The sequence below is a fragment of the Aequorivita sinensis genome, assembly GCF_006346335.1.
In the GTDB taxonomy this organism is placed as follows: Bacteria; Bacteroidota; Bacteroidia; order Flavobacteriales; family Flavobacteriaceae; genus Aequorivita; species Aequorivita sinensis.
The window spans coordinates 519,042-634,384 of the sequence record NZ_VDMC01000001.1 but is presented as its reverse complement, the minus strand read 5'-3'; the positions used below and the strand labels follow the sequence as shown (position 1 = coordinate 634,384).

Here is a 115,343-nt window from a genome sequence, read left to right as displayed (position 1 = left end):
TGTCGCCATCTTTATAGGCGGGCAAATAAGTTTTATCTTCCTCATTGGAAATAATTTTACTGTTAAATCCATTAGTGAGGTAAGCTTCGTAACCAAAAATCCAATTTCCAGAATACGTTTTACCATAAACTCCAAATCCTGCGTTAGATTGGGTGGCCGCGAGCATATTTACTGCTACATCAGGGCGTTCAACAAACTCCCATTTAGGACCATCGTGATTTTCATTAAAAGCGCCTATTGGGTTCATAACAATTCCACCTCTAAAATTAAACATTGGGTGAAAGGCTACATCGAGTGCGGCAAATTCAATGGCTATTTCCTTCCCGCCGTCTTCAAATTCAATTTCAGTTAAAAATTTAATTCTTTCTGAAATTGAAGCCGCCAAAAAAATTGTCAACCTTCTGGCTTGAAAAGACAGTCCGTCGGTGATTCCTTCTTCTATTCGATGCATCGTATTAGCTTCTAAATATCCTCCTAAAGCTACTGGAACTTTCTCGAAGCTAAGCGACGGCCTGCTAAAAACTGCATCCATATTTAATTGACTTTCCTGTACCGATTGCTCGATACCCGATTTTTCTTCCTGAGCTAACGCAGTTTCCATATAGAAAAAAATTAGTAAGTATAGCCCTATTTTAAAATAGTTCGATGTATATATTTTCATCATCAATTGTTGTTTTAAATGTTTTTAGATCTTGATCTGCCGGTCCTTCTAACACCTTTCCTTTTGTATCAAATTCACTACCGTGGCAAGGGCAGCTATACATACCTCCGCCTACGTTTAATTCGCACCCTCGATGCGTACATTTCATTAATGAGGCGATATAATTCTTCTCTTCTGTTCTATATACACAAATTGGAAAATCTTGGGAAGTAGTGTTCACCATAACGAAATCTCTATAGGTCGTACTTGTTTTTTTTGCAATTTCAAATTCAGAAAGAGGTACTACTATTTTGTTTTTAAAAGTTTTAAAAGAAGCATAGTAAATACTCTGACAAGAAGTTAAAATGGCAGAGGCAAAAGGTAAACCTACCAAAGCGACCCCACAGGTTTTTAAAAATTGTTTTCTGTTCATATTTACAGGGATTCTATAAATTTTATAAGTTGACTTTTTTCTTGTTGACTTAAGTTTTGATATTTATTTTTAGCGTTTTCAGCTTCACCTCCATGAAGTAAAATTGCTTCTTCAATACTTCTAGCTCTCCCGTCGTGCATTAAATAATATTCACCACCTTGTGAATCTTTGGAAAGCCCAATTCCCCACAGAGGTGCAGTTCTCCATTCGGAAGAAAGCGCATATCCTTCAGTGTAACCGTCATCTAGCTCGGGACCCATATCGTGCAAAAGCATATCGGTGTAAGGGTGAAATTCCTGATAAGAAATAGCTGTAATTGGTGAATAAGAAGTTCTTAGCGTGGGTTTATGACAAGCAGTACATTGTGTGTTTTCAAATAGTGCTTTTCCAGCTACAACCTCTGGGTTATCTTGATTCCGAGGAATAGGTGCTTTAAGCGTTTTTAAATAAAACACTACATCGTTAATCGTTTTTCTATCAATCTCGGGTTGAACCTTATCCCCACTATAAGTATCATAGGGTTCATAATAAGAGTTTATTCCTATATCTTGATTATAGGCATCGGCAGTTTGGTGAAGCAAGTCGTAAACATTTGCTTTTTTTCCAAATCGTGTAATATATTTTCCGTTTTTAGATATGGTTCCAGGTCGGTCCTTAACATAATCAGGTCTATCGTTCCAATGAACTCTACCACTTATACCATCGCCATCTAAATCGTCGGGATCTGCCATTGCCAATAAATCTTCATCTGATACAGCATCGAGAAATCCAAGACCCGTAACAATGGGTGCTAGAAATTCGGCGTGTGGGGCCCCTGAAGGTAAGATTTCAGGTTTGTAGCCTGGAATTGCCCTATTTTGTAATTGGGGAGCCCCTTGATCTAAAAAATTATTTATCCCGGGCAAATCCTGCCCAAAACGAGTAAACGATACAAACGGATGCCCTTTTCCATCGCCAGCATGACAACTCACACAGCTAGTACCGGTAAAAATAGGTCCCAGTCCTGTTTCTATGGTAAATATTTGATCGTTAAATGCCTTATCTCCCTCTATAAATCGTATAGATTCAGCTTGGTTTAAGTTCTCAACTGGACCATCGAGCAGTTCATACTCTTCAGGTTCCTGTGGAGCTAATGCTTCACATGAGTACAATAAAGGAATAGAAATTAGAGGAGCAAATAAAAATATTTTAGTCTTCATTATTTTAATTTTTAGGCAAAGCTAAAAGTATTTTTTAAAATAAAAAATAAATTAGTTGCGTTTGACTAAAAAAGACTGTGTTATATCAAACTTCCTCTATTCTTTCAAAAATAAAACTTAAAAAGACCTTACTTACATATAAAAACAAAGTATTAGTTAATTAAGACCCTTTATTTATTTTAAAATTTTACTTATATTACAAAGTCGCAAAAAACTGATATTATGGGAATTAAAAGTTTTACAGGGAAAAGAGCAAAGCCTCAGAACGCTTCGGAAAAAATTAAAGTGTCTGATTATATGACACGAAACCTGATAACATTCAAACCTGAGCAATCGATAATAGAAGTAGTTGAAGTACTTGTAAAGAGAGGAATTTCAGGTGGTCCTGTTATTAACGACAACAATGAGTTGGTAGGAATTATATCTGAAGGTGACTGTTTAAAAGAACTTAGTGATGCTAGGTATCACAACCACCCTATGGAAGACGTGAAAGTAGAACTTCATATGATTAAAAATGTTGAAACTATTGATGGCGAAATGAATGTACTTGATGCCGCCAATAAGTTTTTGGAATCAAAACACCGCAGATTTCCAATTTTAGAAAATGGAAAGCTAGCTGGGCAAATAAGTCAAAGTGATATTTTAAGAGCTGCATTGGAACTCAAAGGGCAAACTTGGTAAACTCTTTTTAACAAATTAAATAGGAAAGCCATTCTCGATTGAGAATGGCTTTCTTTTTAACATTAAACAATCGATTTACTGCTTAATAATCTTTTGTGTATTCACTTGTCCTTCAATAGTGGTTTGTAGGATATAAGTTCCAACTTGAAGATTAGAAATATTTAATTCTGCAGAAGTATTGTTTACATCTTTAGACAATAGCTTTTGCCCTAATAGATTAAACAAGGTAACAGAATCAATATTTTGAGCAGATTCTAAGTTTAAAATATTATTGGCAGGATTTGGATAAACACTAAATTGAGTAAACTCATTGTCATCAACACTTAAAACAGGGCTACAGTCACCATACCAAGTGTAAAGGCCATCGTAATCATTATCCCAAATACCCCATACGCCATTTTCATTTTGAGCTGCCGAATTACCAACTAAATTCCCTGAAGTTATACCCCAATAAACATTAGTATTATTTGAACTTTTTGCGGATAATCCAATCCAATATTTTTTTGAATTATTGACATCCCCTGTAAATTCAAATGCATCAACTGTCATATCAACTTTATAAACATTGTGAATAGACACATGAGAAGATCCTACTGCGTTAACATTGTTAAGAGTTATTGCGTTTTCTGATCCAATTACATTACCTGGAAAACCATTGTTGTCTTCATAATAAGTTACATCTACCTCACTTATTGGCCACTCTGAAAACATATATGCGGATATATGCTCAAGTGAAAAGCTTTCGTTTGCTTCTAAGGTTAAGTCATTGGCTACAGTGTATGCACTACCTGTAGTTATGTTTAAAGCATCTTCAAATAACCAATCGTATGGTGGATTTAACTCTGCACAACTTCCTTGAAGATTTATAGTTCCATAAATCTGAATTGGCATTCCTTGTGGTTCATTAACCCCGGCGTCAATAACCGCTTGCCATCCCGAAGATGTTTTTTGAAGTGCATCTCCTGTAATAGTTTCTCCCAACACGGAAATTGGAGGTGCCCATGGCCCAGAACTACCTGATCCCTCTAAACTGTATTCTACCCAATATGTCCCCGGTGATAAGGTTAAACCATTAATACTAGCGGTTATCTTTTGGATTTTTCTATCGGTATTAGATTGGTCATCTTCTAAAACTCTATATACGCCAGAATCTACGACAGTCTCTAAAACATTTGTAGATAAATCTCCCCAAACTACTGAACCTCCACCACTTGGATCTCCATTCCAAATTTGAACATACATTGCTGTAATAGAAGGGGGTAAGGTTCCTGTTTGATATGCATAGACATCAATTTTGGAAATGTCAAAACCATCGTGTAATACAAAACTTTCCGCTAAACTTTGGCTGTTGTTATAATTAACCCCAAATCCAAATAAATCCATGCCATTAGTTACATTCTCCAAAATACTTAAGTCTGGAGCATCATTTATAAATGGACCACTAGTGTAGATAAGGTTTTCACCAAATTCCTCAGTTCCATCAGGTCTAGCGGCTGGACCGTAAGAACCAAAATTGGCGATTTTGGTGTTTTGCAAATCAATAGAAATACTAGAGTTTTCAACTCCTCTTGGGGATTCACCGATTGGAGAAGTAGAGGTTTCATAAAAAGCAGCGGGTAACACTGCAGACTGCTGTGATTGATTCGTCTCTATGGACGAACTTTTTAAATTGCTTTGTGCATTCATAATACCGAAACTGGCAATGAAACACATCGTTAATGGTAAAATAATTTTTCTCATAATTGTTAATTTTGGTTTAATTAAGGCCGAAAAGTATAGGTTAAATCACTAGAAATCAATGTTAAATGAGTATACTGTTGTTCTCAATGAGTATTCTGTAAATTGAAACTAGCAGTAATTATGAAATCTTTTTTGTTAAAGACATTAAATCCAAATTTTATGAACCTTTTGAAATCAAACTTACATCTAGTAAGACTCAGCCGTTGTAAACACCTGTTATAAAAGGGTTTTCATCATTTCCTCACTCAAAAACAAAAACATTTTAAATATCAAATACCCGTTTACAAATGCTTGTAAGCAACTATAAACGATAGTAAGTGTGTAAATACCGACTAGCATTTGAATGTCGATATATGTTTGTACTGTCGAATAAGATGATGTTCGATAGTATCAATTGTTTAACTCGCCTGTAATTTACCTCAGGCAAAAAAATTAGAAATCATGAACGCACTTAGAAACAAAGTACAGTTGATTGGAAGATTGGGGCAAGACCCAGAAATTGTAACATTTGCCGATGGCAATAAAATGGCTAAATTTTCAATGGCCACAGATGACAGTTACAAAGACAAAGATGGTAACAAGGTGGAACGTGCTTACTGGCATAACATCGTTGTAAGAGGAGGACTCGTTAACGTAGTTGAGAACTATGTAACAAAAGGCCAAGAAATCGCTATAGAAGGTAAACTTACCAACCGATCTTGGGAAGACAAAGAAGGTAACAAACACTACATTACAGAAGTTATGTGTAATGAATTGCTTATGTTGAGTAAGTAATAAGTAAATCCTCGGCTCCGCTCGTACACTAGAATATATTCACTGTCGACAAGCGGAGCAGAGGGTTGTTTTATTTTATAATTTCAAATTATTTATAATCATGGCAATTGGATATATGTATATACTGAAATGTAGTGATGACACCTACTACCAGGTAGTACAGTCAATTTGAAGAAAAGAATTTTAGAGCCTCAAGCAGGTCTTGGAGCTAATTATACCATTAAAAGACTACTAATAGAATTATATTATTTTGAAAAGTTTGCTAGAATTGATTTGGCATTTCAACGAGAGAAACAAATACAAAATTGGAGCCGTAAGAAGAAAGTAGCTCTCTTAATGAAAAATTATGAGAAGATGCATAGATTAGCTATTTGTCAAAATAATTCTCACCATTCTTTCTACAAAAATCGATCCCCGAGCGGAGCCGAGGGGAAAGATGTTTAAATTTAGTGTTTTCTTCTCAAAACTAATTCCAAAAAAGAGGTCCCTGAGTGGTTCCGATAAATTGCTTTTAGGCATTTTATTGGGATTGTACCGAAGGGTCGGGATTAACGCAAAATTATTATTAGTTTTACCATCATGCATTCCACTACAGATCCCCAGCAAACCCACATACTATCCTTACTAAAATCTCATTTTGGATACGATGAATTTCTTCCCAATCAGGAAAAAATCATCAATAGTGTTTTAAACCAAAACGATACTATTGCTATTATGCCTACTGGGGGAGGTAAATCATTATGTTATCAACTTCCAGCTTTAGCAATTGAAGGAACTGCAATTGTAATTTCGCCTTTAATCGCATTGATGAAAGATCAAGTAGATGCATTAAAAGCGAATGGAATTTCGGCTAATGTCTTTAATAGCTCTCAGCCTCAGGAAGAGCAGCAAGAGGTTTTAAAAGATTTACAAAACGGAATTTTAAAGCTGTTATACGTAGCACCAGAAAGTCTACCCTTACTCAACTATTTGTTGAGTACTATAAAAATTAGTCTTTTTGCTGTAGACGAAGCGCATTGTATTTCAAGTTGGGGTCACGATTTTCGACCTGCGTATACCCGACTCAAAAGTTTAAAACAACAGTTTCCAGAGGTTCCTCTAATTGCGCTAACGGCAACAGCCGATAGACCTACACAAGTAGATATTGCAACACAACTCGCTATTCCTAATGCCAATAAATTTATCGCGTCTTTTGACAGACCTAACCTTTATATTGACGTACGTCCGGGGCAAAACAGAAATAAGCAGATTTTTAATTTTCTTGCCAAAAGAGGTAAGCAGAGTGGTATAATTTATTGTTTAAGTAGAAAAAGTACAGAAAAACTTGCCGCAACACTTAAAGCAAAGGGTTATAAAGCTGAAGCTTACCATGCAGGGCTCAGTTCGGAAGAACGCAATAGCGTTCAAGATAACTTTTTAAATGATCGCTCCCCTATTATTGTTGCAACTATTGCTTTTGGAATGGGAATAGACAAAAGTAATGTACGGTGGGTTATTCACTATAATATGCCTAAAAATATTGAAGGCTATTACCAAGAGATAGGACGAAGTGGTCGCGACGGATTAGCAGCACACACCCTACTTTTTTACAGTTTTGCCGATGTTATTATGCTTCGAAAATTTGCTGAAGGCACCGAAACTGAAGCTTATCAATTAGCAAAATTAGAACGAATGCAGCAATTTGCTGAAGCTTTAAGTTGCAGAAGAAAAGCACTTCTAGGGTATTTTGGAGAGCATATCATTGAAGATTGTGGCAATTGCGATATCTGTAAAACCCCACCAAAGTACTTTGACGGAACCTTAATTGCACAAAAAATATGCTCTGCAGTAGCACGTTTAAAAGAACAAGAAGCTATGGGGATGGTTCTAGATGTACTGCGTGGCGCACAAAATGCTCAAGTATATGATAAAGGGTATCAAAACATCAAAACCTTTGGTGTTGCAAAAGATATCGCGTGGAGAGACTTGCAGCAATACACTATCCAACTATTAAATCAAGGAATACTACAAATTCACTTTCACGAAAACGGCAGACTGCTGCTAACTCCGCTTGCTAAACAAGTTCTTTTTGAAGGGAAACAGGTACAATTAGCAAATGTTGTTAAAGAAGTAGAAAAAGTAAAAGCAGAAAAAACATCAAGAATAAGAGCCGATCTTTTTGAGAAACTGAGAACTCTTCGTTCTAAATTGGCACAAGAAGCAAAGATGCCTGCCTATATAATTTTTAGCGATGCCAGTTTAGAAGATATGGAACATAAGAAACCGAGAAATCGAGAAGAATTTGCCGAAGTATCTGGTGTTGGAGAAGCTAAACTTGAGAAATATGCAGATGAATTTCTTAAAATTATTAATCGGCATTTAGATAGTTTAGAAAGTAAATTACCAACTCACGAACGCAGCTATAAAATGTTTGTAGAAGAGAATCTTTCTCCTTCAGAAATCGCGAGTAGACGCGGACTTTCTGAAGATTCCGTTTATGGTCACTTTATCAAATCACACAAATCTGGTGCAGACATTGACCTTTCCCTATTCATTTCTTCAGAAGAAATCCAGAAAATTAAAAAAGCAAAAGATGAACTTGAAAATCCTGATGCTTTAAAGCCTTATTTCGAATACTTTAAAGAGAAAATACCTTATTGGAAAATAAAAATGGCCTTGTACTTATAATGTTTTCAGATTAAATATAAATTTCTTGTGCTAATCTAAAAGTATTTGCGTGAGCTTCAATTATCGTTTTTATATCAGGTGAATATCCTCCTCCCATACTTACTTGTAAAGGTATTTTTAAATCTTTACACATCTGCAAAACATACCGATCTCTCTCTTTACAGCCGTTAATAGTGCAATTTAACCTTCCTAATTTATCCGATTCTAAAATATCAACACCACTTAAATAAAAGATAAAATCAGGACGCTGTTCATCAATCAATCTTGGTAAAGTATTTTTTAAAATTCTAAGATAAACTTCATCACCACTTCCATCAGCCACGGCGATATCTAAATCGCTTTTTTCCTTTTTAAATGGATAATTTCCGGCTCCGTGCATTGAAAAAGTAAACACCGAATCATCATTCTGAAAAATTTCAGCAGTACCATTTCCTTGATGTACATCCAAATCTACAATCAATATTTTTTTTGCTAATCCTTTTTTCTGAAGATATCTAGCTGCAATAGCTTGATCGTGCAGCATACAAAACCCTTCCCCGTGGTCGGTATATGCGTGATGGGTTCCGCCAGCAATACTTAATGAAATTCCGTATTTTAAAGCATATTCACTGCCGTCAATAGTTCCTTGTGCTATTAGTTGCTCCCGTTTAATAAACTCTTCAGACAAAGGAAAACCTATTTTTCTAGCAGCCCTTCTGTCGAGAGATAGGTTTATCAAGCTATTATAATATTCTTCAGTATGAACGGCTAAAACATCCTCTTTAGAAGGCATAGATGGCTCAAAAAAGTCTTCAGCTTTACAAGTTCCTTCGTGAAGTAATTGTTTCGGCAGAAGCTCATATTTTTCCATCGGAAATCGATGCCCCTTTGGCAAGGGATAGCTAAATAAGGGATGAAATGCAATTTTCATCATTGAATAATATTTTGTCTAAAACGCTATTTTAGATAGTTTCAGGGTTTTTTATTTCTTTACCAATGATAGGAATCTTCTTAGTATAGAATGTTATACGTATTCCGAAAAGAAGAATTATTCCACCAATAATCATTTGAAAAGTAATTTCTTCATTAATAAACATCCACGCAAAAAGTGTCGTTAATACAGCCTGACCTAATAAACTTACGGATACTCTTGTAGCACGCATGTGTTTGGTGGCATAGCCCAAAAGTAGCCACGCTGCTAATTGACATACTAGACCTTGAACTAAAAGCGATAACCAACCCATTTCGGTAAATCCGGTAAAAGGTTCATTCATTATAAAACTTAACACCCCTAAAAACACGGCAGAGCTAATTGTGCTTATTGTAATAAATGGAACAACTTCTACTTCATAAAGTACAAATTTGCTCACCAACATGTATACTGCATAAAATACACCTGAGAGTATTGCAAATACAAATGCAAGATCAAAGTCTAAATTCACAAAAAAGTGAAATCCTACTAAGGTTATCATCCCCATAATGGCAATTAAAGTGCCTATCCAGAAATTCCGAGTCGGCTTATTCTTCAAAAAGAAAAACGCACCTATCCCTACCCAAACTGGGGAAAGATTTGTAAGCAACGTTGCTTGTGTAGCTGTAGATTGCTGTATTGCGATATTCCAAACAGTAACGTCAAGTGCAAATATAAATCCGCAAAGCACAGTTAATAGAAGCATTTTTACAGAAGGAACTTTTAATTTTCCTGAAAATATTGCAAATGGAACTAATACAGATGCCGCAATTGCCATTCTATAAAAAGCAGAGATTATAGGAGGCGACAATTTAAGCTTCACCAAAATTGGGAAAATAGAAATACAAATGATTCCTATGACAAGGGCAATTCTAGGCTTTGTCATAAAAGTAAAGTTGAAGGTATTAATAAAGCCGGCAAAATTAGTCTATATAAACCGATAAAAGTCTGTTTATAAGTTGAAGAATTTAAAATTTAACGTAAAATTAATTACTTGTGAAGTTTAAGCTGAATTCGCTTTCTTTCTACATCTACATCAAGCACTTTTACGATAATTTGTTGATGTAAATGAACATACTCACTAACGTCGGAAACAAATGTATCTGCCAGATTTGAAACGTGAATTAAACCACTTTCTTTGATTCCTATATCTACAAAGCAACCAAAATTTGTAATATTATTTACGATTCCCGGCAACAACTGCCCTTCTTGTAAATCGGTGATGGACTTTATATTTTGATTAAAAGTAAACACTTTCGCTTCTTCGCGAATGTCTAATCCCGGTTTTTCTAATTCTTTAATAATATCTTTTAAAGTAGGAAGTCCAACTTTATCGGTGACGTATTTTTCTAGTTTTATTTTCTGAAGAAGGGATTTATTTCCTATCAAATCTGATATATTTATTCCTTCATCCTTAGCCATTTTTGAAACTACCGAATAACTTTCAGGATGCACAGAAGAATCGTCTAAAGGATTTTTATCATTTTTAATTCGAAGAAATCCCGCTGCTTGTTCAAAAGCTTTTCCACCTAACCGAGGGACTTTCATTATATCTTTACGAGATGTAAAAGCACCGTTTTCTTCGCGATAATTCACAACGTTTTCAGCTAATTTCTGACCGATTCCCGAAACGTAGCTCAGTAAAGGAACACTAGCAGTATTTATATTTACACCTACCGCATTTACACATAATTCCACAGTAGTATCCAATGAACTTTTCAGTTTCGTTTGATCTACATCGTGCTGATACTGGCCTACTCCGATAGATTTTGCATCAATTTTTACAAGTTCAGCAAGTGGATCTTGCAAGCGTCGCCCGATAGAAACCGCACCACGAACGGTTACGTCGTAATTAGGAAATTCATCACGAGCTATTTTGGAAGCTGAATAAATAGAAGCTCCTGCTTCACTCACAACAAAAACCTGCATTGGATTTTTAAACTGAATGCGCTTAATAAATTGCTCTGTCTCTCGTGACGCTGTTCCGTTTCCAATTGCAATTGCTTCAACTTTATGAGCATCGGCAAGGGAACTAATTTTTTTCATTGCTCCTTTTATGTCGTTTTTTGGAGCGTGTGGATAAATGGTTTCATTGTGCTGTAATCCACCTTGAGCGTCGAGGCATACAACTTTACAACCCGTTCTAAATCCAGGGTCAATAGCTAAAACACGTTTTTCACCCAAAGGCGAACCAAGTAATAATTGCTTTAAATTTTTAGCGAAAACGTTGATTGCAGTTTCATCAGCTCTTTCTGTTGCGGCAGATAATGCTTCATTAGAAAGCGCTGGAAACAATAAGCGTTTATAACTATCTTCAATCGCCATTTTTATTTGTATTGAAGCCGCGTCATTCGATTTTACTATTCGACTTTCAATTTTTGAAAGTGCAATTTCATCGTCGATTTCAACTTTATTTCGAATAAATCCTTCCGAAGTTGCGCGTAGAATTGCTAGTAATCTATGCGATGGAATTCGATTTAAAGGTTCGTTCCAATCAAAATAATCACGGAATTTCTGCGCCCTTTCATCATCTTCAAACTTCTTTACAACTTTTGTTGAAATCGTCGCGTAGCGTTCCAATTGATTACGAAGCATATTGCGGATATCGGTACGCTCGTTAATCCATTCAGCAATAATATGGCGCGCACCTTCCAAAGCATCGCCTTCGGAATTCACATCACCCTTTACATACTTTGAAGCAAGCGAAGAAATTTCTGAGCTTGATATACTACGAGTTTGCGCCATTATAATTTTTGCCAATGGTTCTAAACCATTTTCGCGAGCTGTGTCTGCTTTGGTTTTGCGCTTCTTTTTGTACGGCAAATACAAATCTTCTAAAGTAATTAAATCTGCAGCCTCTTCAATTTTTTTCTGAAGTTCAGCCGTAAGAACGTCCTGCTCTTCCAAAGTTTTTAGGATAGCAGATTTTCGTTTTTCAAGGGCCTCAAATTGTTCTTTAAACCTTACAATATCACCAATCTGAACCTCATCGAGATTACCCGTCAATTCTTTTCGGTAACGCGAAATGAAGGGAATAGTACAGTCTTCATTCAAAAGCTTGATGGTGTTCTCTACGCTCTTACGAGGAAGTTGGGTTTGGGAGGTAATTGCGCTTATCAAGTTCACTTAGTTTTGCTTTTCGTATTTTCACCAAAAATAAAGAATCTGCAAGCAATATTAGGCTTCTAACTTTCTAATATTATTTAATACTACAAGTGATTTTCTGAATTTAGATATCACCCCTCCGGGGCTTTAGACCTTTCTGGCTCTTTGTATTGATGGGCTATGCCACATCATTTTGGTATTAAGCCCTTTCAGGGCTGAGTCAATTCCAATTAAATATTCAAAACATAAAAAGGACAAGTTTCCTCATTTTGGAGCGCATTCCGGCTAAGCCCTATAGGGGTTAAAAATATTATCGAGGGGCAGAGTCCCTCGTGAAGTAAACACAGAGCCGTGAGTCAAGCCCTGAAAGGGCGACATATCAAATTACAAGTCCAAATTAGGCTAGCCGTGCTAATCCCAAACATACTTCTCGTCATAATCAACTTTATACTTTTTTAAAAATGCTCGAAATTCAGCCTTAAATGTTCTTTTAGAATGACGTTCATGCTGATTAGAAATGTAGGCAACCACTACTTCTACTTGCGCAGGATTTACCGAAAACGCACCATAACCATCCTGCCAATAAAAGTTTTTATAAGCTACTCCCTTTGTTTTTATCCATTTGGAAGAATTCGATTTTAATAATTCTACCAATTTCATTAAGGCAATTTTTTTAGTGAGTTTGCATAGAATATGTACGTGATCTGTGTAACCACCTACTTTTATTACTTGAGAATCGAGTTTGTTACAGATACCACCGAGATAGCTATGAAGTTCCGCTTCTACTGGAGGGAATATCAGCGGTTGTCGAAGCTTGGTGCTGAATACGATATGGACGTAATTTTGAACGAGAGATTGACCCATAATAATTAGGATTTAACGCTTTCAGGCTTCAGTTTCAGCATTCCTTTAATAACGATGGGTAACCCTTCCTTCGTTAAAAAATAACGCCCTTTCAATGCTAGACTATAAATTTAGATCTTAATAAAGAAATAAACAATTCTAGTATTAAAAGGGCATCATTATGAAACAAAAGGTGAACCTTTTACTTCTAGAAAATTCCGATAATAAAGTCCTACAAGAGTAATATCAGATAGCAAAGAAATTTTCTTACTTAGTTTATCGTCGCCCCATTTTCAACTCCACTAGTATCAGGATTCATAAAAACTAATTTTCCATCGGCGTCTTCTGTCATCAAAATCATTCCTTGACTTTCCACTCCGCGAAGTTTTCTTGGTGCTAGATTTACCAAAACAGTAACTTTTTTACCAATAATCTCTTCCGCATTAAAGCTTTGAGCAATACCGGAAACAATAGTGCGGACGTCAATTCCTGTGTCAACTTTTAAAACCAAAAGTTTATCTGCTTTCGGCATTTTTTCGGCTTCAATGATTGTACCCACTCGCATATCGAGTTTCATAAAATCTTCAAATTGAATTGTTTCTTTCTGTGGCTCTACTTTTTTATTGTCAGCAGCCTGTGCTGAGCTTGTCGATTCATTCATCTTTTTACTGGCTTGTAGTTTATCTAATTGGGCTTGAATTTGTTCGTCTTCAATTTTGCTAAATAGCAATTCGGCCTTATTTATTTTATGACCAGGTTTTATAAGTTCTGATTTTGTTGAAACGTCGTTCCATTTAATAGACCCTTCGACGGAGCCTGTCCTGAGCGAAGTCGAAGGGCTCAGGGTGACATTAAGCATGTTTTTCAATTTATCTGAAGTAAATGGTAAAAACGGTTCGCTTAAAACAGCCAAAGCAGAAGCTATCTGCAATGCAACATACATTACTGTTTTGGTGCGCTCTTCATCAGTTTTGAACGTCTTCCAAGGTTCTTCGTCGGCTAAATACTTATTTCCTAAACGAGCTAAATTCATCATCTCCGCTTGAGCTTCGCGGAAACGGTAACGCTCCAACGAACTTGCAATTACAGCAGGATATGCTTTTAATTCATTTAACGTCTGCTCGTCAATCTCAGAAAAAGTTGATGGTTCTGGAACTATTCCTCCGTAATATTTATCGGTTAAAACCATTACTCGGTTAATGAAGTTTCCGAAAATGGCAACCAACTCACTGTTGTTACGAGTTTGGAAATCTGCCCAAGTAAAATCGTTATCTTTTGTCTCAGGTGCGTTTGCTGTTAAAGTGTAACGCAACACGTCTTGCTGATTTGGAAAATCTTCTAAATACTCGTGTAACCAAACTGCCCAGTTTTTACTAGTTGAAATTTTATTTCCTTCAAGGTTTAAAAATTCGTTTGCCGGAACGTTTTCAGGAAGAATGTAACTTCCTTCCGCTTTTAACATCGCTGGAAAAATAATACAGTGGAAAACGATATTGTCCTTTCCAATAAAGTGAAGCATTTTGGTTTTATCGTCCTTCCAATAATCTTCCCAATTTTTGTTTTCGCGTGCTGCCCATTCTTTGGTTGCTGAAATATAGCCGATAGGCGCATCAAACCAAACGTAAAGTACTTTTCCGTCTGCTCCTTCTACTGGCACAGGAATTCCCCAATCCAAATCACGAGTTACCGCGCGAGGACGTAAGCCATCGTCTATCCAACTTTTACACTGTCCGTAAACGTTAGTCTTCCAATCTTTTTTATGGTCTACTAGAATCCACTGTTTTAGAAAATCTTCATATTCATTCAACGGTAAAAACCAGTGCTTTGTCTCTTTTAATACAGGCACATTTCCTGAAATTGCACTTTTCGGATTGATTAAATCTGTAGCGTTTAAACTAGAGCCACATTTTTCACATTGATCGCCATAGGCTTCCTCATTCCCACATTTAGGGCAAGTTCCTGTAATATATCTGTCTGCAAGAAACTGATTAGCTTCTTCATCGTATAATTGCTCGGTAACTTCTTCGGTGAATTTGCCGTCTTCATATAGTTTTTTGAAAAAATCTGAAGCGGTTTTATGGTGAATTTCAGCAGAAGTACGCGAATAGTTATCAAAAGAAATCCCGAATTCCTCAAAGCTTTTTTTGATGATTCCGTGGTATTTATCCACTACTTGTTGAGGCGTAATTCCTTCTTTTTTTGCTTTTATTGTAATTGGCACTCCGTGTTCATCACTACCGCAAATAAATGCGACGTCTTTGTTTTGAAGTCTTTGGTAGCGTGCATAAATATCAGCTGGCACATAAACACCTGCTAAATGGCCGATATGAACGGGACCGTTTGTGTATGGTAAGGCTGCGGTAATTGTATACCTATTTGGGTTTTGTTCCATAATTTTTTTTGAAAGTACAAAAGTACATATAAATGTAGTAATTTGTGGTTTTAAATCGATTCATGATAACACCAAATACACTTCAAAAAGGTGATACAATTGCGATAGTATCTACCGCTCGAAAACTTAAAAAAGAAGAATTACAACCAGCACTTAAAATTTTAGAAAGCTGGGGATTAAAGGCTGTTTTAGGAAAAACTATTGGAGCCGAAGAAAATCAATTTGCTGGGAATGAAGAATTAAGAGCCGAAGATTTTCAGCAAATGCTCGACAATCCAAACATCAAAGCCATTTGGTGTGCCAGAGGTGGTTATGGTACCGTTAAAATGATTGATATGTTAGATTTTTCAGCATTTCAAAAAGATTCAAAATGGATTATTGGCTATAGTGATGTTACCGTATTACACTCGCACATTCACAATTTAGGAATTGAAACCTTACACGCACAAATGTGCTTAGATATCGAAAATAAAACTGAGGAAGCAAGAGAATCAATTCGGAAGGTTTTATTTGAGCAAGAATATTCAATCGCTTTTAATGTTAATACTTACAATAAAACTTTTCAACAAAAACAGCAGCTAAGCTCGATTCAAAGCAAAATAGTTGGCGGAAATCTTTCTGTGCTTTATTCGCTCTGCGGAAGTAGTTCAGCAATAAATACTGATGGCAAAATTCTTTTTATTGAAGACTTAGATGAATACCTATATCACATTGATAGAATGATGATGAATTTGAAAAGAAATGGAGTATTTAAAAATTTGAAAGCATTGATTGTTGGCGGAATGACAGATATGCACGATAATACAATTCCATTTGGAAAAACTGCTGAAGAGATTATATTAGACGCAGTTAAGGATTATAATTATCCTGTATTTTTCAACTTTCCCGCTGGGCATATTAAAGATAATCAAGCGTTGATTTTTGGGAGGGAAGTTAAATTGATCTCTGAAAACGATCAGGTGATTTTGAACTTTTAAAAAATTCAAGTCCGTTGTCAGGTTGAGCGCAGTCGAAACCTTTTTATAATCAAGATTTTCAAGTTCTCGACTGCCCTCGAACGGACATCACTATTTATTACTCAAAATTTCAATGTTTTAATCTTAAAAAAATGAGATACTTGAGTTTGTGAATATTAATTTAAAGACACTTACACTATGTTAATTGGTATTCAAATTCAATTGCAGATTTTCTTATTTGGTCAGATTCTAACTCATAAGCGTCTTACACTCATTAAAACCCCCCAAACCGCATAAACCTTTGACATTCTGTTGAATAGTTTTGTATTTTTAAAACAACTTAAAAATCCATAGTGTTTTATATGCTATGAAAATATTTTTTTAAGTGTTTGATCCATACATTACTAACCAATATAGAAAACAGTTATGAAAACTAAATTATTATTTCTAGCTACGCTATTATGTTTACTTTTGGCTACACCACTATATTCACAAATAACCAAGAGAACGAAAACAAAAGATGCTACAAACCAGAAAACTACCACTCCTTCTAATAAAAAATTAGCAGATACTAATCAAATTATGGTGGTTAATCCTGATAACAGAAAAATAGTTCCAAAACGGCAACGAGTGATACACGGCCGCATCGATCCTATTACCGGAGAACAGATTCCTCCAACTAAAAAAGGACCACCAAGTAAAGAGTTTGCTATTATCTTTCCTCATATCTCACAACAATATCCAAATTCCAACTTTTATGTTTTAGGAGAGAGTGTATCGGGAAACACTGAAGGACATATGCCCGAAGTAAAACTTTACGGCGAAGGTCCAGCAGGACGTACAGTAGAAGTAAAGATGTTTAGGGTTGATCAAAACAATAGATTGATTCAAGATTGGACTCCGATTCGCGAAAAAATAAATCCAGAGGGATTTTGGGGAGCGAGTATACCTTGGGGTACATATGAGGATGAAGGAAAAAGCGTGAAACTCAAATTATTAGTTAGGAATTCCGCAAATAAATCAGATATAATAACATTGTTTGTAGGCAGAGAATAGTTGTGGGCTAATTTGCAGAATAAAAACAAATAGCTGAGGTTAAAAAAATCATCTTTTAAATTGCTAAATGAAATTTTAAAAGTTGAAACTTGAATTTTAATTTTTCAGTAATTTTAGCGTATTATGGCCAATCACAATGAACTCGGAAAAATAGGGGAAGAAATAGCCGCTCAATACTTAATAAAAAACGGCTACAAAATTCTACGTCGTAATTTCTTTTTTGACAAAGCTGAAATTGACATTATCGCCCAAAAAGAAGAAGATACCGTTGTAATTGTTGAGGTTAAAACTAGAAATAGCGACTTTTTTGGCGACCCTCAGAGTTTTGTTACTCCGGGAAAGATTAAAAACTTGGTGAAAGCTGCAAACGAATATATAATTTCAAATGAACTCGATGTTGAAGTTCGTTTTGATATTATTGCCATATTAAAAAATCAAAAAACCGAAAGTTTAGAGCACTTCGAAAATGCTTTCTATCATTTTTAATGCCTAGAAAACTTGCCTACTTTCAAGTTGTAAAAACCATGAAACTCATACATTACCTTACTGTTTCTTGTAGGCTTCTAAAGTATCAATGATACCAAATAAAGTATTTTGACCTTGAGGCTTTCCGATAATCTTTTTATCCTTATCCAAAACGAAATAAGTAGGAGTTCCTGTCACATTATAATCTAAAGTAATAGCTGCGCGGTCCTCATCCTTTCTCAATACGTGGATAAAATTACTGAGCTGCTCTGTCGTTTGCTTCCAAGGTTCATCCTCCATTTCTAATCCAACAGCTATTACTTTAATTTTATTACTATTTATAGTATTCATCTTTTCATTCAAAATAGGCATTTGTTCCATACAATGAGGGCAGTCTGAGCTCCAGAAAGCCAGGACATAATATTCAGCCACGTCTGTGGAATAAAGTGTGTTTTCGTTATCGTTTTCATCCTCCCAACTAAAGTTTGGGACTTTAGCTCCAACGGAAAGGTTTTTAAATAAGTCTAATTTTTTAATTAGAACAGTATCATCATGTGAGGTGGCAAGGTCTGTCAAATAATTGTCGGCTAAATAATTGGCTGCGTTGTTTTTGTTTTTATCAACTAAAGATTGCCAAAACCCCGCTAACACTGTTTTTTGAAATTCAGAATCGCTGTTTTTAATTTCGAAATATATGTCATTTATAAGAGAGCGATAAAATGTAGAACCTTGAACTAAAGTGAATTCTTCGTAATATTTTTCAATAATTTTTAAAGGAAAAGAGGAGCTTTGTAGTTGCATATCCTCAAAGTCAAAATTGCTAAAGAAATTTGTTTTCTTCTCTCCGTAGTATAAGCTTCTATTTTTAAAATCATTTGGGATATAGGGCTTATTAGCCTTGACGAATAATGAAGCAAAAGAATTTTTTGATTCATTCTCAGCCCTATTTTGAATATCTATTTGTTTTCTAAGAAGCGTTTTAACGTCTGTGGTATTTGGACTTTCAGAAGTCAATTCCGAATTCAATGCATTTTCAATAGCATCTATTTCTTTCAAATACTCATTAAGGATTTTATTTTGAGAATCTGTGAATACTACACCAGTGGTTTCAGAAAAAGTAAATGACACCTCTTCATTTCCATCATATATAAAATCAAAATAGTTGTTTTCTTCTGGTAAATTATAAACCAATCGGTAACTTCCTTTTGAAAGTGAATCGAAATTCAATTTCAACTTTCCATCATTTCCAATTTTGGTGTCTTGTGCATAAATTTTACCTGTTGGCGTTAAGCGGTATAAAATAGCAAAATCAAAGTCTTCCTTTGGAGAAAATTCTCCTGTCATAGAATCTTGACAATAAAGAAAGAATGGACTTAAAAGAACTAGAAGTAATATTTTTTTGATCATGATAGTTAATTAATTTACAAAGCTATCAATCTTTTGATTGGAAAAATAATCTTTGCAAGTTAGTAGGTGGGGATTACTTTTTATTATTTCTGTAACTTTAGAAGATTAAACTCACTTTTTAATTTCAACATTAAAAATACAATATGAACGACGATATAATTCAAGCGATAGAAAAGCAAAAGGAAAACCCGAATTTAAAGTATCGATTAAAAGTTCGCACAGAAGTATTTACAGATCTTTTATTCTTAACACTCTTCGATTCAGAAACATCGGTTTCTAAAAACCTACAAATCTTGGAAGCAATGTTTGAGGAATTGTCTGACATTGCCTGTTGGAAGCCTGAAAAGCCTTGTAGAAAAATGTGGAGAAACTATGTTGAAAAGCTTCCTGAAATTTTAAAGAAATTAAACAAAGATGCTGAAGCATTTTTAAAAAATGATCCTGCGGCCAATTCTATTGAGGAAATTTATTTGTCGTACCCTGGATTTTACGCCATTGTAATACACAGGTTAAGCCACGAGTTTTATAAATTGAGAATGCCATTAATTCCAAGATTAATGAGCGAATATGCGCATCATATTACAGGAGCAGATATCAACCCTGGGGCTCAAATAGGTGAGTCGTTTTATCTAGATCACGCTACTGGGACCGTAATTGGAGAAACAACGATAATTAAAAATAATGTAAAAATTTACCAAGGCGTAACTTTGGGAGCGCTATCGGTAGCAAGAGACTTACGCAACATAAAACGTCATCCTACAGTTGAAGATAACGTAGTAATCTATGCTAACGCAACAATTTTGGGTGGTGAAACTGTAATTGGAGCCAATAGTATAATTGGAGGTAATGCTTGGGTCACCAAGTCTATTGCACCAAATTCACTAGTATCAAATATAAGTCAAGTAAGAGTTAAAACAGCAGAAAATGTATAAAAACATCATAGATTTTATAGGAAACACTCCACTGATAAAAGCAACCCGTTTGGTAAACAATCCAAACATTACTCTGCTTTTAAAATTAGAAGGACAAAATCCTGGTGGTAGCGTAAAAGATCGTGCCGCTTACAATATGATTAAGTCGGCATTAGATAGAGGGGAAATTGATAAAAACTCGAAACTAATTGAAGCTACTAGTGGTAATACAGGAATTGCTTTAGCGATGATTGCGGGGATATTTAAGTTGAGTATTGAACTTGTTATGCCTGAAAACTCTACCAAAGAGCGAGTTCAAACTATGCGTGCCTATGGAGCTAAAGTTACATTAACCTCAGCCGATATTGGAATTGAAGGCGCAAGAGATTATGCAGAAAGAAAGGTAGCAGAAGAAGGTTATTATTCTTTCAATCAATTTGCAAATGACGATAATTGGAAAGCCCATTATAAAACCACCGGTCCAGAGATTTGGAATGATACCGACGGTAATATAACGCATTTTGTTTCGGCAATGGGAACAACAGGTACAATTATGGGAGTTTCTACATTTCTAAAAGAAAAGAATAAAGACATTCAAATTATAGGTGCACAACCTACCGATGGAGCTAAAATTCCTGGAATTAGAAAGTGGCCAGAAGCTTATCTACCAAAAATATTTAATCCAAAAAAAGTTGATCAAGTTATTGAAGTTAGTGAAGAAGAAGCTACAAAAATGACGAAACGCTTAGCGGAAGAAGAAGGCGTTTTTGCCGGAATGAGTAGCGGCGGAAGTGTTGCAGCTGCCTTAAAACTAATTGAAACTATAGACAGCGGAGTTGTGGTAGCGATAATTTGCGACCGTGGAGATCGATATTTATCCTCTCCACTGTTTGATTAAACCTCAATTTAATTTCAAACCTAACTAGTTTTAAAAACCTGTTAGGTTTGAAATACTAATCTTTAAATAACTCCATTGCCTGAAGTGCTTTATTAACAGAAGTAATATTTTCAAAAGTTAAAAGCAATCGCAAGCCGTTGCGAGTTTGTTTCTCTTTCATAGTCACTTTTCGAGGATGGCTCTGAACGTACTGAAGCACTTTTGTAAAAGTTGGACTTTGATAAAAAGCACTTTGTTGGTTTGCAATAAAATACCCAACCATTTTATTGTTTTTAATAACCAATCGCTCTAAGCCCATAGAAATAGCTAGCCATTTCAACCTCACGCTGTTTAACAAGTCTTCAGCCTGTATTGGCAACTCTCCAAAACGATCAAGCAACTCCTTTTCAAATTTTTGAAGCTCATTCTCGTCTTTGAGCTCGTTTAACTTGGTGTAAAGATTTAGTCGTTCGGTAATATTATTTACATAATCATCAGGGAAAAGCAATTCAAAATCCGAATCGATTGTAATTTCCTTTACAAATTTCTTATTACTCAACGGAGCTGAAGAATCTTCGTAGAGATCTTTAAATTCTTTTTCTTTTAGTTCTTCAATGGCTTCAGATAGAATCTTTTGATACGTATCAAAACCAATTTCATTAATAAATCCACTTTGCTCACCTCCTAGTAAATCACCCGCACCGCGAATTTCTAAATCCTTCATCGCGATGTTTATTCCGCTTCCCAATTCTGAAAATTGCTCTAATGCAGTGATTCGTTTTCGTGCATCGTCAGTCATCGCAGAATAGTCTGGAGTAATAAAGTAACAGAATGCCTTTTTATTACTTCTACCCACTCGCCCACGCATTTGGTGTAGATCTGAAAGACCAAAATTATTAGCGTTGTTAATGAATATAGTGTTCGCGTTAGGCACGTCCAATCCACTTTCTATTATTGTGGTAGAAACCAATACATCAAATTCATTATTCATAAATCGAAGCATTAGGTCTTCTAGTTTCTTACCATCCATTTGCCCGTGACCAATACCTATTTTAGCATCAGGCACTAACCTTTGGATCATTCCAGCAACTTCTTTAATGTTTTCTATTCTGTTGTGAACAAAGAAAACTTGTCCGCCACGCGAAATTTCATATTGAACAGCATCGCGAATATTCTCCTCACTAAAGCGAATAACGTGCGTCTCTACTGGATAACGGTTTGGCGGGGGAGTAGTGATTACCGAAAGATCACGTGCAGCCATTAAACTAAACTGCAACGTACGCGGAATTGGCGTTGCCGTTAATGTTAGTGTATCTACATTTTCCTTTATAGTTTTCAGTTTATCTTTAACTGCAACTCCGAATTTCTGCTCTTCATCTATAATTAGCAGTCCCAAATCTTTAAATTCAACCGATTTATTTACTAACTGGTGTGTTCCAATTACGATATCTAAACGGCCATCTTTTAATCCTTCCAAAACTGCTTTCCTTTCTTTCGCAGTTCTAAATCTATTTAGGTAATCGACTTTCACTGGCATTTCGGAAAGTCTTTCAGAAAAAGTCTTAAAATGTTGAAAAGCCAAAATAGTTGTAGGCACTAAAACAGCAACTTGTTTTCCGTTATCTACCGCTTTAAATGCAGCTCGAATAGCTACTTCTGTTTTTCCAAAACCAACGTCACCACAAACCAATCGGTCCATCGGGCGTTCGTTTTCCATATCTTTTTTCACGTCTTCGGTAGCAGAACTCTGATCTGGAGTATCTTCATAAATAAATGAAGATTCCAACTCTGCCTGTAAGTAACTATCAGGATCATATGCAAACCCTTTAAGGGTGCGTCTTTTTGCGTAAAGCTCAATTAAATTAAAAGCAATTTCCTTAACTCGGGTTTTGGTTTTTTGCTTTAGCTTTTTCCAAGCATCGCTACCCAATTTATAAATTTTGGGCTCTTTACCATCTTTCCCGTTGTATTTTGAAATTTTGTGAAGACTATGAATACTCAGGTATAGAATATCGCGTTCGCCGTAAAAAAGCTTGATGGCTTCCTGCATTTTTCCTTCTACTTCAATCTTCTGTAAACCTCCAAATTTCCCTATCCCGTGATCGATATGAGTAACATAATCCCCCACTTCAAGGTTGTTTATTTCCTTTAACGTTATCGCTTGTTTCTTGGCGTAGCCATTCTTAAGTTGAAACTTATGATAACGTTCAAAAATTTGATGGTCGGTGTAGCAAACTATTTTCAGATCATCATCAATAAAACCTTGAAACAAAGGAAAAACAACTGTTTCAAATTGATTTACATTTTGCTCGGCATCCTCAAAAATGTCGTGAAAACGTTTTGCTTGCTGTTCGCTACTGCAAAAAATGTAGTTTTTATATCCGTTATCGGTGTTTTCATTCAGATTATCAATCAGCAAATTAAATTGCTTATTAAATGAAGGCTGTGGCTTGGTTGAAAATATTACCGAAGACACTTTCTCTAATCGATTAGCATCCTCTTTTAAATTTCTTCTTCCCTTTACGTTTAATGTAACAGTTGTAAACTCTGTAAGTTGCCCATTCAGCAATGTAGAATCGCAAAATAACTCTGAAGGCTTTGCTCGTTTTATTTCAGAATCGATTGCCTTAAAAGCTTCGGTTGCTTTTTTGAAAAGATTGTCTATTGCACTGCTAAAAAGTTCTTCATTTTTTAGAAAAACTACTGTTTTAGAAGCGATATATTTTAGAAAAGACTCTCGGTTTTCATCGATTATCTTGTTTTCAATATTTGGAATTATTGAAACTTTTTTTATTTGTTCTAATGAAAGCTGTGTTTCCACATCGAAGGTTCGAATACTATCTACATCATCACCAAAAAATTCAATTCGATATGGTTCATCATTACTAAAACTGAACACATCTAGAATTCCTCCGCGAACCGAAAACTCACCTGGTTCTGTAACAAAATCAGTGCGTTTAAAACGATATTCAAACAAGACTTCGTTTACAAAATCAATTGAAAGCTGATCGTTTACCGCTATTTTTAGGGTGTTTTGTTCTAATTCCTTTCGAGTAACAACTTTTTCAAAAAGTGCCTCGGGATAAGTGACGATAAATGCCGGTTTTTTTCGAGAATTAATTCGGTTTAAAACCTCACTTCTCAATAAAACATTAGCGTTATCCGTTTCTTCTATTTGATATGGCCGGCGATAACTTCCAGGATAAAAAAGTACATTTTTATCACCCAAAAGGTTTTCCAAATCGTTAAGGTGATAAGCGGCTTCCTCTTTATCATTCAAAATAAAAAGAAAAGGCAAATCGGTATTTTTAAAGGCTTGGGCCAAAACCATCGAAATGGAAGAACCAACAAGGCCTGATACTGAAATTGCTCGTTGCTTTTGGGATATAGCTTCTCCTAGTTTTTGCGTTTGCAAAGACTGAGAATACAGTGAAGTAGCGAATGTTTTGCTCATTGAACGGCAAATTTAATCCAAACCTATCAGGTTTTCAAAAGCTGACAGGTTTTAATTTCAACTTTATCATTTTAATAACATACATCCCTGAAATGAATCTGTATTTTTAGAATTAACTGAAACTACATCCAATAGGTTTAAATCCTTAGGTGTTTAAAAATTTAAGTAATGGCGTTTAAAGAATACGATGTTTTTGTAATAGGAACTGGCACGGCGGGTAAAACTGTAGCATACGATTGTGCTGCCGAAGGAATGAAAGTTGCAATCGCCGACAACCGTGAATTTGGCGGAACTTGCTCTCAAAGAGGATGCGACCCTAAAAAAGTTTTAGTTGGATTTACCGAAGCCATACAACTTTCAGAAAACTTGAAGGGTAAGGGCATTACATCTATTCCTAAAATTGATTGGAGAGATATACAAAAATTTAAATCGAAATTTACTGATGCTGTTCCTGCTGTGACTGAAAAAGAGTTAAAAAAAGCAGGAATTTCAATGTATCATCAATCGCCAAAATTTTTAGATGAAAACACACTATCGGTAGAAGGGAAAACTGTAAAGGCTAAAAAAATAGTTATCGCAACAGGACAAAAACCAATGGAACTAAAAATTCCCGGAAGAGATTATTTAAAAATTAGTGACGATTTTTTTGAGCTAGAGGAATTACCAGAAAACATGGTTTTTGTAGGCGCGGGATATATCGGGATGGAATTTGCGCACATTGCGGCTCGTTGTGGAGTAAAAGTTACCGTAATTGAATTTTCAGATAGACCTTTAGGTCCTTTTGAAGCCGATATTGTTGAACACCTCACAAAAGCTTCAGAAGAAATTGGAATTAAATTTATTTTTAATGCAAAGGTTACTGAAGTAGAGAAGCTTCAGAAAAACTATAGAGTTTCATTTGAGGTAAATAGTAAAGCTGAATCGGTAGATACTCGAATGGTCTTTAACACCGCCGGTCGCGTTCCTTCTATAGACGAATTAGATTTAGAAAAAGGAAATGTAGCATTTGAAAAGGGAGGAGTTTCAGTAAATGAATTTCTTCAAAACACAACTAATAAATCTGTTTATGCTTGCGGTGATGTTTCGGCAAGTGGGTCACTTCCGTTAACCCCAACATCTTCTCAGGAAGCTCGAGTTGTTTCTTTAAATATTAGAAATGGGAATAAGACTAAAATGGATTTCCCGCCTGTGCCTTCTGTGGTTTTTACAATTCCTCAGGTTGCCACTATTGGAATGACTGAAGACGAAGCAAAAGAAAAAGGCTATAACTATGTAGTAGAATACAAAAGCGTTCCTAAATGGTTTAATGCAAAACGTCTAAACGACAAAGTTTACGCCTATAAAACTATTGTAGATAAGGATAGAAACATCGTCCTTGGCGCCCACATAATTGCTGCCGGAGCTGGTGAAATGATTAATTTGTTTGTGTTGGCTATTTGTGGGAAACTCACCATTGAAAATATTAAAGCAATGATTTTTGCTTACCCTACTTGGGGGAATGATATTAAAGGGATGGTTTAAGGGAATAGAAATTAGAAGATGAAGATGAAGATGAAGAAATAATCCATAATTAAGAAAACCCTTATATTTAAAGAATATTTACCGCAATTATGCCAAGTCAAAATAAACTCATTTCAAAGAAGAAACCCACTTACCCTATTACTGATAGGTTTTTAAAGTATTTAACCCGTCACGGGAGAACCATTAAAATTCCTATTTACTACGACGATTTATTGCGATTTCAGGGGTCTGTTTCTGTATATGATAAAAATGGAAAAGACACGCTTTGGGTGAGAGTTTACTATTCTGAATTTGAAACAGAAGAAATAAATGAGAGCTTAAAAAAAGTATACTCCATTTTACATTCTGATGGTAATGAAACTATTTTACCTTTCTTAAATATTGATAGTGTAGATTACTGCACCTTTGGAAATTCAAAACCATTTCGTATAAAAGTTCGTAATATTCTTAACGATAATTACCTCTATATCTACATTAAAAAAGCAGATGCTTCCCGAATATACGGCTTAGAACTTGAGGATTTACTTTCACCTAACCACATTAACTTTTTGGTGAGAAAAAACACTTTAATAGAAGAGCATATTTCAGGAATTCCTGGTGACGAATTTATAAACAACCATTTGGATGAATGTTCTAAAAGAGACAAACTAGAGATAGCCAAAGAATTTGTAAAATTCAACGAACGCTGCTTTATACGTCTTCTTGGAGATATGCGATCATACAACTATGTAATGGTACTTACTCACGATTTTGACCGTATTCAATATAGAATTCGCGCCATAGATTTTGACCAACAATCTTATGAAGGAAATGCAAAGGTCTACAAACCTCAATTCCTAAAAGAAAATAATAAGTTAGTTGAAATGACAATGGAACTTCTTCAACAAACGTCAATAGACCAGTATATTAGTGAAGAAAGATCATTGCTGGCAAAACGAGCTACAAATGAGAAAAAAAGGTTGAAAGCTTTAATAAATTGCATGAAAGAAGATACTATTTCACCTCCCGAAAAGATTGAAGAGTTAAAAATGGATCTTTTTGAACTCACAGGTGATGTGAACTTTAAAAAAGCAATTAATATGGGGCAGGTATTGGAAAGCGCATTAGCCTTTGTAATTCGTAATTACAAAAATGTAAATCCATATATCATAAGAAGAAAAAGACAGCAGCGTCCTCAGCCTTAGAACAAAACACAGTTGTTCTAGCTCATTTTAACACTAATTCATCCTATTTAAGGCTTTGAATTTTTGATAAATCTTTTGTTTTATTTTCATATTAAAGCATAGCCTTGTTTATCTTTATAGCCTTACATATATCCTTATAAAATACAATCCATGAAGATAAAGAAAGTTTTGGTGGCTAACCGTGGTGAAATAGCCATTCGAGTATTGAGAGCCTGTTCAGAAATTAATTTGCAAACAGTTTCTATCTATACTTTTGAAGACCGCTATTCACAACATCGCTATAAGGCGGATGAATCTTATCAAATAGGTGAAAACGACCAGCCTTTAAAACCCTACTTAGACGGAAATGCAATTATTGAACTTGCAAAGTCTAAGAATGTAGATGCCATTCACCCCGGATATGGATTTTTATCTGAAAACTCTGAATTTGCTCGAAACTGTGCCAAAAATGGAATTATCTTCATAGGTCCAGATCCAAAAGCTATGGACGCCTTAGGAGATAAAATTACTGCCAAAAAAATTGCAGAAAAATGCGGGGTACCTATTATTAAAAGTAATGAAAACGAATTATCTTCTTTGAAAATTGCCATTTCCGAAGCAAAAAAAGTAGGTTATCCTATTATGTTGAAAGCTGCCTCTGGTGGTGGTGGACGTGGAATGAGAATCATTCGCACTGAAGACGATTTAAAAAACAATTTCGATTCTGCAAAAAGCGAATCGCTTAATGCTTTTGGCGACGACACTATGTTTCTCGAGAAATACGTTGAAGACCCTAAGCATTTAGAAGTTCAAATAGTAGCCGATAACCACGGAAATATTCGCCATTTATACGAGCGAGATTGCTCTGTACAAAGACGTCACCAAAAAGTTGTTGAAGTTGCTCCCTCTTTTAATGTTTCCCAGAACGTAAAGGATGCACTTTATAAATACGCAATTAAAATTGCAGAGGAAGTAAATTACAATAACGTAGGTACCGTTGAATTTTTGGTTGATAAAGATGACAACGTTTTCTTTATTGAAGTGAATCCACGAATTCAAGTAGAGCACACAGTTACCGAAATGGTAACAGGAATAGACCTTATAAAAACTCAAATTTTTATTGCGGGAGGCTATAAATTAAGTGATAAACAGATTAAAATTTACGGGCAAGATTCACTTGCAACATATGGCTTTGCTATGCAGTGCCGTATTACAACCGAAGATCCCGAAAATAATTTCACCCCCGATTACGGAACTATCACTACCTATCGCAGTGCTGGCGGAATGGGAATCCGTCTAGATGCTGGTAGTATCTATCAATCTTATAGCGTAAGTCCTTTTTTCGACTCTATGCTTGTAAAGGTTTCTGCCCACGGACGAACATTGGACGGAGCAGTGCGTAAAATGTCACGCGCACTTAGAGAATTTAGAATACGCGGTGTAAAAACTAATATTCATTTTCTTCAAAATGTAATACACAACGATACTTTTAAAGAAGGTAGAGCTACGGTGAATTTTATTGCCAACACCCCTTCTCTATTCGAAATAAAACTTCCACAAGATCGTACTTCTAAAATTGTAAATTATTTGGGAGAAGTAATTGTAAACGGAAACCCAGATGTAAAGACCATCGATAAAAACAAGGTTTTTAGAACACCTAAAGTTCCAAAATTTGATAGAAGCCAAGAATTTCCAAAAGGCACAAAAGATATGCTCACGGAAATGGGACCCGAAAAATTCTGTGCTTGGCTAAAAGAAGAAAAAAAGATTCAATATACAGATACAACAATTCGCGACGCGCATCAATCATTACTCGCTACTAGGATGCGTAGTTATGACATGCTGAAAGTAGCTGAAAGTTTTGCAAAAAATCACTCAAATACATTTAGTATTGAGATGTGGGGAGGTGCAACCTTTGATGTTTGCCTTAGATTTTTACATGAAAGCCCTTGGACGAGATTACGCGAACTTCGTAAATTGATGCCAAACATACTTTTCCAAATGCTACTTCGAGGCTCTAATGGAGTTGGTTACAAGGCATATCCTGATAATTTAATTGAAAAATTTATTGAAACCTCTTGGGAAAACGGAATTGATATTTTTAGAATTTTCGACTCATTAAACTGGGTGAAAGCAATGGAGCCAAGTATTAACTATGTTCGAAACAAAACTGGCGGGATTGCCCAAGCTGCTATTAGCTATACAGGTGATATTCTTAACCCAAATGAAACCAAATACACCCTAAAATATTATACGCAACTTGCAAAAGACTTAGAAAATGCCGGGGCGCATATGATTGCGATTAAAGATATGGCTGGTCTTTTAAAACCTTATGCCGCTGCAGAACTGGTGGCTGCTTTGAAAGATACGGTTAAAATTCCGTTGCACCTGCACACTCACGATACTTCATCAATACAATCTGCTACCTACCTAAAAGCTATTGAAGCGGGAGTTGATGTTGTAGATGTGGCTTTAGGCGGACTTTCGGGGCTTACCTCTCAGCCAAACTTCAACGCTATTGTTGAGATGATGCGCAATCAACCGCGAGAAAACAAATTTGATATCACCAAACTAAACGAGTTTTCTAATTATTGGGAAGATGTTCGCGAAATGTATTACCCTTTCGAATCTGGTTTAAAAGCAGGAACAGCGGAGGTTTACCAACACGAAATTCCAGGAGGACAGTATTCAAATTTACGTCCGCAGTCGGAAGCACTTGGCTTAGGCGATCGTTTTGATGAAGTGAAAAAGATGTACGAGCAGGTAAATGGTATGTTTGGAAATTTAGTAAAAGTAACGCCAAGCTCCAAAGTAGTTGGAGATATGGCTATTTTTATGGTTACAAACAACCTTACTCCAGAAGATGTTATGCAGCGCGGAGAAGACATTTCCTTCCCAGAATCTGTAATAAACTTCTTTAAAGGGGATCTTGGACAGCCAATTGGAGGTTTCCCAAAAGAACTTCAGAAGATAATTTTGAAAAACAACGTGGCTTATACCGACAGACCAAACGCACATTTAGAGCCAATAGATTTTGATGCAGAATTCAAGATTTTCCGTAAGAAATTTCAACAAGGCTTTACAAGACAAATTGAGTTTGAAGATTTCCTTTCCTATAGTTTATATCCACGTGTTTTTGAAGACGCACACGAAAAGTATAAGCAATATGGCAATGTTGCTATTCTTGCTACTGAAAATTTCTTCTACGGAATGAAACTTCGCGAAGAGGCTATTATTGAATTAGAGCCAGGGAAGTCTATAATCGTTAAATTGCTTTCGGTAGGAATACCTAATGAAGATGGAGTACGTATAGTTTTCTTTTCGGTAAATGGGGAAAACAGATTTATTCAAATTAGAGATAAATCTATTAAGGTAGAAAAAGAAGTTCATGTAAAAGCCGACACTCAAGATCCAAATCAGTACGGAGCACCTTTACAAGGAAGCTTATATAAGGTATTGGTAAAAAAGGGACAAAAAGTAAAGAAAAACGATCACCTCTTTATTATTGAAGCTATGAAAATGGAATCTACAATCACAGCAAATAAAGATGGAAAAGTGAAGTCTATCACCCTTAAGCCTGGAACTATGGTGATGAAGGACGATTTAATTGTAACACTTGAATGAGGGGGAAATTATAATCGAAACTGAAATCGAAACTGAAATTGAAATCGAAATTGAAGTTGAACTGATACAAGAATAACGAGCAATTCAATTTTAATTGGTAAGGTGTGCTAGCTTTGTGCTGAGATAAGAATGAGAAATCCTTGTAGGTCTCAACGAAATTGAATTCAAAATCGAAACTAAAATTGAAGTTGAAGTTGAACTGATATAAGAATAAAGAGCAATGAAATTTTAATTGGTAAGATCTACAAAGTTTTGTACTGAGGGAAGCTTGAGCGTTCCTTGTAGGTCTCAACGAAATTGAAATCGAAACTGAAACTGAAATCGAAGTTGAAGTTGAACTGATATAAGAACATCAAGCAATTCAATTTCAATTGGTAAGATTTATATGGTGAAGCCGGGTTCTTGCAGGTTTAATTTACAATTGAAAATTACCTAAATAATTATCCTTTTAAATTAAACTTATCTTTTCCGAAGAAAAATTAATCGCCACCCCATTGCTTTTCAAATAAATAACACTACATTTGCACCCCTCTTAGGCAAAATACGTTTTGTTTTAAGATGAGGAAACAATGAATTATTAACGATTGACAAAAAACTAATGGATACATTAAGTTACAAAACAGTATCTGCTAACAAGAATACCGTTGTAAAAGAATGGTTGCTAGTAGATGCGGACGGGCAAACATTGGGTCGTCTTGCAAGCGAAGTTGCTAAATTACTTCGCGGTAAGCACAAACCAAGTTTCACCCCTCACGTAGATTGCGGTGACAACGTAATTATTATTAACGCTAGTAACATCAACCTTACTGGTAACAAATGGGCCGACAAGACCTACATTCGCCACACAGGCTATCCTGGTGGACAACGTAGCTTAACTGCTGCCGAAATGTACAAAAAAGACCCTACAAGGCTTGTTGAAAAAGCTGTAAAAGGAATGCTTCCAAAAAATAAATTGGGCGCAGATTTGTTCAGAAACCTTAAAGTGTATGCAGATGCAAATCACGGACAGGATGCACAAAAACCTCGAACTATTAACTTTAACGACAACAAGTAATGGAGACAATTCACAAAATAGGCAGAAGAAAAACCGCTGTTGCACGTGTGTACCTTAAAGAAGGAAAAGGAAACATTACTATCAACAAGCGTGAGTTGGATAAATACTTTACTACTGGAACGCTTCAGTATAAAGTTAAACAACCTTTAGTACTTACAGACAACGAAAACACTTTCGATATCAACGTAAATGTATTTGGTGGTGGAATTACAGGACAAGCAGAAGCTATTCGTCTTGCTATTTCTCGCGCAATGTGTACGTTAAACGACGAAAACCGTGGAATCTTAAAACCAGAAGGTTTATTAACAAGAGACCCAAGAATGGTAGAGCGTAAGAAATTCGGACAGAAGAAAGCTCGTAAGAAATTCCAATTCTCGAAACGTTAATATTTCGACAAAGCTTCTACTGAGCGTTGCCGAACTACTCAGCAACCTTAGTATTGAGCGTATGTTGACAAAATTATTACTCAACTCGATTGGGTATCTCAAATGGGATACCCAATTAAAGTTGAAAAGTTCATAATCATTATTAATTATTAAAGCTGTTAACCCGAAAACCGGGTGTTAGTTTAGCATCTAAACCAAATTCATATTTAGAAGAGGTTGCTATCCTTTCACAGAACGTAAACTAAAACAAAATGGCAAAAAAAGTAGAAGTAAAAGACTTACTTGAAGCTGGTGTACACTTTGGACACCTTACCCGCAAATGGAACCCAAATATGGCGCCGTATATCTATATGGAACGCAACGGGATTCACATTATCAACCTTTACAAAACTGCTGCAAAAATTGAAGAAGCTAGTGAAGCTCTTAAGAAAATCGCAGCTAGTGGTCGCAAAATCCTTTTTGTAGCTACTAAAAAACAAGCAAAAGACATCGTTGCTGAAAAAGCAAAAGCGGCAAACATGCCTTACATCACAGAAAGATGGCCAGGTGGTATGCTTACAAACTTTGTAACTATCCGTAAGGCTGTTAAAAAAATGTCTTCTATCGATAGAATGAAGCAAGATGGTACTTTCAACACACTTTCTAAGAAAGAGCGTTTGGCAGTAGATCGTCTTCGTGCTAAATTAGAGAAAAACTTAGGTTCTATTTCTGATATGAGCCGTCTTCCTGCAGCACTTTTTGTTGTAGATACAACTCGTGAGCACATTGCAGTTGCTGAAGCTTTAAAATTAAACATTCCTATTTTCGCAATGGTGGATACTAACAGTGACCCTCGCGTTATTGATTACGTAATCCCATCAAACGATGATGCTTCAAAATCTATTGAAAGCATTATGAGTTTTGTTTCTGAAGCTATCATTGAAGGACTTTCTGAAAGAAAATCTGGAAAAGAAGATGACGAAGAAGGAATGGCTAAAAAAGCAAAATCTTCTAAAGATTCTAAACCTGCTAAAAAAGCAAAAGTAGAAGTTGAAGTTCCTTCAACAGACGAAGAAGACGTAAAAGCAATGAAAGAGGCTAAGCAGCCTGTACGTCAGAAATCGAAAAAAGAAGTTCTAAACGAAGAAGAATAATAACAATATTTTAAAATTTAAAAGTCGTTTGGTTCTTTTCTTTGTTGAAAATTAATTGAACGACTTTTTTAATATTAAACCTAAAAAATTTAAGAAAATGGCAAAAATCACAGCCGCTGAAGTAAATAAGCTAAGACAAACAACTGGAGCCGGAATGATGGACTGTAAAAAGGCATTAGTTGAGGCAGAAGGAAATATGGAAGAAGCAATCTCTATCCTTAGAAAAAAAGGACAGAAAATTGCTGAAAAAAGAGCAGATCGCGATTCAAGCGAAGGTGTGGCAACCGTAAAAGTAAACAGCGACAACACAAAAGGTGTTGCCATTTCATTAAACTGTGAAACCGACTTTGTTGCTAAAAACGATTCATTCGTAGAAATGGCAAACAAAATGGCTGAGGTGGCATTAAATACTTCTTCTAAAGAGGAGTTTTTAGCTGCAGATTTTGAAGGTATCACAATTGCTGAAAAACTAACTGAGCAAACTGGTGTTATTGGTGAGAAAATAGAAATCGGTGGTTTCGAAATTCTTGAAGCGCCATTCGTAGGTTCTTATGTACACGTAAACAAAATTGCTGCTTTAACAGGTCTTTCAAAAGCTGTTGACAACGCAGAAGAGCTAGCAAAAGATGTTTCTATGCAGGTAGCTTCTATGGGTGCAACTACGCTTTCTTACAAAGATTTTGATCCAGAATTTATCGCATCGGAAACTGAAGCTAGAATTGCTGTTATCGAAAAAGATAATATCGAGTTAGGCCGTTTAGGTAAGCCACAAAAAAATGTGCCTAAATACATCTCTAGAGCACAATTAACTCCAGAAGTTTTAGCACAAGCTGAAGAAGATGCAAAAGCAGAATTAAAAGCTGAAGGGAAACCAGAACAAATCTGGGACAGAATACTTCCTGGAAAACTAGAGCGTTTTATTAGTGATAATACTACGTTAGACCATGAAAAAGCATTGCTTGACCAAAACTTTATTAAAGACGAAAAGAAAAGCGTTGCAGATTACGTAAAAACGTATGGCGATGTTGAAGTTGTAGGCTTTAAAAGAGTTTCATTAGCATAAGCTTTTAGAAATATTTTATACAGAAAGAAAGAGGCTGAAGTAATTTTCAGCCTCTTTTTTTTATGGATACTGTCAAGGGTAACTCAGGCAATAGCTGTCTGAAGACCTATTTATTGTTTTATAAATTTCTTTACAACTACCCATTAGTTGAATTATTTTATAATAACTCACATTTTCCAAATACATCTTTTATTTTTGAAGAAACAGAAAAATGTCCGTTCGAGCGCAGTGGAGAACTATTTATTGTTTTACAAACTTTTTCACCTCTACTCTCCCACTTTCATCCGCTATCTTTAAAAAGTAAATACCGCTGGATAGGTTTGAAATATTAATTGTTGTTTGCTTATTAAAATCTATATGTTGCGTGTTTAAAAGTTTTCCTTCTGTTGAATAAATTTGGGTTTTAAGATTGCTTATGTTTTTTGTGCCATTTAAAACCAAAACTTCATTAACAGGGTTTGGATATATAGAAAATAGTTTTTCATTAATATCATTTGTTCCTAAAGAGCAGTCTTCAGAATAGATAAAATCTGCAGCAAAATACCAGCGAGAATATGGTAATTCATTATTATTTGCAGCCACCTCATCATCCACAGTAATACACTGTAATTCTGTAAGTTCACAAGGCTCACCTTCAAATTGGCAGGGCAGGCTTATTGTTAAAATTGAATTAGCTCCATTTTTTAAATTCAAATTTTCTAGAAAAATTAAATTCGCCGCTTCAACAATTTCAAGATTTACGTTACTGGAAAAGTCCAATGAAGTCATTAGCATTGAGAAGCCAGGACTTTGACTGTTAAAATAAAGCTCTTTTAATAGAATGTTTTCACTCACATCCAGTAAATAAAGAATATTACCACTTGCATCCAACAATTCTAAAGCTGAAAAATCTTCTAGGCCTGTTAAATCTTCTATAAATCGATGATTTACATCGAGCGATACTACATTTTCAATATCGCTAGTTAAAACCTGTCCATTTATAATACCATCGCTATCAATGCCTAAGTCAATAAGTGCTTGTTCAAAATTAGGATCGGGTATATTTGTTACTTGTGCGTAAAGCCCTAATGGCAATAAAAGCAGCCATATACATAGTATATTTAGCATAGATATTCTTGTTTTGTATATTTTAAATATTAATTTCATAGTGGTGTATTTTAAATATTAGTTTTTTACTATTGTTTTAATATTCTCAACATAACTGGCATCTGTAGATTTACTATAAACTCCTGGTGGATCTGGAATTAATTTAGCAGGGGTGGCACAAAATTCGTCCGCTTGTGCATATATTAAATTAGAAAATAGGAATAGGAAACTACTAAATATCTTAAAGGAAAGCTTAAATAGTTGTGCGGTTGTGCGGTTGTGCGGTTGTGCGGTTGTGCGGTTGTGCGGTTGTAATTTCATAATTTAACGATTAAAGTTAGTTAATTTCTTAAAATTATGCAAAAATCTTCAAAATTAAAATAGGTAATTCCCTGTATTATGTTGGGGGATTTCCCCCTTTTCCCAAATACCATTCTGTTTATGAATAATTCAACAATAAATATAATTTCCAAATACTTCTTTTACTTTTGAAGAAACAGAAAAATGTCCGTTCGAGCGCAGTCGAGAACTATTTATTGTTTTACGAACTTTTTCACCTCTACTCTCCCACTTTCATCCGCAATCTTTAAAAAGTAAATACCGCTAGATAGCTTTGAAATATTAATTGAAAGATGACTTTTAGAATTAAAATTTTGAGTACGCAAAAGCTTGCCTTCTGTGCTGAAAATCTGGACACTAAAGTTCCCTAAAGCTTTTGCTGAAGAAATTTTTAAGCTTTCTTTTACAGGATTGGGATAAAGGCTGAAATATGAATTGCTGAAGTGTTCAACAGTTAATGGCTCATCTCCATAAATTGCCATATTTCCATCTTCATTGGTTAAGGTTAGAACCTTCTGTCCGCCGGCTGTTATATCAATTTCATATAAGAATATTTTATTTTGTAATTGTGGTGTAAAAAAACCATAAATATAGAGTGATTCGTAAATTTGGTTTTCATTTAATGAACAAGTTACAGCACCAACAGTCCAATCGCTAACTGTAAATTTATCTTCGACCAAGCTATAATCAATATTATCTCCAATTATAAATGTGCAAAACTGTGTAGACAAACTACTTATATCTATTTCAAATTCAACATCAACTGGAGCTTCATTATTATTAGGTGGATAATTATTTTCACCATCTATTATTACATTGCTTAAATACCAGGTATTTTCAAAAAGATGGGGATCTTGAGCGTTTGATGAAACATAAACTAGGCTCGTAAAAAGAAAAATTATAATTGTTTTCATAATTTGTTGTTTTAAAAGGTTTTTGGAACCTAAACAACTCCATTAGCGCCAATGTCTCACGATAGTTGTAAATTCTAAAATTAAAAATAGCTAAAAAAAATTAAAGCATCTATTTTATCAGATTCGTGGAACATCTTTATTTTACCCTAATACAAGCTAATTTCCAAATACTTCTTTTATTTTTGAAGAAACAGAAAAATGTCCGTTCGAGCGCAGTCGAGAACTATAAGGACATCAACTTCATAAATCTTTCGGCTGCGCTCAGGAAGACAATAAATTATAATGATGCAAGAACCTAAAAAACGCCTTTTCCTTGTTGATGCCTACGCTCTTATTTTTAGAGGGTATTTCGCATTTATAAAAAATCCACAAATTAATAGCAAAGGTCAAAACACTTCGGCTATTATGGGATTTATGAATTCACTAATAGACGTAGTAAAAAGAGAACGTCCAGACCATCTTGCGGTTTGCTTTGATAAAGGCGGCAGCGAAGCTCGAAACGAAATGTTTCCTGAATACAAGGCTAATAGAGACGAAACTCCAGATGCAATACGTTTTGCAATTCCATATATCTATAGCATCCTTGAGGCCATGAAAATCCCAGTAATGGTAAAAGAAGGCTTTGAAGCAGATGATGTAATTGGAACCTTGGCAAAAAAAGCTGAAAAAGAGGGTTATACCACCTATATGGTAACTCCAGATAAGGATTTTGCACAATTGGTTTCCGAAAATATATTTATGTACCGCCCTGTTTTTGGTGGAGGTTATGAAACATGGGGAATTCCAGAAGTTCAGAAAAAGTTTGAAGTAGAAGATCCGCTTCAGGTTATAGACTTCTTGGGAATGATGGGAGACAGTAGCGATAACATCCCGGGACTTCCAGGTGTAGGTGAAAAAACAGCGAAAAAATTCATAAGGGAATTTGGCTCAATGGAAGCCCTACTAGACAATACCGATAAGCTTAAAGGCAAAATGAAGGAGAAGGTAGAAGCTAATCGCGAAATTGGTTTACTCAGTAAACAACTGGCAACTATTATGCTGGATGTTCCTGTAGAATTTAATGAAGAAGATTTTGAAGTTTGCCCTCCTGATACAGAAAAGGTATTAGAAATATTTGACGAATTAGAGTTCAGAAGACTTAAAGATAATTTCCTAAAATCTTTCTCTGTAGAAGCTATGGCTTCTAATGGCACAAGCCGTGAACCAAAAGATGCAGAAAACAACGCTCCTACTACAAAGCAAAAAACATCAAAAGTAGCTGAACGCAGCCAAAGTGCTGGTCAAGGCCAATTTTCACTTTTTGGAGGCGATGGAGAGGCAGCAGCAGATGCTAAAGATTTTAATACACGGGCAACTATTGAAAATACCGAACACTTCTACCAAACCGTTCAACCTGGGATGGGCGCAAAGTTGTTTTTTCAAAATTTAATGAAGCAGAAAAGCGTGTGTTTTGACACAGAAACTACAAGTTTAAATCCGCTCGAAGCAGAACTCGTTGGTATTGCTTTCTCTTGGGAAAAAGGAAAAGGTTTTTACATTCCGTTCCCAGAAAACCGCGAAGAAACACAACAGATTCTAGAAGGTTTACGTCCTTTCTTTGAAGATGAATCAATTGAGAAAATAGGACAAAACTTAAAATACGATATTAAGGTTTTAGCAAAATACGATATAGCTGTAAAAGGGAAACTATTTGATACTATGCTTGCGCATTATCTTATCAATCCAGATATGCGCCATAATATGGACGTATTGAGCGAAACCTACCTCAACTATACTCCTGTTTCCATAACCGCATTAATCGGTAAAAAAGGTAAGAATCAACGCAGTATGCGCGATGTTGATATTGTTCAACAAACCGAATACGCAGTAGAAGATGCCGATATTACCTTACAACTTAAAGAACATTTTGAGAAAGAATTAGGCGAGGCAAACACTCAACAACTTTTTGATGAAATTGAGGTGCCACTATTACGTGTATTGGCCGCGATGGAATTGGAAGGTATTAATCTCGATAAAGGCTTTTTAAACAGTTTATCAGAGGCTTTAGATAGCGATATACTTCAATTGGAAAAGAATATTTACGAAGAAGCTGGAGAAACATTCAACATTGCTTCTCCAAAGCAATTGGGAGAGATTCTTTTTGGGAAAATGAAGCTTATCGACAAACCGAAAAAAACCAAGACAGGTCAATATTCTACTTCAGAAGATGTGCTTTCATACTTAGCAAAAGATCATAAAATCATCCGAGATGTGTTAGAATATCGCGGCTTAGCTAAGTTAAAAAGCACTTATGTTGATGCTTTACCTGCACAGATAGAACCAACCACAGGTCGTGTACATACCGATTATATGCAAACCGTCGCAGCAACTGGGCGGTTGAGTAGTAATAATCCAAACCTTCAAAATATTCCTATTAGAACAGAGCGCGGACGCCAAGTGCGAAAAGCATTTGTCCCAAAAAATAAAGACTATGTTCTAATGGCTGCGGATTATTCGCAAATTGAACTTCGCGTTATCGCTGCTTTAAGCGAAGAAAATAACATGATAGATGCTTTTAAAAACGGAGAAGACATTCACGCTTCTACGGCTGCAAAAGTCTTTAATGTGCCTTTAGAAGAAGTTACCCGTGAACAACGAAGCAATGCTAAAACTGTTAACTTCGGGATTATTTACGGGGTTTCGGCTTTTGGATTAAGCAACCAAACCGATCTCTCTAGAACTGAAGCCAAAGAACTAATAGACACCTACTACAAAACCTATCCAAAACTTAGAAATTACATCAGTTCTCAAATAGACTTCGCACGGGAGCACGGATATGTGCAAACCGTTTTAGGCCGTAGACGTTATTTAAAGGACATTAATGGCAGCAACCAAGTGGTAAGAGGTGCGGCTGAAAGAAACGCTGTAAACGCTCCAATTCAAGGTAGTGCAGCAGATATCATCAAGCTTGCCATGATTAATATTTACAACAAGCTTGAAGAAGAGAATTATGAAAGTAAAATGCTCCTTCAGGTTCATGATGAATTGGTTTTTGATGTTTACAAACCTGAGTTAGAAAAGTTAAAAGCCATGGTAAAACACGAAATGGAAAACGCTTACAAGCTTACCGTTCCTTTAGATGTGGATTTGGGAGTAGGAGAAAATTGGCTAGAAGCGCATTAAACACCTAAAGGCTAAAATGCAAAAAAAATCAAATACTGAAGTAAAACAAAGGGCGTTTCTTAAGAAATGCCCTTTGAAATTTCATCAGTTTATGTCAATCTCTTTGCGAAATCATTTCTAAAGTGCCATAATCGTCTGTTGGCATTATGATTTTTAGCGTATTGTCATTTAGCGTATAGTCAAAAGTTTCTGTTATTGGCTCTGGGCCTTCTATGGTAAACTTAATTTGGTCTCCCACAATTTCATAAGTGCCTTCATTTCTTTCGGTGCCTTGGCATCCAAAAACAATTTCTCCGTTTATTTCCTCTTGTGTTATCACACTAAACGATTGTGAGAAATCATTATTAGCAGAAAAGTTACTCGTTCCCTCTATACATGGAATTTCGTTAATTAGATTTCGATTAAAAGATCCGTCGTTGTTTAAGTCTACAGGAATAGCCACATTCATTTCAGTTAGCGACCAAGAACCTACTATAGACGTTTCTGCTGAATTACTATCATCATCAGAAGAGCAAGACGTAAATAAAACTATTGTAAATAAGGCGATAACTAATTTTTTCATATCATTTGATTTTCGTTAGAGATTCTCAAAATAAAACAATTATTTTCTTTTCTCGCTTGTCGCTACATCTTTTTAAATTTTTGAATTAAAACTACACACTCAATTTTAACTTAAATTCTATCTTTGATACTATGGAAAACACCCCATTAATATCGATTAAAGATCTTGTTCTTTCCTTGGGGAACAAGAAAAAGAAAACTGAAGTTTTACATACTATATCTTTTGATGTATTTGAAAACGAAATTTTAGGGATTGTAGGCGAATCTGGTTCTGGTAAATCGGTTACATCTTTAACACTTATGGGGTTATTGCCAAAAAAGCAAGCCAACTTATCGGGAGAAATCTATTTCCAAGGAAACGATTTATTGAAGTACGAAGAAAAGAAGTTTAGAAAAATCCGCGGTAGCGAAATCGCAATGATTTTTCAAGAGCCTATGAGTGCGCTTAACCCTTCATTGAAATGCGGTTTTCAAGTTTCTGAAATACTCATGCTTCACTTAAATATGAATGCTTCTGAAGCCAAAAAGGAAACCATTTCGCTGTTTGAAAAAGTGAAACTGCCACGTCCCAACGAAATTTACAACAGTTATCCACATCAAATAAGCGGTGGACAAATGCAGCGAGTTATGATTGCCATGGCTATTGCTTGTAAACCTAAATTACTCATAGCAGACGAACCAACAACAGCACTTGATGTTACGGTACAGAAAGAAATTATTTCGCTTCTAAAATCGATTCAGAAAGAAACTAAAATGGCTATGCTATTTATTTCGCACGATTTAAGTTTGGTTTCAGAAATTGCAGATAGAGTTTTGGTAATGTATAAGGGGAATATCGTTGAGAGTGCCACTACCGAAGAGATTTTTAAAAATCCTCAAAACGAATATACCAAAGCATTATTGGCGTCGCGACCTTCATTAAATGTGCGTTTAGCAGAATTGCCAACCATTGCTTCTATTGCTGATAAAAGTTTTAAGCCTAGAGAAATAAAAGCGACCGAACGCGCTAAAAAACATAAGCAGATATACACTCAGTCCCCTATTTTAGAAATCGTCAACCTTGAAAAATACTATTTCAGCAATGTGGGGCTTTTTGCCAAAACAGAAGTTGTAAAAGCAGTAGATAACGTTAGTTTTTCGGTTTTTGAAGGAGAAACTTTAGGACTTGTAGGCGAATCGGGTTGTGGAAAATCTACTTTGGGAAAAACAATTCTTCAGCTTGAAAAAGCGACTGAAGGAAGTATAAAATATCGCGGTAAAGAACTTACAACGCTTTCAAAAACTGATATTAGAAATCTGAGAAAAGAAATTCAGATTATTTTTCAAGATCCATTTTCCTCTTTAAACCCTCGTTTGATGATAGGCGAAGCTTTGATGGAGCCCATGGAAGTTCACGGTTTAGGGAAAAATAAAAAAGAAAGAAGAGAGCGCGTTATTTCGCTTCTAGATAGAGTAGGTTTGGATGAGACATACTTTTACCGTTATCCACACGAGCTATCAGGGGGGCAACGACAACGTGTTGGAATTGCTCGAACAGTAATAGTAGAGCCAAAACTTGTTATTTGTGACGAATCGGTTTCTGCTTTAGATATTTCTGTGCAGGCACAAGTTCTTAATCTCTTGAACGAACTGAAAAACGATTATGGCTTCACATATATTTTTATATCGCACGATTTGGCGGTGGTGAAATACATGTCGGATCAACTATTAGTGATGAATAAAGGGAAAATAGAAGAACTAGGAGATGCCGACGAAATTTACGAAAATCCGCAGACCGAATATTCAAAAAAGCTTATTCAAGCGATTCCTAAAGGGATTTAATCTTTCCTGAACAAAAAAGGCTATCCAAAAAGCAAGTCTCACTTTCTGTTCGAACGCAGTCGAGAACTTTAAATTACTGACTTCTAAATAGGTCTCGACTACGCTCGACCTAACAAATCAAATAATTTTTGCTTTTTAAATAACCCCTATTATATAAAAAAAGTAGAATTATTTTAAAATTTCATTTCAGGAATGTCACCTTCAACTACTAAATCACCTTCAGTTGCTTGTTGAATTTCTTCAACAGAAACACCAGGTGCACGTTCCAACAGGTGAAATTTACCATCTCTAACTTCCATTACTGCAAGATTGCTCACAATCTTCTTTACACAGGCAACTCCAGTAAGCGGTAGAGTACATTCCTTAAGCAATTTCGATTCGCCAGCGCGATTCGTATGCATCATAGCCACAATAATATTTTCGGCTGAGGCTACTAAATCCATTGCTCCTCCCATTCCTTTTACCATTTTACCCGGAATTTTCCAATTGGCAATATCACCGTTTTGAGATACTTCCATTGCTCCCAAAATAGTTAAATCTACGTGTTGGCCACGTATCATACCAAAACTCATTGCAGAGTCGAAGAAGGAAGCTCCGGGAAGGGCTGTAATAGTTTGTTTACCGGCATTAATTAAATCTGGGTCTTCTTCCCCTTCATAAGGGAATGGTCCCATTCCTAGGATTCCATTTTCACTTTGAAATTCTACACTAATATCGTCACGCACAAAATTCGCAACTAAAGTTGGAATTCCTATTCCTAAGTTCACGTAGTATCCGTCCTTAACTTCTTTTGCTATTCGTTGTGCTATTTGGTTTTTATCTAACATCTCAATATTGTTAATTTGAAGTAGGTTTCCACCTTGGTTTATTCTGAGCGATGCCGAAGGGCTCAACCTGACATAATTATTTTTCCTTTGCGTTCTCTGATTCTTTATAGTCTAATATGTCATCTCTGAAAACGCTAAGATTCCAATTACTTATTTTTTACGCACTGTAAGTTGCTCAATGCGTTTTTCATATTTTTCACCTTGAAAAATTCGCTGAACAAAAATTCCAGGAATATGAACTTGATTCGGGTCTAATTCACCAGCAGGAACAAGTTCTTCTACTTCAGCTACTGTAATTTTTCCAGCACCACACATGGCAGGGTTAAAGTTTCTTGCTGTACCTTTAAAAATAAGATTTCCAGCTTCATCGCCTTTCCAAGCCTTTACAAATGAGAAATCAGCTTCAAAAGCTCTCTCCATTATGTGCATTTTTCCGTTAAATTCACGGGTTTCTTTACCTTCAGCTACTTCGGTTCCGTAACCTGCAGGAGTAAAAAAGGCTGGAATACCAGTTCGAGCAGCTTCACATCTTTGTGCTAGCGTTCCTTGAGGAACAAGCTCTACCTCCATTTCGCCACTTAGCATTTGGCGTTCAAATTCGGCGTTTTCTCCTACATAAGAAGAAATCATTTTCTTTATTTGGTGCTTTTTAAGCAAAAGACCTAGACCAAAATCATCTACACCTGCATTATTTGAAATACAAGTAACACCTTGAATGTTTCGTCTAACCAATTCGTTGATTATGTTTTCAGGAATACCACAAAGACCAAAGCCTCCGAGCATAAAAGTCATTCCGTCTTCAATGCCTTCACAGGCTTCTCGAACGTTTGCTACTGTCTTATTTATCATTTTTAAAATTTTTCTGAAAATTACAAAATTTGTCTGAGTATTCAGGACAATTCTACAAACACCTAATAAACACCTAACTGTTAAATCAATAGAAAAACAGCTCTTTTGATATCAGTAAAAAGTCTAAAATTTAGTTTTTATGATTATTAGATTTTTAATTAAAAATCAAACTCATCTGGAATTTCTTCCTTATCAGCATCCCTATCTCTCCATACTGCACAGTTAGTTTCAATAGAAAGATTACTTGGACGCTTAAAGTTTTCAGTAGACACATCTAAATCTTTATCGGCATAGCAACTCTTCATATACATTCCCCAAATTGGTAGTGCCATTGTTGCTCCTTGTCCGTATCTAGTGCTTCTGAAATGTGTAGCTCTATCATCTCCTCCTACCCAAACTCCTGTAACAAGATTTGGAACCATCCCCATAAACCAACCATCACTGTTGTTTTGTGTAGTCCCCGTTTTACCAGCAATAGGATTTTTAAAATCGTATGGATATCCTGTCATAACTTCTTTGTAAAAAGGTGAATTAACAGCCCAATTTCCTCTTAAACGAGTACCCGTTCCTGATTGCGTTACTCCTTCCATTAAACTAGTTGTAACATACGCAGTTTCGTTACTTATAACATCTCGTGTTTTTGGAACATTTTGATAAAGAACAGTTCCATTTTTATCCTCAATTCTTTGAATAAGAATAGGCTCTATATATACTCCTTCATTTGCAAAGGTGCTGTAAGCTCCAACCATTTCATAAACCGATAAATCTGCAGTTCCTAAAGCAATTGATGGTACCGCAGGCATATTATCTGTATTTGCACCCATTTTTTTCACTAGATCGATAACTGGTTCTGGTCCAACCCTATCAATAAGTCTTGCTGTAATTGTGTTGATAGAATTTGCAAGAGCGTGTTTAAGAGAGACCATTCCTCCATAACTACCTCCAGAGTTTTTAGGTGTCCAAGGTTTTATTAAGTTGTGTTTTCCAGCTGGGATTGTGTACATAGTATTTGGTAATGTATCACAAGGAGACATATGCATTTGGTCTATAGCTGTTGCGTAAACAAATGGCTTAAAAGTGGAACCTATCTGGCGTCTTCCTTTTTTAACCATATCGTATTTGTAATGTTTGTAATCTATTCCACCAACCCACGCTTTTACTTCACCTGTTTGTGGTGTCATAGACATCATAGCCGCTTGTAAAAATGATTTGTGGTAACGAATAGAATCTAACGGAGTCATAATTGTGTCAATGTCTCCTTTCCAAGAGAAAACACGCATCGGGATTGCTTTTTTAAAGCTTGCAATAATTTCTTCCTCGTCTTTTCCTTGTCTTTTCATATCGCGCCAGCGATCACTTTTTCGCATGGCTGAATTTAAAATCCCTTCGGTTTCTTTTTCTGTAATATCTCTAAAAGGCGCAGTTTTATTCCCTTTATTTTGTTCGTCAAAAACAGCTTGGAGGTTTGCCATATGCGTTTTAACAGCATTTTCGGCGTGAAGTTGCATTTTACTATCTATAGTAACATAAACCTTAAGTCCGTCTTGGTAAATATTGTATTTACTACCATCTGACTTTGGATGTTCTTTTATCCAATTTTCCATAAAATGACGTGCATACTCACGGAAATAAGTCGCACTTCCTTCATCGTGACCTTGCGGTGTAAATTCGATATTCAGTGGAAGAGCTTGTAGCGAATCTTTTACTTTTTCTGAAATATAATCGTATTTCTCCATTTGTGCTAACACCACATTTCTTCGGTTTTTAACACCTTCTGGATTTCGAATTGGATTATATAGGGAAGCATTTTTGAACATTCCTACAAGAGTCGCAGATTCAATAGTTGAAAGCTGAGACGGCGGTTTGTCGAAATAAATATTAGCTGCAGACTCTATACCAACAGCTTGATTCACAAAGTCGTATTCGTTAAAATACATTGTAATAATTTCCTCTTTTGTATAACGACGTTCCAAGCGAGTTGCAATTATCCATTCTTTAACTTTTTGTAGTCCTCTTTGGAATTTATTGCGAGATACCTGTTCGGTAAAAAACAGTTTTGCTAGCTGTTGACTAATTGTACTTGCTCCACCTCTAGAGCCTAAAAATGCAATTGCTCTTAATGTCCCGCGACCATCAATCCCGGAGTGATCGTAAAAACGAACGTCTTCAGTTGCAATTAATGCGTTAATTAAGTGGTCTGGTAAAGAATCGTAAGGTACTGGAGTACGGTTTTCTTTGTAGAATTTTCCAATGGTTTTTCCGTCGGATGAAATAATTTCAGTTGCGAGGTTTTTCTCTGGATTTTCTAGGCTTGTTTCATCTGGAAGACTTCCAAAAACGCCCCAAGAAGCCATTAAAAACATTAAGACTATTAGTAGTATAAACCCTGCGAAAATCTTCCAAAAGGTTCTAATGTGACGCCCTAAACTGCGTTTTTTATCTTTTGCGGATGCCTTTTTTTTTGCCATATTTTATTTACTATTTGGAAGCTTCTATACTAAACCCAACATCTGATATACCTTCAAGTTTGCTAACGCCTTCAATAGAACCGTTATTGCGCATTGCATGCCCTATGTTAACCTTGTAAGACCCTTCTTCAACAAACTGTACGTTTTCTTTATACCACAATTTATTTTCTTTTAAGTTTCCTATACCGTGTCCCATCCACGAACCATCGGGGTTAGCCATACGGTATTCTAAAGTGTCGGTAATTGTTTTACCGTGTGGAAACTCCATCGAAACTATTAAAAATAGGTTGTTGTACTTATATTCGTTAGTGTTTCTAATGTTTAAAAATAAATTATATTTTTTTAACGAATCTAATTCAGGCAATGTAAACGCTACAGTTTCAGCAGCACCCCAATGCCCGTCCATTGCCTTTGTATCACTAAATACTGTATTAGAATCGCAAGAAACGAAACATACAGCAGCCACAAAAATCATTACTAATTTATTCATTTTTTGACGACTTTCTATTTCTATTTTGATTCGTTGGCTTATTAGATCCTTTATTACTTGACTTATTTGTAGGTTTATTTGCTGGCTTACTACTTGGCTTATTACTAGGCTTTTTTCTAGGTTTAGTATTAGCCTTTTTTGAAGCATTTTTATTTTCTCCAGCTGCAGGTTTATTGGCTGAATCCGCATTTGCACGAGGCTTAGATTTAGTCTTTTTTCTGCGCTTTTTAGGCTTCTGTTTTGGTTTGTCAAAACGCGTTAAACTATCTTGACCTACAACATTACTATACGGTTCTTTTTCGGCTACTGGAGCTTCAATAATGAATTCCTCTAATGCAAAAGGTTTTTTACCAGCCTTATTTAGCTCGATAATTTCGTTAGCCTTTTCAGCAGTAAGCTCGTGCCAATTCATGAAATCCTTTTCGTAGGCATACCAAAGCAAGCCTTTAAAAATATCAATTTTTTGGCAAGTAGCAGTTCCTTTTTCAGTTTGCAACTTAGTATCAGTACTTGGAAAAGACTCTAATGCTTCTAAATAAGTGTCTAATTCGTAATTCAAACAACATTTAAGCTTTCCACATTGTCCTGCAAGTTTTTGAGGGTTTAGAGAAAGTTGCTGATAACGTGCTGCCGAAGTATTTACCGAACGGAAATCTGTAAGCCATGTAGAACAGCAAAGTTCACGACCACAACTACCAATACCCCCTAAGCGCGCAGCCTCTTGGCGAAAACCAATTTGCTTCATTTCAATACGGGTATTGAAAGTTCGTGCAAATTCTTTAATTAATTCACGGAAATCTACTCTTTCTTCAGCGGTATAATAGAATATAACTTTTGATGCATCTCCTTGAAATTCTACATCGCTAATCTTCATTTGAAGTCCTAAACGAATAGCTATTTCTCGGGAACGTTTCTGAACATCTGCCTCCTTGTTACGGACCTCTTGCCAGATATCTATATCTTTTTGAGTTGCCTTGCGATAAATTTTTGGAAGCGCCTCGATTTTAGTAGGTACTCGTTTCTTTTTCATTTGAACTCTAACAAGCTCGCCTGTTAAAGTTACCATTCCTATATCGTGACCTGGCGAAGCTTCTGTAGCTACAGTATCGCCAATGCTTAGTGTGAGGTTATCTGGATTTTGGTAGAAATCTTTTCTACCGTTTTTAAAGCGAACTTCTACCGCATTGAAGGGTTCCATATTAGCGGGAAGTTGCATATTTGAAAGCCAATCAAACACCGTTAGTTTGTTACAGCCATCGGTTCCGCAAGTACCATTGTTCTTGCATCCCTTTGGCTGTCCGTTGGCGCCTGTGGCACAGCTGGTACAGCCCATATATTTTATATATAAAGCCCTGTTCTAAATGAAGAGGGACGAAAAATTAAACAAAATTACTAATCGGTAAAGATACCAATAAATAATTATGAATGCTGAATTCAGAATTATGAATTTTACTAATGAAATCGAGATTCAAAAATGAAGAGAAACACCTCAAAGTTATATTAGAAGCTGCAACCACCCGTTATCCTTAATCCAGCACTCAACACGTATTTACTTTTTAAACTTCAGCTTTTCAGAACGTCCCTTTTTAAATATTTTATTGCTATTCGGGATGCCTTGACGTCTTCTTTTTTGCTCTTCTTCTGGTAGATGAATAATCTCAATACAGTCGTCTGAACAGCAGTTTTCCATAGCTACAGCACACTTTTCACACTGAATAAACAGTAAGTGACAAGCCTGATTCGCACAGTTAGTATGCGTATCGCAAGGTTCTCCACATTGGTGACAGTGACTTATAATATCATCGGTAATTCGTTCGCCACGACGGTGATCGAAAACAAAATTTTTGCCTAAGAATTTATTTTCAAGTCCTAAGTTTTCTACTTGTCTAGCGTATTCAATAATACCACCTTCTAATTGAAAAACATTTTTAAAACCTTTGTGCTTGTAATATGCACTGGCTTTTTCACAACGAATACCTCCTGTGCAATACATCACAAGTTTTTTATCCTCCTTATGATCTCTTAAATCTTCTTCAATAATATCTAAAGAATCGCGGAAAGTATCTACATCCGGAGTAATCGCATTCTTGAAATGCCCTATTTCACTTTCGTAATGGTTTCGCATATCGACCAAAACTACATCTGGATCTTCAATAAGCTCATTAAAAGCAATAGCGTCTACGTGAACTCCTTTGTTGGTAACATCAAAAGTTTCATCATTTAATCCATCCGCCACAATTTTATCACGAACTTTTACTTTCAGTTTTAAAAACGATTTTAAATCTTGTTCAATAGCAATATTTAACCGAACATCTTTTAAAAAGTTTATTCCGTCTAAAAACTCTTTAAACTCCTTAAAACGTTTTGCCGGAACCGAAAGTTGCGCATTTATACCTTCGTGAGCTACATAAATTCGACCTAGAACATCTTGTTCATGCCAAGTAACAAAAAGGTGATTTCTGAAAAGATGAGGATTGCCTATTTTGGCGTATTGGTAAAATGAAAGGGTAAGCCGTTCTTCACCGGCTTCTTCTAATAGTGCTTCCCTTTCTTTAGCACTTAATTTATTGTACAGTTGCATGCTATACTAATTTTTAGGTGAAAAGAATTGATTTTTAAAGCTGCAAAGGTAATAGTTTTTGTAAAAAACGGAAGAAAGTCAAGAATTAATACTATCAACAACTACTTTAAAGATCTAATAGGAAGTGATTTTTATTTTAAAATTGAAAATAGACTTGCAACTATAAAAAATTTTAAAAATTAATTCCGAATAGAATAAAGGAAATCAACAACCTCCTCTATTACACTTTTAAAAAGATTATCAAATATAAAGCGATGGTCATAAAAACCTAATTTACAATTGTTTAAATATTTAAATCGATGCAAGCTTAGTTTTTACAAGCCAAACTTCTAGCTTTCAAATTTGTTAACAAAAACACCTACCTATTCCATATTATTTTTGCCCTTCGCCTGAAGAAATAGTATCTTAGCTAATTAAAATTCTATCATTAAACACATTGAAAATGAGCACTGAAAAAGACGCAAAACTTAAAGCTTTAAAGCTTACACTTGATAAACTTGACAAAACTTACGGTAAAGGTACCGTAATGAAAATGGGCGATAGTGCCGTAGAAGATGTAGACGTAATCCCAACAGGTTCCCTTGGTTTGGATGTGGCTTTAGGCGTTGGCGGCTATCCACGTGGAAGAGTTATTGAAATTTACGGGCCAGAATCTTCTGGTAAAACTACTTTAACGCTTCACGCAATGGCAGAAGCTCAGAAAAAAGGAGGTATTGCAGCATTTATCGATGCAGAGCACGCTTTTGATCGTGTATATGCCGAAAAACTTGGGGTAGATATTGAAAACCTTATTATTTCTCAACCTGATAATGGGGAACAAGCATTAGAAATTGCCGATAATCTAATTAGAAGTGGGGCTATCGATATCGTGGTTATTGACTCGGTTGCAGCTTTGACGCCAAAAAGTGAAATTGAAGGCGAAATGGGAGACAGTAAAATGGGGCTTCACGCACGTTTAATGAGCCAAGCACTACGAAAACTTACAGGTTCTATCAGTAAGACAAAATGTACGGTAATCTTCATTAACCAATTGCGTGAAAAGATTGGTGTAATGTTTGGAAACCCTGAAACCACAACAGGTGGTAACGCCTTAAAGTTCTATGCTTCTGTTCGATTAGACATTCGTCGCTCTACACAAATTAAGGATACCGACAGTAATGCTACCGGTAATAAAACCAGAGTTAAAGTTGTAAAAAACAAAGTAGCTCCACCATTCAAACAAGCTGAATTTGATATTATGTATGGTGAAGGAATCTCTAAAGTCGGGGAGATTATCGACCTTGGGGTTGACTTCGAAATCGTTAAAAAAGCAGGTTCTTGGTTTAGCTACGACGATACAAAACTAGGACAAGGCCGTGACGCAGTTAAAAGACTTTTATTAGACAACCCAGAGCTAATGGAAGAATTGGAAGTAAAAATTAAAGACGCCATTGCAGCATTAAATCAATAAATTTTTCAAAGAACCACGCAACCCTTTTGATACTGTGGCATCTACACAACGTAGGAACCTTGAATATTTACGGTTGCCCTCTAAAAATATAGAGGTATTTACAACTTAATGTTAATTCACGGTACCGCAATTGACTTTAGAAGAGCTCATACAACAATGCAAAAAGCAGAATGCAAAGGCACAAGGCGAATTGTACGAAAAGTACAACAGAATCCTATTTGCTATCTGTCTTCGCTATTCGCCTAATTACACAGAGGCAGAAGACAATTTGCAAGATGCATTTATAACCATTTTTAAAAAGGTTGAGCAATATAAAGGCAAAGGTTCTTTTGAAGGATGGATGAAACGGGTAACCGTGAATACTGTACTTCAAAAATACCGGAAACAGCGTAATTTTGAAATTGTAGACGAAGGCCAGATTGAAGATGAGGCAGAAGTAGAAATTGATAGCGAAGAAATTCCATTGGATTTTTTGCTGAAAATTGTACAAGAATTGCCAGACAGATATAGATTGGTCTTTAGTATGTATGTTTTGGATGGCTATCAGCATAAAGAGATTGCCGAAATGTTAGGTATTAGCGACGGAACGTCTAAATCTAACCTAGCACGCGCTAGAATGATATTGAAAAATAAGATTGAAGAGTATAATGCTAAAAACTATAACACTTAATGCATTATTGAATTGTTTAGAGTAATAAATCCCCTGCTTTTATTGGGTAGGGGTTTATTAAAAAAACTGACAGTTAAGTTTTAAACTAAAAGCCGAAAGTCAGCGAAGCTAATGAAAGAAAAGAAAAACATAGACAACATTTTTAAAGAAGGTTTCAATAATCTTGAAGCCACTCCTTCGCCGCTCGTTTGGGAAAACATTAAAGCGGAGCTCAACAAGGAGAAAAAAGAACGCAAAGTTATTCCGTTATGGATAAAACTTGGCGGTGTTGCTGCGTTACTTGCTCTACTTTTAACTGTTGGCAATTCTCTTTACAATTCTCCTGATATAATGGATGGTGAGCAAATCACCAATGAAAACTTTGAGCAAAACAATAAAAATCTTCAGAAAACTAGATCAACTTCAGAAATCCAAAACGCTAAAGTAGCTACTGAAGATATTACAACTCAAAATTCAAATTCTTCAGAAAAAATTGATGCGAAGGATAAAAATGAAACCAGAGCTTCAAATAAAACAGTTAAGGGAACTTCAGAAAAAGCTACCAATATAGTAGTTGCTTCAAGCAATTCTGAAAAGGAAAAAGCAATTCAAAAGCAAACTAATTCAGAAAGTCATATTTCTAAGAATATTTCAACAAAAGAGTTGAATGAAGGAATTGCCACTTCACAAAATCCATCAGAAAAAACCACATTAGACAAAACTGAAAAGAAAGCTTCTGATAAATTCATTAATTCCGAAAAGGAAATCATTATTAAAAATAATGAAGGAGTCGCTGAGATTGACAAATCAAAAGATGTAAACTCGAAAGTAATTCCAACGGATACAGAAAACGGTTTAGTGAAGGCAGAAGCAGAGATTAAACAAGATTCGGTAGTTAAAAAATCAATATTCGATGCCATTGCTGAAAATATTGAAGAAGATGAATCAGAAAAGAAAAAGAAACAAAAACCAGAACATCGCTGGAAGATAGCTCCAAATGTAGCTCCAGTTTATTACAGCAGTTTAGGTAACGGATCGTCTATAGACCCAACATTTACAGACAATCCACAAAAAGGAGATGTAAACATGAGCTATGGCGTACAAGTTAGTTACGCTGTTAGCAACCGCTTAAGTGTTCGAACCGGACTGAACAATGTAGATTTAAGCTATAGCACTTCCGATATTTTGGTAGGTACCGGCCCTGTATCATCTGCACTAAGGACTGTAGACTATGGTGGAAAGCAAATTGTTACGACTGTAGTTTCAAAATCAACTTTTCATAGCTCTGCTCCTTCAGGAGGTTTTGAAAACATCAATCTAAAATCTACTCAAGGAAACGCTAGGGTGATACAAAACATAAATTATTATGAAATTCCTGTTGAACTTAAATACTCACTATTAGACACTCGATTAGGACTAAACCTGATAGGTGGATTAAGCACTTTAGTTTTAGGGAATAATGAAATTTCTGTAAAAGCAGATAACTTTAGCACTGTATTAGGAGAAGCTAATAATCTTTCAGATGTAAGCTTTTCAACTAATATTGGATTAGGACTAGATTACAAATTATCTAAGAAATTTACTTTTAATATTGAGCCTATGTTTAAATACCAGCTCAATCCATATACCGATTCTTCTGTAAACTTTAAACCATATTATTTAGGAGTGTACAGCGGAATAAGCTTCAAGTTTTAAGTTAGTTTTAAGTTGATTGCGTTTGATTAAAAATCAAACATTGAAAAAACCGTTCTTAGCCATAGGATGGTTTTTTTGAGTTATAAAAAATTGAGGTTAAACTGTAGGCTTCAACAACTCATTCAAAATCACTTCTCGAGTTGCGTTTTTCAATTCCTTACGATCGGTCATTTCTAAGTTTTCGGTTTCGAATAGATTGTGAACTCTTACGCGCATTTTCCCAGGACCTCCTTTAAAAAAAGAGTATGGAAAACGTTTCTTATTATCATGAAACGTCATAGGCGCTACTGGGATTTTATGTTCAATAGACAATCTAAAAGCCCCATCTTTAAATTCATCTAAAATAATAGACAAGTCGTCTGGCACTCCACCTTCAGGGAAAATACATACACTTAACCCTTCATTTAGTCTTTTTTCTGCTCTGCGAAAAGCTTCCACCCTACTTTTAGTATTACCGCGATCAACCAAAATACAGGTGCGTTTATAGATATATCCGAATAGAGGTATTTTTGCCAACTCCTTTTTACCAACAAATACAAACGGATTTTTAGCAGTATAAAACATTAGCATTATATCCGTCATTGAGGTATGGTTTGCAACAAACATATAGCTTCTGCCTTTTTGATATTTTACATCTCTTTTAATAACCGGATAACACCCTATTCCATATATAATTATTATTGACCAAACTCGTGCCACCTTGAAAAAGAATGGATACCAGGAGCTTTTTAAAATACTTATTAGAAGAAAAGGAAAAAGTAAAATTGTAGCAAATGCTATTATTATATAAAACCAAATACGATAGAATGTCGCAAATATCTGTTCAAATAATTTCATCAGGGTCAAAAGTACATATTTGAAGTATGCAAATTATTGAAAAAAGGTACCTTTGCTAAAATTTTTTATAACAATGTCTAGAATACTTACAGGAATCCAAAGCACAGGTACACCTCACTTAGGAAATTTATTGGGCGCTTTAATTCCCGCCATAGAAATGGCGAATGATCCAAAAAACGAATCGTTCTTGTTTATTGCAGATATGCATTCGTTAACCCAAATTAAAAACGCTAAAACGCTTCGCGCAAACACCTACAGTACAGCGGCAACTTGGCTTGCTTTAGGTCTTGATGTAAATCGTGTAATATTTTATAGACAAAGCGATGTTCCACAAACAACAGAGCTCACTTGGTACTTAAACTGCTTTTTTCCTTTTCAACGTCTTACTTTAGCACATTCTTTCAAAGACAAAGCAGACCGTCTTGAAGATGTAAACGCTGGACTTTTCACTTACCCGATGCTAATGGCGGCAGATATTTTATTATACGATGCCGAAATAGTACCTGTTGGGAAAGATCAAATGCAACACATTGAAATAACTCGCGATGTAGCCTCTCGTTTCCATACTCAAATGGGCGAAACATTCGTAATGCCTAAAGGACAAGTGCGAGAAGAAACTATGTATGTTCCAGGTACCGATGGTTCAAAAATGAGTAAATCGAAAAATAATTATATCAATATCTTTTTGGCTGACAAAAAGCTGCGAAAGCAAGTAATGGCTATAGAAACCGATAGCACTCCATTGGAAGAACCTAAAAACCCAGATACTTGTAATGTTTACAATATTTATAAGTTATTAGCCACTCCTGAAGAAATTGCGCAAATGCGTAAAAACTACGAAGGCGGAAACTACGGGTATGGTCACGCAAAACAAGCGCTATTTGAATTAATTATTGAGAAGTTCTCTGAAGAACGTAAACGCTACAACTACTTTATGGAAAATCTTGATGAAGTTGATGCAGCACTTGCAGCGGGTGCAGAAAAAGCACGTAAAGTTGCCGATGGAGTTTTAAAAAGAGTAAGAGAGAAAGTTGGCTACTAGACCAACTGAAATAATTTTCCAGGCAAAGGGCGCACTACGCCCTTTATCTCCATATTCATAAGAATGCTAGCTGTTTTATATGCGGGAATATTACATTCCAAGGCGATTACATCTAGCATTTCTTTTTCTTTATCTTTTAGATATCGAAAAATAACCTTTTCCTCCTCATCTAGTTCAACAAAAAGCTGAGTTTGTTTAGGTTTCTTATTTTCTTGAATTTCCCAGCCTAATAGGTAAATTATATCTGCAGCGCTTGTTATTAAATGAGCTTTTTGTTGCTTTATTAAATTATTACAACCCTTACTCTGCTTGTCTGTAGCTCTTCCTGGAATTGCAAAAACTTCTCGATTATATGATTGTGCTATATCTGCAGTAACCAAACTCCCCCCTTTTTCGGCAGATTCTATTACAACCGTCGCTTCTGAAAGACCAGCAATTATCCTATTTCTTTTTAAGAAGTTGTTCCTATCAAAAGCATCACTACTCCAAAACTCAGTTATAAAGCCTCCATTTTCTTCAATTTTCGAAGCATAGCGTTTGTGATCTTTAGGATACATTTGATTCAAACCATGAGCAAGACACGCTATGTTTTGCAAATTATTATCTATTGCAGCCTTATGAGCGCAAATATCAACTCCATAAGCCAAACCAGAAACAATTACAGGGTTTAGTGGAGCGAGGTCTTCAATTAACTGTTGACAAATAGAATTGCCGTAACTAGTGATTTTTCGAGTACCTACTATACTTATTATTCGTTTTCCAACTAAATCGATATTACCCTTGTGAAAAAATAAAATTGGGCCGTCTATGCAGTGTTTGAGTTTCTCGGGATAAGTTTTGTCTTGAAAATAACTATACTCAATATTATTGGCCTCAATAAACTGAAGTTCTTCATCAGCTTCTTCTAATTGTTTATTCAGGTTTATTTCCCTTAATTTCGACAATCCGATGCCATCAATTTTGGCGAGATTAGATTTCTTTTCTTTAAAAATTGCTTCGGCAGAACCTGTTTTTCGCAATAACTTTTTTGCGGAAATATCGCCCAAATTTGGAATTCGCTGTAAAGCAAGAGTATAACGAAGTTCATTTTTTGAAAGCATAATGGTAATTTTTAAAACCTCACAGACTCTTAAAATTACAATATTTTTTCACTTTAAGCTTATCTACCTAACTATCTGCAAGTTATTATGAATGAATTCTAACAAAAAAAGTATCTAATAATCATTTTGTAAAAGATGTTGATAATTTTTTAACTGATAACTTGAACCTCATCATAAAATAACTAACTTTGTTTCAATGCAACTAATTACCTACATAAACGATTTATTATACCGCTATGAATGCGTTATTATCCCAGGTTTTGGCGCTTTTTTAACCCGCCAAAAATCTGCTTATATCGATAGTAATACTAACACATTTCATCCGCCTTCTAAAATTGTTTCGTTTAACAGACAATTACAGGCTAATGATGGTTTACTTGCTAATTATGTGGCTTCGGTTGACAAGTGCAGTTATGAAACAGCACTTCAAAAAATAAGAAACTTTACTGCGGAAGTTTCTAGAGATTTATTGGAAGGAAAAGAAGTTTCTTTTAAAAACATAGGTGAGTTTTCGTTGAATGAAGAAAAATCAATTCAGTTTGAGCCTGTTCAACATCAAAACTTTAGCACCTCGTCGTTTGGACTTTCTACATTTGTTTCAGAAGAAATAAATCGTGAGATCTATAAAGAGGAGTCTAAATCTCAAAAAGAAAAAGAGCCTATAGTTTTAAATACCGAGAGAAAACCTTCAAAACCATATCTTAAATATGCCGCAATTGCAGTAATTGCTCTTTCCGCAGTTGGTTTAGGTAGTATGAAGATTTATGAATCTCAAGTTCAGGAGTTTAATTATGCTGAACGCCAAAAAGCAAATTCACTTATTGAAAATCAAATTCAGGAAGCAACTTTTGTAATTTCAAATCCACTTCCTGTTTTAAGTCTAAATCTTCCAAAGCATACCGGAAACTATCATATTGTAGCTGGTGCTTACAGACTTGAAGAAAATGCAGATAAAAAAATGGACGAATTACGCGAAAAAGGGTATTCTCCATTTAAAATGCAAGCCTCTAAATACGGACTTCATCAAGTTTTATATGCAAGTTTTGAAAGTCGTTTGGATGCTTCAAAAAAGCTTTATCAAATTCAAGCCAACGAGAATGCAGATGCTTGGATGTTAGTGCAAGAGATTAAATAACTTTACAATATTGTTGTAAAACTTACCCATATTTCTCTTTTTCCTATTCTTTTACTTTTAACTTAGATATCTTTGCCAAAAAACTATCTAATGCAACCAAAAACAGCCAAAGAATCACTTACTATTTATACAGATATGGTTTTGCCTAGTGAAACCAATCCAATTGGAAATATGTTTGGCGGAGAGCTTTTAGCTCGAATGGACAGAGCCGCTAGTATTGCCGCACGTAGACACAGTAGAAGAATTGTAGTAACTGCATCAGTAAATCACGTAGCCTTCAACAAAATGATTCCTTTAGGAAGTGTAGTTACCGTTGAAGCTAAAGTTTCTAGAGCTTTCAAAAGTTCGATGGAAGTTTATATGGATGTCTTTATTGAAGATCGTGAAAGTGGTGAAAAAAGTCTTTCAAATGAAGCGATTTATACTTTTGTGGCTGTCGATGAAATGGGGCATCCTGTAAGAGTCCCTGAACTAATTCCAGAAACTGAGTTGGAAAAAGAGCGTTTTGCCGCTGCTTTACGCCGCAAACAACTAAGTTTAGTCTTAGCTGGAAAAATGAAGCCAAAAGATGCTATAGAGCTTAAATCTATTTTTCAATAAACTTACACTTAGAAGGTTAAGTTTCGTTGTTTTTTAAAGCACTTTAATTGTTAAAGTAGAATATTTCTGCGAAATCTTGATTGCTTTTAAAGGTTAATAAATATATTTGGAATCTTTTAGTAGAAATCCTTATGAATTTATTATTAACTTAATTGCAATTATGAAAAAAACTACGCTTCCCCGGTTAAAACTTTTTTTGTTTTTTGCCTTAATATTTGTCTTTTCGACTTCCTTTGGGCAAAACAATTACAACATCAATTTTCAGGGCGAAAATTATGAGATGCCTGAAAATATCTCAAGCTTTAAATGGAGCCAACTTCCTGTATCAGCTAAAATGGCTGAAGGCTATGTAGGTTGGGTTCAATTTTATGAAACTCCAAAGCAATCTGTTCAAGATGCTTTTAAACAAAACAATTTAGAATTAATTGAATACATTCCTCACAACACATACTTATTCTATTTCCCGAAAAATACTTCTGTAGATTTTTTAAGAAATAACGGAGTTCGTTCTATTGTAGCTGTTAATGGAAATGCAAAACTTTCTAAGGAATTACAAAACCCTCCTTATGAGTATTGGGCTATGGATGGGGATAACATTTTAGTGACTTTAGAGTTTCACAAAAATATTTCAGCAGATCAAGTTATTCAAGAGTTAGCTCAAAGACAAATTGCAGTAAAGCAACAATACAAAGGCGCTAACAATATAGAACTTTCTATTCCAAACAACTGCTTAGAGGACCTTGCAAATCTTTCATTTGTAAAATGGATTGAGTTAATTCCAGCTCCTTCTGTTCCAGATGATACTCGTGGTAGAAGTCTTCACCGTTCAAGTAATTTAGATACTCAAACTACTGCAGGTAGAAACTACACAGGTGAGGGAATTGGCGTATTATGCCGTGATGATGGTATCGTAGGACCTCATATCGATTTTCAAGGAAGAATAGACAACTCACAAGCTAGTGGTACAGGCCAGAACCACGGTGATGGTGTTTCAGGAATTATGTCTGGAGCAGGAAACTTAAATCCTTCGTACAGAGGTATGGCTGCTGGTTCAACACTTCACGTAGTAAACTACATACCAAGCTTTTTAGATGGACCAACAGTTTCACTTATCAATAGCGGTGATGTAGTTATTACAAACTCTTCATATAGTAATGGTTGTAATGATGGTTATACTACGATTACACGAACTGTTGATACTCAAACAAAAGATTTTCCTAACCTTCTTCACGTATTCTCTGCAGGAAACTCCAATGGAAACAACTGTGGATATGGAGCTGGTAACCAATGGGGAAATATTACTGGGGGTCACAAACAAGGTAAAAACGTAATCGCTACTGCAAACGTTTATTTTGACGGTTCATTGGTGTCATCAAGTAGTAGAGGACCTGCACATGATGGTAGAATTAAGCCAGACATTGCTGCAAATGGTCAGAATCAAATGTCAACAGATGAAAACAACCTTTACCGAAGCTTTGGTGGAACTTCTGGAGCTGCTCCAGGTATTGCTGGTGTTTCGGCTCAATTATACGAAGCCTATGCAGGGTTAAATGGCGGAGATCTTCCTCAATCTGCACTTATTAAAGCGGCTTTATTAAACACAGCTAACGATGCTGGAAACGTTGGACCTGATTACAAATTTGGTTTCGGTATAGTAAACGGACTACGCGCTGCAAAGCTTATCGAAGACGAACGTTACCTTTCTAGCACTATCTCACAAGGTGATGCAAACAACCACTCAATAAATGTTCCTGCAGGTACTAAGCAAGTACGTTTTATGGTTTATTGGAGTGATGCTCCTGCATCTCCAGGTGCTAACCCAGCGTTGGTAAACGACTTAGATTTAGTGGTAAAAGATCCAAATAACACAGATCACCTACCTTATATTCTAGATCCAACTCCAAATCCAACAACATTAAACCTACCGGCTACAAATGGTGTAGATCGTCTTAATAATGTTGAGCAGGTTGTAATTAACAACCCAACATCAGGAAACTACAACATAAACGTAACAGGTTTTAATGTACCTGTTGGTCCACAAGAGTACTTTGTGGTATATGAAGTTATTACTGAAAACATCACTGTAACTTACCCTAATGGAGGTGAAAGTGTAGTTCCAGGTGAAGCTGAATCTATTCACTGGGATGCTGTAGCTGTAAACACTACTTCAAGTTTTGAACTTGAGTACTCAATTGATAATGGAAGCAGCTGGAATAACATCGCAACTGTGCCTAGCTCGACTACTAACTACGAATGGAATGTGCCAAACTCAGTGTCTGGTAAAGCATTAATTCGTGTAAGTAATGGTTCGTCGCAAGATGTAAGCGATGATACTTTTGACATTGCTCCTTTAGTAACAGGATATTTAGTAAGTCAAGTTTGCCCATCTACAGCAACCTTTACTTGGAATGCAGTTAGCGGTGCAGAATCTTATGATTTTTATATCCTAGGTGAAAAATATATGGAAGTTGTTGGTACTACCAACACTAACTCTATCACTGTTCCTATTACAGACCCAGAAGCAACGCTATGGTATGCAGTTTTAGCGAAAAATGCTACAGAAGATTGGGAAGGACGTAGAAGTATTGCTAGAAAGCACGACGGTGGACTTCTTAACTGTACGTTAGCTAATGATGTTGCTGTTGAAGTAAATAATACCCCAAGTGATTTCAATCAGATTTGTAATCCAGGACCTGTTACTGTTTCGGCTAAGTTGACAAATACTGGTATAGATTCACAAACTAATTTTGATGTTAGTTATCAATTAGACAATGGAAGCGTTATTACTGAAACATTTACAGAAACACTTTCTTCAGGTCAAACTATGATTTTTGATTTTGCAGAGCAAATTGAAATAACTACTAGTGGAACATACACTTTAACTGTCTCGATAGATTTACCAGATGATGAAAACCCAAATAATGATGAGGATGCACTTACATTCTATTCAGAAATTGAAGCAGCTCAGTTAGATTACGAAGAGCCGTTTGATGTAAATGGAATGCCACCTGAGGGGTGGACTATCTTTAATCCAGACAATAGTATTACTTGGACGCCTAGAAGTGTTACTGGAAGTACAGGTGCATCTACTTTAACTGCTTATGTTGACAATAACAGTTATAACGGCAACGGACAAGAAGATATATTACAAACTCTGTTTATCGATTTAACAACAGCGAATGATGCTCACTTAAGTTTTGACATTGCCAAAGCGCAATACTCATCAAGTTTCTCTGACGCATTTAGAGTAGATATATCTACAGATTGTGGAGCTACTTTTGATCAAATCTATTACAAACAAGGTTTAGATCTTTCTACAATACCAGGATATTTTACTGGATCTTGGGTTCCTAGTTCAGCGAATCAATGGCGTACAGAAACAATTGATCTTTCAGCTTATTTAGGTGAAAATGTTCAATTTAGATTTGTAAATATTACTGGTTACGGAAATAGCACTTATATAGATAATATAAATGTTAATGGTTCATTAGGTGTTAACAAAGAAATTTTCAGCAATGTATCAATGTATCCTAACCCAGCTTCAAGTGAAGTAATTATCAATTTGAATACTACGGTTCAAAACGATGTTTCTATTGAACTATACAACAGCTTAGGGCAAAAACTACAGACTATTTCTGAAAATGAAATGAGTGGGAAAACAAGAGGAACACTTAATGTTTCTGGTTATGCTACTGGTATTTACTTTGTGAAAATAAAGTCTGGAAAAACTAGCGCTACTAAAAAGCTGATAGTACAGTAATAATTTTAAAAAGTAAAATTCTAAAAACCAAAAAGAGGCTGTCTAACAAGACAGTCTCTTTTTTTTATGAATCAACTTTACTAAAGCTTAGTGTTAATCCTTAAAAATCATGAGGTTAAGGCTGTTAATGAATATGTTATATTGATACAACCATTTTCAACCATTAAGTAGCTAGAGAGAGTGCAAATGCCTAAAAACTCCAACATGCTTGATGGCCTATATAACACACCTGTTGGTTATACAACGATTCCAAAAAACTATTAATTATAATAAAAGCTCTGCGAACAGGAGACAACGAAGCAAATTGTTGAAATTTATTATTTAGAAGCTCTTAATCTAAACCATAACCAATCAACAAATACTTAGGAAATCAACTAAAAACGTATAATTAATGTGTATAGGAATAATCAGAAAATGAATATATGAGGTTTGTGAAGGTTTGTATTATAATTTCAGCAAAGACCCTCCTTTAAAAGGAAGGTCTTAAATGCTTAGGTAAATTTTCTACATTCTATAAATCCAATCTGCTGGATTAATTTTTGTCTTGTTTTTGTAGATATAGAACTTTAACAGCGTGCGCCCTTCTGTAGCGCTTTTTGCTACGGTACCGATAGTTTGTTTGGTAGATACCTTATCGCCTTTTTTCACGGAAACTGTAGCCAAATTACTATACACTGATAAGTAGTCTCCATGCTGAATAATAACCACCTTATTTGCACCTTTTATCATTTGAATAGACAACACTTGTCCTTCAAAAATAGAACGCACAGCAGAGTTATCACTTGTAGCAATTTCAACTCCACTATTATTGGTTGTAACATTTGGGAATTGTGGATGTCTATGCGTACCAAAACTCTTAGTTACCATCCCTTTTTCAACTGGCCAAGGCAGTTTTCCTTTGTTATTTGTAAAACTCGCTGCCAATGCCTTGTCCTCAGCCGTTAATGAAAATTCTTCCGACTTAGCAGGTTTCGTTATTTCATTTTTGGTTGTAGTAGCAACCGTGGTTCCTTTTGCCTTAGCTTCTGCAGCCGCTTTTTCTCTTGCAATTCTATTAGCCTCTTCAATTGCAGCTCTAATTATAGCTTCAATTTGACGGTCTATAGCATCGGCTTCTTTTTGCTTATCACGTATTTGCGAAACAAATTTGCCCTCATCCTTCTTTAAGGTAGCCATTAGGGCTTGTTGGTTCTTTTTCTCTTCTGTAAGCTTTCTTTTTGCCTGTTCATTTTCGGCAATCAGTTTTTGTTTTTGCTTTTTCTGATCGATTAAATTAGCATTTAACTGCTGTAATTCCTCAGTTTTTACTTTTATTCCTTCACCTTGTTTTTTTCTAAACGCCGCGTATTGCTTCATATACTGAACGCGTTTATAGGCTTGTAGAAAGTTTTCAGATGAAAGTAGAAACATTACTCTACTCTGCTGGTTTTTGCTTTTATACGATTTTTGAATCATGGCTGCATAATCAGCTTTCATCACTTTTAACTCCTCCCGAAGGGCACTAATCTTATTGATATTCTCGTTAATATTTCGAGTAAGCAAGTTTGCTTGCTGATTTGTAACTCGAATTAAATTTTCTGAAGCTGTAATACGTTGATTTAAATCTTCTACCTGTGAAAGTACAGATTTTTCTTCTTTTCTAGTTTTAAAAAGAAGAGAGTTTATTTGCTTAATCTCCTTAAGTATAGCTTGTCGCTTTTCCTCTAGTTCCTTTTGTTTGTCTATTTGTGCAAAGGAAGAAGTAACTGTTAGGAAACAGAAAAATAATAATATATATGTCGAGAATTGCTTCATTTAATTAAGTTGAATTTCTTCGTAACCTTCTGGAATATCAAATGGAAAACCTATGTTCACATTCAAATCAATTTTTCTAAACGTAATTTCAATCAATGTACTCGATTCGTTTTCAGAAGTATTAATCATTATATTTTTTGGAAAATATTGTTCTTCCACTTTTTGATAGTCTCCATAACGAATAGCTAATATGCGATTGTCATCTGGTTGGGATAATGTTTCTGAAGCTATTTTAAAATTATCAGGATTTATAAAAAGCGAATGTATGAAATTCTTAGGCTGTTGCTTTGGTTGAATTTTGAATTTATTCTGAAACACCTCAGATGTGTAATCTCCAGGGTTTAAAGTTAATATTGATTGCCCTAGCAGTAGATTTTGTGCCTGCTGAAAGTTGATTGGCGTACCCAGCCATTCACCCAAAAGTGCAAAATCACCTTCAAAATAAGTTTTTCCAATTGTTTCATAATAGCTAACGCTGGTTGGAGTAATCAACACTTTTGCAATTGTAATTCCTAAGATGGAAGCTTTCACCCAAATGTTTTTATCTTTTTCCATACGCAAGCTAACGGTTATGCTTTGCGACTTCTTTTCGTCTTCATACTGCAACTGCATACGACCTGCCAAGGTTTTAAATTCGGGAGCAGCCATTTTATGGGAAGAAATAACTTCCTTAGCAGAAGCGTGTTTTACGTTAGTTACAGACTTAGTTCCTCCACAAGAGGCTAGTACAAGTAAAAAGATTAAATAATATGGTTTCAGCTTCATAAAATTAATTGGGCATTTTAAGATTCGCAGCTTTATCTGAATAGGTTTTTGCTTTTTTTGCATCGCCTTTTTGCGAATAAGCTAAACTAAGTTGATTGTAAAAATCACGCTCCATTTTGGGATCTTCCATTAAAAAGTCCAATCCCATCTCTAAACTTTCAATGGCGTTATCGCTCAGGTTTAAGCCATTGTTTGCAACTCCATTAAGCAAATACAAAAGCGGTTGCGCTGGAAAAATCTCCAAGCCTTCCGAGCTCAGTTTGGCCGCAGCTTCATATTTTTGAAAATCGATTTGCAGCAAGATGGTATTTTTTAAAAGATTGAAATTGTCTGGATTGATAACAATCCCTTTTTCATAGGCTTTTAAGGCATCTTCTTTTCTGTTTTTGGCAGCGTAATAGTCTCCTATCTTTTCATAAACACGTCCATTTTCAACAGAAAACTGTTCTACTACTCTTGTCAATTCTGCTTCGTAATCTGGATTGGAATTCACAAACTGAATAAAATCTGCGAGAACTTTATACTTAGTTTCTTTATCAATATCTTCAGAAGCAAACACAGTTTTCATTGAGTTTATTGCCTCAGTAGCATTTCCATCATCTAAGTAAAACTTGTAAAGTGCTAAATGCACTATCTCAGATTTGGGGTTATTTTTCAATAGATTTTTAGCTGTTTCGAAAGCTTTTTCAGTATTTCCTTGTTCGCTATAGAGGTAGATAAGGTTAAGGTATTCTCTTTCACTTTTAGGGTTTTTGTCAATCTTGCCTTCAAGATTTTCAATTGCACCTTCGGTATTTCCAGTAGCGCGGTAAATCTGCGCTCTTAACGCATTGCGAATATCTGATTCACCCCAAGTTTCATCTAAATCGTCTAACTGCTTTAAAGCTTCTTCATACTTCTTTGTAAGCGTATATAGATTTGCAAGATCTTCTTTATAATCCTCATCAAATTCCACTAGTTTTTTTACGAGTGGAATTGATTTTTCATATTCTTTTTGTTGATAGTACAAATCGTAAAATTGTTCCAGAACATCTAGCCTATCCCCTTGAGTTTTAAGCACTTTATTGAAGTTTATTTCAGCAAGGTCATACTCTTTTAAAAAGACGTGGTTTTTACCCATCTCAAAATACACCACCGCTTTATTTTCTTCTGTATTTGCAGCTTTTTCAGCCTTATTTAATGCAGAAAGTGCTAGCTCATAGTTTTCTATAGCTTTCTGTTTAAGACCTTCGAAAAAATTTTCCTGAAATGCATCACTCACATTTCCCAATTCATCCATCGGGTTTTCAACAGTATCGTTATTGTCTTTGGATGGAGAGGGATTTATTTCTTGAGCATAAATATGCTGCGGAACAATAATTCCGAAGAGAAAAATGAAAGTATATAAAAAACTTTGTTTCAAATTTTATGTCTGGTCGAGCGCAGGCGGGACCTCAATTGTAAATTTAAGTATTAAAGTCCCCTCGACTGCGCTCGAGGGGACATTTGTATGCTATTTCAATTCAGAATAATCTCCAATACTCACATTGGTAAATTTACCATCAAATGTAGCGTAATTACCAATCATCGCGTTGTCAAGATTAGCGTTTTTAATCTTAGAATTTGTCTGAATTATAGTGTTTTTCACTGTGCTATCCTCAACTACCGTATCTTTACCAATAGAAACAAACGGACCTACAGTACTATTTTTTAAAACTACTCCTTCCCCAATAAAGCAAGGCTCGATTATATTAGAATTTTCAGTAGTAATATTCTCTGAAATTAATTGCTGATTTGCATCTGCAAGAAAGCCTAACATTCTTTGATTGGTTTCAACTGTTACTTCTTTATTACCACAGTCCATCCACTCATCTACGGTTCCGGTTTTGAATATTTTTCCAGACGACATCATTCTTTTAATTCCGTCGTTAATTTGATATTCACCTCCGTTTATAATGTTGTTATCTAATACAAACTGCAACTCATTTTTAAGTTGAGCCACGTCTTTAAAGTAATAGATTCCAATTACAGCTTGGTCGCTTACGAATTCTTCTGGCTTTTCAACCAACTCGATAATTTCGTTTTTCTCATTCAAGTTAACCACTCCGTATGCTTCTGGGTTTTCTACTCTTTTGGTCCAAATTACCGCATCTGCATCTTTATCTAGGTCGAAATCTGCGCGAATTAAAGTATCGGCATAAGCGATTACCGCTGGGCCAGATAATGAGTCTTTAGCACACATAATTGCATGACCAGTTCCTTTAGGATCTAGCTGTCTGTAAATAGTTGGCTTTGCTCCTAAACCTTTTGCAAGTGTTTCAAGTTCGGCAATAACATCATCTCCAAAGAAGGCAGGATCGCCAAGGATAAATGCGATTTCGTCTATCTTTTCATTTAAAACTCCGGCGATATCTTCAACCAAACGGTGTACAATTGGTTTTCCGGCTACGGGAATTAATGGTTTTGGAACTGTTAATGTGTGTGGGCGAAGGCGGCTTCCGCGACCTGCCATTGGTACAATAATTTTCATATATCTTCCTCTGAAATCACAGAGATTTTTATTTTATATTCTTATTAATCAAACGATTAAAAAAATATTTAATTAAACTTATATTTAAATTTTACATTTTTGTTTTCGACACTTCTGTTACTCAGAAATTGCTACTTACTGCCAGTGCTTCCAAATCCTCCGGCTCCACGTGAAGTATCTGAAAGTATTTCTACTTCTTCCCACTCGGCGCGTTCGTGCTTTGCAATTATTAATTGTGCAATACGTTCAGAGTTTTCAATTGTAAAATCTTCGTTTGAAAGATTCACTAAAATCACTCCAATTTCACCACGGTAATCGGCATCAATTGTACCAGGTGAATTTAATACTGTAATTCCTTTTTTGGCTGCTAAGCCACTTCTAGGGCGAACTTGAGCTTCAAAACCAACAGGTAATTCGATAAATAGCCCTGTTTTAACGATTGCTCTTTCTAATGGCTTTAAAGTTAATGGCTCATCAACACAAGCACGTAAATCCATTCCGGCAGAAGCAAATGTTTCATAAGACGGTAATGGATGGTTCGATTTGTTTATAATTTTTACTCTCAAAGCTTTTCTTTTTAATTGTTTTCAGATTCGTCTCTATCAATAACAAAATCTACAGCGTAAACCGATTTAGGAATCGCAAACATCTTTAAGTCTGTAGAAGTAAATGATCGAGCTTCTCCTTGTTTCAATTTATATTCAACAAGTAATTTGTTCTTTTTGAGCTTTGTTGCTGTAATTAAAATTTCCTGTTTAACATCACTAGGTTTAGCTATTAAAGCAACCACTTTGTTCTCTTCAAAATCAATTGGTGAAATTACGTTATTCATATTTTTTGCTACTCCAAAAAACTGCTCAAAACGCTCTTTATCACTAATAACCACCGTTTTTACGGGAGACTTAAATTCGATTTCATTTTTAGGAAAATAATTTTCTAATAACTCAACTGAAAAACCTGAATTTTCATTTTCAATTACTCCTAGGTTTTCTTTATTCCCATCATTACATGCCAATAGCACGAACATACAGATAATAGAAAATAATATTTTCATTTTTAACTTTACTTTTTTAAAATTTTTAAAAATTCATTTTTTTCAAAATAGAATAAAATAGCGATAAACAGTAATAATAACGCAGATCCTATCCAAATATTTCGGTCGAAGAGGTAAAAGGAAATTGCTGAAAATCCTACAGCTAAAACCAAATAGCCAACTATCTTTTTCACTTCATAAGGAACATTGTAATACTTACGTCCGTAAAGGTACGAAAGCACCATCATACTTCCGTAAGCAGCAAGGGTTGCAAATGCCGAACCTATATACCCGATATAGGGAATTAAAACAAAGTTTAGCACCAGTGTAACTACAGCTGCAAAAACCGAAATATAAGCCCCGTATTTGGTGCGGTCTGTAACCTTATACCAAACAGAAAGGTTGTGGTAAATTCCAAGAAACAGATTTGCCAATAAAATAATGGGTACAATCTTAATCGCCTCCCAATATTGGCTGTTTGGAATTAGAATTTGTTTGAAAAGATCTATATATACTATTACTCCAAGTAAGATTAAGCAACCACACAGGGTAAAATATTTCGTAATTATTGCATAGGTATTTTTCGCATTTGCATGCCCCGAGTGATTAAAGAAAAACGGTTCTATTCCCAAACGGAAAGCCATTACAAAGAGCGTCATAAACATTCCTAACTTATAACAAGCCGAATAGAGACCAACTTCAACCTCAGCTACATTTTCAGGTAATAAATACTTTAGTAGGATTCTATCGAAGGCTTCATTAATACTAAAAGCAATTCCAGCAATAAGAACAGGAATTGCATATTTCATCATTTGGTTCCAAATAGTTTTACTGAAGCCAAAACCAATTTTAATATACAGAGGCAGTAATACCAATAGGGTTACTCCACTTGCAATTAAGTTTGCAATAAAAACATAAGCCACTTTATTCTCTGGAAACCATAGCGAATTCCAATAAGTGCTGTTTTCCGCTAGTTTAGGCAGCATTAACAAGAAAAACAGATTGAAAGCTAAGTTTATAACAACGTTAAAGATTTTTACTACAGCATAGCGCAAAGGCCTTTCATTTACTCTAAACCAAACAAATGGTAAAACTACCAAAGCATCCAGAGCTAGAATTAACAGGCCGTAAGTAACGTATTCAGGGTTAAAATCAGCAATAACAGCAATTTGATTTCTAAAAAGCATTGTTATTCCCAGGAATATAAAAGTAGAAACTGTGAGTGATGTTAAAGTCGTGGACTGTACAATTTTTTGATTGCTAGAGTCTTTGGTTACAAACCTGAAAAAAGCAGTTTCCATCCCGTAGCTCAACAGTACATTTCCCAAAATAAGGTATGCCATTAAAGTTGAGTAAATCCCGTATTCTTCGGGTAGCATTACCGAAGTGTATAACGGCACTAATATCACAGCCATTACCCTTGGTAAAACCGTGGCTAAACCATAAATAAATGTTTGCTTAAATAGTTTTTTAAAAACGCTCAAGTAAGTTCGGCTTTAATTCTTACAAGGTTTATTTAATTCCTTATATAAGTAGGCAAAAGTATTGAAAATTATGGTTTTGTAAGTAGTATGTGGGACTACTTATTTAAAGGAAAATTTTAGAAATTTCTTCAGTGATTTTAGTAGGTCTAAAAGTTTCAGCATCTAAGAAACACCACAAAGTTTGTGCTTCAACAATAACTTTACCATCTTCAGGTCTCACTATTTTATAATGCCTTTCGCTTTTCACACCTTCGTAGGATTCAATCCATGTATGTATCTCCAACTCTTCCCCTAAGAATGAAGGAGCTTTGTACGAAATAAAGTGATTAAGCACCACCCAAACATTTTGTTTACGTTGTTCTTCTGAAGTTTTAGAAATCCAATGAGCTTCCGCTGCTTCTAGACACCACTGTAGATAAATCACATTATTAACGTGATTTAACCCATCAATAGCCGAAGCCGGCACTGTGAAACGTTGTATAAAGATATCCGATTTCAAAATCCTAGTATTAATTTAGCAATTAGGAAATAAGTAAGAATTCCAAAAACATCGTTGCTAGTAGTAATAAACGGTCCCGTTGCTACTGCAGGGTCGATTCCTCTTTTATCTAAAATAATTGGAATGAAAGTACCGATTAATGCAGCTAAAAGAATTACGGTAACCAGGGCTATACCTATACTAATAGACTCTAAATAGCTCGTTGAAAAGATAAAATGGCTTATAAAAAGTACTATTAGTGCAATGGCAAGACCGTTTACTAAGGCCAAACCAGATTCTCTAAGCAACCTAGCGAAAATATTGCCTTTTATAGTATCATTTGCTAAACCTTGAACAACTATCGCACTAGATTGTACCCCTACATTTCCAGCTGTTGCTTGAATAAGCGGGACAAAAATTAAAATTCTTGGAAAGCTCTCTAATATTTCTTGAAATCCTGAAATTATACTTGCAGCACCTAAACCACCAAACATTCCAATTAAAAGCCAAGGTAATCGAGCTCGAGTCTGCTTGATTATTCCATCGTCGGCTTCAACGTCGTGACTAATACCCGCAGCTAATTGGTAATCTTTCTCAGCCTCTTCTTTTATATAATCTACAATATCATCAATGGTAATTCTACCTACAAGAATTCCGTCTTCATCAACCACAGGAATCGCTTCCAAATCGTATTTCTGCATAATACGAGCAACTTCATCGGCTTCGGTGTTAACTCTTACGTAATCCACCTTTGGGATATAAACTTCACTAATATGTGCTCTTCCTGGTGCAGTAAGTAAATCTTTTAAAGAAAGTCTACCTTTTAGTCTTCCTTCTTTATCAGTAACATAGATAGAATGAACACGAGTAACGTTTTCGGCTTGACGGCGCATTTCGCGTACACATCCTGCTACTGTCCAAGTTTCTTTAACGCTTACTAACTCTTTTGCCATTAACCCCCCTGCTGTATCTTCATCGTAACGCAGAAGGTCTACAATATCAGCGGCGTGCTCTTCGTCTTCGATATGCCGAATTACTTGCTTTTGAATATCGTCATCGAGTTCTGCGATAATATCGGCAGCATCATCGGTGTCCATTTCTTCAAGCTCATCTGCAATCTCTGAAGGCGAAAGATTATCTAATATTCGCTCTCTAAAATCTTCATCTAGTTCGATTAAGATTTCACTAGTTACTTCACTATCTAATAGCTTTACAATATAAGTTGCTTCTTCGGTGTCTAACTCGTGTAGAAGCTCTGCTATATCGGCAAAGTGAAATTCATTTAATAATGCTTTTAGCTGCTCGCCATCGTTATTGGCAATTAGCTGTTCAACCTGCTCAATAAATTCATTAGTCAGTTGAAATTGCATCATTCTCCAGTTTTTTTGTAAGAGTTATAAATTGTGAAACAGAAAGTTGTTCTGGACGCTGGCCAAAGATAGTGTCTTCTTTTAGTTTATCAGAAATATTAAAAGATTTTAAACTATTTCGAAGCGTTTTTCTACGTTGTTGGAAAGCAGTTTTCACTACTTTATAAAGCATTTTTTCATCACACGGAATAGAATAATCTTCTTTCCGTTTTAATCGCAGTACACCACTATCAACTTTTGGAGGTGGATTAAATACTGTAGGAGGCACTGTAAAAAGATATTCGGCATCATAAAATGCCTGCGTTAAAACCGAAAGTATTCCGTAAGCCTTACTTCCTTCTTTCTCGCAGATACGTTGTGCAACTTCTTTTTGAAACATTCCTGTAAACTCTGGAATTTGCTCTTTCCATTCCAACATTTTAAATACAATTTGTGTTGAAATGTTATACGGGAAGTTACCTGTTATGCCAAATTGTTCATCATTGAATAGTTCTGAAAGATCGTATTTCAAAAAATCTGCTTCAATAATTTTGAGATTTTTGTTTGGGTAATTTTCTTTTAAATAAACAATAGATTCGGCGTCGAGGTCCATAGCTATAACCTCAGCGTCTTTGTTTATTAAATATTTGGTGAGAACTCCCATTCCAGGGCCAATTTCCAAAATGTTTTTGTAACCTTCAAGCGTAAGTGTATCCCCGATTTTTTCGGCAATAGTTTCGTCTTTTAAAAAGTGTTGGCCTAGGTGTTTTTTGGCGCGTACCGCACCGGTTGTATTAACTTCTTTTTGGTTCTTCGATTTTTTCTTCATTCATAACCTTTAAAAGGATGTTTAACTGTAAAAAACTGAAAAGGTTTTCCCCACAAACACAACAAAATTAATTTTTTCTGAAAAGCTCATTATGCGCTTCGCCTATTACCTCAAGTTCGGTACGGAATGAAACAACTTTCCCTTCAAAAGGTAAGCTTTTACCGCGAAGTTCTTCGGCATTTTCAGCAAAATATTTCTCAAGTGTTTCTTTACTATCTGTAGTGTATTGAACCGAATAGGTTTTCCCTCCCATTTCTTCTTCAACAACAACACGAGTCATAAGTGCTTTACTGAATTTACCTGTGGCTAGCATTGCTGGAATGTAATCAGACAACATCCACTGTAACCAAATGTCGTGGATAATTTCTTCTACATTCATTGTAACGTTATATATATACATATTTAAATATTATAAGTGTTTAAATCCCTATACCTTCTTCAAAAGTATTGAGATATTGATTATTGAATTTTGATTGATATTAGTTTATCGCATCACCGCGCAAAGTTCTATATTTTTTTCTAGCTTCAATAAAATAAATGCTATCGGCATAATTAAAAATTATTGCTTCGTAATGTTCTTTTGCTTTTACAGGTAAATCTAATTTCTCTTCATAAATTTTTGCTAAGTGATAATGAGCGTCATCGGCTAAAATATCATCGCTATAAAATTCTATTATTTTCAAGTAGTTGCTTTCTGCTTTAGAGTACTCCCCTATCTTTTCAAAGATTTTACCTTGCTTAAATAGAGCTTCATCTTCAATTTTCTCACCTTTATGGTTGGTTAAAATATCGTCTAAAACTAAAATAGCTTCGGAGTTTTTATCTTGAAAAGCCAATAGATCTGCACGAGCATATTTTTTTAGGGCAGTTTGAGTAGAATCTTCAATAGTATTATCGCTTATCAATAAACTGAGCTCCATAGCGTCATTAGCTATTAGTTGTGATGTAGATTTTTTTAAAACATCCAATTGCACTTGAGCCCAATCAAAATCGCCTTTAAAATAACTGGTGCGTGCCACTTTAAATCTTGCTTCTTGTGCAAGAACATCGCTCTGAACTTTTTTCTGAATTTGAGAATAGTAAATCAAAGCTTCGTTGAACTTTTCGTCGAACACCAAAATATCTGCAAGTTCCATTTTCACCCTTGCTTCTTGGTAAGCAGACAACGGCTCCTTAGCTAAGTCTTTTAGGTTTTTGATAGCCTGTTCTTTTTTGTTATTCTGAAAAGCTAAAAAATGGTTGTAATCTATTTGCAATAAATACGTTTCTCGTCCTCTTCCAAACTCTTCTAATAAACTTTCAAACTTTTTCTCAATATCGGCAAATTCTTTTGGAGTGGCAGTTTTGACTTCCATTTGCATTAAAATCTGATTGCCTTGTAATCTACTTTGAGGTGTAAAGGAGTTTTCGATTAAATAACTCACTATTTCTCTACCCGAAACATAATCTTCATCTGCTATTGCAATATAGGCTAACTCTGTAATACCACGTAATTCTGCGCCTAAACGTTTGTAGATTGCTTTTTCCTGAACAAAAGCTTTTTTGTATTCTTTTTGTTGAATAAACAACCAGCTCAACAATTCGTTGTAAAGTACATCTGGGTTTTGTTGTGAACGCTGAAGAAGAATTCTTCTAAGAATTTGATTTGCATCGTTGTTTGAATCTTCAGTTATATACTGACTAAAATAGCGTTGTGCTGATGACTTAAAGCTTAAGTTTCTCTCAATAATCTTAATATAGCTGTCAAACATTTTTTCGAGTTGCCCTTGCTCCCCATAGATTCTCGCCAACTGCGTATGAAAATCCATTTTATCGTTTAATCTCATTCCCTTTTCATAGGTTGCAACAGCTTCATCTAATAGGCTGTATTTTTGAAATGCCGCACCCACATTATAAGCGAAGTTTGGGTTTAAGTCTAGTGTTTCAATGGCTTTATTGTAGTTTTCGACAGCTAATTCTGTTTTATTTTGAAGTGAATAATTATACCCTAATTCTACATAAAGCTGAGGATAATTTCGACTTCCGTTTAGCTTTTCATTTAATAGGGATTCAACTTTCGAGAAATTCTCGAGTTGTTGATTTGCTTCCACCATTCCCAAAAAGAAATCCATTCGGTAGGGGTTTTGCTCGCTTAGTTTTTCATAGATACGAAGTGCTTTTTCAAATTCGCCTTGTTCAAAGTAATTTTTTGCCAAAGCATCGCTCTGCGAAAAGCTCGCTGTAGTTACAAATAAAATTAAAATGAGAAGAAAATTACGCATGCGGTAAATATAATGAAATGACTTGAGAGCTATTGAGTTCTGAAATTTTTTATAAAAATCTTACTTCAATCAATATACCACAAAAAAAAAGGCCGCGATATCACGACCTTACATATTTAACATTAAACAATCTCCTCACTTTTGTCTAATATTCAATAATTATATATTCAAATTTAAGGTAATCATTTTGTGAGGTATAACACTATTGTAACAAACCTGATAACATATGTTCCAAAACACAAAAAGGACTGAAAACACTACTGCTTTCAGCCCTTTTTAATTTTGTTTTAAGTTGTATTAACCTAAGTCGTCTATATCTAATTCATCAATAGCATCCCAAGTTTCATCGAGATCCATATTAGTTCCAGTAGCATCTATATAGAAACGATTGCCTTCCATAAGCTGAATTTTACTTCTATTGTCTCTAGTTCTATATTCTTCAATAGCTTTAGTTCCTCTTTTAGTAGTGGTTCTTTTAAAGCCATTTTCATCTTCTTCTTCAAAATCTTGAGTCATTACCATTCTCATACCTGCTGTTGCAGCGGCACCCATTTGTCCCGCTCCATCGATAATATTAAAGCTAAACTTTTTAGACTTATCTTCATTAGCATATGTAGCTTCAATAGATGAAATTCCCATCATCCCAGTTTGCCCAGCTTTATAGCTTATACGCTTCATACCATCAACTTGGTCTGGAAGCCAATTCTTAAAATCTTCGTTGGTAAGTGGAGTAATTTCTTGCAGTTCTTTAATATCGTCCTGCATTTTGGTCATTTCCTTCACAGCATTTGTAGTATTGGAAACCGATTCTCTTGTTTCTTTTACTTTTTTGCTCACAGGATTGTCTTTACACGCTATAAGTGTACCCAGTACAAAAAGTGCTACTATATATTTTTTCATAATTCTAAAATTTTAATTGCAGAAAAAAGGATTTCAGAAGCTAAGTTAAACAAAGCCAACTAAATATAATTAGAATATACGAAAAATGGGGGAAACCCCTATAACTCAGAAGCCACTTTTTCTAGTTCGGTATACCAATTTTCGCCAAATTTTCTGATAAGAGCATCTTTTGTAAACTTATAAACGGGTACTTGAAGTTCTTTCCCTAAGGTACAAGCGTCATCACAAATTGGCCAACGGTGGTAATTTACTGCAGAAAACTCGCTGTACTCCTGAACCCGTATTGGGTATAAATGACAAGAAATAGGTTTTCGAAAGTCTATTTCGCCTGCATTAAAAGCGTCTTCGATTCCGCAACTTGCAATACCTTTATCGGTAAAAGTTACATAAACACACTCCTTCCCATCTACTAGAGGAGTTTCTAGTTCGTCTAAATCGGATACTACGTGGGTGCCTTGCTTTTCTATGGATGCAATTCCTTCAGGGCGAAGGAATGGTTTCACCTTAGGGTAAATATCTTTTAAAATTTGTACTTCTTCCTCATTTAGGGGTGCTCCCGCCTCCCCTTCAATACAGCAAGCACCTTTGCATGCGTTGAGGTTACAGACAAAATCTTTCTTGATAATGTCTTCGGATACTATTGTTTTGCCTAGTTGAAACATTTTGCAAATATACTACTTCGATACAATTTTACACCTACCGGGATAAAATCAAACAGATGACTCAATATTTAAGATTCAAACGCTTATTTTTTTTTTTGACTAACACACATATCAACGGAAGCCTAATAGAGTTTGAGAGTTTCGGCGGATATACATTCACTAACTTTACTTCTATCCCAATTTAATTATTACCCATTAACAGTCAATACTTTATAGCCTTAAAAAAACTTTTTATTTTATTGTTTATTTATTTTATTAGACCAAACATAAAACTTACTTTTGCCGCCTGAAAAATTTCGCTATGCTATTAAATTTTAAGGAGATACTAACGGCCACTATGGTTCTTTTTGCTGTAATCGATATTATTGGAAGCATTCCAATTATTATTGGCTTACGTGATAAAGCAGGTCATATTAATTCTGCAAAAGCATCAATAATTGCAGCGGTTGTAATGATTCTGTTCCTTTTTCTTGGGGAGAGTATTTTAAATCTTATTGGCGTAAATGTTAATGAATTTGCTGTTGCAGGTGCATTAATTCTCTTTTTTATTGCTTTAGAAATGATATTAGGGGTAACTCTTTTTAAAGAAGGAGATACAAACCCCGATATGGCTTCAATATTTCCTTTAGCTTTTCCATTATTAGCAGGACCTGGAAGTTTAACTACACTTCTTTCATTACGTGCAGAATATGAAATTCAAAATATAATTGTAGCTATAGTAGTAAACATAGTAATTATCTATACCGTGCTAAAAACTTCAGGAAAACTGCAACGCTTTTTGGGAAAAAACGGAATTGCTGTGATTCAAAAGGTTTTTGGTGTAATTTTGCTAGCAATTGCAGTAAAACTTTTTACTTCAAACATTCAATTGTTATTCAATTAAGATTTAATCGGATACTATTGAAAAACTGAATTCAATAAAATATTACTATGAAAGTATTTATCTACATCTTGATGGCTTTATCATTTGCCTTGATAATTTTTAACGCTACAAAATTAGAGTTCGACAACATCCTTGTGGGAGATAGCTCAGTTGCGGTATTCGGCATATTAGCTGGAATGTGCTCCTTTATCTTACTTGGTATATTATTGATATCTAAGAAGATAGCTTCTAAGGTAAAAAAATAATCTTACTCTTCTTTTTCTGAAGAATTAGCAGCTGCTTCTAACTCCAATACTTTAAGTAGCATAGGATCTGCTTCATTGAGAATAATCTCAAATTGATTAGGACCATATAACTGTTGCGCAATATTTGCTTTTAATAATCTTTTTAGCTCTTCAGTATAGTTAGACAAATCTATCTGCGCTTCGTTAAGTCGAGCGTATTCAATAAATTCAGTAGATAAACTATCATCAGCCTGATAATTATTTCTGAAATCTTCAAAGTTCATTCCTTCAAATTGAGCTCTGTTCTTTTCGAGATATTCAAAAATAAAATAGCTCATAAACCCACTTTTTGAAACGTATTGTAGGGTTTCATTTTCCACACTTGTATCTTTAGGGACAAACACATCTGGTATTATTCCCCCTCCACCATAAACAACCTTTCCTTTAGGAGTCGTATACTTTAAAGAATCGGCAACTTTAATACTGTCTAAATGAATCAACTCACCATTTCGGTAGCGTTTTTCATAATCGCTATAGTAATTATCATTCCCATTGCCATAAGGACGTTGTATAGAGCGGCCAGTAGGAGTGTAATAGCGTGCAATTGTTAGTCGTACAGCACTTCCATCGCCTAACGACATTTCGCGTTGCACCAAGCCTTTTCCAAACGATCTTCTCCCCACAATAACACCTTTATCATTGTCTTGGAGTGCACCAGCTACAATTTCACTTGCCGAAGCTGAATTTTCGTTAATTAGAACATAAATTTTTGCATGATGAAACTCGCCGCGACGGGAAGCGTAGGTTTTGTTTATATCACCACTTTTATTTTTTGTGATAAGAATAAGCTTGTTATTTTCCAAGAACTCGTCTACTACTCTTTCTGCAGTAGAAATATACCCACCAGGGTTATCACGAAGGTCTAAAACCAATTTAGATACACCGTCTTCTTTTAATTTTTCTAAAGCCCCTTCAAACTCTTTATAAGTAGTTTCAGAAAAACGGTTGAGTTTTATATAACCTAAATCATCTGTTATTTTATACGAAGCATCAACACTAATAAGCGGCACTTTATTTCTTCGTACAGTTATATCAAGGATTTTCTTTTCGCTTGGACGATAAACATCTAAAGCGACTTTGCTATTTATTTCTCCTTTTAAATAACTAGATATACTGTCGCGATTAATTAATTCGCCAAAGAGTTTTTTCCCATCGGCATACAGAATACGATCACCACCTTTGATACCCGCTTTTTCAGCTGGCCCTCCTGTAATTGATCTTATAACAGCTATAGTGTCTTTATAGATGTAAAAACTAACACCTATCCCTGTAAAGGCTCCACGCATATCATCGGCAGTGTGTGCGTAGCTTTTCTTCGGAATATAAACCGAGTGAGGGTCAAGGTTTTCAAGGATTCCATTTACTGTAACATCAACAATACTGTCTGTGTTTACATTATCTACATATTCGTAGTCGATGTAGTCTATAAGTCTGTTAAGTTTATCCTTTTTTGAACTAGTTGCAAATATTTTTTCAGTTTTGTCTCCAAAATTGAATTTTGAACCAATAAATACGCCAATAGCAAGTGCTAATCCAACCCACAGTGGTAAGTATTTTTTGTGTTTACTAAAATTTGTGGGATTATTGTCTGTCATTATTCTGTTTCCAAATCTGGAATATGTTGAATGCTAATTCCCGCCTTCTCTAAAAAAGCTATGCCAGCATTATCTTTATACTCATTTAAATATACTACTCTTGTTATACCTGCTTGGTGAACTAATTTACTACATTCCTTACATGGCGACATAGTAATATATAGCGTTGCGCCTTCACACGACTGTGTACTTGAAGCTACTTTTAAAATTGCATTAGCTTCGGCGTGTAATACGTACCATTTTGTTAAGCCTTCATCATCTTCACAACAATTTTCAAAACCTGTTGGAGTACCATTGTAGCCATCGCTAATAATCATCTTATCCTTAACAATAAGCGCACCAACTTGTTTACGCTTACAATAAGATAACTTACTCCACTCTCTTGCCATCCTTAAATAGGCAATATCATATTTACGTTGTTTACTGTCTTTCATACATTTAAATAGATAGCGAAATTAGCAGGAAGTTACACTACTACCAAAAAAAATAATGTTAAGTTGTTGCAAAAAGAACCGAAGAGCGAGAAGGTTATCAATTAAGAAAAGTGCTGTGTTAAATGTGAATCAACACCGTTGAATTTTGAAAACGTCAAGCTATACTTCTGTTTTACTTCCCTTTTCTCTATAGTGCTGCGTCCCTTCTATTAAAAAATCCAATTATCAACCAGCATCGGGATTACCATTCCTATTACAATTGAAGATAAAACCAAAATCCAATCGCGTTTATTGAAGCGGAAGATACTTTGAAAAATAAACGCAAAAATCAGCAAGACTATTACAACTATTATTTGAGCCGCCTCAATACCTAAGGCAAATTGTAATAGTGGAAGTAGTTTTCCTTCACTTTCTAATGCAGTAAAGAATGTTGCAAAACCCAATCCGTGTATTAATCCGAAAAATAATGTCAGCACATAAAAAACAGTCATTTTATCGTTTTTCTTATGCTTTTTGGCAGTAATCAAATTATAAACAGCCGCCACCAAAATAGTTATTGGTATTAAAAATTCAATAACACTACTTGAAACACTTATCACGTTATAATTTACTAATACTAACGATAGCGTGTGTCCTATGGTAAATAGAGTAACCAAAATTAGCAGCCTTTTCCAAGATGAAAATGTATAAGCCGCACTAAGCACTATTAAAAATAAAACGTGGTCGTACGCTCGCCAATCTAAAACATGGTTTAGACCTAGATTAAAATAAAGCCAAAAATCTGACATTGGGGATAATAATTATGGTATTACGCCAAATATAGAGATAATGTAGAAGAATACGCTTATATTCTCAACTCAAATATTTAGATATATTTACTAATTCTAGGTGTTTAACAATTGGTTTAATAAATTATTTAAAGAAAAGGGCTTTATTTTTCATTTACATCATTCTACACAATACACTTAAATTTTAATACTACTAATTACTTTATTAACATTTTTCCTATTGAAAGTATTTATTATTCATTAAAAAGGCAATAAAACGCGTGTTATCGCTTATCATTACAGCTATTTAAAAATATTTGAGTTTGTTATTTTTATAATAGATTTGCGGAAAATCCCTTAATTTAAATGATGAAAAAACTACAAATCTTTTTAGTATTATTTTTGGCATTCACAACCTTTGCCAAAGCACAAACTTATCCTACAACATCTTGGAGCGATCTTGCTGATACAAGTTGGTACGATTCTGCACAAGATGAATTTACACTTGCTACTGCAGAAGAGTTAGCTGGTTTAGCTCAATTGGTTGCAGACGGAAACTCTTTTGATAGTAAAACTATTATAATTGGTGCAGACATCGATTTGGATGGGAACTTATGGACTCCAATTGGTGTTGAATTTGAAATTCCTTTTTCTGCAACTGTAGAAGGAAACAACCATATTATAAGCAATTTGTGGGTTAATATGCCAGAAGAGGAAATGGCAGGACTTTTTGGACATACTCAAAGTGCTTCTTTTTCAAATATTCATATTGACACTGCAAATGTAATTGGCGATGATAATACAGGGTCTTTAGTAGCCAACCTTTACGACAATGGATCAATTACAAATTGTAGTGCTATTAACGTAAACGTAACTGGAAAATATACAACTGGTGGATTAGTTGGTGGATTTTTAACGAACTCTACTATCACTAAAAGTCACGCAATTGGTAATGTTACAGGTACGCTTCAAGTAGGTGGTCTTGCTGGGACAGGTTTTGATGCTTCTGCTGTAATTGAATGCTACTCTGAAGGTACGGTAACAGCAGATCTTCTATCAGGTGGTTTAGTTGGTTCTTATCCTTTTGGATTTTCAGGAACTAGCACAATAGACAACAGTTATTCAAGATCTAATGTGGTTGCTAACGTAGAACGCGCAGGTGGTCTTATTGGTGGTGGAGACAATGGATTAATAATTAAAAATGCATATTCTACTGGAACAGTAACAGCGCCTGATTATGCAGGTGGATCAATTGGATTATTTGGTCAAATAGTAGTTGAAAATTTGTATTTCGACACAGAGTCTTCTGGAATGACAGAGGGCGTTGGTGGAATTCAAGGGCCTCCAGTTACTCCAGACGTTACTGCACTTACTACAGCCGAAATGAAGTCTGCTGAAACAGTAGATTTATTAAACGCAGGTTCTCCTGAAGCACCTTGGGCTATCGATTCAAGCGTTAATGAAGGCTACCCTGTATTAAACTTTGTTTTAGGTGTTCAAAACAACAATTTTGATGCAACTGCAGTAAGCGTATATCCTACTGTTTTTGATTCTGAATTTACAGTTTCTTCTACACTAGAGTTAGATTCATACCAAATTTATAATATCTCTGGCGCTTTGATTTCTAGTGGAAAATTAAACGGAAAATCTACAAAAGTTTCAGCAAGTAATCTCTCAACTGGTAATTACATCCTAGCAATTCATTCTGCTGAAGGAATGATAACTAAAAGAGTAATCAAAAAATAAATTGAATTTTTAGTAATTCTATTTTTAACATAATTAAAATCCTCAGGCACGTTCTGAGGATTTTTTTATTCTAATAGCTAGAACATTGGTTTACATAAAAAAATTATTTTAATATTTTATCTCTACCTATTAATCCCTAAAACTGTTTTAATATAAAAGCACATCTATTCACAATATAAATATTTGCTTTAAACAAAATTCTGATTAGCAACAGCTCATTGTTCTATAACGCCTTAGGTATTTTTAAAAGAATACCTTCTGTTACCCGGTTACAGTTTTTTTAATGTGAATGCAGTTGAAAAACTCTTAAGTAAAATCTGTTAGGTTTTTCGAGAGAAATCAATCTGTATATTTTAAATTAGCCGAAAAATAAATATTGAAAATGAGTACATCACCTAATTCCATTCAAGATCAACTAAAGGACTCTAGAGAAGAAGGAGAACAAGCTTTGAAATTTAAAAGAAAGCCAGTTTGGTTAAAAGTAAAATTTCCTTCTGGAGAAAACTTCACTAAAGTTCGAGGTATTGTAAACGACAATAAACTACACACCATTTGTCAAAGTGGAGGTTGCCCGAATATCGGCGAATGCTGGAATGCGGGTACAGCGAGTTTTATGATTCTTGGAAACACTTGCACACGAGCTTGCAAATTCTGTAATGTAAATACTGGTCGTCCCGATGCAATAGATGTTGGAGAACCCAAACGCGTGGCAGAAGCCATTTTAAAAATGAAAATAAAACACGCTGTAATTACTTCGGTTGATAGGGATGAATTAGAAGATTGCGGATCAACAGCTTGGGCAAATACCATTCGCGTTGTAAAAAGAATGAACCCCAACCTAACTTTGGAAACTCTAATTCCAGATTTTAAAGGTGTTGAGGAAAGTATACAAAGAATTGTGGATGAAGCTCCTACTGTGGTGTCTCATAATCAAGAAACCGTTCGACGGTTATCTCCTAGTGTTCGTCCGCAATCCAAATACGATCGAAGCCTTTTTGTACTTAAATATCTAAAAGAAAATGGAATGCGCACCAAATCCGGAATTATGTTGGGATTGGGAGAAGAATTTGATGAAATTTTAGAAACCATGCGCGATCTTAGATCAGTGGGATGTGATATTATTACCATTGGTCAATATTTAAGACCGTCACAAAAACACTTACCTGTTCAACGATTTGTAACACCTGAAGAGTTTCTTCAGCTACGAGATGAAGGATATAAAATGGGATTTGATTATGTGGAAAGCGGACCGATGATTCGATCTTCTTACCACAGTGAAAAACAAACGATTCCGGGATACGGAATTAACACTTGGAGAGCTGCTCAGGCTAAAAAAGCTTAATTTCTAAATTCTTCAATGAAGTTTAACCATTATTAAGGCTATGAATCAAGTTAAATTAAAAAGTTTGGGCACCATTGCTTATAAAGATGCGTGGGATATTCAGGAAGAATTATTAAAAACAGCGGTATCGAAGAAAGCTAGCTCAAATGAGTCGGATGAAGTTGAAAATACTTTGTTGATTTGTCAGCATCCACACGTTTATACCCTAGGGAAAAGCGGGCATCCAGAGAACTTATTATTCAGAAAAGAAGAACTCGAAAAAAACGGAATTGAATTTTATGCCACGAATCGTGGGGGCGATATTACCTACCACGGGCCAGGACAACTTGTAGCCTATCCGATTTTGGATTTAGAAAAATTTGGAAGCAGTATTCACCTCTACCTTAGAAATCTAGAAGAAGCTGTTATTCAAACGCTTCAGGAATACGGAATTAAAGGAGAAAGACTAAAGGGATACACAGGAGTTTGGATAGAACCTGAAACGTATCGAGCACGTAAAATTTGTGCAATCGGCGTTCGATGTAGCCGATGGGTAACCATTCACGGACTCGCTTTGAATGTTAACACCGATTTATCTTATTTTAAAAACATTGTTCCCTGTGGAATTACGGACAAAGGCGTAACTTCAATGAATATTGAATTAAATGGGAAAGTAGACGAAAACCAACTGTATGAAGTTTTTATTCAGAAATTTAAAGAGGTTTTTAACGTTGAAATTACCAAGGCTCAAACACTATCAACGGCTATAGAATAAACTTATAGAGGTCGTTATTTATTGAAACATGAATTTGCTGTGATATAATTTAGGTTTACACATCAGTCTTGAACTTAAATATAGAAGCTACTATATTTGGTGTGACATATCGAAAAACAGAAACACAACTAAAAGATAGTGAATGGTACAATTGTGATATTGAAGATATTTTCAGAAAAAATTCACTAGAATAGTACCATAATCGTTTACTTTCAATTTGTTTATTATAATAGCTGGAAAGAGTTCCTCACTAAGTAACCTTTTAAAAATTCATCTGGATCAATTTAATTTGACCCAGATGAATTTTAAACATTACACTCAACACTTCAGTATTTTTATTCAGCATCATTATCCTTACCATACATCGAACCATTCTGAACACTAGTTGCTTGACTACGCCATTCTTTCTTACCAGACTGAATAATCTTTACCCCAGTAAATCCCAGAGTATTGCGCTCATCATCAATTGGATAGTTGCTAATCAAGATTCCATATTGATATGGAATCTTTTTGAAAAAAATGTTACCGAAATCGGAGTCTAGCGTACAATTCCAGTTTTTATATACACGATTGCTGGATTGATTATATCCCGATGCAATACGAACTGTTACACCTTTTTGGTTAAAGCGTGTTCCTTTTGTAGAAACATCATAAAAGTGTGATTCAAAATAATCTAATAAACGGTGATATGCCTCATCATCAATAATCGATAATTTTTCACGCCCTTCCTCTGTTAACATCTGTTCATAAGACAAGGTATCTATGTCCTTCACTGGTATAAATGAACCTTCTGCTTGCATTTTCACAAACTTAGTATGCGTGCTTAAACCTTTCACATTTTCATTATAGAGAGTATTACGCCATTCTTCATCTGCGAAAATCTCCCAATCTTGTTCAAATTGTGCATAATGCTTTAATAGCCCAAGGCTACCCATTAACTTAAAATTTCGGTTGTTATGATATCCGCAAAAACGACCTGTAATTCCTTGAGCTCCATTTGCTAATTGCTTATCTCGTGGCTCAATACCAAAACGCACTTTCTCTTTAAGAATACCCAAATCTTTACCAGCCGTTAGTGCTTGCACGATAATTAAAACAACTCTTTGACCTCTTTTCAGTATTAAATCTGAAAGCTCTTTTATCCCCTCATTTATACTAAAATCACAAGTCGGATCAGAGCCAATCAAAATTGTAGTGCATTCTTTCCTATATTTATCGCGTAATAACCTTCTTAATTCAGTTGCTCTCGAGGTATTGGACTCGCGAATTATACCTAATCCACTATCAAAAGTGTTTAAGTAGTTTACATACTCTATCGTTTTGGGATGAATATTGTAAACTTTTTCACCATCAACATCCTGAGCTTGTATTGGTCTAAAGCCTTGAGGTATATCTTCGATAACATTATCTTCTAACATTTCAGAAATTCCGTAGTATTCTGGTGGTCGAACACCAACAATTACATCTACATCAGACGCACCTGTAAAATGAGCATCCAAAATATCATATGGTGTTGCACTAACAGCTAAAAGTTTAATATCTGGAATACGACATCTCAATTCTGAAAAAAATGCTAACTCGAAGGAAGATTCTATACCAGAACCATACTGATCCTCATCACGAACAATTAACTGCACATCATATTCATTAACCACTTTATGCGGGTTAGGGTGATTAAAGAAATCACTCATTTTCATAACCTTCAAAACCGAAGGTTTCTTGTCTCCAGTAACGCAATCAAAAAATTCACGTTCAAGTACGCGACAGTTTTGTTCGTATAAATCAGTATCTCTCATACTAGTTACAAACAGTATAGATTCATACTCCTTGATTAATCCTATTGCGGGCAAGACATAATTACATAAAAAATAGATTGTTCCGGATTTCCCGCTCTGCATAGATGCAACAAATGCCATATTTTGGTTGCCCTCTTTTACAGAAAGTCCAATGCGAAGTGCATTAATTATTTGATTTGGAAAAATACCGGTTCTTCTGGCATTATTTAATGTGTCCACTATATTCTCTTCTAGAGATTGTGGTGCGTCTAATTGCTTAAGAAGAGTTTCTATCTCAGAGTCCCAAAAATTTTGATATGCAGTCATACAAACAGTTTTAAAGATTAATACTGCAATGATACGACACAACTATGCATTGAATCTGCACAGATGATTTAATTGGTTTAATAATTTAACCTATATTATTATTCACGCTATCAATTATTGAAACTATTTCACGAACTTTATTATCATCAAACAAACCAATAATACCATTATCACTAGCCTCGTTAAATGGCGGTTGCGTTAGAAGCTGCTTCTCTAGAGTACCATTTTTATTGAGGTAATTAATTAGGGTTTGAATAAATGTAATTTGTACTGGCTTTAGGTTTTTATCTTCAATGAAATTTGAAAATAGCTTATTCACAGCTTCAATGTCTAAGCCTACGATACTTCTAATAAATTGACCTAGAGGCTGAGCGCCGTATTCCTTTTCGTACTCCTCTTTTGTGCCTAATTCGTCATTGAACAAAAACGATTCTAACAACTCTAATTCTTTAGGAGTGATAGGAATATTTTTATGAAGTTTATCTATTACTAAATGAGATTTATTTTTACGTATAAATGCCTCTACCCTGTCCTTATAACTTTTTAACCTTGAATACGTTGGCATTATATCCACCTCAGCCACTTTATGTAGTTGAATTTCATCTGCTAAATCGGTGTAGACAGTTTTAACTTCTTGTTTCTCTATAAATTTTAGTAAGTCTCTTAACTCTATTCTAATATGTTCAACCACATTTACATTGGTGTTCTTCCAAAATTCTACTTCTTGGATCTGTCTAATCAATGGTAGTTTTTCTTTAACCTTTGGAATATTTCTTTTCTTTTCCAAGCTATGTGCTATCCCATAAATTTGTTTCACGTAAACCTCTTCTCCCTTCTTATTCCCTGAGAGAATCATGAGTTGTAAGTTAAGCGCTATGAGGTCGAATCGTTTGGCGAGCTCATCATCACCTTCATTATATGGTGCCAATCCAGATAGGTTAGCACTTAAATCAAGCACATCGCCAACACTTAAATTATTCCAACGATCACGACTGCTAAATTCAGTTACAAGCGCCCAGTGCTTTCTAACTTCAAATCTTTCCTGGTCTAGACTACTAATTATTTCATGAAGTTGGTTGGTGTAATTCTCGGCCAACTCATCCTCTTCGGGTGTTGACTCGGTATTATCTCTAACAGCCATTATTATATTTAATTTGGCTTCAAATACTTTTTGAGATAAGGTTTTAGTGGTTGTTCCTTTAATTCCGTCTGGAAACTCATTAAAAAAGCTAAAGTTATCACAAATGTCAAATATTATAAAGTGTTCTTTGTCCATGCCAGGACCAAACAAATCAGGTCTTAATCGCGTCCCTCTACCAATCATTTGCCAAAACTTAGCATAGGACTTTACCTGTTTAAAAAACACTAAATTTACCACTCTTGGTGCATCTACACCCGTGTCCATCATATCTACAGACACAGCTATTTGTGGTTCTAACTCTACTTTATCTTCACAGAACTTTTCAAGTAAATCCTGGGCTTTAGATTCATAATTATCGATAACCCGTAAAAACTTTCCTGAATACTCCGGATAGTTTTTATTAAAACGCTCTTCTATAAATACAGCATGTTTATGATTTTTAGCGAAAATGATGGTTTTCCCCAATTTATCTCCACCTTCTACCTTAATCCCGTTATTCATTAAATAATCTAGGACATCATCAATTGTTTTATTATTAAACAAAAATGAATTTATAGCAGATTTACTAATTTCTATATCTTCATCATCTTCTGAAACTTCATCTGCAAAAGTTTCTTCAAACTTTAGTTTATCTTCTTCTGAAAGCTCACTGTACTTTATACCCTCATGGACAAATTTCACAGGCACATTAATAGCCTTTGGTGGCACTAAAAACTTATCTTGAACAGCTTGATTAAGTTCATAAGCATAAGTTGGGTTATCATCTTCAATATTAAATAATGAATAGGTGTTTTGATCTATATCCTTCTTAGGCGTAGCCGTTAATCCAATTAAAATAGCATCGAAATACTCAAAAATTGCTCGGTATTTTTGATAAACAGATCTATGCGCTTCATCAATAATAATCACATCAAAATGTCCTGGACCATAAAACCGACCATCCTCATTTTTAAGACTATCTATTCGGTTCATTATGGTTGGATAAGTAGAGAACACTAATCGCGTTCCGTTATCCTCTTTTTCTTTTGTAAGATCTATAGCGCTTAAATGCGGAACATGTTCTTTAAAAGCATTTTTGGCTTGTGTGACCAAAGCATTTCTATCGGCTAAAAACAACACGCGTTTAGCCCAATTGCTTTTGGTTAACATATCTACAATAGCAGCTGATACTCTTGTTTTACCACTACCTGTAGCCATCACTAATAAAGCTTTTCTGCCTCTTCCTTTAAGCTCATTCTGGCTTGTTGTTACCAAGGCTTCAGCAACTCTTTTTATGGCTTCAAGCTGATATGGTCGGCCAGCAATATCTCTATTGACTTGAAAATCTCTTAAATCTTTTCGAGTGCTTCGGCGCTCTATTAAATACTGAAGTTCATCCTTGGTATAAAATCCGCTAACCTCCCGTTCAGGATAAAAAGTATCATCCCATACATGTGTTTCAAACCCGTTAGTATAAAAAATGATAGGTCTTTGCCCTGTCATAGCCTCTAAGCAATTAGCATACAAGAATGCTTGGTGCTTACCATTTTTAGGACTGTGTAGTGTTTTTTTAGCCTCTACAACGGCCAATGGCATGCCATTATCATCCCAAAGCACATAATCTACATAACCAATGCCAGAAGGATTTACAGACTGCGGCATTCCAGTCACTTTATATTCTAAATCCCTATGTAGTTTTAGATTATCCCAACCTGCTTCTTTAAGCAATACATCAATGAATAATTTACGAGTTTCAATCTCTGATGTTAACTCTGGGATTTTCTCTTCAAAATCAACTTCAACCTGACGCTCCTCTTTTCGCTCTTTTAGTAAATTTTCTTGCTTTTGAACTTGTAATCGTAGTAGGTCGTTTTCCTTTTGAAGTTCGAGTGTTCTTTCAAGTTGTTTTTTCTTCTCTGCTAATAACTTCTCAACAGCTTCCGATTTCTCCTGAAGCTCTTTTACCGTTTTATCGTTAAGTTCACCTGTAGGAATTAATGCCTCATTGAATGGTGGAATATCTGGGCTTTCTTCGTTATAGTTAATACCAACAAAAGAGAGCAATCTAAAGATACTTCTAAGACAAATTAGTGCTTCCCTGTTATTAACTCTTTTACCGTGCGCCGCATTATTGCCTATTTTTCTAACTAAGGTTAACTCATTAAGAAAGGATTCTTTTATATCATTTTTAAAATCTTCATGATACATTAAAGCTGCTAAAGTGGTATCATAAGGTCTTTCGTAATCTGGGTCGTTATCGTATAGCCAGTTTAATGTTAGTTCTAAAACCACCCTAGACTGTAACGCGGCATATTTAGGTGCCTTAAAAACGTATTTTTCCGCCTCAACCGCTTCTTTAAACAGTTCAGGGAAATCTTCTTTTATGAATTGAAAATTACTTTGCATAACTCTAGTTAGAAAAACTAAAATAGTAAGAATACACTATAAACCATCATATTAAACCAATCATTATTTAACTAAAATCTTTAAAAACCCATAATATCTTTTGTTTGGTTAGCTATAAAATTCTAAATAAACTTTGCTAACCTTATACCAACTCTCCTTTAAAAGCCTTTTGTAACAAGCTATTAAACAATTCCTCGCTTTTTTCTAAGCTTTTTTGAGCCAGGGCTTTTTGGGACTCTATGGCTTGAACACGTTCTGCGAATTGATTTTGAAGCTCGTATGGAGCAAAAATAACCTCCAATTCATTTAAAGTGCTAACATTAAGTCCCGGTTGAGCAGCTCCAGTTGCAAACCTGTTTAAGTTTATTAAGTCAAGTAAATAGTAAAGCCAAATAGTTTTATACTTCTTTTTAGGAGTACACACTATCGCATGTTCAGTTGCATGAAATTTACCAGTGGCAATTTTCACATTTCCACACAATGCTCCTTGTCTACCTATTAAAACAAAATCACCTTCATGCGTAAATGAATTAACAAAACCTCTTAATCCATTTCCTCCATAACATAAATAAAGCTCATCAACATAATCTGAATGAATTTCTGAAGCCCGTACAAACTTACCTGCCTTCATATTAGTTACTAACCCAAGCTTTTCATAATCCCATCCCTTTGGGTTCGTCACAGGATCCCCAAACATATCCAAAAATAGACTTTGTGTAAGGGCGTCATATTTTTCAATGAGTTGTTTGTCTAGTTGGCGAAGTTTGTCCGCTTCATCTAGAATGGCCGCTATTTTTTTTTGGGTTTCTAGAGGAGGAAGCGGGATTTTAAGTTTCTGTAAATTCTGTCTAGTAATCTGAGGTTGAGCTGAACCAGAAATCACATCATCTAAGCCCCTAAATTCTAAATAATTCTTAAGAAAAAACATATCAACTTCATCTGACAAATTATCTAATGCCATTGCATTACCATTTACATAAGAAAATGGCTCAGAAATATTTATAGTTCCACAAGTCGCTCCCCTACATGTAATTAGTATAGTTGAATTTTCATGTGTATATTCATTATAAAATCCTATTTTCCCATTTGCACCATATACTGGATAACCTGACTTTTTAAGGTTCTTAGCAGATATAGTTTTCCACTGTTTTGGACTACAAATTTTTGTTAATAAAACCTCTTTCATTTAGTTTATTAATTTTTCAAGAGTTGTTAATGCTACTTGCCTTTTTTTATCAAATTCTTTAATAGAATCAATTATAGATTTAGGTGCATCATACTCAATTTCCTCGTAAACAATTTCCTTATAGCGATTAATTGATATATCCCAATCGTTCTCTTTAATCTCCTTAAAAGGCACCATAAAACTATGGTCTGTACGAGCTCTATCAGCTTCTCCCTCTAAATTTTTAAAGCGTTTTATGATGTCAGGAATATCATTTTCTTTAATCTCAGAACGTTTGTCATCTAAACTATACCCATCGGCTTTCATATCATAAAACCAGACATTATCTGTACCACCAGAATTGGTTTTGGTAAAGAATATCACAGCAGTACTCACCCCAGCATAAGGTTTAAACACTCCGGAAGGCATTGAGATTACTGCTTCCAATTTTTGGTTATTTATCAACTCCTCACGGATACTTTTGTGGGCATTACTACTACCAAATAAAACACCATCTGGTACAATAACTGCTGCACGCCCTCCTACTTTAAGCGTACGTAGCATCAGGCTCAAAAACAGCAATTCTGTTTTCTTGGTTTTGGTGGTTTGCAGTAAGCTACTTTCTACCTCATCATAATCTAAACTTCCTTTAAAAGGCGGGTTTGCTAGAATTAAGGTGTATTCGTTTTCTATATCAGCATTCGCTTCGCTCAGTGCATCTTTACCAATAAGCACTGGGGTTTCCATACCGTGCAATTGCATATTCATAGCCGCAATACGCAACATAGACGGGTCGAACTCAATCCCGTTAAACATCTTGGTATTAAAATGTTCTCTAAAGGTTTTGTCTTGAAACCAGTCGTTGTGGTTATGATAAATATACTCTCCTGCACTCACTAAGAATCCCGCAGTTCCACATGCTGGGTCGCAAATAATATCATCCTTTTTAGGTTGGGTCATTTCCACCATCATATTAATAATATGGCGTGGCGTACGGAACTGTCCGTTAGTACCTGCTTCCGCAATTTTAGAAAGCATATACTCATAAAGATCCCCTTTAGTATCTCTATTATCTAATGGCAGTTGGTCTATTTGTTGCACCACCTTATCCAATAACTTAGGCGATTGAATCATGAAAATTGCTCCTTTCATAAACCGCGCAAACTCACCACCTTCAGCGCCAATAGTTTTCATAAAGTCGAAAGCTGTAATATCATTAAGCTCCCGCTGTTGCTTTGTAAACAAATCAAACATCACTTCTGGGTCCTTATTTTTAAAATTTGACCAACGCAATGCGCTTTGTTCCTTGGTATATATAGGTTTTTCAATAGGCAACCCTAAAAGGTTGGCCTGCTTTTCCATTAGAATCTGCTTATCATCTAATTGCTTTATAAAAATCAGATAGGTAAACTGTTCCACTACAGTTAATGGGTTGGATATTCCTCCTGTCCAGAAGTCATTCCAAATTCTATCTATTTTACTTTTTGTTTCTCCGGTAATCATATATTTTGTTTAATTTTATAAAGGTATTGGTTATAGTACTATATTTTATACGGGATTCCGCATGTATTTTGTTTTATTGAATCTTTAAGTGTATTTAATCAAAATATTCAACTTCTCTTTCGAGGATTAGGACTGGTTTGTTGTTTTCGAAATATCTTAATTCTGTCATGTTTCCATATTCATCATATTGATATTTATATTCTTTTTTATATAAACCGACTTTTGATTGTTTTAGTTCCACCAATATATCTCCCTTAGCGTTGTAGGTGCTAATTGTGGTTTTGTCATCTTTTGTATTATGAGTAATAGATTGTATTAGACGATTATCTTCAAATATACTTAAGCTTGTATAAGTGTAATCTGGATTAAAAAACCTGTCTTCATAAAACACCCTTTTGCCGGTGTCTTTTAAATACTTGCTTGTTGTTTCGCGTGATATGTTTTCATTTTCGTCCTTAACGATAAACTTTAATTCGTTTCCTAGACTATCATATTCGATTGTGTTCTTGGTTACATAACCATTCCTATCTTTGTGGCTAATGACATTCCCTCTCTCATTAAATTCGGTGTGGCTTTTTAAACTCATAGTCGCACCGTTTTTAATATAAACCTTAAATTCTTTAATGATATTGTTATAGTGATATTCAGAAATCCATTTTTCTTGTAATTCTCCCTGATGATTAGTTTCTGACATTTCCACTTCACAATTTTTGTCATCGTATTTGAAGGTTCTGTTATGTCCGAGTGGTCTCTCGCTAACGTCAGTAATACTCAACAAATTTTGATTGGCGTCATAAGTCCGGGTGCTAATTAAATCATCACCAGAATAGGTTTCTATTAAGTTGTTGTGTTCATTATAAATAAACCTAGCTTTTCCTTGCGCAATTATATTTCGGTTTTTATCAAAAACCCTGTTTCCGTGTGGGAAATGATAGGAGGTTCCGCGTAACCTACCCTTTATCAATTTCCCATTTTCTTCGTTTAGCCAATAGGAGTATTGGGAGTAGGATTTTACGTTTTTAGTGACTTGGGAAAGTTCTTTCATAAATCTTATTAATTTATCATTTTAAGAAGCTAATTCAACTCATCAAATTTCTGCTTCATAGTTGGGTTTCCATGTGTTAACTTCTTAATAGTTAAATCATCTGCTTTATTATTTGCCAAACGCAAATTGTTTTCAGATGATAACAAAGCATCTTTAGTTTTCTGTAGATGATTCATTGTTTTATCAATCTCATCAATTGCGGTTTTAAACTTACGACTCGCTAAATCGTAGTTTCTTGCGAAGCCAGTTTTAAAGTCGTTAATTTTTTCTTCAAAATTAGTAATGTCTACATTTTGGTTTCTCACAAGTTGTAATTCGGCCTTGTACTGTAAAGACTTCATTCCAGCATTTCTTAATAATGTAATGATAGGTATAAAAAACTGAGGACGCACTACATACATTTTCTCATACTTGTACGATACATCTACAATTCCGGTGTTATAGAGCTCATTATCTGTTTCTAATAAAGAAACTAACACAGCATATTCACAGCCTTTATCTCTACGATCTTTATCTAACTTGGCGAAGAAGTCTTCATTTTTCTTTTTGGAAGCTGTTAGGTCGTTTTCATTCTTCATTTCAAACATAATTGAAACGATTTCATTATCGTTTTCATCCAGCTCTTTGAAGATATAATCCCCTTTAGTCCCTTTAGACGCATCGTTATCTTTTTCGAAATAAGCCTTTTGAAATGCTGTTGCTCTTAGCTTGTTAAACTCTGTTTCACAATGTTGCTCTAAAGTCTCTCCTAGCATTTTAGTTGAAAGCTTTTGCTTATAGTCCTTAAGACGTTCAATTTCCTCGTTCTTTAGCTGTAATTCTTTTTCTTTGTGGTCTAAATCTCGTCTGAAGTCTTCCTTTAAAGATTTTTCCAGGTTCTCTTTTTCAGCTTCTTTAAGCTTAACATCGTTGATAAGCTGATCTTTTTGTTTTTCGAGATCATTTACAGCCTTTTGAAGCTCTATTTGTTTTTGCAGTTCTGCATTATCAATCTTCGACCGTAACTGCCTTATCACTTCTTGTTGCTTAGATACCTCATCTGCTAATTCTGATTTGCTTTTATGTTTTAAAGCTTCAATTTCACTCTGTTTTTCTGCCAACTGTTGCTGGAAAACTATTTTTAATTCAGACTCTTTTAACTGAAGAGCTGCTTGTTTTTGTTTATTGGCAGACTCCAAACGATTATTTAATTCGTCTTGAAACTGCTGGTCACGTACTTGTTTAACGATGTCTGTATATACACTATCATCTACTTTAAAGACTTCTTTACAATTAGGACATTTTACATTTGTATTCATGGCTTTAGTTATTTATGATTATAAAACAAATGTAAGTTTGAAGTGTGCAGGGTGACTGCAGAGTTATTCTACTAGTTTAATTTCATCTATATATGTTTTGGTTCCACAAGGACTTTGCTTAGTTGTAACTTGTATGTTTTGATTTTCTAGTAAAGCATATTTTAATATATTTTCAGGTATAATCGTTAAAGTGTTACCCCCATCTTCAGGTTGAAAGGTTCCGTAATTATTAGCCGCAATCCTAGAAATAATTCCTGGAATCCATTCATTAGAAGAAAAGGATTTTGACTGTACCATTTCCCATTTTAATTGGTTTAATGCTTTGTCAGAATTGTTGTCAATGAATGGTTTCATATAGTCTAAAAGCTCTAACATTGAAAAGCAAAGGGATTGGTATAAATATGTGTTTGATGTCTTACTTAAATAAGTATCCACTCCCAATTTATTACCTTCATCATGAGCTGCATCTTGAGTTAAACCTAATAAATGCCGTATCTTTTCTGCTATAACAGGGTTTATTAACTCTTGATGGTATGTATAATTATCATTTTTCCCAGCTAAAAAAATACTTGCTCCATTGATCTTCCCCATACCATTCTGAATTTCATCTGGAATTAAACCTAAATTGGTTAATTTTTTAAATAATGCTTCTAAAATTTTACGCATAGGAGACAAGGCGTCTTGTTGATTCGATATATTTTCCGGACTTTCTATATCTCTAACGACTTGAAGCACCCTTTTAAATTGTTTTACCCCCAAATATTTTTCCTCACAAATAGCAAATATGTTGTGGTATTTATGTTTTAACTGTGTGACTTCTTGTTGGTCGGCAGCCGTTTTTAAAGCTTTAAAAAGAGATTCATTATCTAGTGTCTTTAGAAATATTTGTTCGTCAGAAAGCAGATCTCTAATACTTGCGTGCTCCTTTTTATCTAGGTAAGCAGAGAAAATAAAATACGGGATTTTTTTAATATGGGATAAACTATTAATTTTTTTAATAGCCTTATTTAAACCGGAAAAACTGGTCTTTTCATCCTCTGATTCGTCATATCCTTTTGCGTCTAAAATTACAGCATCATAATATTCAATATTTAAGTGTAATTCTTCTATACCTAATTTCGCTGTTTTAAACGATGTTAGGTTTATTCCTTCAAAACGACTCGCATATTCTGAAAAAGCCTCTTGATCATCTGCTTGATCATCTATCCATAACACCTCGTACTTCTTCATGTTTTATAATGTTTCAAGTTTAAAATGAAATTTAAAGCCAACGGGAAATTCACTTTCAGGCTCGTCGATAACTTCTAATTTACAATTAAAATGCTTAGCGATTTCCGCTACTTTCCATAGGCCAATACCTGTACCTCCAGTAATTCCCGCCTTCTCTCCTTTAACATGTATTTTATTCGCAATACCCTTAGAAAAGGGCTTGCCATTATTCGTGAAATTAATTACCAAAAACCTATCGATATACGAAATGGTTATTCTAAAATTGTAAACCTTACTTTTATTAATAAACCCATGACTAATGGCATTTTCTAATAAATTATTATAGATTTCTTCAAAATCATTTTTAGATATACTAATAAGGGGCTCAGCACCTCCAAATGTTTCCTTCTCCACAATAATTTCTATCGAAAATAAATCATTTTGAACCCCTCTTTCTTTGCACACATTCAAGTATTCTATAGGGTTAAAAATCTCTGCATTATCATGTGATATTTCATTAGTAATATTATCTACATAATAAATGACTTTTTCTAAACTTTCTTGTAGGCGAAAAAATCTCTTTTGCACCGTAACTCCTCGTTTAGCATCAATTACTTCATCAGCTCTTAAAACCCCATTACTCACCTCCATCATTTTAGACAATATATCAACAGATGTCTTTACGTTATTAAGATGCTGTAATATATTATGTTTTTTAGAGCCCAAATCATCAAATTGTGCCTCCTTAAGCTTCGTAATCTCATTTTCAAAGCCTAATTCTCTAGTTACTTTTTGAAAACGAATTTCACGTTCTTTCTCAAATATTTCCTTTTGTTCTTCTTTTGAATTGGGTATTACAACCTTAACCTTTAATAAGTCTTTACGAGTTATCATAAGAATACCCGCGCCCCTTCTAAAGCTCTCTAATTGTGCTTGAACGTACTCCTTATGTAATTCGGCTATTAGGTAATCCAACAGCACTAAATTAGTGTCAACTTTAAATAAATATATCCCATTGCTAGAAAATGCTAGTTTATGATTGCTAAATTTATAATACGTAGGTTTTATTTTATCGCCGAGTCTAGATATTAAAAGGACATTTTCTGGAAGGAGGTGATATCCTTTTCTTGCTTTGCCTTTTTCCAACACATCAGGATCTAATAAGTAAGAATCTATATTTGAAGACAGGTCCTTTATACTAATTTGTCTATAAATTTCTTTATGATCTAATCTAGAAGGTCTAACAACATCTAAAACATGACTTAATTTAACCGCCTTACTTAAGTCTATGTCACTAAGTTCTGGAAGACGTATAAATTCTGTTGGGGCTAATGAATACTCATTTTCAGCTATTTCATTTAATTGAACTGAATTTGAAAAGCCAATGATATTAGTTTTCTCAATGCCACCATCTTGCCAGCCTTTGAATAGGGAAACTATTTTATCAATATCTTCATTACTTAGTTCGCGCTGAGCTCTATTCAGCATTTGGCCTAAATTTGACGCATCAATAAAGAGCACCTCCTTTCCTCTAGGTTTATTCTTATTTAACACCCAAATACTTACCGGAATGCTCGTATTTGTGAGTAACTGGGAAGGCAGGGTAATTATAGCTTCAACAACATTAGCTTCAATAATCTTCTTTCTAATTTCCCTATCCATTCCACCTGAAGTTAGGGAGTTATTATTAAGTAATATTGCAGCTTTTCCATTTTTATTTAAATGATAGATAGCGTGTTGTATCCAAGCTAAGTTTGCGTTTGATCTTGGAGGTAAACCAAATTTGAATCTAGGATCCTCTGAATTAATTTCATCAACTTTTGTTCTTAGACTTAAAGGTGGGCTCATCAACACAAAATCTGCTTTTAAATCTGGGAATACATCTTTAGACAAGGTGCTAAATGGTTGACTAAATTGAATAGATATGTCATCATTAAATGCAATGTATAATTTAGCTATTGCCAAGGCTGTGGCGTTAATATCTTGACCGTAAAACTGAAAGCTACCGTTGGGATATAATTGGCTTATATTTTGGAAAAAACCACCAGTACCACATGCGGAGTCCAATACGGAACCTTTTTTTGGATTTAATAGTTCAATCATTAATTTTGACACTGAGAAAGGAGTAATACTATCCCCTCCAACTTTACCTTGATTTTTGGCAAAATTTATAAGCAAACTTGAAAAAAGACTTGTAAAACTTATTTTATTTGCTGAATATGCAAAGTTTGATAACTCTTTTACTATATCACTTATAAACTTAAAGTCACTTTTATTATTAAATTTATAACTAAAGTCAAATGCACTAAAGGTGTTATTTAGTATAGGGTTTTCATATTCTAAGGCATGTAACGCATTCATTATATTATTAAAAATATCTGGAGTGCCAATTGCAGCATAAAGGTTATCCCATTGTGCTTTTTCAGGAACAACTATGGGAGAATAATCATTAGCTAAAGCCCTGTCATTTGAATACTTTAAAAATACAAGAGAAAGATACAGCTCTCTTAAATCACGAATATCTCTATACCCCCTTACACTATCTAAAGCTCCCCAAAATTTATTCTCTATACTACTCATCCAAACAAAATTTAAAATTACATTGCAAATAAATGATCTTTATGTGCAATGTGTCTGCATAGTTTTTATTCATAATATTCAAGTAATGCTTTTGAGTGTTCAATCATTAACAACTTTAAACTTTCTGGCTCTAATACTTGCACATCTTTTCCATACGACAATAACTGCTGTACTAATTCTCGATTGATTATCGTATCAAACCAAACTTGATCTTGTTTTTCTTCTTCAAAAAATTCTTCAAAATCTGGATGGAACGGTTTCGTTTTAAAATAATCTTCTCGTCCATTTTGAAATCGTAAAACCACCCTCTCTATTTCTGCTCCATCTGGTCTTACAATACCTACCATAGTTCTGAAAAATGTATCCCAATCTGTACTCGATTCGATATACTCTAAATCCTCAATGACTTTAAATTCGATAAGTCTTTCATCTAATGGAACACTCCATTCCTTAATACCTTTCGAACTATTTAGTCCAAATACAAACCACCTTCTATTATATTGTTTTAGTAAATGTGGATGAAATATAAAAATCCTAGATTCTAGATCTTTAAACCCTTTATATGTGATTTGAAGAACCTCCTTTTTCTTAATCGCTAAATAAAGGGGTTTCAGATATTGAATACCTTTATATTCTTCATTATGATCATAAAATAGAATTTTGGAGGATTCAGTTTCTGGATCTTCTTCATCCTGAAATTTAATTAAAGCTTCAGCTAGTTTATCGTACTTCGGATGATTTTCAAAACGACTTAATAACTGTTGAGAGGCATCAATTAAATATTGTTCGTATTCCAATAGTGGACGCTGAGCAATTGAGAATTTTGGATCTGAATAAACATAAGCCTCATTTCTTTTGGTGCCTTCCACTTTTAATGGTGCTCCAAAACCGTTTTTTGTATCCCGAAATAAAGCGATATCATTCCTTAAAGTTCGGACCGAAACCCCTTCTCCCGGATACAATTCAGCAATTTTTTCGTTAACTTCTTCTAGTAACTCGTCGAAACGTAAAGGGCTTTCCCTACGACGGAAGCATTTATCTAGAATATTATATCTATAATGGGCGTGTTTACTATTGGACATTAGTTGTAGATTAAAGACGACTTTTCAAATATAACTTATCCATTATTTGCATGCCATCTTTGAGAGCTAGATTATATGGTTTCTCTAGTTTAAAGATAACGCTGGGGAGATTTAGCTAGTCTTCATTCGAAAAACAGATCGAATATAAAATTAAATTTATTTGGTTAAAACTATATATTTAAGATTGGATAATTCTGTAAGTTTTCAGATCCAATATTTATAGCTTTAATTCTTGTGGAAAATGGCTTTTATTGCATTTAAGACCCAATTTTTTGTTGCTATTTTGTTACCGATAAAATAAAAAAACCCTGCTAATCAATAGATTAACAGGGTTTATCAGTACTCGAGGCGGGAATCGAACCCGCACGTCTTGCGACATTGGATTTTGAATCCAACGCGTCTACCAATTCCGCCACTCGAGCAATTGGGGATGCAAAAATAAGTAAATAATTACAAAATATTCATTATTTATTCGGCGTATTTAAAATAAAATTTCTGCTTTAATTTACTACACTTCAATGCAAAATTCACCGGCAAGCTTATATTTCTCATTTTAAACAAACTTTAGTTCTTCTCAGCACATTATTTTGAGTGAATCTGAATTGATTTATTTTGTTTCGATAAAGGGTAAATTATCAAAGTGACTATCGATTAATTTTTACCTTTGCACCAAAACCAATAATCTGCCTTATGCCAAATATTGCTCCAACCCCGAAAATTTTTGCCTGTAAACAAAGTGAAGAACTTGGAAAAAAAATCGCCGATGCTTTTGGTATCCCACTAGGAAAAGTGATTACTTCTCATTATTCAGATGGAGAATTTCAACCTTCTTTTGAGGAATCTGTACGTGGAAGCCGAGTGTTCTTAATTGGATCAACCTTTCCAAATAGCGACCATTTAATGGAGCTATTATTAATGATAGATGCTGCAAAACGCGCTTCTGCTAGACATATTACTGCCGTTTTACCTTATTTTGGGTGGGCACGACAAGATAGAAAAGACAAACCTCGTGTTCCTATTGCTGCAAAACTTGTAGCTAAAATGCTTGAAACTGCTGGTGCAACTCGAATTATCACAATGGACCTGCACGCAGATCAAATTCAAGGATTTTTTGAAAAACCTGTAGATCACCTTTTTGCTTCAACTATATTCCTACCGTATTTAAGAAGTTTAGAGCTAGATAATCTTACAATTGCATCTCCAGATATGGGAGGCTCAAAAAGAGCTTATGCATATTCTAAGTTTTTAGAAAGCGATGTAGTTATTTGCTACAAACAACGCGAAAAAGCCAATGTGATTTCTTACATGGAATTAATTGGCGATGTAAAAGGAAAGAATGTAGTGCTTGTTGACGATATGGTAGATACTGCTGGAACCCTAACTGCAGCTGCAGACCTTATGATGGAGCGCGGCGCACTAAGTGTTAGAGCTGTATGTACTCACCCACTACTTTCAGGAAACGCATACGAACGAATTGAAAAATCTCAAATGTTAGAATTAATCGTTTCAGATTCAATTCCTACAAAACCTCATAGCAAAATACGCGTGATTAGCTGTGCAAATCTTTTTGCAGATGTTATGTTAAGCGTTAATGCTAATAAATCAATTAGCAGTAAATTTTTAATGTAGCCTCAGTAAGATTCCGAGGTTTTATAAGTTAAGATTTCAGCCTATAACGCTTTATAAAATTGAAAAATAGAGGGTCAACAACGAGAATAACCCTCTAGCCATCAAGGATTTTACCTTAATTTCCATTAGTTTAGGATCTTACTTCAAAAAATCCTAATTCCTAAATCGGAAATCCAAAATAAACCATATCTTTGCACTCCCTAAAAAACAGCTTTTTAGGGAGTTTTTATTAATAAACAAATTTCAAAAGAAATGAAATCTATTACAATTAAAGGATCAAAAAGAGAAAGCGTGGGCAAAAAGGCAACTAAAGCCCTACGTAATGCTGGAATGGTTCCTTGCGTAGTTTACGGAGGGGAAGAACCAATTAGTTTTTCAGCAGAAGAAATTGCATTTAAAAACTTGGTTTACACTCCAGACGTACACACGGTTGTAATCGACCTAGGAGGCGAAACAGTTAAAGCTATCCTTCAGGATATCCAATTTCACCCTGTGACAGACCGTATTCTTCACATCGATTTTTACCAAATCTTCGATGATAAAGAAGTTACTATGGAAATTCCAGTTCGTACAACAGGAAACTCTCGTGGTGTTCGTAGTGGTGGTACTTTACGTATTGTTACTCGTAAATTAAGAGTGAAAGCTTTACCAGAAAATCTTCCAGATTTTATTGAAGCAGACATTACTGATATGCGTATTGGTAACAAAATGTACACTAAGTCTCTTAAAACAGATAATTACAAAATCATGCACCCAGACAACACAGTTATCTGTCAAGTTAGAACATCTCGTACTGCAATTGCTGACGTTGATGAAGACGAAACTGAAGATGGTGCAGAAGCTACTGAAGCTGAAGAAGCTCCAGCCGAAGCATAAGTTAATCTTATTAAAGATAAGTGAGAAGCATCCTGTTAATTCAGGGTGCTTTTTTTATTTTTACCGAAGAATTTAAAAAAAGATGTTTTCTATTATTAAAAAGTTCTTTTCAACTAAAGAACATAATACTATTTCAGAAGAAACAGATCCTATGAAAAAATTCCTTATTGTAGGCCTAGGAAATATTGGTCCAAAATATGCAAATACTCGTCATAATATCGGGTTTAAATTACTCGATTTTTATGCAGATAAAAACTCACTTACTTGGGAAACAGCAAAATTGGGAGATATTACTTCACATAAAGTAAAGGGACGAACATTTATTTTTCTGAAACCTAGCACTTTTATGAATCTTAGCGGAAAAGCTGTAAATTACTGGCTTGATAAAGAAAAAATTCCCTTAGAAAATATGCTGGTAATTACCGACGACCTAAATTTAGCTTTCGGTACAATTCGCATTAAAACGAAAGGTAGCGATGGAGGACATAATGGATTAAAAGACATCCAAAACACCCTACAAACAACCAATTACAACCGTTTCCGATTCGGAATTAGCGATGCATTCTCGAAAGGAAAACAAATAGACTACGTCTTAGGGGAATGGGATGAAGAAGAAAACAAATCACTCCCTGAACGACTAGAAGTAGGTTGCAATGCAATTGAGTCTTTTGCGCTTGCTGGAATGAATATAACTATGAATGCCTTTAACGGAAAATAATTTTGAAGAAATACACCTCTGCTTCAACTTTTAAGAGCGACCGCCATAGCGTGGTAACAATTGGCACTTTTGATGGTGTTCATATCGGGCATTCGGCTATCCTAAAACGATTGGTCGAAACTGCCAAAAAAGAAGATTTAGACTCGGTTGTTCTTACATTTTTTCCGCATCCCCGAATGGTACTTCAGCAACATTCAGAAATAAGTTTGTTAAATACAATTGATGAACGCGCTCAATTACTTGAAAAAACAGGACTTGAACATTTGGTAATCCATCAATTTACCCATGCGTTTTCACGTTTAACTGCCTTAGAGTACGTTAGAGATATTTTGGTTAACGGACTGAAAGCCAAAAAAATAATCATAGGATACGATCATCGTTTCGGAAGAAATAGAACAGCAAATATTGAAAACCTAAAAGAATTTGGATTAACTTATGGTTTTGAAGTTGAAGAGATTTCTGCAAAAGAATTAGATGATGTAACCATCAGCTCTACAAAAATCAGAAATGCTTTAAATGCAGGAGATATTGAAACTGCCAACAGCTATTTAGGATATAATTATATGCTTACTGGTGAAATTGAAAAAGGCAAAGCTCTAGGTCGAACCATAAATTACCCTACAGCCAACCTTAAATTAAAAGAGAAATATAAACTCATCCCTAAAAATGGAGTTTATGTAGTAGCGTCTATAATTGAAGGCAAAAAAATATTTGGAATAACCAGTATTGGCACAAATCCTACGGTTGGTGGGAAAAAAAGAACGATAGAAACACATTTCTTAAACTTCAACAAAGACTTATACGGGAAGGAAATTACTATCGAATTTTTAAAACACATTCGAGACGAAGAAACTTTCGATTCAATTGAAGAATTAAGGCAAGAGATAGAAATAGACGAAAAAAAAGCAATTCAATTTTTAAATCAACGTGAATAAACTCCTGTTCAAACAAATAGACAATATTAGTCTTGTTCTATTTAGAGCAGTGTTTGGCTTTTTAATTACAGTTGAGGCTTTTGGCGCGATTGCTACAGGTTGGGTTCGCCGGACTTTGGTAGAGCCTCCATTTACTTTCAACTTTATAGGTTTCGATTTTCTGCAATACCTGCAAGGAGACTTTATGTACTTCTACTTCTTTGTAATGGGTGTTTTCGGAATTGGTGTAATGCTTGGGTACAAATACCGATTGAGTATGTTGGCTTACGCCATTATGTGGACTGCTGTGTATTTAATGCAAAAGTCTAATTACAATAACCATTACTATTTAATGATGTTGTTGTGTTGGATTATGGCTTTTCTGCCAGCAAACCGATGGTTTTCAATAGATGCAGAAAGAAATCCTTCCCTCAAGTCCCCTTCAATGCCTCGCTGGGTATTATTAGTGCTAATTTTACAAGTTTGGATAGTTTACACTTTCGCTTCTGTTGCAAAGTTTTATCCCGATTGGCTTGACGCTTCAATGGCTTCGCTTTTAATGAATAGTAAAAGTGATTATTGGCTCATTGGCGACTTTTTACAGCAAAACTGGGTACATTGGGCAATTACGTACACCGGTATATTATTCGATTTGCTTATCGTTCCATTAATGCTTTGGAAACGTACACGGTTATTAGGATTTGCAATATCTGTGTTTTTTCATCTATTTAATTCTATCGTTTTTCAGATTGGAATTTTCCCTTATATGTCGATTTCCTTTGCTTTGTTTTTCTTCTCAAAGGAAATCCTTCAGAGAGTATTTCTTCCGAATAAAAAACTATATACTGCCAACGAGGTGATTATTCCTAATAAAAAACATCTGATAGTTGGTGTATTTTCTATTTATTTCCTATTTCAGCTTGGGCTTCCATTGCGTCATTGGTTTTTTAAAGACGATGTACTTTGGACAGAAGAAGGGCACCGTTTAAGCTGGAGAATGATGTTACGCTCAAAAGGTGGAATGCTGAAGGTATATGTAAAAGACAAAGAAAATGGAAAAAGAGAGCTTTATGACCATCAAAGCCTTTTAGGGCTTAAGCAACAAGCTTCAGTTACCACAAAACCTGATATCATGTGGCAGTTAGCTCATAAGATTAAACAAGTTGAAGCCGAAAAAGGAAGAGACGTAGCGGTTTATCTTGATGCTAAAGTGCGAGTGAATTATGGCCCGTTTCACCAATTTACAGACCCAAGTATCGACATTGCAGCTGAAAAATGGCTTCCATTTAAGCATAGTGAATGGATTTTACCTTCTCCCGAAGAATTTACTAAACGCAAAACTCCTTAGGTTATTTAGCTATTGAAATCTTACATTAGCAAGTGAAGCTTTTATTTCCATTCTAAATCACAGTTAATTCTTCATTTTTATAAATAAAGACCACAAAGCATTTGAAAACCTTTTGAGTCTGTTGTAACTTAGCCAATTCAAAATATATTATAGAATATGCTACAAGTAACCGACATTCGCGAAAACAAAGAAAAGTATATCCAAGCACTTGCTAAACGTGGCATTGATGCTACTTCAACATTAGAAGATGTATTGACTTATGATGAAGAACGCCGTGCTACACAAGCGCAGTTAGATGATGTTTTGGCACAGAGCAATTCCTATTCTAAAGAAATTGGAAAACTTTTTCAAAGCGGAGAAGTTCATAAAGCAAATGAGTTAAAAGAAAAAACAGTTGCTTTAAAAGAATCGTCTAAGCAATTGAATGAGAAAATGCTTGTTGCAGCCGAAAAGTTGCAAGAGTTATTATTTACGCTTCCAAATATTCCAAACGATTTGGTTCCCGCTGGAACTGATGAAAATGACAATGAAGAGATTTTCAAAGAAGGTGAGGTTCCAACCCTTCATGAAGGTGCCTTACCACATTGGGAGCTGGCAAAAAAATACGATTTAATAGACTTCGAACTTGGCGTTAAAGTAACTGGAGCAGGCTTCCCTGTGTATAAAGGAAAAGGCGCTCGTTTACAACGTGCTCTTATTACATACTTCCTTGATAAGAACACTAAAGCTGGTTACACCGAATACCAAGTACCACTTTTAGTAAATGAGGCATCTGGGTACGGAACTGGGCAATTACCAGACAAAGAAGGGCAAATGTATCACGTAGGGGTTGATGACCTTTATTTAATTCCTACATCTGAAGTTCCAATTACGAATCTCTTTAGAGGAGATTTATTAAACAATTCAGATTTACCGATTACTTGTACTAGTTACACCCCTTGTTTCCGAAGAGAAGCTGGAAGTTATGGCGCTCACGTTCGCGGACTAAATCGCTTACACCAATTTGACAAGGTAGAGCTTGTACGCGTTGAACATCCAGATAATTCTTATAAGGCTTTAGATGGTATGGTAGAACACGTACAAGATATTCTTCGCGAACTAAAATTACCTTATAGAATCCTTAGATTATGTGGTGGTGACTTAGGTTTCACTTCTGCCCTTACCTATGATTTTGAAGTGTTTTCAACGGCACAAGATAGATGGTTGGAGATCTCTTCAGTATCAAACTTTGAAACATTCCAAGCGAATAGATTAAAGCTTCGATTTAAAGATTCTGATGGCAAAAACAAACTTGTACACACATTAAATGGAAGCTCTTTAGCCCTTCCTCGCGTATTGGCAGGAATTCTTGAAAACTACCAAACAGAGAATGGAATTAAAATTCCAGAAGTTTTAGTTCCTTATTGTGGGTTTGATATTATTGACTAAAAGATTTCAACAATCTAATTTATAAGTGTAGCTGCGATAAGTAAATGTATCGCAGCTACATTTGTTTTATGGTGAAAGATTTTAATTTTTTGTAGCTTTAATGAAGCATTAGAGATAAACCTCAGCATTATGATAAAGCGCATTAATTTAGAAAACATCCTGTTTTTGGATATCGAAACCGTACCTCAGCATCAATATTATGATGAGCTTGATGATACTACAAAATCACTGTGGGATCTTAAAAGCAAGTATCAACGAAAAGATGAAATATCAGCCGAAGAGTTTTATGATCGAGCAGGCATTTGGGCTGAATTTGGTAAAATAGTCTGTATTTCTGTTGGATATTTTGTGCTTAAAGGTGATGCTAGAAACTTTCGAGTTACTAGTTTTCACGGGGATGAAGTAAAGATTTTAAAAGACTTTAAAAATCTTCTAGACACACATTTCAACAAACCTAATCATCTACTTTGTGCTCATAATGGAAAAGAATTCGATTTCCCTTATATTGCTAGACGAATGATAATTAACGGAATTGAAATTCCATATAAACTTGACCTTTTCGGGAAAAAACCTTGGGAAGTTCCTCACCTAGATACGCTAGAACTATGGAAGTTTGGGGATTATAAAACTTTTACTTCCCTTAAATTAATGACGCACGTACTGGGAATACCTTCACCCAAAGATGACATCGACGGCAGCCAAGTGGGTAGTGTATATTATGAAGAAAAAGACATTGACAGAATAATCGTTTACTGCGAAAAAGATACTATTGCAGTCGCTCAAATTTTTTTAAGACTCAGAAATGAAGAGATTTTAACTAAGGATGAAATACTCTCCGTATAGCTTTAAAATTTGATCTGTAATCTACTACGAGTAATTCTATGTAATTTTTTGTAGTTTTAGCGGTCATAAATTAAACAAGAAGAGAAGTATGTTATTTTCAAAAATTAAATCAAAATCATTTCTAACCTTATTCGCTGCTTCAGCATTATTATTCGTTTCTTGTAATGATAAAGAAACTAAGACTGAGAGCACAACACAAACTCCACAAGAAGTTACACTTGAACAAAAAAAGCAAGCTTTACAGAATGTAGCTCCAACCCAAACTCAGGGATCAACAAATTCAAGTGGGAATTTAGCTGTTAATCCACCTCACGGACAACCGGGGCATGATTGTACAATTCCTGTTGGCGCACCTTTAAATGGCACTGGATCTAGTACTATAAAAGCTAAGCCAATGAACACAAACACTACAAGCCCTATTCAGGCATCTGGTGAAGGAAAAATAAACCCTCCTCACGGACAACCAGGTCATAGATGTGATATACAAGTGGGAGCTCCACTATAAGTTTTAAAAGACATAAAAAATAAGAGGCCCGATTCAAATTTGAACCGGGCCTCTTTGCTAATGAAAAAAATACTTACTCTTTAACGAATCGCTTCATCATTTTTGAGTCTTCGGTGTTTATCTCTAACATATAAACTCCGTTTTGTAAGGAAGAAACATCTAAGTTTTCAGTAAATGCTCCCTTACCTACTACTTGCCCCATAACATTATAGATTACATAATCTTTACCTACTGCATCTAATAACGCAATGTTTAGATAGTGTTTAGCTGGGTTTGGATATAGCGTTATATTAGATGAAACAGAGTCACCCCCATTAAATCCTTGCGGTGCAACACCATTCGCTCCAATTACAACAGTATAATCTTCTACCTCGCCATAACTAAATGTTTCACAAGCAGTTTGTGAGCTATTGTATTTCATAGAAACACGCATTCTTGTTGGTCCTGCAAGAGCTGTAGACGGCACATTAAAAGTTCCGCTTAACGTTCCGCTACTTCTAGACGAACCGCTAACAGCAAGTTCATTAGAATCGAAAGTTCCATTCTGGTTGTAATCAATCCAAACTTTCCAATATTCAGTATAACCTCTACCAGAGAACCCTGCACTTATTTGAATTGTATTTGAGCCATAAGGTACATTTGCAGACATATTCGTATTGTCTTTATAACCACCATCATTTCCTGACGGATTGTTTAAGTTATTTAGTTTAACAAGATCAATCCACTCATAATTAGAGTTGTTTCCTTTAGAATTACAATATTCTACAGTACCATTAGAAAGCGTTGTAACATTTACAGTATTACTATAACCAGAGTTATTTCCAGCAGCATCGAATGCACGTACTTTAAACGAATAAGCCGTAGCTGGTGATAATCCAGTAATATTTGCTGAAGTTCCAGTTACTGTACCTAAACTTGAGCTACCTTGAAAAACTTCGTATCCTGTAACACCCACATTATCCGTAGATGCACTCCAAGAAAGTGAAAGTGTAGTTTGCGCAACATTTGAAGTTGCTAAGCTAGTAGGTGCTGTTGGAGCTTGTGTATCTGGGCCAGCTGAACCTAAATTAATTGTATAATCTTCAACTTCACCGTAGCTAAATGTTTCACAAGATGTTGGTATTCCGTTGTACTTCATAGAAACACGCATTCTAGTTTCGCCTCCTACAGTTCCAGAAGGCACAGTAAATGTTCCGCTATTAGGTGTGTTTTTTGAAGCTGCCTTAGACCAAACAAGTTCTCCTGCATCGTTAAAATCCTTATCTCCATTATAATCAATCCAAACAGCATAACCTTCATTGTATGTAGTTCCCGTCCAAGTTGGTGTAACAGTAATAGTGTAAGTTGACCCTTCTTGTAAGTTAGTAGAGATGCTTGTAAAATCTGAGTATTTCTGAGCTCCAGAGGCATTGTCAATAGTGTTTAATTGAACTCTGCTGATATACTCATCATTTACATTATTTCCTTGTGAAGCACAGTAGTCGCTGCCACCTCCGCCGCCACCGCCGTAAGCTGCGCCAACTCCAACTGCATACCACGCATTTGTAGTTGCAATTTCTTCTGCACTTCCAGCGCCATAAAGATCTTTCGCCGCTTGGATTGCTCCGTTTCTAGCGTCGCTATATTGCGAGTTAGAATTTAGATAAACAGTAAGGTTTCTGTATGCAATTGCTGCTGCCTTATCCATTCCAATTCCTGTAACGTTATAGCTGTCTCCTTTATCATTTGTACCGCTTTTACCTACGCTCAACACGTAAAACCAAAAGTTCTGTACTCCAGAGTTTATATGCACTCCTCCGTTATCACTTGATGCTGTATGCCAATAGGTTCCTTGAAAGGTATCAGGATCATTAAAAGCATTAGGATTACTCATAGAGCGCAAGGCTCCACCGCTTCCACCTGCTCCTATATCGTCTCCCATCAACCAATCGTTTGTTCCTGAAGCATATTTTTCAATAGACTCTCCAAAAATATCTGAAAACGATTCATTTAAAGCTCCAGATTGGTAGCTATAAACAAGGTTCGCTGAATATTCTGTAACACCGTGAGTAATTTCGTGACCGCAAATATCTAATGAAACTGATGGTCCATAATTTACACCATCTCCATCGCCGTATGTCATTCGGCTACCATCCCAAAAAGCATTCACATAATTACTAGAATAGCTTACATAAGATTTTATAATTGCACCTGCATTGTTATATGAATTTCTTCCATGCTTTTGATTGAAATAATTCCAAGTGCTTTCGGCTCCCCAATGTGCTTGCACACCAGTAGCATTGCCAGTAAAGTTTGTAGAATTGCTGGTTACATCTGAAGCATTGTTATAATTGGTGCCATTATTTAAATCAAAAGTTTGAATACCTCCACCACTGGTTGTTTGACGCAAACGGTAAGGTCCAGATGCGTTATCTGCAGTAAAAGACACATTGCCATTGTAAAGACTAGTTCCTGTTGCAGGTACGTTTGCATGGTGAATTCGCTTGTTTTCCATTATAAATTGACCTGTTTTAGCGTCTATATAAACATCTGCTCTATATAGAGGAGCCGTTGCGTAAATGTCGAATTTATAGGCTAAGCGATTTGCGTTGTTAATATTTTCAAGAGCTGGTAAAATCACCAATTCTCCTGTAGGTTTCGAATAATTAGATAAAGCTGCTTCAGTTGGATTCTGCCACATATAGGAGCTAGCACCCACATGACTCATTGCTCTAGATAAAGCTTGATTATTGCTAATTGACGGGCTAGTGTTTAAGTCATCTTCTATAGGAAAATAAGCAGAGCTTAATGTTTGAACCTTACCATTTTTACTACTTAATGTTACCGTTGCAAATTCAACTTTTATACCCTTGTGGTATTGTTGCATCTTTTTATGAGTAAAACCTAAATGATCTTGCTCTTGTCTTAGTATAGTAAAGGAAGTTTGTGGGGAGGGATTTAAAACATCCTTAAAAATTGTAGTTGAATTTTGAAGGGAATACGAATGAGAAGCATCGAATACTACTAGTCCTTGTTGTTGATTATTGCTTTTCTTTATATCATCTTTTTCTTGCGCGGAAACATGTCCAGGTAGGAAAAGTAATGATAAGGACATTGAAAAAACAATTTTGTAAATGTTTTTCATGATTACTTTGATTTAGTGAATAATTCAGTTAATGTTTGATTTATCTATACAAAATAAAACTAAAATTCACTTAAATAAAAGATATAAAACAATTATTTTAACAAATAAAATATCGTTTGATTAATAAAAATCATAAAAGTCAATAAAATCAGCATTTATCAAAGGGAGCGAATTAAAACTTTAACATAATTAGCAATGTTTTAATTGATTTATTTTAAACATCGCAATATAAAAGACACATTAATAATTTAAATTTTAAAATATTCATCCTTTTACAAATTAAAATCAACTCTTTAAATATTCTTTACACTTATTAACTGGACTCGTTTCACGGTTTTTAAATGCGTGATAGCCACTACTTATAAATAGTATTACCCCCACTAATAAAGACACATAAACAACAATTTTATTTTCATCCCAATTTGCAACAGCTATAGCAACTAAGGCCCAAGTTCCAACCAAAGCAAACTCACGCATATTTCTTTTCCAGGTAACTATTAAATTTATTATTCCCGCAATAACAATCATTATAACCGTCCAAGTAACTTCACTTATTCCCCATCCATTCCAGTTTATAGTTTTTAAATAAGCAGCAACATTTACGACACCTGCAATTGTAACCCATCCACTATAAAACACAAATGGCCACCAAACAAATGCAATTACAGAAATTGGAGCATCCCAAAGTTCCATTCGGTTATTCATTACGATTTTCAAAATTGAAAAGAGAAGTATAAAAATTGCAATTACTGAATAACCTATATATCCGTAAATCCATAAGGTAATCCACAAACAATTGGCGAGACACGATATTACAAACCACCAACCTGTATCCAATATAAATTGATCATCTCTCACTTTAGTGAAAAGACTTCTACATTGATAAACCACAAAGCCCAACAACATTAAATAAATAATCCCCCAAATTGAAAAGGCATAGCCTGCAGGCGTTAAAAGGGAATTAATATTATTCGACACCTCTCCTACTGTAGTTCCATTCATTTTTCCAGTATTGGCGAAATAATTAATAAAAACAGTAGCTACGAAAGCTATGATATTAGCGATTTGTAAAGTCTTTTTCATAATTATTTTAGTTAACGTGATACACAAATTACTTCTCCCTCTACTATTACAAACACCTCATCATTACTAGAAGGTGTTAATATATATTTCCCTGTGAAGTTTCCGAATGCCGGCAAAATAAGCTGATTTTTAGTTTTATAAAAACAAGGGAGTTTCACAAATTGTCTCCCCATACCTTTCATTCTTATCCCTGGATGTACGTGACCACAAAAATTAAAACCTTTATCAGTTTCAGAGGGATGGTGGGTTAAATGAAAATCGTTCAATACTAATTCATCTATAACCTCTACTCCCAAATTCTCGTATAAATATTGAGGAATAACATCGTGATTCCCTGAAACTAAAATCACTTTTGCCTTGCAATATTCTACCCATTTTTCAAATTCCCTCCACTCCTTATTCAATGTACTATGAAACAAATCGCCCAGGAAACAAACTGTATTCGGCTCAAAATGATTTACAACCTCTGTGAGTGTCTCAAAGTTTTTATAAGCAGCACTTGCCGGAATAGCCGCGCCATATTTTCTAAAATGAAGCACCTTCCCCAAATGCACATCTGCGATAAGCAACATTTTATTGGTCACCCAATAAATAGCACCACTTGGGTGTAATTGAAAAATATTATTATTTATTTCGATAGTTTCAATCATTTCTCTAGTTGCAAAGTCATTCTTTTAATTCTATCAGCCAGTTTTTCTGAAGATAGCTTTTCTCGGAGTCTATCTGTAATTATCGGAAAGCTAAACGGAGTCGCTTTTTCGCATTGTTTCCAAACTATTTCTTGGGAGTTAATACGTTCTAAAGCTTTCCGCAATCGACCTTCTTCCAGTTGATGTTCAAAGGTTTCACGATAAGCTTGAAGATATAATAAATTATCCGGTTCATAATCTCTAAACACATCAAATAACAACTGACTATTACTTTGCAGATGTTTTGTTTTAACCGCTTTATTCGGGTAGCCTTGAAAAACCATTCCGCTTATAACCGCAATATCACGAAACTTTCGACGAGCCAATTCCGTGGAATTTAAACTTTTGTAGAGATCGTCGTAGAGATATTCATCTGTAAAAAGATTGTTATCTAATATAGTCTGAATATCTAAAAACTGGTCGCTCAACAGTTCAAACCCATAATCATTGTAAGCCAATGAAAAGGTTATGGGAGACAACAAGCTTATTCGATAAGCTAGTAAACTACTCATTGCTTCGTGTACAAATCGTCCTTCAAAGGGATAAAAAAGCGAGTGGTAACCTTCACGAGTTTTAAACGTTTCTATCAAAAATTCATTTTCACCCGGGACTATACTTTCACGCTCTTGTCTTTCAAAAATGTGACCTAAGGCCTTTAATTCAGGTATGCTTTGTTTACGATTTGCTTCAGGCAAGCGAGCGCTCTGCATTTCTTCTCGAAGAATCTTACTCATCTGTGAGGAAAGCGGTAGACGGCCACCCATAAAACTCACAATATTATTGGTGCGTTTATTACTTCTACGTACTTGTGCCTGCATTTGCCTAATACGAACCAACTCTAAGGTTCTCCCCGCAAAAACAAAAGTGTCTCCAGGTTTCATTTTACTAATAAACCACTCCTCTATTGTTCCGATAAACCCTCCCGAAACATACTTTACAAGCATCATAGAGTCACTTACTATTGTTCCAATACTAAGGCGATGCATCATTGCTATTCGTCGGCTCTCTACTTTAAAAAGCCCTTCGGGAGTAACTTCCACTTTTTTGTATTCGTCGTAGGCTTGTAAACTTTGAGTTCCTACTGTTATAAAATTAAGACACCAATTCCACTGCTCCTCTGTAATTCCTTGAAAACAAAACGTTTTTTTTATTTCTGAGTAAATATCTTTAGGAAAAAATCCATCACTTACAGCAAGGGTAACTAAATACTGAATTAAAACGTCAAAACTTAGTAAATATGGAGTCCTGTCTTCCACAACCTCATCTTTAACCGCTTTTTTCAGCGCCGATGCTTCTAAAAGTTCAAGTGCGTGAGTAGGAAGAAAATATATTACCGAAGGTTCTCCTGGTCGGTGGTTACTTCTCCCGGCACGTTGAAGAAATTTGGCTATCCCTTTGGGGCCACCAATTTGAATAACGGTTTCCACAGGTGCAAAATCTACTCCCAAGTCTAAACTAGAGGTAGCAACTACCGCTAGTAGCGATTCATTGCGTATCGCTTGTTCTACCCAAAGACGGGTATCTTTTCCAATACTACCGTGATGCATGGCGATTTCACCAGCAAATTCTGGATGTTTTTCTAATAATTTCTGAAACCAAATTTCACATTGTCTACGGGTGTTTGTAAAAATTATCGTGGTTTTACTGCTTTTAATGATAGGAACAATTTCTTCTAATAGGTGTAAACCCAAATGTCCGCTCCAAGGAAAAGTTTCCATCTTTTTAGGAATTATAGAACGGACCTGAATTTTAGATTTTTCTTTTGCTTTAATCAATACTGAGTTCTTTCTGAAATCAGAATCCATTCCCAACAAGACATCTTGTGCCTCTTCTAAATTTCCGATAGTTGCAGAAATCCCCCAAATTCTCAAGTTTGGCGAAACAGTTTTCAACCTAGAAAGTGCGAGCTCCATTTGCACTCCACGCTTACTACCTAAAAGCTCGTGCCATTCGTCTACCACCACAGCAGTGAGCGTTTTAAACGTTTTTTCGTAGCCTTTTGAAGCTAATAGGAGCATTAAACTCTCAGGAGTAGTAATTAATAAATCTGGCATCTGGCGTTTTTGCTTTGCACGTTCACTTTGTGAGGTGTCGCCAGTTCTAATTCCAACAGTCATCCCAGTACCTAAATCATCAGCAAATTGTTGTGCTGATTGTTGAATTTCTACTGAAAGCGCGCGTAATGGCGTAATCCAAATAGCTTTAATTCCTTTGGTGTGTTTCGTTTTATAATCTGGATTTTCTTTTAAATACTGAAGCACTATAGGAACCCATAAGGCATAAGTTTTTCCGCTTCCAGTGGGAGCGTTTAACAACCCGTGTTTCCCGTCCAAAAAAGCCTTCCAAGTTTGTTTTTGGAATGGGAATGGGGTCCAGGATTTGGATTGGAACCATGAGGTTGTTAATGATATGAGTTGCTTGTTATTCAAATTATTTAGTTTGTTAGTAATTAGGCTTCAACCACCCCGTCAGCAAAGCTGACACCCCTCCTTGGAAAGGAGGGGAACCTTATTTGGTTTAAAAGCAAAGCTTTTATAGGTTACTCTTTAATTTTAAAATGGTCCGATATTTCCTTCAAAACAGATGATAAAAAGTCGAAAACCATTTTATTTTCAAAACGTATAACTGTAAACCCTAAATTCTCCAAATCTATTTCTCGTTTTCTATCATATTCATCGGCTGTATTATTTAAATGAATTTGACCGTCAAGCTCCACAATAAGTTTTTCTTAAGAACAATAAAAATCAACTATATAATGCTCGATACTATGTTGCCTTCTAAATTTTCTGCCATAGAGTTTAGAGCCTTTTAGATGATTCCATAAATAAGCTTCAGCTGAGGTTGAATTATTTCGCAAATCTTTGCGGTAGACCTCCATTTCTTTAAGATTATGAATTTGCTTTTTCATAGCTTCAATTTAATCAAAATATCGCTTCAATCACCCCTTC

General features: G+C 35.2%; 91 protein-coding genes, 1 tRNA gene and 1 pseudogene (1 of these 93 only partly in view). 38 read left to right on the top strand and 55 right to left on the bottom strand.

The annotated features are described in order from the left end of the window. The 3 genes in view from FHP04_RS02845 to FHP04_RS02835 are tightly spaced (at most 31 nt apart) and all read right to left on the bottom strand, a layout consistent with a single transcriptional unit that may run on beyond the window. Nucleotides 1-601, bottom strand: partial view of an outer membrane beta-barrel protein gene (locus FHP04_RS02845; RefSeq protein ID WP_246051384.1) — the 5' portion only. Its footprint begins 578 nt before the window's first position; 601 of the gene's 1,179 nt are visible here — the first part of the coding sequence; the start codon lies at nucleotides 599-601; the stop codon falls past the left edge of the window. Nucleotides 602-632: 31 nt separating this feature from the next. Further along, the gene (locus FHP04_RS02840) at nucleotides 633-1,073 is read right to left on the bottom strand and encodes a QcrA and Rieske domain-containing protein (protein ID WP_139854333.1); all 441 of its coding nucleotides are present in this window, start codon (nucleotides 1,071-1,073) and stop codon (nucleotides 633-635) included. 2 nt (nucleotides 1,074-1,075) lie between these two features. Beyond that, entirely contained in the window at nucleotides 1,076-2,272 is a 1,197-nt protein-coding gene (locus tag FHP04_RS02835) for a di-heme oxidoredictase family protein (RefSeq protein WP_139854331.1), read from the bottom strand. Nucleotides 2,273-2,494: 222 nt separating this feature from the next. On the opposite strand from FHP04_RS02835, the gene FHP04_RS02830 reads away from it, so the two are divergent. Next, nucleotides 2,495-2,953, top strand: coding sequence for a CBS domain-containing protein (locus tag FHP04_RS02830; protein ID WP_139854329.1), 459 nt, complete (start codon nucleotides 2,495-2,497; stop codon nucleotides 2,951-2,953). Between the two features lie 75 nt (nucleotides 2,954-3,028). On the opposite strand, the gene FHP04_RS02825 is transcribed toward FHP04_RS02830, so the two are convergent. After that, entirely contained in the window at nucleotides 3,029-4,693 is a 1,665-nt protein-coding gene (locus FHP04_RS02825) for a T9SS type A sorting domain-containing protein (RefSeq protein WP_139854327.1), read from the bottom strand. Nucleotides 4,694-5,134: 441 nt separating this feature from the next. On the opposite strand from FHP04_RS02825, the gene FHP04_RS02820 reads away from it, so the two are divergent. From FHP04_RS02820 to recQ, 3 genes are all read left to right on the top strand, one after another. After that, nucleotides 5,135-5,467 (top strand): single-stranded DNA-binding protein, encoded by a 333-nt coding sequence (locus FHP04_RS02820; protein WP_139854325.1) that lies wholly within the window; start codon nucleotides 5,135-5,137, stop codon nucleotides 5,465-5,467. Between the two features lie 168 nt (nucleotides 5,468-5,635). After that, a complete protein-coding gene (locus FHP04_RS02815) occupies nucleotides 5,636-5,911 on the top strand; it encodes a GIY-YIG nuclease family protein (RefSeq protein ID WP_246051383.1) in 276 nt (91 codons plus the stop codon). 135 nt (nucleotides 5,912-6,046) lie between these two features. Beyond that, entirely contained in the window at nucleotides 6,047-8,134 is a 2,088-nt protein-coding gene (gene recQ, locus FHP04_RS02810; protein ID WP_139854323.1) for a DNA helicase RecQ, read from the top strand. A gap of 10 nt (nucleotides 8,135-8,144) precedes the next feature. Here the strand turns inward: recQ and FHP04_RS02805 are convergent, their stop codons facing one another. The 5 genes from FHP04_RS02805 to metG all read right to left on the bottom strand — a co-directional run bounded on the left by FHP04_RS02805 (nucleotide 8,145) and on the right by metG (nucleotide 15,423). Next, on the bottom strand, nucleotides 8,145-9,047 hold the full coding sequence (locus FHP04_RS02805; RefSeq protein WP_139854321.1) for a histone deacetylase family protein: 903 nt from the start codon (nucleotides 9,045-9,047) through the stop codon (nucleotides 8,145-8,147). Between the two features lie 28 nt (nucleotides 9,048-9,075). Further along, the gene (locus FHP04_RS02800) at nucleotides 9,076-9,969 is read right to left on the bottom strand and encodes a DMT family transporter (protein ID WP_139854319.1); all 894 of its coding nucleotides are present in this window, start codon (nucleotides 9,967-9,969) and stop codon (nucleotides 9,076-9,078) included. A gap of 104 nt (nucleotides 9,970-10,073) precedes the next feature. Continuing rightward, on the bottom strand, nucleotides 10,074-12,203 hold the full coding sequence (locus tag FHP04_RS02795) for a Tex family protein (RefSeq protein WP_139854317.1): 2,130 nt from the start codon (nucleotides 12,201-12,203) through the stop codon (nucleotides 10,074-10,076). A gap of 396 nt (nucleotides 12,204-12,599) precedes the next feature. After that, nucleotides 12,600-13,052: an IS200/IS605 family transposase gene (gene tnpA, locus FHP04_RS02790; protein ID WP_139854315.1), complete on the bottom strand. Its 453-nt coding sequence runs from the start codon at nucleotides 13,050-13,052 to the stop codon at nucleotides 12,600-12,602. 250 nt (nucleotides 13,053-13,302) lie between these two features. Next, on the bottom strand, nucleotides 13,303-15,423 hold the full coding sequence (metG, locus tag FHP04_RS02785) for a methionine--tRNA ligase (protein WP_139854313.1): 2,121 nt from the start codon (nucleotides 15,421-15,423) through the stop codon (nucleotides 13,303-13,305). 62 nt (nucleotides 15,424-15,485) lie between these two features. On the opposite strand from metG, the gene FHP04_RS02780 reads away from it, so the two are divergent. The 3 genes from FHP04_RS02780 (at nucleotide 15,486) to FHP04_RS02770 (ending at nucleotide 17,921) form a co-directional block, all read left to right on the top strand. Beyond that, nucleotides 15,486-16,400, top strand: coding sequence for a S66 peptidase family protein (locus FHP04_RS02780; RefSeq protein ID WP_139854311.1), 915 nt, complete (start codon nucleotides 15,486-15,488; stop codon nucleotides 16,398-16,400). Between the two features lie 405 nt (nucleotides 16,401-16,805). Next, nucleotides 16,806-17,435: a hypothetical protein gene (locus tag FHP04_RS02775; RefSeq protein WP_139854309.1), complete on the top strand. Its 630-nt coding sequence runs from the start codon at nucleotides 16,806-16,808 to the stop codon at nucleotides 17,433-17,435. 123 nt (nucleotides 17,436-17,558) lie between these two features. Then, a complete protein-coding gene (locus FHP04_RS02770; RefSeq protein ID WP_139854307.1) occupies nucleotides 17,559-17,921 on the top strand; it encodes a YraN family protein in 363 nt (120 codons plus the stop codon). Between the two features lie 57 nt (nucleotides 17,922-17,978). Here FHP04_RS02770 and FHP04_RS02765 read toward each other — a convergent pair whose 3' ends face one another. Beyond that, a complete protein-coding gene (locus tag FHP04_RS02765) occupies nucleotides 17,979-19,307 on the bottom strand; it encodes a TlpA family protein disulfide reductase (protein WP_139854305.1) in 1,329 nt (442 codons plus the stop codon). A 143-nt stretch (nucleotides 19,308-19,450) separates the two neighbouring features. Here FHP04_RS02765 and epsC point away from each other — a divergent pair, with 143 nt between their 5' ends. After that, the gene (epsC, locus tag FHP04_RS02760; protein WP_139854302.1) at nucleotides 19,451-20,239 is read left to right on the top strand and encodes a serine O-acetyltransferase EpsC; all 789 of its coding nucleotides are present in this window, start codon (nucleotides 19,451-19,453) and stop codon (nucleotides 20,237-20,239) included. Next, on the top strand, nucleotides 20,232-21,116 hold the full coding sequence (gene cysM, locus FHP04_RS02755; RefSeq protein WP_139854300.1) for a cysteine synthase CysM: 885 nt from the start codon (nucleotides 20,232-20,234) through the stop codon (nucleotides 21,114-21,116). Before epsC ends, cysM begins: the two co-directional genes overlap by 8 nt. Nucleotides 21,117-21,171: 55 nt before the next feature. Here cysM and mfd read toward each other — a convergent pair whose 3' ends face one another. After that, nucleotides 21,172-24,549 carry a transcription-repair coupling factor gene (gene mfd / locus FHP04_RS02750; RefSeq protein ID WP_139854299.1) on the bottom strand — a complete coding sequence of 1,126 codons (3,378 nt, stop codon included), beginning with the start codon at nucleotides 24,547-24,549 and terminating at the stop codon, nucleotides 21,172-21,174. A 168-nt stretch (nucleotides 24,550-24,717) separates the two neighbouring features. On the opposite strand from mfd, the gene FHP04_RS02745 reads away from it, so the two are divergent. From FHP04_RS02745 to tsf, 7 genes are all read left to right on the top strand, one after another. Further along, complete coding sequence (locus FHP04_RS02745; protein WP_139854298.1) at nucleotides 24,718-26,070, top strand: dihydrolipoyl dehydrogenase family protein; 1,353 nt, start codon at nucleotides 24,718-24,720, stop codon at nucleotides 26,068-26,070. A gap of 89 nt (nucleotides 26,071-26,159) precedes the next feature. Next, nucleotides 26,160-27,254 carry a hypothetical protein gene (locus FHP04_RS02740; RefSeq protein WP_139854297.1) on the top strand — a complete coding sequence of 365 codons (1,095 nt, stop codon included), beginning with the start codon at nucleotides 26,160-26,162 and terminating at the stop codon, nucleotides 27,252-27,254. A 150-nt stretch (nucleotides 27,255-27,404) separates the two neighbouring features. Next, complete coding sequence (locus FHP04_RS02735) at nucleotides 27,405-30,857, top strand: pyruvate carboxylase (protein WP_139854296.1); 3,453 nt, start codon at nucleotides 27,405-27,407, stop codon at nucleotides 30,855-30,857. A gap of 598 nt (nucleotides 30,858-31,455) precedes the next feature. Next, nucleotides 31,456-31,911 carry a 50S ribosomal protein L13 gene (gene rplM, locus FHP04_RS02730; protein WP_139854295.1) on the top strand — a complete coding sequence of 152 codons (456 nt, stop codon included), beginning with the start codon at nucleotides 31,456-31,458 and terminating at the stop codon, nucleotides 31,909-31,911. Continuing rightward, nucleotides 31,911-32,297 (top strand): 30S ribosomal protein S9, encoded by a 387-nt coding sequence (rpsI, locus tag FHP04_RS02725; protein WP_139854294.1) that lies wholly within the window; start codon nucleotides 31,911-31,913, stop codon nucleotides 32,295-32,297. The genes rplM and rpsI overlap by 1 nt, the downstream gene beginning before the upstream one ends. A 251-nt stretch (nucleotides 32,298-32,548) precedes the next feature. After that, nucleotides 32,549-33,430, top strand: coding sequence for a 30S ribosomal protein S2 (rpsB, locus tag FHP04_RS02720; RefSeq protein ID WP_139854293.1), 882 nt, complete (start codon nucleotides 32,549-32,551; stop codon nucleotides 33,428-33,430). A 97-nt stretch (nucleotides 33,431-33,527) separates the two neighbouring features. Beyond that, complete coding sequence (gene tsf / locus FHP04_RS02715; RefSeq protein ID WP_139854292.1) at nucleotides 33,528-34,493, top strand: translation elongation factor Ts; 966 nt, start codon at nucleotides 33,528-33,530, stop codon at nucleotides 34,491-34,493. A gap of 240 nt (nucleotides 34,494-34,733) precedes the next feature. On the opposite strand, the gene FHP04_RS02710 is transcribed toward tsf, so the two are convergent. The 3 genes from FHP04_RS02710 to FHP04_RS02700 all read right to left on the bottom strand — a co-directional run bounded on the left by FHP04_RS02710 (nucleotide 34,734) and on the right by FHP04_RS02700 (nucleotide 36,832). Continuing rightward, nucleotides 34,734-35,639 (bottom strand): T9SS type A sorting domain-containing protein, encoded by a 906-nt coding sequence (locus FHP04_RS02710; protein ID WP_139854291.1) that lies wholly within the window; start codon nucleotides 35,637-35,639, stop codon nucleotides 34,734-34,736. An 18-nt stretch (nucleotides 35,640-35,657) separates the two neighbouring features. Next, on the bottom strand, nucleotides 35,658-35,900 hold the full coding sequence (locus FHP04_RS02705) for a hypothetical protein (RefSeq protein WP_139854290.1): 243 nt from the start codon (nucleotides 35,898-35,900) through the stop codon (nucleotides 35,658-35,660). A gap of 212 nt (nucleotides 35,901-36,112) precedes the next feature. Beyond that, a complete protein-coding gene (locus tag FHP04_RS02700; protein WP_139854289.1) occupies nucleotides 36,113-36,832 on the bottom strand; it encodes a T9SS type A sorting domain-containing protein in 720 nt (239 codons plus the stop codon). 282 nt (nucleotides 36,833-37,114) lie between these two features. Between FHP04_RS02700 and polA the strand changes: the two genes are divergently transcribed. Next, a complete protein-coding gene (gene polA, locus FHP04_RS02695) occupies nucleotides 37,115-39,994 on the top strand; it encodes a DNA polymerase I (RefSeq protein ID WP_246051382.1) in 2,880 nt (959 codons plus the stop codon). A gap of 94 nt (nucleotides 39,995-40,088) precedes the next feature. Here polA and FHP04_RS02690 read toward each other — a convergent pair whose 3' ends face one another. Further along, on the bottom strand, nucleotides 40,089-40,556 hold the full coding sequence (locus FHP04_RS02690) for a lipocalin family protein (RefSeq protein WP_139854288.1): 468 nt from the start codon (nucleotides 40,554-40,556) through the stop codon (nucleotides 40,089-40,091). 131 nt (nucleotides 40,557-40,687) lie between these two features. Here FHP04_RS02690 and FHP04_RS02685 point away from each other — a divergent pair, with 131 nt between their 5' ends. Then, on the top strand, nucleotides 40,688-42,376 hold the full coding sequence (locus FHP04_RS02685; RefSeq protein ID WP_139854287.1) for an ABC transporter ATP-binding protein: 1,689 nt from the start codon (nucleotides 40,688-40,690) through the stop codon (nucleotides 42,374-42,376). Nucleotides 42,377-42,549: 173 nt separating this feature from the next. On the opposite strand, the gene FHP04_RS02680 is transcribed toward FHP04_RS02685, so the two are convergent. From FHP04_RS02680 to trhO, 6 genes are all read right to left on the bottom strand, one after another. Continuing rightward, complete coding sequence (locus tag FHP04_RS02680; RefSeq protein WP_139854436.1) at nucleotides 42,550-43,203, bottom strand: CoA transferase subunit B; 654 nt, start codon at nucleotides 43,201-43,203, stop codon at nucleotides 42,550-42,552. A 150-nt stretch (nucleotides 43,204-43,353) separates the two neighbouring features. Beyond that, the gene (locus FHP04_RS02675; protein WP_139854286.1) at nucleotides 43,354-44,052 is read right to left on the bottom strand and encodes a CoA transferase subunit A; all 699 of its coding nucleotides are present in this window, start codon (nucleotides 44,050-44,052) and stop codon (nucleotides 43,354-43,356) included. 158 nt (nucleotides 44,053-44,210) lie between these two features. Then, nucleotides 44,211-46,520, bottom strand: coding sequence for a penicillin-binding protein 1A (locus FHP04_RS02670; protein ID WP_139854285.1), 2,310 nt, complete (start codon nucleotides 46,518-46,520; stop codon nucleotides 44,211-44,213). A gap of 10 nt (nucleotides 46,521-46,530) precedes the next feature. After that, complete coding sequence (locus FHP04_RS02665) at nucleotides 46,531-47,010, bottom strand: gliding motility lipoprotein GldH (RefSeq protein WP_139854284.1); 480 nt, start codon at nucleotides 47,008-47,010, stop codon at nucleotides 46,531-46,533. Further along, complete coding sequence (ricT, locus tag FHP04_RS02660; RefSeq protein ID WP_139854283.1) at nucleotides 47,003-48,343, bottom strand: regulatory iron-sulfur-containing complex subunit RicT; 1,341 nt, start codon at nucleotides 48,341-48,343, stop codon at nucleotides 47,003-47,005. Before ricT ends, FHP04_RS02665 begins: the two co-directional genes overlap by 8 nt. A 216-nt stretch (nucleotides 48,344-48,559) precedes the next feature. Beyond that, complete coding sequence (gene trhO / locus FHP04_RS02655) at nucleotides 48,560-49,591, bottom strand: oxygen-dependent tRNA uridine(34) hydroxylase TrhO (protein WP_139854282.1); 1,032 nt, start codon at nucleotides 49,589-49,591, stop codon at nucleotides 48,560-48,562. Between the two features lie 442 nt (nucleotides 49,592-50,033). On the opposite strand from trhO, the gene recA reads away from it, so the two are divergent. The 3 genes from recA (at nucleotide 50,034) to FHP04_RS02640 (ending at nucleotide 53,385) form a co-directional block, all read left to right on the top strand. Next, nucleotides 50,034-51,041, top strand: coding sequence for a recombinase RecA (gene recA, locus FHP04_RS02650; protein WP_139854281.1), 1,008 nt, complete (start codon nucleotides 50,034-50,036; stop codon nucleotides 51,039-51,041). A 130-nt stretch (nucleotides 51,042-51,171) separates the two neighbouring features. Further along, a complete protein-coding gene (locus FHP04_RS02645; protein ID WP_139854280.1) occupies nucleotides 51,172-51,711 on the top strand; it encodes an RNA polymerase sigma factor in 540 nt (179 codons plus the stop codon). Between the two features lie 111 nt (nucleotides 51,712-51,822). After that, nucleotides 51,823-53,385: a porin family protein gene (locus FHP04_RS02640; protein WP_139854279.1), complete on the top strand. Its 1,563-nt coding sequence runs from the start codon at nucleotides 51,823-51,825 to the stop codon at nucleotides 53,383-53,385. A 96-nt stretch (nucleotides 53,386-53,481) separates the two neighbouring features. Here FHP04_RS02640 and FHP04_RS02635 read toward each other — a convergent pair whose 3' ends face one another. Next, complete coding sequence (locus FHP04_RS02635) at nucleotides 53,482-53,991, bottom strand: lysophospholipid acyltransferase family protein (protein ID WP_394344263.1); 510 nt, start codon at nucleotides 53,989-53,991, stop codon at nucleotides 53,482-53,484. A 304-nt stretch (nucleotides 53,992-54,295) separates the two neighbouring features. On the opposite strand from FHP04_RS02635, the gene trpS reads away from it, so the two are divergent. Beyond that, complete coding sequence (trpS, locus tag FHP04_RS02630; RefSeq protein WP_139854277.1) at nucleotides 54,296-55,264, top strand: tryptophan--tRNA ligase; 969 nt, start codon at nucleotides 54,296-54,298, stop codon at nucleotides 55,262-55,264. On the opposite strand, the gene dprA is transcribed toward trpS, so the two are convergent. Next, nucleotides 55,261-56,364, bottom strand: coding sequence for a DNA-processing protein DprA (gene dprA / locus FHP04_RS02625; RefSeq protein WP_139854276.1), 1,104 nt, complete (start codon nucleotides 56,362-56,364; stop codon nucleotides 55,261-55,263). The two genes, trpS and dprA, sit on opposite strands and share 4 nt — an antisense overlap. A gap of 196 nt (nucleotides 56,365-56,560) precedes the next feature. Between dprA and FHP04_RS02620 the strand changes: the two genes are divergently transcribed. The 3 genes from FHP04_RS02620 to FHP04_RS02610 all read left to right on the top strand — a co-directional run bounded on the left by FHP04_RS02620 (nucleotide 56,561) and on the right by FHP04_RS02610 (nucleotide 61,859). Continuing rightward, complete coding sequence (locus FHP04_RS02620; protein ID WP_139854275.1) at nucleotides 56,561-57,499, top strand: HU domain-containing protein; 939 nt, start codon at nucleotides 56,561-56,563, stop codon at nucleotides 57,497-57,499. Nucleotides 57,500-57,589: 90 nt separating this feature from the next. Further along, complete coding sequence (locus tag FHP04_RS02615; RefSeq protein WP_139854274.1) at nucleotides 57,590-58,099, top strand: acyl-CoA thioesterase; 510 nt, start codon at nucleotides 57,590-57,592, stop codon at nucleotides 58,097-58,099. Nucleotides 58,100-58,379: 280 nt separating this feature from the next. Continuing rightward, nucleotides 58,380-61,859, top strand: coding sequence for a S8 family serine peptidase (locus FHP04_RS02610; RefSeq protein ID WP_246051381.1), 3,480 nt, complete (start codon nucleotides 58,380-58,382; stop codon nucleotides 61,857-61,859). A 504-nt stretch (nucleotides 61,860-62,363) separates the two neighbouring features. On the opposite strand, the gene FHP04_RS02605 is transcribed toward FHP04_RS02610, so the two are convergent. From FHP04_RS02605 to FHP04_RS02540, 14 genes are all read right to left on the bottom strand, one after another. Further along, a complete protein-coding gene (locus FHP04_RS02605; RefSeq protein WP_139854273.1) occupies nucleotides 62,364-63,653 on the bottom strand; it encodes a murein hydrolase activator EnvC family protein in 1,290 nt (429 codons plus the stop codon). After that, complete coding sequence (locus tag FHP04_RS02600; RefSeq protein WP_158319107.1) at nucleotides 63,654-64,418, bottom strand: DUF4292 domain-containing protein; 765 nt, start codon at nucleotides 64,416-64,418, stop codon at nucleotides 63,654-63,656. It abuts the gene before it with no gap. Between the two features lie 4 nt (nucleotides 64,419-64,422). After that, nucleotides 64,423-65,820, bottom strand: a complete 1,398-nt coding sequence (locus FHP04_RS02595) for a tetratricopeptide repeat protein (protein ID WP_139854271.1) — start codon at nucleotides 65,818-65,820, stop codon at nucleotides 64,423-64,425. A 90-nt stretch (nucleotides 65,821-65,910) separates the two neighbouring features. After that, entirely contained in the window at nucleotides 65,911-66,927 is a 1,017-nt protein-coding gene (locus FHP04_RS02590) for a sugar phosphate nucleotidyltransferase (RefSeq protein ID WP_139854270.1), read from the bottom strand. A gap of 131 nt (nucleotides 66,928-67,058) precedes the next feature. Beyond that, the gene (gene dut, locus FHP04_RS02585) at nucleotides 67,059-67,493 is read right to left on the bottom strand and encodes a dUTP diphosphatase (RefSeq protein WP_139854269.1); all 435 of its coding nucleotides are present in this window, start codon (nucleotides 67,491-67,493) and stop codon (nucleotides 67,059-67,061) included. Nucleotides 67,494-67,504: 11 nt separating this feature from the next. Then, nucleotides 67,505-67,981 (bottom strand): hypothetical protein, encoded by a 477-nt coding sequence (locus FHP04_RS02580; RefSeq protein ID WP_139854268.1) that lies wholly within the window; start codon nucleotides 67,979-67,981, stop codon nucleotides 67,505-67,507. 8 nt (nucleotides 67,982-67,989) lie between these two features. Further along, complete coding sequence (locus FHP04_RS02575) at nucleotides 67,990-69,444, bottom strand: lipopolysaccharide biosynthesis protein (protein ID WP_139854267.1); 1,455 nt, start codon at nucleotides 69,442-69,444, stop codon at nucleotides 67,990-67,992. 103 nt (nucleotides 69,445-69,547) lie between these two features. Further along, nucleotides 69,548-69,943, bottom strand: coding sequence for an acyl-CoA thioesterase (locus FHP04_RS02570; protein ID WP_139854266.1), 396 nt, complete (start codon nucleotides 69,941-69,943; stop codon nucleotides 69,548-69,550). After that, nucleotides 69,940-71,295 (bottom strand): magnesium transporter, encoded by a 1,356-nt coding sequence (gene mgtE, locus FHP04_RS02565; RefSeq protein ID WP_139854265.1) that lies wholly within the window; start codon nucleotides 71,293-71,295, stop codon nucleotides 69,940-69,942. The genes FHP04_RS02570 and mgtE overlap by 4 nt, the downstream gene beginning before the upstream one ends. Continuing rightward, a complete protein-coding gene (gene rsmA / locus FHP04_RS02560) occupies nucleotides 71,273-72,100 on the bottom strand; it encodes a 16S rRNA (adenine(1518)-N(6)/adenine(1519)-N(6))-dimethyltransferase RsmA (protein ID WP_139854264.1) in 828 nt (275 codons plus the stop codon). Before rsmA ends, mgtE begins: the two co-directional genes overlap by 23 nt. A 67-nt stretch (nucleotides 72,101-72,167) precedes the next feature. Continuing rightward, nucleotides 72,168-72,500: a DUF4286 family protein gene (locus FHP04_RS02555; protein WP_139854263.1), complete on the bottom strand. Its 333-nt coding sequence runs from the start codon at nucleotides 72,498-72,500 to the stop codon at nucleotides 72,168-72,170. A gap of 79 nt (nucleotides 72,501-72,579) precedes the next feature. Continuing rightward, the gene (locus FHP04_RS02550; RefSeq protein ID WP_139854262.1) at nucleotides 72,580-74,361 is read right to left on the bottom strand and encodes a tetratricopeptide repeat protein; all 1,782 of its coding nucleotides are present in this window, start codon (nucleotides 74,359-74,361) and stop codon (nucleotides 72,580-72,582) included. Nucleotides 74,362-74,658: 297 nt separating this feature from the next. Continuing rightward, on the bottom strand, nucleotides 74,659-75,261 hold the full coding sequence (locus tag FHP04_RS02545; RefSeq protein ID WP_139854261.1) for a hypothetical protein: 603 nt from the start codon (nucleotides 75,259-75,261) through the stop codon (nucleotides 74,659-74,661). 98 nt (nucleotides 75,262-75,359) lie between these two features. Next, nucleotides 75,360-75,923: a DUF3109 family protein gene (locus tag FHP04_RS02540; protein ID WP_139854260.1), complete on the bottom strand. Its 564-nt coding sequence runs from the start codon at nucleotides 75,921-75,923 to the stop codon at nucleotides 75,360-75,362. A gap of 301 nt (nucleotides 75,924-76,224) precedes the next feature. Between FHP04_RS02540 and FHP04_RS02535 the strand changes: the two genes are divergently transcribed. After that, nucleotides 76,225-76,806: a MarC family protein gene (locus FHP04_RS02535; RefSeq protein ID WP_139854259.1), complete on the top strand. Its 582-nt coding sequence runs from the start codon at nucleotides 76,225-76,227 to the stop codon at nucleotides 76,804-76,806. A 47-nt stretch (nucleotides 76,807-76,853) separates the two neighbouring features. Continuing rightward, the gene (locus tag FHP04_RS02530; protein WP_139854258.1) at nucleotides 76,854-77,051 is read left to right on the top strand and encodes a hypothetical protein; all 198 of its coding nucleotides are present in this window, start codon (nucleotides 76,854-76,856) and stop codon (nucleotides 77,049-77,051) included. A gap of 2 nt (nucleotides 77,052-77,053) precedes the next feature. On the opposite strand, the gene FHP04_RS02525 is transcribed toward FHP04_RS02530, so the two are convergent. From FHP04_RS02525 to FHP04_RS02515, 3 genes are all read right to left on the bottom strand, one after another. Next, the gene (locus FHP04_RS02525) at nucleotides 77,054-78,685 is read right to left on the bottom strand and encodes a S41 family peptidase (protein ID WP_139854257.1); all 1,632 of its coding nucleotides are present in this window, start codon (nucleotides 78,683-78,685) and stop codon (nucleotides 77,054-77,056) included. Further along, nucleotides 78,685-79,119 carry a deoxycytidylate deaminase gene (locus FHP04_RS02520; protein ID WP_139854256.1) on the bottom strand — a complete coding sequence of 145 codons (435 nt, stop codon included), beginning with the start codon at nucleotides 79,117-79,119 and terminating at the stop codon, nucleotides 78,685-78,687. The genes FHP04_RS02525 and FHP04_RS02520 overlap by 1 nt, the downstream gene beginning before the upstream one ends. 209 nt (nucleotides 79,120-79,328) lie before the next feature. Beyond that, nucleotides 79,329-79,907, bottom strand: coding sequence for a HupE/UreJ family protein (locus FHP04_RS02515; RefSeq protein WP_139854255.1), 579 nt, complete (start codon nucleotides 79,905-79,907; stop codon nucleotides 79,329-79,331). A gap of 345 nt (nucleotides 79,908-80,252) precedes the next feature. Between FHP04_RS02515 and FHP04_RS02510 the strand changes: the two genes are divergently transcribed. The 3 genes from FHP04_RS02510 to lipB all read left to right on the top strand — a co-directional run bounded on the left by FHP04_RS02510 (nucleotide 80,253) and on the right by lipB (nucleotide 83,728). Continuing rightward, nucleotides 80,253-81,632 (top strand): T9SS type A sorting domain-containing protein, encoded by a 1,380-nt coding sequence (locus FHP04_RS02510; protein WP_139854254.1) that lies wholly within the window; start codon nucleotides 80,253-80,255, stop codon nucleotides 81,630-81,632. Nucleotides 81,633-82,014: 382 nt separating this feature from the next. Next, nucleotides 82,015-82,974 carry a lipoyl synthase gene (gene lipA / locus FHP04_RS02505; RefSeq protein ID WP_139854253.1) on the top strand — a complete coding sequence of 320 codons (960 nt, stop codon included), beginning with the start codon at nucleotides 82,015-82,017 and terminating at the stop codon, nucleotides 82,972-82,974. 40 nt (nucleotides 82,975-83,014) lie between these two features. Then, nucleotides 83,015-83,728: a lipoyl(octanoyl) transferase LipB gene (gene lipB, locus FHP04_RS02500; protein WP_139854252.1), complete on the top strand. Its 714-nt coding sequence runs from the start codon at nucleotides 83,015-83,017 to the stop codon at nucleotides 83,726-83,728. Between the two features lie 335 nt (nucleotides 83,729-84,063). Here lipB and FHP04_RS02495 read toward each other — a convergent pair whose 3' ends face one another. From FHP04_RS02495 to FHP04_RS02450, 10 genes are all read right to left on the bottom strand, one after another. Then, nucleotides 84,064-85,524 carry a hypothetical protein gene (locus tag FHP04_RS02495; protein WP_139854251.1) on the bottom strand — a complete coding sequence of 487 codons (1,461 nt, stop codon included), beginning with the start codon at nucleotides 85,522-85,524 and terminating at the stop codon, nucleotides 84,064-84,066. A 391-nt stretch (nucleotides 85,525-85,915) separates the two neighbouring features. After that, nucleotides 85,916-89,356 (bottom strand): DEAD/DEAH box helicase family protein, encoded by a 3,441-nt coding sequence (locus FHP04_RS02490; RefSeq protein WP_139854250.1) that lies wholly within the window; start codon nucleotides 89,354-89,356, stop codon nucleotides 85,916-85,918. A 142-nt stretch (nucleotides 89,357-89,498) separates the two neighbouring features. Further along, the gene (locus FHP04_RS02485; RefSeq protein ID WP_139854249.1) at nucleotides 89,499-90,542 is read right to left on the bottom strand and encodes a restriction endonuclease subunit S; all 1,044 of its coding nucleotides are present in this window, start codon (nucleotides 90,540-90,542) and stop codon (nucleotides 89,499-89,501) included. After that, complete coding sequence (locus tag FHP04_RS02480; RefSeq protein WP_139854248.1) at nucleotides 90,543-92,024, bottom strand: type I restriction-modification system subunit M; 1,482 nt, start codon at nucleotides 92,022-92,024, stop codon at nucleotides 90,543-90,545. Nucleotides 92,025-92,118: 94 nt separating this feature from the next. Then, complete coding sequence (locus FHP04_RS02475) at nucleotides 92,119-93,069, bottom strand: hypothetical protein (RefSeq protein WP_139854247.1); 951 nt, start codon at nucleotides 93,067-93,069, stop codon at nucleotides 92,119-92,121. 29 nt (nucleotides 93,070-93,098) lie between these two features. Beyond that, the gene (locus tag FHP04_RS02470) at nucleotides 93,099-94,367 is read right to left on the bottom strand and encodes a DUF2130 domain-containing protein (RefSeq protein ID WP_139854246.1); all 1,269 of its coding nucleotides are present in this window, start codon (nucleotides 94,365-94,367) and stop codon (nucleotides 93,099-93,101) included. 63 nt (nucleotides 94,368-94,430) lie between these two features. Further along, entirely contained in the window at nucleotides 94,431-95,597 is a 1,167-nt protein-coding gene (locus tag FHP04_RS02465; protein WP_139854245.1) for a hypothetical protein, read from the bottom strand. A 3-nt stretch (nucleotides 95,598-95,600) separates the two neighbouring features. Further along, a complete protein-coding gene (locus FHP04_RS02460; protein ID WP_139854244.1) occupies nucleotides 95,601-98,156 on the bottom strand; it encodes an N-6 DNA methylase in 2,556 nt (851 codons plus the stop codon). Nucleotides 98,157-98,221: 65 nt separating this feature from the next. Next, nucleotides 98,222-99,238, bottom strand: coding sequence for a helix-turn-helix transcriptional regulator (locus FHP04_RS02455; RefSeq protein ID WP_139854243.1), 1,017 nt, complete (start codon nucleotides 99,236-99,238; stop codon nucleotides 98,222-98,224). 340 nt (nucleotides 99,239-99,578) lie between these two features. Beyond that, nucleotides 99,579-99,660: transfer RNA gene (locus tag FHP04_RS02450), tRNA-Leu, on the bottom strand. Between the two features lie 268 nt (nucleotides 99,661-99,928). On the opposite strand from FHP04_RS02450, the gene FHP04_RS02445 reads away from it, so the two are divergent. The 8 genes from FHP04_RS02445 to FHP04_RS02410 all read left to right on the top strand — a co-directional run bounded on the left by FHP04_RS02445 (nucleotide 99,929) and on the right by FHP04_RS02410 (nucleotide 107,499). Beyond that, complete coding sequence (locus FHP04_RS02445) at nucleotides 99,929-100,867, top strand: ribose-phosphate pyrophosphokinase (protein WP_139854242.1); 939 nt, start codon at nucleotides 99,929-99,931, stop codon at nucleotides 100,865-100,867. Between the two features lie 252 nt (nucleotides 100,868-101,119). Further along, nucleotides 101,120-101,743, top strand: coding sequence for a 50S ribosomal protein L25/general stress protein Ctc (locus FHP04_RS02440; protein ID WP_139854241.1), 624 nt, complete (start codon nucleotides 101,120-101,122; stop codon nucleotides 101,741-101,743). A gap of 82 nt (nucleotides 101,744-101,825) precedes the next feature. Continuing rightward, nucleotides 101,826-102,461 (top strand): aminoacyl-tRNA hydrolase, encoded by a 636-nt coding sequence (pth, locus tag FHP04_RS02435; protein ID WP_246051380.1) that lies wholly within the window; start codon nucleotides 101,826-101,828, stop codon nucleotides 102,459-102,461. A 2-nt stretch (nucleotides 102,462-102,463) separates the two neighbouring features. Further along, on the top strand, nucleotides 102,464-103,396 hold the full coding sequence (locus FHP04_RS02430; RefSeq protein WP_139854240.1) for a bifunctional riboflavin kinase/FAD synthetase: 933 nt from the start codon (nucleotides 102,464-102,466) through the stop codon (nucleotides 103,394-103,396). Further along, nucleotides 103,389-104,723, top strand: a complete 1,335-nt coding sequence (locus FHP04_RS02425) for an HTTM domain-containing protein (RefSeq protein ID WP_139854239.1) — start codon at nucleotides 103,389-103,391, stop codon at nucleotides 104,721-104,723. The genes FHP04_RS02430 and FHP04_RS02425 overlap by 8 nt, the downstream gene beginning before the upstream one ends. A 156-nt stretch (nucleotides 104,724-104,879) precedes the next feature. Continuing rightward, nucleotides 104,880-106,151, top strand: a complete 1,272-nt coding sequence (gene serS / locus FHP04_RS02420) for a serine--tRNA ligase (RefSeq protein ID WP_139854238.1) — start codon at nucleotides 104,880-104,882, stop codon at nucleotides 106,149-106,151. Between the two features lie 129 nt (nucleotides 106,152-106,280). Beyond that, the gene (locus FHP04_RS02415) at nucleotides 106,281-106,994 is read left to right on the top strand and encodes a 3'-5' exonuclease (protein ID WP_139854237.1); all 714 of its coding nucleotides are present in this window, start codon (nucleotides 106,281-106,283) and stop codon (nucleotides 106,992-106,994) included. Nucleotides 106,995-107,082: 88 nt separating this feature from the next. Beyond that, nucleotides 107,083-107,499, top strand: coding sequence for a hypothetical protein (locus FHP04_RS02410; RefSeq protein WP_139854236.1), 417 nt, complete (start codon nucleotides 107,083-107,085; stop codon nucleotides 107,497-107,499). A gap of 73 nt (nucleotides 107,500-107,572) precedes the next feature. On the opposite strand, the gene FHP04_RS02405 is transcribed toward FHP04_RS02410, so the two are convergent. The 5 genes and pseudogenes from FHP04_RS02405 to FHP04_RS02385 form a co-directional block, all read right to left on the bottom strand. Further along, complete coding sequence (locus FHP04_RS02405; protein ID WP_139854235.1) at nucleotides 107,573-110,623, bottom strand: M4 family metallopeptidase; 3,051 nt, start codon at nucleotides 110,621-110,623, stop codon at nucleotides 107,573-107,575. Between the two features lie 285 nt (nucleotides 110,624-110,908). Next, nucleotides 110,909-111,706: a tryptophan-rich sensory protein gene (locus FHP04_RS02400; RefSeq protein ID WP_139854234.1), complete on the bottom strand. Its 798-nt coding sequence runs from the start codon at nucleotides 111,704-111,706 to the stop codon at nucleotides 110,909-110,911. A gap of 11 nt (nucleotides 111,707-111,717) precedes the next feature. Beyond that, nucleotides 111,718-112,356 carry a ligase-associated DNA damage response endonuclease PdeM gene (pdeM, locus tag FHP04_RS02395; RefSeq protein ID WP_139854233.1) on the bottom strand — a complete coding sequence of 213 codons (639 nt, stop codon included), beginning with the start codon at nucleotides 112,354-112,356 and terminating at the stop codon, nucleotides 111,718-111,720. Then, nucleotides 112,353-114,824 carry a ligase-associated DNA damage response DEXH box helicase gene (locus tag FHP04_RS02390; protein WP_139854232.1) on the bottom strand — a complete coding sequence of 824 codons (2,472 nt, stop codon included), beginning with the start codon at nucleotides 114,822-114,824 and terminating at the stop codon, nucleotides 112,353-112,355. Before FHP04_RS02390 ends, pdeM begins: the two co-directional genes overlap by 4 nt. A gap of 110 nt (nucleotides 114,825-114,934) precedes the next feature. After that, nucleotides 114,935-115,273 (bottom strand): annotated as a pseudogene (locus FHP04_RS02385) (endonuclease domain-containing protein). Nucleotides 115,274-115,343: the final 70 nt, after the last annotated feature.

Excerpts from the sequence above, each read along its gene's own strand:
- FHP04_RS02460 (WP_139854244.1), bottom strand. The coding sequence starts at position 98,156 with ATGAGTAGTATAGAGAATAAATTTTGGGGAGCTTTAGATAGTGTAAGG.
- rpsB (WP_139854293.1), top strand. The coding sequence starts at position 32,549 with ATGGCAAAAAAAGTAGAAGTAAAAGACTTACTTGAAGCTGGTGTACAC.
- FHP04_RS02540 (WP_139854260.1), bottom strand. The coding sequence starts at position 75,923 with ATGTTTCAACTAGGCAAAACAATAGTATCCGAAGACATTATCAAGAAA.
- FHP04_RS02665 (WP_139854284.1), bottom strand. The coding sequence starts at position 47,010 with ATGAATAAATTAGTAATGATTTTTGTGGCTGCTGTATGTTTCGTTTCT.
- trpS (WP_139854277.1), top strand. The coding sequence starts at position 54,296 with ATGTCTAGAATACTTACAGGAATCCAAAGCACAGGTACACCTCACTTA.
- FHP04_RS02830 (WP_139854329.1), top strand. The coding sequence starts at position 2,495 with ATGGGAATTAAAAGTTTTACAGGGAAAAGAGCAAAGCCTCAGAACGCT.
- FHP04_RS02825 (WP_139854327.1), bottom strand. The coding sequence starts at position 4,693 with ATGAGAAAAATTATTTTACCATTAACGATGTGTTTCATTGCCAGTTTC.
- FHP04_RS02445 (WP_139854242.1), top strand. The coding sequence starts at position 99,929 with ATGCCAAATATTGCTCCAACCCCGAAAATTTTTGCCTGTAAACAAAGT.
- FHP04_RS02485 (WP_139854249.1), bottom strand. The coding sequence starts at position 90,542 with ATGAAAGAGGTTTTATTAACAAAAATTTGTAGTCCAAAACAGTGGAAA.
- FHP04_RS02525 (WP_139854257.1), bottom strand. The coding sequence starts at position 78,685 with ATGACAGACAATAATCCCACAAATTTTAGTAAACACAAAAAATACTTA.
- FHP04_RS02740 (WP_139854297.1), top strand. The coding sequence starts at position 26,160 with ATGCCAAGTCAAAATAAACTCATTTCAAAGAAGAAACCCACTTACCCT.
- FHP04_RS02620 (WP_139854275.1), top strand. The coding sequence starts at position 56,561 with ATGCAACTAATTACCTACATAAACGATTTATTATACCGCTATGAATGC.
- tnpA (WP_139854315.1), bottom strand. The coding sequence starts at position 13,052 with ATGGGTCAATCTCTCGTTCAAAATTACGTCCATATCGTATTCAGCACC.
- mfd (WP_139854299.1), bottom strand. The coding sequence starts at position 24,549 with ATGAGCAAAACATTCGCTACTTCACTGTATTCTCAGTCTTTGCAAACG.
- FHP04_RS02410 (WP_139854236.1), top strand. The coding sequence starts at position 107,083 with ATGTTATTTTCAAAAATTAAATCAAAATCATTTCTAACCTTATTCGCT.
- FHP04_RS02735 (WP_139854296.1), top strand. The coding sequence starts at position 27,405 with ATGAAGATAAAGAAAGTTTTGGTGGCTAACCGTGGTGAAATAGCCATT.
- FHP04_RS02710 (WP_139854291.1), bottom strand. The coding sequence starts at position 35,639 with ATGAAATTAATATTTAAAATATACAAAACAAGAATATCTATGCTAAAT.
- rsmA (WP_139854264.1), bottom strand. The coding sequence starts at position 72,100 with ATGAAGAAAAAATCGAAGAACCAAAAAGAAGTTAATACAACCGGTGCG.
- FHP04_RS02605 (WP_139854273.1), bottom strand. The coding sequence starts at position 63,653 with ATGAAGCAATTCTCGACATATATATTATTATTTTTCTGTTTCCTAACA.
- trhO (WP_139854282.1), bottom strand. The coding sequence starts at position 49,591 with ATGCAACTGTACAATAAATTAAGTGCTAAAGAAAGGGAAGCACTATTA.
- FHP04_RS02400 (WP_139854234.1), bottom strand. The coding sequence starts at position 111,706 with ATGAAAAAGACTTTACAAATCGCTAATATCATAGCTTTCGTAGCTACT.
- FHP04_RS02545 (WP_139854261.1), bottom strand. The coding sequence starts at position 75,261 with ATGAAAAAATATATAGTAGCACTTTTTGTACTGGGTACACTTATAGCG.
- FHP04_RS02690 (WP_139854288.1), bottom strand. The coding sequence starts at position 40,556 with ATGAAAAAATTAGTTATCGCCTTATTTACAATAGTTTTATTTACGTCT.
- FHP04_RS02600 (WP_158319107.1), bottom strand. The coding sequence starts at position 64,418 with ATGAAGCTGAAACCATATTATTTAATCTTTTTACTTGTACTAGCCTCT.
- lipB (WP_139854252.1), top strand. The coding sequence starts at position 83,015 with ATGAATCAAGTTAAATTAAAAAGTTTGGGCACCATTGCTTATAAAGAT.
- FHP04_RS02590 (WP_139854270.1), bottom strand. The coding sequence starts at position 66,927 with ATGAAAATTATTGTACCAATGGCAGGTCGCGGAAGCCGCCTTCGCCCA.
- rplM (WP_139854295.1), top strand. The coding sequence starts at position 31,456 with ATGGATACATTAAGTTACAAAACAGTATCTGCTAACAAGAATACCGTT.
- pth (WP_246051380.1), top strand. The coding sequence starts at position 101,826 with ATGTTTTCTATTATTAAAAAGTTCTTTTCAACTAAAGAACATAATACT.
- FHP04_RS02780 (WP_139854311.1), top strand. The coding sequence starts at position 15,486 with ATGATAACACCAAATACACTTCAAAAAGGTGATACAATTGCGATAGTA.
- FHP04_RS02465 (WP_139854245.1), bottom strand. The coding sequence starts at position 95,597 with ATGAAGAAGTACGAGGTGTTATGGATAGATGATCAAGCAGATGATCAA.
- FHP04_RS02535 (WP_139854259.1), top strand. The coding sequence starts at position 76,225 with ATGCTATTAAATTTTAAGGAGATACTAACGGCCACTATGGTTCTTTTT.
- FHP04_RS02470 (WP_139854246.1), bottom strand. The coding sequence starts at position 94,367 with ATGAATACAAATGTAAAATGTCCTAATTGTAAAGAAGTCTTTAAAGTA.
- FHP04_RS02675 (WP_139854286.1), bottom strand. The coding sequence starts at position 44,052 with ATGATAAATAAGACAGTAGCAAACGTTCGAGAAGCCTGTGAAGGCATT.
- FHP04_RS02770 (WP_139854307.1), top strand. The coding sequence starts at position 17,559 with ATGGCCAATCACAATGAACTCGGAAAAATAGGGGAAGAAATAGCCGCT.
- epsC (WP_139854302.1), top strand. The coding sequence starts at position 19,451 with ATGAACGACGATATAATTCAAGCGATAGAAAAGCAAAAGGAAAACCCG.
- FHP04_RS02745 (WP_139854298.1), top strand. The coding sequence starts at position 24,718 with ATGGCGTTTAAAGAATACGATGTTTTTGTAATAGGAACTGGCACGGCG.
- rpsI (WP_139854294.1), top strand. The coding sequence starts at position 31,911 with ATGGAGACAATTCACAAAATAGGCAGAAGAAAAACCGCTGTTGCACGT.
- FHP04_RS02580 (WP_139854268.1), bottom strand. The coding sequence starts at position 67,981 with ATGAAAATATTATTTTCTATTATCTGTATGTTCGTGCTATTGGCATGT.
- cysM (WP_139854300.1), top strand. The coding sequence starts at position 20,232 with ATGTATAAAAACATCATAGATTTTATAGGAAACACTCCACTGATAAAA.
- serS (WP_139854238.1), top strand. The coding sequence starts at position 104,880 with ATGCTACAAGTAACCGACATTCGCGAAAACAAAGAAAAGTATATCCAA.
- lipA (WP_139854253.1), top strand. The coding sequence starts at position 82,015 with ATGAGTACATCACCTAATTCCATTCAAGATCAACTAAAGGACTCTAGA.
- FHP04_RS02475 (WP_139854247.1), bottom strand. The coding sequence starts at position 93,069 with ATGAAAGAACTTTCCCAAGTCACTAAAAACGTAAAATCCTACTCCCAA.
- FHP04_RS02610 (WP_246051381.1), top strand. The coding sequence starts at position 58,380 with ATGCCTGAAAATATCTCAAGCTTTAAATGGAGCCAACTTCCTGTATCA.
- FHP04_RS02495 (WP_139854251.1), bottom strand. The coding sequence starts at position 85,524 with ATGAGAGATACTGATTTATACGAACAAAACTGTCGCGTACTTGAACGT.
- FHP04_RS02840 (WP_139854333.1), bottom strand. The coding sequence starts at position 1,073 with ATGAACAGAAAACAATTTTTAAAAACCTGTGGGGTCGCTTTGGTAGGT.
- ricT (WP_139854283.1), bottom strand. The coding sequence starts at position 48,343 with ATGGGCTGTACCAGCTGTGCCACAGGCGCCAACGGACAGCCAAAGGGA.
- FHP04_RS02705 (WP_139854290.1), bottom strand. The coding sequence starts at position 35,900 with ATGAAATTACAACCGCACAACCGCACAACCGCACAACCGCACAACCGC.
- metG (WP_139854313.1), bottom strand. The coding sequence starts at position 15,423 with ATGGAACAAAACCCAAATAGGTATACAATTACCGCAGCCTTACCATAC.
- FHP04_RS02555 (WP_139854263.1), bottom strand. The coding sequence starts at position 72,500 with ATGTATATATATAACGTTACAATGAATGTAGAAGAAATTATCCACGAC.
- FHP04_RS02670 (WP_139854285.1), bottom strand. The coding sequence starts at position 46,520 with ATGGCAAAAAAAAAGGCATCCGCAAAAGATAAAAAACGCAGTTTAGGG.
- FHP04_RS02480 (WP_139854248.1), bottom strand. The coding sequence starts at position 92,024 with ATGATTACCGGAGAAACAAAAAGTAAAATAGATAGAATTTGGAATGAC.
- FHP04_RS02415 (WP_139854237.1), top strand. The coding sequence starts at position 106,281 with ATGATAAAGCGCATTAATTTAGAAAACATCCTGTTTTTGGATATCGAA.
- mgtE (WP_139854265.1), bottom strand. The coding sequence starts at position 71,295 with ATGATGCAATTTCAACTGACTAATGAATTTATTGAGCAGGTTGAACAG.
- FHP04_RS02530 (WP_139854258.1), top strand. The coding sequence starts at position 76,854 with ATGAAAGTATTTATCTACATCTTGATGGCTTTATCATTTGCCTTGATA.
- FHP04_RS02835 (WP_139854331.1), bottom strand. The coding sequence starts at position 2,272 with ATGAAGACTAAAATATTTTTATTTGCTCCTCTAATTTCTATTCCTTTA.
- FHP04_RS02805 (WP_139854321.1), bottom strand. The coding sequence starts at position 9,047 with ATGATGAAAATTGCATTTCATCCCTTATTTAGCTATCCCTTGCCAAAG.
- FHP04_RS02685 (WP_139854287.1), top strand. The coding sequence starts at position 40,688 with ATGGAAAACACCCCATTAATATCGATTAAAGATCTTGTTCTTTCCTTG.
- recA (WP_139854281.1), top strand. The coding sequence starts at position 50,034 with ATGAGCACTGAAAAAGACGCAAAACTTAAAGCTTTAAAGCTTACACTT.
- FHP04_RS02700 (WP_139854289.1), bottom strand. The coding sequence starts at position 36,832 with ATGAAAACAATTATAATTTTTCTTTTTACGAGCCTAGTTTATGTTTCA.
- tsf (WP_139854292.1), top strand. The coding sequence starts at position 33,528 with ATGGCAAAAATCACAGCCGCTGAAGTAAATAAGCTAAGACAAACAACT.
- FHP04_RS02635 (WP_394344263.1), bottom strand. The coding sequence starts at position 53,991 with ATGTTTGTTGCAAACCATACCTCAATGACGGATATAATGCTAATGTTT.
- recQ (WP_139854323.1), top strand. The coding sequence starts at position 6,047 with ATGCATTCCACTACAGATCCCCAGCAAACCCACATACTATCCTTACTA.
- FHP04_RS02520 (WP_139854256.1), bottom strand. The coding sequence starts at position 79,119 with ATGAAAGACAGTAAACAACGTAAATATGATATTGCCTATTTAAGGATG.
- FHP04_RS02440 (WP_139854241.1), top strand. The coding sequence starts at position 101,120 with ATGAAATCTATTACAATTAAAGGATCAAAAAGAGAAAGCGTGGGCAAA.
- FHP04_RS02680 (WP_139854436.1), bottom strand. The coding sequence starts at position 43,203 with ATGTTAGATAAAAACCAAATAGCACAACGAATAGCAAAAGAAGTTAAG.
- FHP04_RS02765 (WP_139854305.1), bottom strand. The coding sequence starts at position 19,307 with ATGATCAAAAAAATATTACTTCTAGTTCTTTTAAGTCCATTCTTTCTT.
- FHP04_RS02820 (WP_139854325.1), top strand. The coding sequence starts at position 5,135 with ATGAACGCACTTAGAAACAAAGTACAGTTGATTGGAAGATTGGGGCAA.
- FHP04_RS02515 (WP_139854255.1), bottom strand. The coding sequence starts at position 79,907 with ATGTCAGATTTTTGGCTTTATTTTAATCTAGGTCTAAACCATGTTTTA.
- polA (WP_246051382.1), top strand. The coding sequence starts at position 37,115 with ATGATGCAAGAACCTAAAAAACGCCTTTTCCTTGTTGATGCCTACGCT.
- FHP04_RS02615 (WP_139854274.1), top strand. The coding sequence starts at position 57,590 with ATGCAACCAAAAACAGCCAAAGAATCACTTACTATTTATACAGATATG.
- FHP04_RS02640 (WP_139854279.1), top strand. The coding sequence starts at position 51,823 with ATGAAAGAAAAGAAAAACATAGACAACATTTTTAAAGAAGGTTTCAAT.
- FHP04_RS02775 (WP_139854309.1), top strand. The coding sequence starts at position 16,806 with ATGAAAACTAAATTATTATTTCTAGCTACGCTATTATGTTTACTTTTG.
- dprA (WP_139854276.1), bottom strand. The coding sequence starts at position 56,364 with ATGCTTTCAAAAAATGAACTTCGTTATACTCTTGCTTTACAGCGAATT.
- FHP04_RS02490 (WP_139854250.1), bottom strand. The coding sequence starts at position 89,356 with ATGCAAAGTAATTTTCAATTCATAAAAGAAGATTTCCCTGAACTGTTT.
- pdeM (WP_139854233.1), bottom strand. The coding sequence starts at position 112,356 with ATGATTGAAACTATCGAAATAAATAATAATATTTTTCAATTACACCCA.
- FHP04_RS02405 (WP_139854235.1), bottom strand. The coding sequence starts at position 110,623 with ATGAAAAACATTTACAAAATTGTTTTTTCAATGTCCTTATCATTACTT.
- FHP04_RS02800 (WP_139854319.1), bottom strand. The coding sequence starts at position 9,969 with ATGACAAAGCCTAGAATTGCCCTTGTCATAGGAATCATTTGTATTTCT.
- FHP04_RS02455 (WP_139854243.1), bottom strand. The coding sequence starts at position 99,238 with ATGTCCAATAGTAAACACGCCCATTATAGATATAATATTCTAGATAAA.
- FHP04_RS02510 (WP_139854254.1), top strand. The coding sequence starts at position 80,253 with ATGATGAAAAAACTACAAATCTTTTTAGTATTATTTTTGGCATTCACA.
- FHP04_RS02550 (WP_139854262.1), bottom strand. The coding sequence starts at position 74,361 with ATGCGTAATTTTCTTCTCATTTTAATTTTATTTGTAACTACAGCGAGC.